The following is a 113912-nucleotide window of genomic DNA, read 5'->3' as shown; positions in this document are numbered from 1 at the left end:
GGCCGGTGCCGCCACTCCCACGGGCCGGCGGTGCGCGGCCGGTGCCGCCGCGAACGGTGCCGCCGCGAAGGGTGCCCCCGCGACCGCTGACGGGCCGGGCCGGTGGACGGGTCGCGGTGCGGGAGGACGCTGCGGCGTCGTCGTGTGCCGGCCGCGCGGGACGGGGTGCGGGAGGCGCGCGGGGTTCGCCGGCGGCGCTGCGGGCGCAGGCCGGACGACCGTCCGGGACGGAACCGCCGCCGGGCGGACGGGCACGTCGGTGGAGCCCGTGCCGGTCGGAGCCGGTGGGCGGGGCGGTTCGCGGCGCGCCACGACCGTCATGCCGGCGGAGACCGGCTCGAGATCACGTCGCGCACGCCGGCCGCCTGGGGAGCGGTGCCGGGACACGTCCTGCCTTCCGATCACCCGGATCGACCGGACGCCCGGTGGGGAGCCGGGTGGACAGGTGTCCTCGTCCGCGGGGAGCCGATCGTCGTGATGAGGTCGAAACGTAGCCGATCGGTCACGAATCCGACACGGGCGCGGCCCGACGGCGATCCTGCCGCGCCGAACGGCCGCCCCGGTGCGACCACGTGCGGTCGGGCCGGGGCGGCCGGTGGGGAGCGGAACACAGGAGTGTCGTGCGGTCAGCAGGTGACGGGCTTGCCACCGGGTGCGGACTTCGCGAACGACAGGTGCACGTGGTCCATGTGGTTGGCGGTCGCGCCGCCGCGGTCCTCCATGCTCTGCCAGCCGCTGCCGTAGTTGATGCGCTGCTGCCAGATGACGTAGGTGATGCCGAGCGCGGCCTTGTTGCGCAGCGCGCAGGCGGCGAGCCGGTCGCCGACCGGCTTGGAGACCATGAAGTCGAGTGCCAGCCCGTTCGGGTGGTCGGAGGCGTTGCCGCGGCTGCCGACGCCCAGCATCTGCGGCTTGCCGTAGAGACAGCCGAGGAACTGTGCCGCGCTCGCGACCCACGGCTTGACGCCGCCGAGCCCGCCCGTCGAGAGGCTGCAGTTCGCGGAGCCGGTCGTCGTCGCGGTCCGGGTCGTGGCGGCCTTCGCCTCGGCAGCCTTCTTGTCGGCGGCCGCCTTGGCGTCGGCGGCCTTCGCGTCCGCCGCGGCCTTGGCGTCGGCGGCCTTCCGCTCGGCCTCGGCGCGCTGCGTCATGGCGATCTGCGACGCGTGCTGCTGTGCGTCCTGGACGGCCGCGACCAGGGCGGTGGTGTCGAGCGCGGGCGGCGCGTCGGCGGAGTCGGCGGTGACGGTGTCGGCCGCGGCCGCGTCGTCGAGCTGCAGGGCGGCGTTGGTACCTGCGGGGACGTGGGGCAGCGATGCCACCGTCCCGACCAGGGTCAGTGCGCTGCCCGCGGCGAGGACGACCGCTGCCGCGCGGCGTGCCTTCGCGGGGACGCGGGCGAGTCCACGGGGCCGGTCGTCGCCGGCGTCGAACTCGACGTCGGGGCCGTCGCCGTCGGCGGGGGGCCCGGCGGCCCGCAGCCGCGCGGTGACCGCACGGCCGTCGCGGTCGGGTGCGTCGTCGCCGGTGTCCGCGTGGTCCACCGCGTCCGGGAGCGCGAACAACGGCGCGACCGCCGTCGGGGTGGCGTCGTCGGTGGTGACGTCGTCGGTGGTGACGTCCTCGGTGGCGCGGCGGGGGGCCGGCACGAGCGCGTCGGGGTCGCGGGTCGTCGCGATCCCGAAGGCCGGGGTGTGCACGCCGGGCGTCCAGAACTCGGGCGACCAGATGTCGACGGAGGTGTCGATCCTGTCGGCCACCGGGTCGCGATCCGGTTCGGACCCACTGTCCGAGCCGGGGGACAGCGTCTCGACCGACGCGGTCCTCGCCCGGGAACCCTTGCGGCGCAACCTACGACGCGGACCGTCGACGGTGCGGGGGGCAGACACGAGGCTGACGCCGATCCGCGGCAGCGCGGGCCGCTCGGCGACCGCGACGGCGGACCGGCGATCGTCGGCCGGGTCGTCGTCGGAGGCGGCTCCGGATACGGATCCGGTGGCCGATCCGATCGCGGACCGGGGTGTCGTGCCGTCGGACGCGCCGTCGGCGGGGTCGGGGAGTGAGAGAGCATGGCGGGGGCCTGCCGCACGGCCGGAGTGTTTCCGGGCGGCGTCGAGTGCCGCGCGGAGCTCCGGTTGCGTGGGCCGGCCCTCGGGGGAGCGATGCCGTGCCACGACGAACCTTCCTGATCACTCGTCGGCGGACGTCCGGTTTCGGGGGGAGCCCGGCGGAGTGGGGAGTCTCCGTGTCCTGCGTGACCGATTCGTGATCCGGGACCGACGGTAGGACGGTCACCCTCTGTTCGCGTCCGGCACTCGGACGTGCTCGCCGAGTCGCCGACGACGCGCGACGAGCGGCGGCGTTGCCGTGAGCCGTGTCACATTCACGTGTGAGCGAGTTGTGCAGGTCACAGCCGTTTCGCCCGGTTCGAGTCACTCACGTGAGTGATCGCGACCCGGGTCGTTCCGGTGAATCCCCTCGCACCGGGGCGTGGTCGTACGGAGGTGTGGCACTGCGGTCGCGGCGACGATCGGCCCATGATCTCGAAGCGGAGGCCGACACCACGGGGTCTCTGGGCCGTCGGCGTCGTCATGGTCGCGTGCGGGACGTTCCTCGGGACGGCGTTCGTCGCCGGGTGCGCGGTGCCGGTGCGGCTCGCCCGGCGGGTCGACGCCTGACGGCGCGGCGCGGGTAGGGTCGCGCGCCGGACGATCGACCCCGGGAGGCCCGGTGCCCCACGACCCGACGCCCGGCGACAACCGCGTCGCCCTGCGCGCCGACTGCGCCGCCTGCGCCGGGCTGTGCTGCGTCGCCCCGGCGTTCGCGCGGTCGTCGGACTTCCCCGTCGACAAGCCCGCGGGGACCGCGTGCCACAACCTGCTCGACGACTTCCGCTGCGGCATCCACGACCGGCTGCGCGGCAAGGGCTACGCGGGCTGCACGGTGTTCGACTGCTTCGGCGCCGGACAGCAGGTCGTGCAGGTGACCTTCGGTGGGCGCGACTGGCGCACCGACCCGGAGATCGCGACGTCGATGTTCGCGGCGTTCGAGGTGCTGCGCCCGGTGCACGAGCTGCGCTGGTACCTCGCCGAGTCGCTGGCCACGCCCGCCGCCGCCCCGCTGCACCACGACGCCCGGGCCCTGCTGGCCGAGACCGAACGCATCGCCGCACTGGCGCCCGGCGCGCTCGCCGCCGTCGATGTCGCCGCCCACCGGGCGACGGTGAACGAGGTGCTGCTGGGCGTGGGAGAGCGGGTGCGCGCGGCGTCGCCGGGGCCGCGGCCGAACCGCCGGGGCGCCGACCTCGTCGGGGCCCGGTTGGGAGGCGCCGACCTGCGCGGCGCGAACCTGCGGGGTGCCCTGCTGATCGGCGCCGACCTGCGGGGCGCCGACCTGCGATCCGCCGAGCTCATCGGCGCCGACCTGCGCGGTGCCGACCTCTCCGGCGCGGATCTGTCGACGAGCCTGTTCCTCACGAACTTCCAGGTCCACGGTGCCCGCGGCGACGCGGCGACCCGGCTGCCGTCGGTGCTGGACCGGCCGGCCCACTGGCCGGTGACGTCGACCCCGCGACCGGCGTCGCCGGACCGCCGCCGCAGGCGCCCCACCGGCCCGTCCCTGTGACGCCATCGTGAGCGGGTACTGCTGCGAGGTGGCGCCGATCTGGCCGTCCTTGACCACGGTGACGCCGGGGCAGCCGCCGTCGACGGACACGATGAGGACGTCCTTGTCCCGGCCCGCGCCTCTGGTCGGGTCGAGGTCGAGCATCGCGATCTTCGCGGTGGCGGCGTTCGGGCCGAGCTCGGCCTCGGCCCGCTGGCCGACCAGGAGACCGGCCTGGATCCTGCTCGCGGACATGACCTCCCCCGGCGTCACCGTCGTGGCCCAGGACCCGACGGCGATCGGACGCATCGCCGCAGAGACCCTGTTCACGCGCATCGTCGGCGGTCAGTGCGCAGCCACGCGGCGAGCTCGTCGATCCCGTCGGCGCCCGAGCGCTGCAGCCGCAGCCACGCCTCCTGGGCGGCGTCCTCGGCCTCGGCGGTCGAGCCGAGCATCCGGTAGGCCACCGCGCGCAGGGTCGGGCGGTGCTCCTCGAATCGCCGGGCGAGCGCGTCTCCTGCGTCCACTCCTGCGTCCACTGCTGGGTCCATCGGTCACATGCCTCCGTCGCGGTCCGTCACATCAGTGACGGCGCGCGACGCGCCGGTGTGACCGACCCCCGGAGGCAACCGTGACGACCATGGCCCACCCGCACACCGCCCGGGCCCGCATGACCCATCCCGTCATGACGTTGCCGGCGACGATGAAGGCCCTCCTCGCGCTCAGCGCGTCGACCGAGGGCCACGGCGTCGACCACCGCACCATGGAGCTGGTCCACCTGCGTGCCAGCAAGATCAACGGGTGCAGCGTCTGCGTCGACACGCACGCGCGCGACCTGCGCAAGGGTGGCGAGTCCGACGAGCGGCTGTTCGCGGTCGCCGCCTGGCGCGACGCCCCCTGGTCCGACGACGCCGAGCGTGCCGCGCTGGCCCCGACGGAGGCGGTGACCCGGATCGCCGACAGCGCGGACCCGGTGCCCGACGACGTCCGGGCCGGGGCCACCCGCCACTACGACGAGGAGGCGCTCTCGGCGTTGCTCGTCGCGATCGCGTCGGTCAACGTCTGGAACCGGCTCGACGTCGCGACCCGCCAGCCCGCGGGGCAGCTCCCGGGGTGACCGCAGCCGGCGCGGCGAGGGGGGTGGACGAGCGGCCCTCTCGCGCGACTCGGGTGCGCGTCCGTGCCGGTCGTTCGCCTCCGGGCAGGTGGGGTGCTCAGAAGCGGCCGCCGCCGCCGCGGCGGCCGCGGGTCGCGGAGCCGCCGAAGCTGCCGGGCGACCGGCCCCCGCCGCCGAAGCCGCCCCCGCCGAAGCCACCGCCCCCGTATCCGCCGCCCCCACCGCGGAGCGCGCCGGACAGGATGCCGCCGAGGACGAGGCTGCCGAGGTCGATGGCGGCACTGCCGCCCCCGCTCCCGCCGCCGGACGGCCCGGACCAGCGGGAGACGTCGGACTGCGCCAGGTCGAGGGCCTGACGGGCCATCGCCTCGGCCTGCTGGGCCTCACTCAGCGCACGCGCCGGGTCGCCGCCCGACGACGCCGCCTGCAGGTGCCGCTGCGCCTCCGCCAGGCGGGTGCGCGCCCCGGTGCCCACGGCGCCGCGGCGCGTCGTCACGAAGTCCTCGGCCGCCGAGACCGCGGAGCGGGCCGTCAGCAGCGCCTGATCGCGCATCGCGACGGTGCGGCGGTCGCGTTCCTGCTGCTCGCGGGCGTCGGCGATGGTGCGGTCGAGCGCGGCGTCGGCCTCCTGCAGCAGGTGCAGGGCGGCGATGGGATCGGGTGTCGGGCCGGCGGACGCCTGCGCCGAGGCGACGAGCGCGGCGCGGGCGCGGGCGACGACCGCCTGGTCGGCCGACGGCAGCGCCGCCGCCTCGGCGAGGTCCTGTTCCACCTCGGCACGGGCCGCGGGGACGCTCCCGGCGACCTCGGTGAGCTCGCGGTCGCGGCGCGCGACGCCGTCGAGCAACGTCTCGGCCTGGGTCACGGCGTCCTCGGCGGCGCGCCCGTCGACGACGGCGAGCGGTGGCGTCGCCAGCCGCGAGCGGGCCTCCGCGATCTCGGTGCGGGCATCGGCGAGCAGGGCCCGGGTCTGGTCGAGGTTGCCGGCGACCGGGTCGAGCGCCGTGGCGGCCCACCGGGTGCGCAGCTGCGTCCAGGCCGCCTCGACGGGCGCGACGCGTGCGGCGGCGGCCTCCAGCCGGGCGGCGACGCCCTCGACGTAGCCGGGGGCGTCGGCCTCCAGCGCGCGGAGCCGGTCGAAGGCCTCGACCTGGGCGTCGAGCCGTTCGTCGGCGGCGGTGGCCAGCGCCAGGATCTCGGCGTGCATGCGGCGCTGGGTGGGCTCGTCCTCGGGGACGTCGTCGTCGAGCTGCTGACGGATCTCGAAGGCGGCGAGCATGTCGGCGCGCGCGGCCTCCAGGGTGGCGGTGAAGGGGGCGACGGGTTCGTCGCCGAAGTGGCCGCGGGCCGCGGACAGCTCCTGCTCCGAGGTCCGGACGGCGTCGTCGACGGCCAGCAGCGCCTGGCTCGACCGGTAGGCGAGATCGCTGGTCGCCTCGCCGGGGAAGGGATCGGCGGGCACGCTCGATGGCTGCTGCGGCGCGCCCTCGGGTGAGGCGGTCGCGTCGGCGTGCGCGGCGGCGCGGCGGCGCCGGGTGAGCAGCCACGCCCCACCTCCGACGACCACCGCCCCACCGACGACCAGCGGCAACGTCCCGACGCCGCTGCTGCCCCCTGCGCGCAGGCCGTCGGCCATGCCGGTGGCGGCGCCCGCCCAGTCGCCCGCGGCGAGCTGGGGCTCGACCTGGTCGGAGAGGATGCGCTCGATGGTGGAGCCGGACTCGGGGAAGCCGTCGGCGACGTCGTAGCCGTAGGCGCGGTCGCCGGTCGCGACGGCGAGCAGCACGTCGCGCTCGCCGAGCTGGGACTGCACGGCGGTGGCACGGGCCCAGTCCTGGCCGCCGCGGCCGTCGAACGAGCGCACGTAGACGACGAACAGGTCGTAGCCGGTGTCGGTACGCAGCCGTGCGATCGAGTCGGCCACCCGCGCGCGGCTCGACGCGTCGAGGGCGCCTGCGTTGTCGGTGATCCGGTCGGCGGCGCGCAACGGCGGTTCGGCCGCAGCGACACCACCGATCGTGGCGAGCAGGGCGACGACCAGCGCCGCGAGGAGCGCGGCGGGGGCGAGGAACCGGCGCACGTGGACTCCGATCATCGGGGTGTCGGGTCCATCATCACGTGTCCGGGTCACGCGGCGGCGACGGCCGTCCCGCACGAGGCCCGGCAGGGTCGTGAGTGGCGATGGTCGCCATGGCGACCATCGCCACTCACAGGTTCAGCCGAGCAGGGCTTCGCCGATCATGCCGCCCGGAGCGCAGCCCGGCGGGATCACGAACGTCGCCGACCCGACATGGGTGATCCACTGGTTCATGACGTCGGACTCCGCCAGCCGCTGCTGCACCGGGACGAACGCCCGGGCGGCGTCGGCCTGGTAGGCGGCGAAGAGCAGCCCGGCGTCGGGAAGCCCGTCGGCGGTGGGCCCGTCGTCGAAGGAGTAGCCGCGGCGCAGCATCCGCTCGGCCGGGTCGCGGGCGGTGGCACGCAGGACGTGTGCGCCCCCGATCGCGATCGGGATGCCGCGGCCGTCGACCATCCGCGGGTCGACCTCGTCGAACTCGCCGCCGCCGGTGACCGGCGCGCCGGTGTCGAGACGGCGTGCGACGGCCATGTGCTTGCCCTCGCGGCCGAAGTCGTCCCAGGTGTCGAGCTCCATGCGGATACGGCGCAGCACGAGCATGCTGCCGCCGCGCAACCAGTCCGGACCCTCGCGCACCCACACGGCGTCGTCGAGCTCGGCGCCGGGCGCGGGGTTGGCGGTGCCGTCGCGCTGACCCATGAGGTTGCGCGGCGTCGTCCCCGCCGGTTCGGAGCCGCGGGCCGGGCCGAACCCGCGCTGGGTCCACCGGACCGTCGCGACGCTGCGGGCCGAGCGCACCAGCCTGCGCAGCGCGTACGACAGCGGCATCGGGTCGTCGGAGCACACCTGCACCAGCAGGTCCCCGCCCGACCAGCGCGGGTCGAGCCGGTCGGTGGCGAAGGCGGGCAGCTCACGCAGCACGGCCGGGCACTCGCCGCCGCGGCCGACCGCGTCGAAGAGGCCCGGACCGAACCCGAACGTCACCGTGAGCCGTGACGGCAGCGCGGGCAGCTCCGGGTCCGACGCCTCCAGCGGCGGCCGGCCCGAGGTGAGCCGGGCCGCGTCGTCGGTGAGCATCCTCAGCAGCCGCGCCACGTCATCGGGTCCGCTGCCGCGCCGCAGGTCCAGCGCGGTGAACACCGCGTGGGCCTGCGCGGGTGTGGTGATGCCGGCCTGGTGCGCGCCGTGGAAGGCGACGGTCTCGGCACCGGGCACAGGCACCGCGACAGGCGGCGGGCCGGGTGTCAGGGCGACCGCCCCGGCGACGACCCCGCCGGCCGCGACCGCGGCGCCACCCAGGAGTACGGCGCGGCGAGCGACGGCCGTCATCCGTTCATCCCGGCGTGGTCGGCGTAGGTCTCCTCACCGCCGGTCGTCTCCTTGGCCAGTGCGGTGAACTCGACGGTGCCGCCGCCTGCCAGGGTGAACGTGACGCGGACCTGGTCGCCCGGGCGGATGGGCGACGCGAGGTCCATGACCATCACGTGGTCGCCTCCCGGCTTCAGCTCGTGCGCTGCCGCGGGGTCGACGACGAAGCCACCCTCCTTGGGGCGCATGGTCATCGCGCCCCCGTTCATGACGACCTCGTGCAGCTCGGTGCGCGGCGAGGCCGACGTTGCGGCGGACACGACCGTGACGGGCCCACCGGTGGCCGTCAGCGTGCCGAAGACGGCGGTCATGCCGGCGTCGGCGGGCTTGACCCAGGCGTCGGTGACGGTGAGCCCGGACGTGGACGTGGACGTGGGCGCGGGCGCGGTCGAGGTGGCCGGGGCCGCGGGCGCGGCGGGGGACCCGCAGGCGGACAGGACGAGGGCGGCGGCGGTGGCGGCGACGAGCAGGCCGCGGCGCAGGATCGAGGACATGGGGGTATCCCTCTCGGGGCATCGGTGGGACCCGGCCGTGGCGGCCGGGGTGGACGGCGGGCGCACGACGCCCGCCCCACCGGCGGATGCGGGAGGGGTCAGGCGGTGGCCGGGCCCGGCCGGGGCGGGCCGCGCCTGCTCAGGTCCGAGACGGACGTCGCGACGCGGACGCGGACGTCGCGGGCCACCGGCACCGGGCGCGGCGCGAACCGGACCGGGGCGCGGAAGGGCGCCGTGGCGACGACGGGCAGCAGCCGGCGCACCGCGCGCCGCAGGACCTGCTCGCCGTGGCTGATCAGGGCACCGAGCGCCAGCGCGGCGGCGGCGTGGCCGGCGAGCATCGGCGTCGTCAGGTGCGAGTGGACGTGCAGGTGTCCGGCCTGGTCGACCGATGCCGTCGAGGCGGTGAACGCCAGGTGCAGCACGGTCTGGGTGAACGCCAGCGCGATGCCCGTCTCGAGCGGGCCGCGTGGGCTGCGGCCGACGACCGTCGCGGACAGGTCGACGAGCAGCACCAGGATGCCGAGGACGGGCAGCGACGGCATCGTGGCGCCGCCCGCGAGCACGTGGGCGGCGAGGGTGAGGACGACCGTCGCGACGGCAACGGCGGCGACGCGCCACGGACGCGCGTCGGGACCGGGCACGTGCCGGAGTCTAAAGGGGAGGATCCGGACGCCGGTCAGGGCGCCAGGACCAGCGCGACGGCGCCGCACGTCAGCACGACCATGGCGGCGAGCAGCGGGTACTGGATGCGCACCGCGATCGCAGGCGGGAACAGCCGCACCGCGCGGTCGTGCGCGCACACCGCGGCGACGACGTGGCCCACGACGATGGCACCGACCTGCACGGCGGCGATCGCGACGGTGCCGACGAGGGAGTAGTCCACCGCCCGCCCGGCCGTCCCGAACAGGTCCGTGCCCGCACCGAACGGGTCACTGGCCAGCACGAACGGCAGCTGGCCGTCGAACAGGAACAGCGAGAAGTAGTGCGCGATCGCGTAGCCCGCCGCGATCGGGACGATGGTGTGCGCGAACGCCGTCGGCAGCCGGACGGGTTCGGCTCGGCGCACCGGGTCGGGCCGCCACGTGCCGAGCAGGTAGAGCCCGGTGACGACGGCCGTGACCACGACCAGGCCGAGGGTGCCGAACAGCGGGCCGCGGGGCACGGAGTCGGCCCACAGGCCCGACCGTGACAGCCCGTCGAACGCCGTCGAGCCGACCAGCACCATCACCACCGCGACGAGCCCGGGTCCGCCGCGCACGGCGTCGAGACCGTCGGCCGGGGTGCGCCACACCAGCTCTCCGTCGTCGCGGCGGCCGATCGGGGCGAGCGAGCCGAGCAGCGTCGACCAGACCTCGAAACCGTCGCCATGGGCGAACCAGCGCCGTCCGAACACCAGCGCCGCGGCCACGTGCACGATCCCGTAGCCGACGATCACCCCGCCGACGACGCGCGGGTCGGACGGCTCGGGGAACACCAGCTCCAGCCATGCGAACGCGGCCAGCGACACCGCCGCGGGCCACAGCCCGACCCGTGCGGGCAGGTCGCGCACACCGCGGTCCGGGTCGATACGCAGCGCAGCGGCGAGCCCGGCATGGACGGTCCGCAGCGGGTTGAGCACCCGCCACAGCGGCCCGAGCAGCAGCGACGCCGGGACCAGGCCCACCCAGAACGTCACGTAGAACACCCACGGCGCGAGGTTGCGCGGCGTCTGCGGCGGCCCGGCGAACCCGATGACGACGACGAGTACCGCGACGACGAGCACGAGCGCACGCAGGACGCCGCGCAGCGCCGGCGACCCGACGATCCGTGCGACGACCGCGGGCACCGGCCGCCCGGCGTCGCCGCCGCTCAGCCGCGGCGTCGTCCAGAGCACGCCGAGCGCGACGAACGAGCCCACCAGCACGACACCCGCCGCGGCGGCGGCGAGCTCGACCGGTACCGGCAGGTCTCCGCGGGTGCCGACGCCGTGGGCGAGCAGCATCACCCCACCTGCAGCCGCAGGAGCTCCCGGTCGGCGCCGTGCAGCTCGAGCTCGAACACGCCCGCGATCGTCGCGGCGAACCGCAGCGTCGCGGTGCCCCCCGCGGGGACCCTCGCGGACAGGTCGTAGCCGTGCAGGTGCAGCTCGTCGGCCTTGTCGCTGGTCACGACGATCTCGACGGTCGCCCCGAGCGGGACGGCGACCTTGCCGGTGTCGCCGGTGGCCTGGCCGCCTGCCCACGCGACGGTGATGCGCTCGGTGGTGTCCTGCACGGGGGACGCGGGCGCCGCGGTGGTCGCGGCGGCGGCGGTGGTGGTCGCGGGCGGCGCGGTGGCTGCCGCGGCGCCGTGCGCATGGGTGCCGGAGGCACAACCGGCGACGAGGGCGAGCAGGAGCGCGCTCGCACAGAGGCGGGCGACGAACGTGGTGGGGCGGGAGGTCATCGGGACTCCTGGGCGTCGGCGGCGGGCGCGGACGTGACGGGACGGTCGGTCACGGCCGCCTCGACGGAACCGTCCGGGGACGGCGTCGGGGCAGGGTGGCCGGCGTGCGGGGGACCGGGCGCGCCGGCGGGCCCGTCGGGATCAGGGGACCCGGACGCGCCGGGTTCGTCGGCGGCCGGGGTGAGGGCGCGCAGCACCGCGAACCCGGTGAGGAACAGGCCCAGCCCGCCGCCGAAGGTCAGGGCGGTGGTGACCCGGTCGAGGTCGGGCGCCCAGCCGAAGGGCAGGACGGCGTTGGCGAAGCTGCCGGCGTCGGCGCCGGTGAGCAGCACGAGCAGGGCTCCGGACAGGGCGCACAACAGCAGCCCGAACCGCTTGCCCGCCACCGTGAGCACCGTCCCGGCCAGCGCGGCGACGACGGCGATCGTGCCGACGGCACCCGCGGTGCGCCACACCGTCGGCCAGTAGTCGGCGCCGTCGGGGGCGAGTGCGGAGCCGAGCACGTGCACGACGTAGGACGCGGCCATGGCGACCGACAGGGCGCCCGCGACGAGGGCTGCCCAGCGGCGGCGCACCGCGAGCGACCCGAGGATCGTCGCAGCGACCGCCACCGCTGCGGTGAGCAGCCACCAGGGCAGCGGTGACGGGGCGGGTGGCCGTGTCGTCTCCCCGCGCACGACGACGGCGGTGCCGCCGACGGTGAGCGGGATGCTCCACACCACGGGGCCCGGTCCGTCGTCACGGCCTGCGGCGGTGACGCGCGGGTCGACCCAGCGCCCGGTCGTGCCGGGGGCGACGACGGGCTCGACGGTCCGCGCCTGCCCGGCCGGCGCGACGTCGACGGGAGCTGTCGTGCCGTTGTCGATGCGCAGCCGCGCGCCGTACTCGACGACGCTCACGGCCAGGCCCGGCACGGCGGGTTCGAGAGCGACGACCCGGGGCAGCACGGGCTGCGGGTCGAGCCCGGCGGCGTGGGCGGACGCGGTCGTCGTCCCGAGGGGGAGCAGGACGACCGCGAGCACGGACGTGGCACCGGCACGGCGGAGCCAGGTGGGCCAGATGGTCACAGGGGATCTTTTTCCACGAGGAGGTCGGGCAGAACGCGACGGGCCACACCGCGGCGAGGATGCCGCGACGTGGCCCGTCGGGTGTTCGTCCGGCCGGGCGTCAGCCGGCGCCCGCGCCCACGGTGGGGCGCTCGGCGCTGCGGGTGCCACGGGAGACGAGCAGGCCGAACAGCAGCCCGACCGCCGCCCACAGCACCGCGTGGATGCCCAGCGTCGCGACCCGGAAGTTGTAGAGCACGACGGCGGGGAAGTCTGCCGGCGTCTCCGACACCACGGGCAGCAGAGCGGCGACGATGCCCGCGATGACGACGTAGACCGCCGCACCGGCGAGCACACCGTTCCAGGTGCCGATGCGGGCGACGAGGCGCTGCCCCACCGCGACCGCGACGATCGCCGCGACCACCGACAGCAGCAGCATGATCACGAAGGTGCCGCTGCGCAGCCCGATCGTGTCGTCGACGCTGGATGCCGGCGGGTTGGACGGGTACTTCAGGAACGGCACCAGGACGACCACGACGTAGCCGATCAGCGCCAGCACACCCGCGGTCGCCCGGGGGGCGAGCCGGAACAGCCGGCCCTGCGCGCCGCCGTGGACGAGCGCGAAGATGCCGCCGACCGCCACCCCGTAGATCAGCAGGGCGACGAGCAGGCCGATGGTCGACTGGGTGCCGCGCGAGACGAGCGGCGCCTCTCCGTCGGTCTCACCGGCGGCCGTCGAGAGTGCGTCCTCGTAGGCGATGCCGCCGTCGAGCGCCGGCTCACCGAAGAACCAAGCGAAGACGAAGGCGAGCAGCGCCGCGACGACCCCGGCCAGCATTCCGCGGACCAGCAGGGTCCTCACCATGAGCGTGACTCCGGTCCGACGATGTGGCTAGTGGCAGGGGAAGCCGAGCAGGTGCCGGCCGTCGTGCACGAACTCGTGGAGCATCGAGCCGGAGAACACCGAGGTGGCGCCCTGGTCCATGCCGACGAGGTAGAGCAGCGCCAGGAGGATCACCCCCGCGAAGACGGCCCACGGCACGAGCTCGCGGACGGGGACGACGGGCGCCGAGACGGTGGGAACGGATGCGCCCAGGGCCATGGGGACCTCCTGCATAGGGACTCTCGCGGACGTATGGCCGAGGGTTCATCTGAACCCTTCGACATGTGGGAGGGTGCGGTCTGGGTCACCGGAAAGTCAAGAACGTGCGCGGGAATCGTTATTCCGTGATGCGGAAACTGGTCATCGACCTGGTGAACCCCGATGGAAAGTTCTCACTGCCGCACCACAACCCCGGTGGGAATCCGGCTGCCCGATTGATCCGATCAGGCAGAGCGGCTCCCCGACGGGTGACGAACTCTGACCCCACGGACAACGACAGTGTTCCCCGCGCCAAGCGCCCCCGGTCCAGCCGCGACACCCTCGAACCGACGCCCGACCACCACACGAGCGACGGGGAGAGCGCATGACGGCGACCGCCGAATCCGCCACCGGCCAGGACACGACACGCACCGTGCGGGCGGCCTGCCCGCAGGACTGCCCCGACACCTGCGCAATGGTCGTGACCGTCGACGGGGACGGCCGAGCCGTCGATCTGCGCGGTGACCGTGATCATCCTTACACCGCCGGCGGGCTGTGCGTGAAGGTCAACAACTACCTCGACCGCGTCTACGACCCGGGCCGCGTGCTGTTCCCGCTGCGCCGCACCGGCCCGAAGGGCAGCGGCCGGTTCGAACGGATCAGCTGGGACGACGCGCTCGACGAGATCGCCTCGCGGCTGCGCGGCATCGTCGACGAGCACGGCGCCGAGGCGGTCATGCCCGTCAGCTACCTGGGCACCCAGGGCATCCTCAACGGCCTCAACGTCGGCGATCCGTTCTTCGCCGAGCTCGGCGCGACGGTCACCGAGCGCACCTACTGCGACTCCGGCTCCTGTACCGCCTACGCCATGACGATCGGCGACACCGCGGGCGTGGACCCCGAGAGCCTCGTGCACTCGAAGTTCATCCTCATCTGGGCCTGCAACGTCATGAGCACCAACCTGCACCTGTGGCCCTACATCGCCGAGGCCCGCAAGCGCGGCGCGAAGGTCGTCGTCATCGACCCGGTACGCACCCGCACCGCCGCGGCCGCCGACCAGCACATCCCGCTGCGCCCCGGCACCGACGCCGCCCTCGCCCTCGCGATGGCCCACGTGATCATCGAGGAAGGCCTCACCGACCAGGCCTACGTCGATGCGCACACCGTCGGCTTCCCGGAGTTCGCCGAACGCGTCACGCAGTACACCCCGGAGTGGGCCGCCACCGAGACCGGTGTCCCCGCCGACACCATCCGCACCCTCGCCCGCGAGTACGCGGGCAACCAGCCGTCGGTCATCCGGATCGGGGTCGCAGTCGAACGGCACGCCGGTGGCGGCCAGACCGTGCGCACGCTCGCCTGCCTGCCCGCGCTCGTCGGCGCCTGGCGCAGCCCCGGCGGCGGCATCCTGCAGCTGCCGCTGTGGGCGTTCCCGGTCAACTGGGGCGCGATGATGCACCCGGAGATGCTCACGCCCGGCACCCGCGTGGTGAACCAGTTCCTGCTCGGCGACGCCCTCACCGGCGGCCTCGCGCTCGACCCGCCGATCAAGGGGCTGTTCGTCTACAACTCCAACCCGGTCGTCGTGTGCCCCGACCAGGACAAGCTCATCGCCGGGCTGCAGCGCGAGGACCTGTTCACCGTCGTCAGCGAGCAGTTCATGACCGACACCGCCGACTACGCCGACATCGTCCTGCCCGCGACGACCCAGCTCGAGCAGGACGACATCATGTTCTCCTGGGGCCACCTCTACGTGACCTACAACGAGAGGGCGATCGAGCCGCTCGGTGAGGCCGTGCCCAACACCGAGATGTTCCGGCGCCTCGCGGCCCGGATGGGTTTCGACGACCCCGTCTTCCACCGCACCGACGACGACATGATCGCCGAGGCGTTCGACTGGTCCCACCCGAACATGGAGGGGATCACGGTGGAGTCGTTGAAGGCCAAGGGCTGGCAGCGGCTCAACGTCCCGCCGCCCGACGAGTACGCCCCGCACGCCGAGGGCGCGTTCCGGACCCCGTCGGGGAAGACCGAGCTCCTCGCCTCCGCCGCGGCGGGCGGCAACTTCGTCGTCCCGCTGTTCCGTCAGGGCTCCAACGAGTTCCAGCCCGGCCAGCCCGTGGACCCGTTGCCGCACTACATCCCGCCGCGCGAGGCCGCCCACACCGACCCCGAGCGGGCCGCGCGCTACCCGCTGAACCTGCTGACGCCCAAGTCGCACGCCTACCTGAACTCCAGCTTCGCCAACCACGCCTTCCACCGACGGGCGCAGAAGGAGCCCAACGTGATCATGCATCCCGACGACGCCGCCGCGCGCGGGATCGCCGACCAGGACCCGGTGCGCGTCTTCAACGACCGGGGCGAGTTCACCGTGCTCGCCAAGCTCGACGACGCCGTCATGCCCGGGGTCGTCGTGTCGAGCCTCGGCGGCTGGCGCAAGCACTCCAAGTCGACGTCGACGCTCGCCTCGGTCAACTCGACGCGGTTCGCCGACCTCGGCAACGCGCCCACCTTCTCCGACACCCTGGTGGAGGTGGAGATCGCCTGAGTCTCAGGTCCGGGTCCGGTGTTCGCTGGGGGACACCCCGAACCGGGCCCGGAATGCCCGGCTCAGGTGCGCGGCGTCCGGCAGGCCCCAGCGTGCGCCGATCGCGCCGACGGTCAGCCGGGCGAGCTCGGGCCTGGCGAGGTCGGCGAAGCAGCCCTGCAGCCGCCGCTCCCGGACGTGGGCGGCGACGCTGGTGCCGGTCTCACCGAACAGCTTGTGGAGGTAGCTGACCGAGATCGAGCACGCCGCCGCCACGTCGCCCGGTGCGAGCCCGGGGTCGTCCAGGTGCTCGTCGATCCAGGCCTGCGCGCGCATCAGGTGCACGTTCGGCGCCGCCGCGGCGTCCACCCGGCTGCGGACCAGCGCGACGTACATGTCGCCGATCGACTGCATCATCGCCGTGCGGCTGGCCGGCGGAAGACTCTCCGCGTCGAGCCTGTGCAGCGCGGCCAGCAGCGGTGGCACCATCGCCCCGATGCCGGAGCGGCCGTCGAACCGGATCGCCGTCGCCGAGTCCATCTCGCTGCGCGACAACGGCAGCAGCCGCGTGGGGAACAGGCACACCGAGTACTCGAAGTCGCCCGCGGTGACGAACCGGAACGGGCGCGCACTGTCGTAGAGCACGAAGTCACCGGGGCCGATCACCGCCTCGCGGCCGTCCTGGGTGACGAGCGTGCGGCCCTTGCGGGCGAGCGCGATCTGGAAGTAGTCCTCGTCGGCCGCGCGGACCTGGTGGCTGGTCCGCTCGAAGCTGTGCGCGCCCGCGGCGATCTTGCGCAGCTGGGTGTCGGCCATCGACACGGCCGTGACGCGGCCGCGCACGTCCGTCCCCGAGGCCGGGCGGACGTCGAGCGTCACGAACTGGTCGCACACCGTCGAGCGCCAGAAATCCAGCCGGTCGCGTTCCGCCACCGACGTCGTGTCGATCGTGGTGATGCTCATGACTGAGTGCGGACGCTACGCCGCTCCGCGGGGTATGTGCACCTGCACGAGCGGATGTGCTGACCTGCGACGACCGCCATTCCGCAGCCACGGATCCACGTCGCGCGCAGAGCCGTGGATGCGGTCAGCCGGTGACGGGGGACAGCGGCCTGTCCAGCCGGCAGACCGTGCCCTCCGGTGGCGTCCGCAGATCGACGGACCGCGGGTCCGCGCCTTCTCGATGCACGCAATCGAGTTCTGGTAGGCCGGGTGCCCGTAGCCGTTCAGGACCGGCAACGTCGAGTTGCCCAGCCGTTTCTCGACGGCAGGGTCGCCGGACCGTCGAAGCTGTCGCCGACCGGTCCGAGCGAGGCCCGGTCAGGCGGCGGACGTGGACCGCGGGCTCCCGCACGTGCTGGGCCTGGGCACAGGTCACGCTCACGCGTTCGGGGACGAACTCGGCCTCTCACCGTGTGTCTGCTGGTGAGAGGCCGATTCGAGGTCTGGCACAGATTGTGCCCCCGGTAGGATTCGAACCTACGCTCCCGCCTCCGGAGGCAGGGATCGGTTCAGCCGAGGGAGCAGCCTTGACCTGCTCTGTTGCCTTAGTGGCTAGTGCGCCGAGTCGCCGTCTGGGCACGGATTGGGCACGAGCCGGACGCCCGCCGATCGCCAGCCAGCGCGGGCTGTGAAACTCGTGTCACTGGATGTCACGCGCGTAAGCGCAGCTCAGACACGTCCCGACTCGGAGTGACATGTACGGGGATTGGGAAGGTCGTCCGCCCGAGCCCCACGTAGGGGAGAGCGCAAGTCGCACCAAGAGACACCATCCGGTGCCCCGGATCTCACCAGTCAAGCTGCCCTAACACGGGAAACGTCGGTGGTGTGCGTCATCCTAACGAGGTACCTGGGCGGGCTCCCCCTGGAAGGTTGCGATGGACGTTGTTTCGCTGACTGTCGGCCAGTACCTCGCGAAAGCTGGCGGAGCCCCACTCGCACGGTCACTCGGGCAGCAGCTCACGAAGCGGCGTTGGGCCCGCAGGGTCGCGGCGAAGGCTCTAAAGAAAGTCGACCGCCCACGTCCGCGCCGCGCTCTCGTAAGGTGGCTTAAGGATCCAAAGACCTGGGATTTCCTTGCGAACCCGGATGGACCAAATGCGGAGACGATCGACAGTCTAGATGAGGCTCTCTCTAGGGCGCAGGGCACATACTTTCGTCACGTTTCGAAGAACTGGTCGTGGATGAATCGGGAAACCCGTCGATCGCGGGCTCAAGTTATTCTCGATGAGGTCTATCACCTGGTTTTGACTGAGCACGACCCGGGCTGGGCAACGAGACTTGCGTCAGAGCGAAGCCTGGCCGCCACCAAGAGCGTCGGCGGAAAGGTCGATGATCTCGCCGAAAAGGTCGACGAGATACGCGACGGGCGGCGTCAGGATCAGGTTAACTCAGCGCTGACGAAAGTCCGCATTGCCCAGCTGCCTGAGATTGTCCGACACACATTCTCGACAGTGAATGAGAAAGAACCTGGTGCAACCGGTAGGATGCTGCAGCATCTTACTGACTCAGACGTCAATCCAGCACAGCTACTTCGAGACTGGGCCGACACTAAGCCGGAATGGTTAGTGGGCGACGCGAATGTTTGCCTCGTTGCTGGCGACGCTGCATATGCTTACAATGTGCCCAAGGCTGCTGTTGAATTCTGGCAGTACGCAATAGATGACGGCGCGCCCAGGGCGGACTATTACCGGGCCAGAGTTGCGCTGATATTGAACGAGATGGCGATGGTGGAAGGCCGCGAACCTCCTCCAGTCTCCGACGCGTTGGCCACGTCGACGGACGAATTTGCCGCTGCTGTTTATAGCGTTCTATCGAACTCGCCGGACGCTGCCTCGGTAGTAACCAGCTGGGCCGTGGACGACCGGCTTGATCAGTTGATTCGAACCACCCTGTTGTATCGCTTGTCAATGGAATCATGTGGCGACCGGATCACCGTCGAGTGCCTGGACGCCGCTCTTAAGGTCTTAGAGGATGGCCTCGCCCTTACGAAGACAAGTGGACTTTCACTCCAGAGAGTGACACTTCTGCTCGCGCGTATTGCTCATGGTGGGTCCCGTCAGGTCGAGGTGGATCTTCTGGAGGCAAGGGACCTCGCGTTGTTCGCGCGAGACGTCCGACGTAGCCTGCGCATAAGTAGCAATGAAGCCGTAGCGATGGCCTGTCAAGTCCTGATTCAATATGGCGATTTTGATGCTGCGATCAGGGTGGGATCTAGCGGCTCTGGTGATGCGACGATTGCAGAGGCTAATGACGCCAAGGTTCGAACCCATGTCGCAATTGCAGCATGTGCAACGGACAGGTTCGATTTAGCGGACGAATGTCTAGAGTACATTCCTGAGGGGTTCGACCGTCATCGCGTGATGGCTATGATCCTCGAGTGCAGGGACCAGGATCCCAGCGAGGAATGGTCAAATGCGATTGCTCTCGCTGAAGGGGAGCAAGAACGCGCGCAGGCCATCGCGGGCCTAGCTAGAGCGGGGGCTGCGGACCAGGCGACGCTTTTGACATTCGCTGCGGAGAACCCTGACGCAGCTAAGGAAATTGCCGCGATCACTTCTGCCGCTGCTGGCAATTACGAAGAGGCAATCGAGCAGCTGCGCCCATTGCAAAACCAGTCGATCACCGCCGCATTGGCGTTGTCAGACGTCTACAGACGTGCTGAGCGTCCGCTTGATTCCGCGCAGGTCCTGCGCGACGCCGCAGATGCATTTGGCGATCCAGGGATGAGTCTGCGAGCGGCGACGGAGTACGCCCGGCTTGAAAGGAAAGATGAAGCACAAGAGATAGTTGAAAACCTACTGCTCACTTCTGGGGAGGGTTGGGGCGGGCGAGCTGACGCAATGGGACTAGGCGCTCAGCTCGCTTACGATGCTGGCGATATGGAGCGTGCCATTGCCTTAATGCGATCCTATCTGAAGATCCGCCCCGACGACGCCAAGGTTCGGTGGGGGTTAGTGGGAACGCATATTCGGTTGCGCGACCTGGAGCAAGCAAGGCTGACGTTCGCTGAAGGCGGGAGTGAGTTCAAGCCTAGAGACGAGCGTGAGGCGCATGTCTGGCTCCAGCTGGCCAGCTCGAAGTTGCCGCTGGAGGAGCTTATTGCAAACGGGCTCACATTCCTCGATCAGTTCGGTCGGTCCGCCGAACTGAGCGCGCACGTTTTGTCTCTCGGATTTATGCATGACGCAAAGGATGATCTGTCTCAAGGGCTAACCGTTCAGCTGCAACAAGAGATGGCACGGTACCGTGAGGCCTACCCGGCGGGCGAGTTTCTTCAGGAGATTCAAGGCGACGACGTCGAGGACCTAATGCGTCGGATGAGCGACCGGCTTCGTCGATCTGAGGAGGATCAGCAACGAGACCTGGACCTCAGTAGGCATATCGGTTCCGGTGCTGTTCCCACGGCGTTCCTTGCCGCAAGGTACGGCAAGTCGTATGGTGAAGTACTCGTGAAACGGGGGATTGGTGTAATTCCTGCCCGCCACCCGGATCCGCTGGAAGAGCAGGCATGCAATAGGGAGGTAGATGCCCATCGTGACGGAGACGTAGTGATCGAGTCATCTGCCGCTCTAGTCGTTGGGCTGCTTTCAGATGATCTGCAACAGAAGCTCCGGTCAGTGTTTCGTCGCAGATTGAGCACGCACGATGCGGTATTCGACGCCGAGCGCGCAATGAGGTCGTTGGCCCTGCGCGCAACCGGAACCGTCTACTACGATGCAGAGTCTGATAGTGCGCGCGTGACTGAGGTCTCTGCCGAAGTTGCAGACCAATGGGCAACCGAAGGTGAGCGCATCTACCGCGAATTGCAAAGCTGCCAGGTCCTGCCACGACCATCAGTGAGAGTTTTGGCTGAGGCAGACTCCGACGAATTTGCACCCTGGGCATCCTGCGTCGATCTCGCCGCGGCGCGAGGTATTCTGTTGTGGACGGATGATATAGCTATCCGTCGCATTTCGCGCGCCTTGTCGATCCGGTGCATCTCAACACCGGCGGTCCTCGGATGGATGAGGCGGGAGAGTCGCATCACGGAAGCGATTCATAGCGATGCGATCCAGACGTTGATTGCGTCGCGGGTGGGCGACTTCCCGCTCGTGGGTTCTGATGCGCTTGAGGTACTTGAGCGAAACGACTGGGACGTTACCGCGGTAGCTGTAGCGATTGCTCGACCGGCAGCTTGGATAGCTCGTGGAGCGGGTATTGAATTGTACGCCCAGTTGGTCGTCGAGCTTATGCTTCGTCGCCCAGAGCAGGTTCCTCTCCTACTGCGATCAGCTATTTCTGGATTAACGGCCAGATACGAAGGTAGAGGAGAGGATCTGATCCACACAATTGAGGCACTGGCGAGCCTGACTCTGTTGCAAGCCAGACTTCCTATAACCGGTGCAGTCGTGGTGGCAACTACTAGGTTGGCAATTAAGCAATGCGGCATCGATCAATATTCCGACCCTCTTAGAGGCATAGCGAGGCTGGTTCGCGATACCCTTGCTTCTCAGATTCCGGGTGATCTCTCTACGAGGTTCGCCGTATCACTATTCGGGGACATGGTGGACGAAGATAGGCAGGCAGTCGTACAAGAATTGTTCAAGTAGTCATTTGATCGGCACTTAGCAATGAATGTCTACCCCTTTCGGCACGTGGGTTCCGTCTGCTTCGAGGTTGGCTGACAACGCGCTACGAACTGAACCGCCGTGGTCCGACCGTGTGACGTCGGGGTTGTGCTGCCGTAGGTTGGCGCCTGGCCAGAGGGCAGGTAGCGTCGTGATTGTGATCAGAGACGTGGGAGGGGATCCTCCCGTGTCCCCGACGGTGGCCGTGGAGGCGGTACGCCTAGCCAGGCAGCTTGTCGAGCCCCTAGGCCGACGCTGGTCCCATGTGCAGGCGGTGGCAGCTCGCGCTGGGGAACTGTCATCGACGGTGGACCCGGATGAGCGCGACGTGCTCGTTGCTTCGGCCTGGCTTCATGACATCGGCTACTCGCCTGAGATCGGGCACACGCGGTTCCACCCGCTCGACGGCGCTCGGTATCTCTCGGCCTCTGGGTGGCCGCCATTGGTCGTTAACCTGGTCGCGCACCACTCTGGGGCTCGCTTTGAAGCAAAGGAGCGCGGCCTTTCGGCTGACCTGAGTGCATTCCCGCTCCCCGGTGAGCCGATGCTCGATGCGCTTGCGCTCGCAGACCTGACGACCGGGCCGGCGGGCGAGCGGCTGACGTACGACGATCGGATTGCGGAAATCCTGCGCCGGTACCCGGAGGGCGATCCGGTGCACCAGGCGTGGCTCACAGCCGCGCCGGTGCTTCGCGAGTCGGTACAGCGGGCACAGGCTCGGTTGGCGGCTGGTTCAGCCTAGGTGAGGCGTCGTCCGCGTGTCGTCGAGTGCGTGGTCAATCCGCATTCGCATGGACGGGTGGATGCTCAATCCGGGCACGTCGACTGGCTCGACCCACTTAACGGCCCTTGTCTCGGTGCCGTCCTCGCGTGGGTTGGGGGAGTCGTCGAGTGGCACGGCATGGAAGCAAATTGAGAACTGCTGTCGCACCTCGCCGTCGTCGTACTTCATGACGTGTCGCGGGTCGGTGTATGTGCCGACGAGACCGGTAATGCGGACATCGATTCCGGTCTCCTCACGTACCTCACGCAGGGCCGTGTCGACGATGCTCTCGCCGGGATCGTGGCCGCCGCCGGGTAGGGCCCAGTAGTTGTTGTCGATCTTGTGGATCAGCAGGATTTGCCCGGCGGTGTTCCGCACGGCGACGGTCACAGAGGGGACGACGCTGTTAATGGCTGGCGCGTCCGGGTCGTTGTAATAGTCGATGCGGCCCATGTGTCACCTTCCGGCCGGTTCGGGCTCGGCGATTTCCCAGACACGTTCGAAGGAACGCAAGTAGTGCTCCCACAGTGAGCCGCCCGGCACGCGGCGAATGTGCAGCATCGGGTTCTGGCCTGCAAGCGACCCGAATGCGTGGCCGTTGATGAGCGCCTGGTCGTCGAAACGATAGATCGAGTTATAGAGGATCGTGCCGTGTGTGCGGACCTCTACGCCGGGTAGGCCAGCGACCTCCTGGAGATAGCGGCGCATCATCTGGACGCGTCCCTCCAGGCCGCCGGTGGTGCCTTCCTCTGCGGCCCGCTGGATGACGGCCGGCGAGGTGTGGTCGCCGACGACGAACCGGAAGCGGACGCCCTGCTCGGACTTCGTGCGGACGACCGGTAGCGCGTCGTGCTGCTCGACGAGGAACTGTCCGGAGAACACGAGCACGTCCATCGCCTCGCTGACGTTCCGGATCAGGTCGGTCCAGAGCGTGAACGGGACGGCCGAGCGCGAGGGGTAGAGGTGGACAAGCTCGGCGACGGCAGGAGCAGAGGAGGGGCGCCGGTCTGCCGGCCACAGGTGCGTTTCCTCGACGCGCAGGAGCTGGGCGACGCGTAGCCGGGTGGTCCGGTGGGGCCGACGCGCGTCGCTGTAGACCCATCGTTCGACGGTCTTGGGGTCGACGTCGACGCGCACGGACACCTGTTCGATGGTCAGGCTGGCGGCGTCGATCGCGGCGCGGAGTCGGTCGTTGGCCACCGGACCATCATCCACAACGTGGGACGTTTCCGGGACGTTTTCGACGAATCTAGATCATCCGGGACGTCCGGAAGCGGCCCGTGAAGTGCGGTGTAGGCGTCTGCGTTTCCGCGGTCCCATGTAGTCATGAACAGCAGCGACGCCCACCGCAGCGGCTCAGGATCGGCCGTTACCGCTCTCGATGGCGGCCACGCGGTCACGCAGCTCGGCGACTTCACGACGCAGCTCGTCCACCGCAGCAGCGAGGTCCGCCGGGCCGGCACCGGGAAGGGCACGCACGAAGGTGCCGCGCCCGCTCGCGGACTCCAAGACGCCTTCGTACTGCAGTTCCTTCACCGCGGCGTGAACCGTCAGCTCGGCCACCTGGTGCTGCGCCGCGAGGCTGCGCAGCGACGGGATCTTCTCGCCGACGGCGTACTCGCCGGAGTTGATGCGCTGCACGATGTCCGCCTTGACCTGCGCGCTGAGCGAGACGGCGCTGTTCGGGTCGATCGCCACGGCGACAGGCTACCGGCCGCGTAGGCCACCCCGCGGCACCACAAACGCAGCCCTTGACAGACTGAACACCACATAGCACCTTGTGGTGCTATGTGGTTCTACCGAGCAGGAGACACCGTGAACATCCACCGCCTCGACGCCATGCACCGCGTGCAGCTCGACTCACTCGACTACGACAACGCGTGGACCCCCGATGGCCTCACGTTCGAGGTCATCCGTCAGCTGCAGCACGACGCCTACGCCGAGCTGGGTCGTGAACGGGGCCCGGAGCCGACCGCGTGGCACTTGATGAGCGACGACGAGCGGGCGGAGATCCGGCCGCGTCGGCTCCGGCCCGTTGCGACGCCGGCCGCGCCTTCGCGCACTGCGCTCGGCGCTTCGGCCGCCGGCGGTGAGGCCGCGTGATCGTCGAGATGGCGACGGCGGTCTGTGACGGCTGCAGCGCCGAGCAGCTCACCGGCCCGCGCCGAGGTTGGTTCGCCTCCCGCGGTGAGGCGTTGGGTGCCGCGTTGGCGGCGGGTTGGGTGCGCCGGCTGTCGGGCCGGCTGCTGTGCCCACGCTGCTCGGACGCCGCGCAGTGTGAGGCGTTCGGCCACGACTACGGCCCCGACCCGGTATGGCGGGTCTGCGCGTGTGAGGGCTCGCTCTACGAGCACTCCGGCCACGAGCCGTGGCAGGGCCCGAGCGCCTGGGACGGCTGCGGCTGGATGTGGCGGCTGTGCGGGCGCTGCGACCACATCGACGAGCGCCACGTCACCGCCCGCCCGCTCGGCCTGCCGACCGCGGCTGAGCGCGCCTACGACGCCGCGTTGAGCCGCGCCCCCTACCGAGTTCCCGAGGACCAGCCCGGCGGCCACATCCGCCAAGACACACCCGCCGGGCCAGCTCTCCCCAACAACCACAAGGCAACCGAGGAGACCGCGATGGTAGAGCCGACCCCCACCCCGTCGAACACCTCCGGTGGTGCCCGATGAGCGGGGCCACGATCGTCGTCGTGCTGCTCGTCGCCGCCGGGATCGGCCTGGTGTGGTCCTGGAGCGCCGGCGCCCGCGCCGGCCGTGCCGTGGCCAACACGATGCACCAGGCCGGCCGTGCCGGCGGCATCGCCGGCCGCTCGCTCGCCATCGCCGTCGCGGTCGTCACGGTGCAGTGGGTGGTCATGCGGATGACCACCGACGTCGTCGCCATCGCCGCCGTGCTCGGCATCCCGGCAGTCCTGTCCGGGATCACCGTGGCGCGGCTGCTCGCCGGCCCCGCCGACGTCCTGCGCGTCTCCCGCGGGAGCATCCGATGACCGCCCCCACGACCACCCCGGCGGCCGGGCCGGCGCGGGTGGATCGGCTGGCCGAGCAGGCCGCCGACGCCGCCGCGGTCCGCGCCCTGACCACGCACCCAGACGTGATCGCGCTGCGTGTCGAGCGGGTCCGATCGCAGGTCGATGCCCTGCTGTGGGCCGGGATCGTGCTCGGCCTGGCCTTCACGATGGTCAACGTCCAGAGCTTCGCCGCCGCCGGCGCGGACCGGTTCACGGCCGGGTGGTGGGTGGCCTGGCTGCTCGACCCGATGGTGTCGCTGGTCCTGCTGGCGGTGCTGCGGGCCGAGCAGGTCACCGCCCGCTACCAGGTCGCCCTGCCGGCGTGGGGCCGGCGGACGAAGTGGCTCACGTTCGCCGCGACCTACGTGATGAACACGTGGACGTCGTGGGGGCTGGCCGGGGCGCCGCTGTCCTGGTCGGGGGTGGTGCTGCACTCGGTGCCGCCGTTGGTCGTGTTCGCCACCGCCGAGACCGGCCCCGGGCTGCGCGACCGGCTTACTGAGGCCGTCCGCCGCGCCCTCACCGAGCACGCGGCAGAGGATGGCTCGACAGGGGGCGAGGCACCGGCCCCGCTGACGGCCGACACCTCGATTCGCGAGCAGCCGGCCGAGCCGGTTCGTGAACCCGTCACCGGACCCGTTCCGACCACTCCCGCCCGGCCGGCGGCCCGACGCACGCCACGGCGTACCGCGCGCCCGGTGCCGCGCCGGCTGCTGGCCGACTACCTGACCGACGCTCGGACTGCCCTGGACGCCGCTCGCGCCGCCGGCAAGGTGGTGGAGCCGTCGCCGACGTGGTGTCGGCAGGTGACCGGCTGCTCGGCCGGCACCTCGGTCAAGCTCGCCGCCATCCTCCGCGCCGACCAGCCCGCACCCGCCCCGACTGCTGTCCCGTCCGATCTTCGTTCCCGCAACGGCCGGCCCGGTGCCAGTGAGGAGGTGGCTGCGTGATGAGCGAGCAGCCCATGAACCCGCCCGCGAACGATGACGAGAACACCAACGCCGAGCACGTCGAGACCGGGGCCGGCGAGGGTGGCCGGGTGCTCGACTTCCCGGCCCGCCCTGTCGAGCCCACCCCCGCCGACCAGCCGGCCCACGAGCCGGCTGCGGTCGAGCCCGACCGGTTCCTCACGGGCGAGATCGTGAACCACCCCGACGACACCGACCCCGACGACCAGGACGGCGCCCGGCCGCTGCTGGTCGATCCGCCGGCGCCTCGCCGCCCCGAGGGGCTGTTGCCGTGGATCGGGCGGGAGATCGAGCGCCGCCCGGTCATCGCGCCGTGGCTGCGCCGCCGCGACGACATCCGCGACGCGGCGAAGTGGGCCACCGGGTGGGCCTGGCACGCCGCCGGGTTCCACACCGTCCGAACCCCGATCTACGCCGCCCGCCTCGCCGCCCGATCCCCCCGCGGCGCGGTCGTCGCGCTCGCGAATGCCGGCCGCTGGGTCGGCGACGCCGAGTCCAAGCCCTTGCGCGACGGCGCGATCCGCGGCGGGGAGGCCGACCAGTACCTCCGCCTCGCAGCGGCACGGGCCGACCGGGTCCGGGCCCGGCGCCGGCTCGCCGTCGTCGCAGTGCTCGCTGGCGCCGCCGGGCTGGTCGCCCTCGACACGTGGGCGCCCGGCTGGCTGCTCGGGCTGCTCGCCGTCGTCGCGGTGCTGCTGCTCGGGTGGGTGGGCACCACCCCGGACAAGCCGGTCACGGGCCGGTCCGTGGTGGCGCACAAGCCCACCCGCCTCACCTCCGATCTCGTCGTCCGGGCCTTGGGCGCCTTGGGATTGGGCGAGATCAACAAGGCGATGGCCAAGGGCAGCAACGGGATCACCTTCCCCGCCCCGATCACCCGCGACGGTCCCGGGTGGCGCGCCGACGTCGACCTGCCCTACGGGGTCACGGTGTCCGACATCGTGGAGCGCCGCGACCGGCTCGCCTCCGGGCTGCGCCGTCCGCTCGGGTGCGTGTGGCCCGAGCCCGCGCACGACGCGCACGCCGGCCGGCTGGTGCTCTGGGTGGGCGACCAGGACATGAGCCAGGCCAAGCCCCGGCCGTGGCCGCTCGCCGCGCACGGCCAGGCCGACCTGTTCCGCCCGGTGCCGTTCGGGATGGACCAGCGGGGCCGGCTGGTGTCGATCCTGCTCATGTTCGCCAACGTCCTCATCGGCGCCATGCCACGGTTCGGCAAGACCTTCGCCCTGCGGGTGCTGCTGCTCGCCGCCGCCCTCGACCCCAACGCCCAGTTGCGGATCTTCGAGTTGAAGGGCACCGGCGACCTGTCCCCGCTCGAGGGCTGCTGCCACCACTACGCCTCCGGAGCCGACGACCAGACCATCGAGGCCGCGATGGAGTCGCTGCGGGAGGTCTACGCCGAGCTCAACACCCGGGCGAAGCGGATCGCGTCGTTGCCGCGGGAGCTGTGCCCGGAGAACAAGGTCACCCCGGAGCTGGCCGCCCGCCGTGAGCTGGGCCTGTTCCCGCTGGTCGTGGCCATCGACGAGTGCCAGGAGCTGTTCTCGCACCCAGATCACCGCGACGAGGCGGACCGGCTGGCCACCGGGATCATCAAGCGCGGCCCGGCGATGGGCGTGATCCTCATCCTCGCGACGCAGCGGCCGGACGCGAAGTCTCTGCCCACCGGGGTCAGCTCGAACGTCGGCATCCGGTTCTGCCTGCGGGTCATGGGGCAGACCGAGAACGACATGGTGCTCGGCACCTCGGCCTACAAGAACGGGATTCGGGCGACGACGTTCGGGCCGCGGGACAAGGGCATCGGCTACCTGCTCGGCGCCGCCGACGAACCCCAGATCGTGCGCTCGGCCTATATCGACGGCCCGACCGCGGAGGCCATCGCCGGCCGGGCGCGGGCGCTGCGGGAGCTGGCCGGCACCATCACCGGCCACGCCGCCGGCGAGCGCCCGGCTGACGAGCGGCCCGCCCGCTCGATCCTGCTCGACGTGCTCGCGCTGTTCGCCCCCGGCGAGGACCGGCTCTGGTCCGACACCATCGCAGCCCGGCTCGCGCAGCAGTGGCCCACCACCTACCCGGGCACCACCCCGGCCACCCTGGCGGCGGCGTTCAAGCCCTACGGGCTCGCGCCGGCGCAGGTATGGGGCACCGACCCCGACACCGGGGAAGGACGCAACCGGCGCGGCTACATGCGCGACGCCATCACCACCGCCTGGGAGGAGACCGAGCAGCGCCGCCGCCGCACCGACGGTGACAACCCGTGACCGATCACCGGGCCCGGCTGCGCGCCGACGCTAGCGGCCGGGCTCGCTAGACCTAGCACCCTCCGCTAGCGCCCGACACCACATCTGATCAGGCAGCTAGCAACCTAGCGCCACCAGCGCAAACACCCTCTGAAACCCCTCCACGCGGCATCCGCTCGGGTGCCGCGCCGCTAGATCCATGCCTGAAACAGGAGCCCGAATGTCCACGCACAGTCACCACGCCGCGGACCTGCTGGCCGCCGCGCTCGCCGCCGCCGGCCGCGGATGGCCGGTGTTCCCGCTGCACCCCGGCACCAAGCGGCCGGCCCTGCACGGACACGCGCGCTGCCCCGGCACCGGCCCATGCGCCGGCGCCGGCGGGCACCTCGGGTGGGAGCAACGCGCCACCACCGACCCCGACCGCATCCGCACCGCATGGACCACCGGGCCGGCGTTCAACCTCGGCCTGGCCACCGGCCCGGCCGGGCTCGTCGTGATCGACTGCGACACCCACCATGACCCCGCCGAGCCGCCGCCGGTCGAGTGGGCCGGCGCCGGCGGCGGGCTCGGCGTCCTGCGCCGGCTCTCCGACCAGGCCGGCGCGCTGCCCGCAACGTTCACCGTCGCCACGCCCTCGGGCGGGACGCACTTCTACTACCGCGCGCCGGCCGGGGTGGAGTTGCGGAACACGGCGGGGCTGCTCGGCTGGAAGATCGACACCCGGGCTCATGGCGGCTACGTCGTCGCCGCCCGCTCCACCACCCCCGCCGGCAGCTACACGATCACCGACGCCCGCGAGCCGGTCGAGTTGCCCGGCTGGTTGTTCGCCCGCCTGCGCCCACCACCGCCACCCGCCATGCCGGCCGGGCCGATCCGCACCGGGACCGGTCGCCGGGCCCGCTATCTCGACGCCGCGCTACGGGCTGAAACAGCACGGGTGCACGATGCCCCGGCCTCGCAGCGCAACGCCTGCCTCTACGTCGCCGCGGTCGCGCTCGGGCAGCTCGTCGCCGGCGGCTCGCTCGCCGAGCTCGAAGCCCGCGCCGTGCTTGCCAGCGCGGCGGCGCGGCACCTCGCGATCCGCGCCTACAGCCCCCGCCAGGCCGAGCAGACGATCACCTCCGGCCTCAGGGCTGGCGCCAAGAGGCCGCGCCGGATCGAGGACGCCGCATGAGCCCGGCCAACCACTCCACCCCCGACCCGGACGGCCCGCAGAACGCCACTCAGGGCCCGACCAGTGGCGCTGTGACTGCCCGGGATCGAGGCCGATTGGAAGCCGTGCCCGCGCCCCGCCGGACCGCGTGGGATGCCGAGGAGCTGATGACGATGACGTTCCCGCCGCCTCGGTGGGCCGTGCCTGGCCTGGTCTGCGAAGGCGTCACCCTGCTCGCCGGCCCGCCCAAGGTCGGCAAGTCCTGGCTCTCGCTCAACCTCGCGCTCGACATCGCCGCCGGTCGGCCCGCGCTCGGCTCGATCCCGGTCGAGGCGGGCCCGGTGCTGTACCTCGCCCTGGAAGACACCCCGCGCCGGCTGCAGTCGCGGATGCGGACGGTTCTGGCCGGGCGGTCGGCGCCGGCCGGGCTGACGCTGTCCATCTCGTGTGACCCGATGCCGGCCGGCGGAGACGAGCAGATCGACAACTGGCTCAACGCCCATCCGGGCGCCCGACTGGTCGTGATCGACGTGTTCGCCAAGGTCCGCGGCAATGCCCCTGCCGGGGTGGCTGCGTACGACGCCGACTACGCAGCGATGGGGCGGATCAAGCGGGTCGCCGACCGTCACGGCGTCGCGATCCTGCTGATCCACCACGTGCGCAAGGCCGCCGCCGAGGACTTCCTTGCGACGGTCTCAGGGACCAACGGCCTCGCTGGCGCCGCCGACGCCGTGCTCGTGCTCGAACGCGCCCGCGCGCAGGCCGATGGGGTCCTGCACGTCACCGGCCGCGACGTCGACGAGACCGACTACCCGTTGGCGTTCGACTCCGACGCCGGTTCCTGGCGGGTGCTCGACGGCCGGGCCGAGGACTACCTCATGCGCGACACCCGGTCGATGGTCATGCGCTACGTCCGTGACTACCCCGGCCAGCGGCCCAAGCAGATCGCCGAGGCGCTGCAGCTCGATCCCGGCACCGTCCGGCAGACCTGCCGACGCATGGTCGCTGACGGACAGCTCCACGCCACGCCCGGCGGCCAGTACAGCCCCGCCGGCGGTGACACCGGTGACGGCGGTGACACCCCGGACGTGGAGCCGCCGTCACTGCTGTCACCCCGTCACAGCGTCGGCCACGACCAGGCCGAACCGCTGTGACTCCGGGAGCCAGCCGACGCGCCGGCCGCGCGCCACCAGCGGTGTCGCCCGCCGTCACTCCGTTTGCGAAGCCATCTGACCTGCACAAATCGCCGTGACAGCCCGAGTGACAGCCGAGCGCCCGTCACTCCGACCAAGGAGACACTTTGAGCCGGCCGCCTGCCCGCCTCACCGTCGCCGACCTCTGCGCCGAACTCGAAATCTCGCGCTCCACGTTCTACGACTGGCGTGCCAAGGGGCGCGCACCCCGATGCATCAAGCTCCCGAACGGGGAGATCCGTATCCGCCGAACCGACTTCGAGAACTGGCTCGACTCGCTCGAAGAGGTGGCGGCCTGATGAGTACGACGTACGACGTTCGGGTGTGGGCCATCGGCACATACGAGGGCCAGCGAGGAACCGTCTACATCGTTCGCTGGAAGGTCGGCGACAAGCCGCGCAAGGAACGGTTCAAGACACGCGCACTTGCCGACAGCTTCCGCGCGGACCTGATCTCGGCGATGCGGAGGGGAGAGGCGTTCTCGATCGAGACCGGCCGCCCGATCTCTGCGGAGTCACCGGGCCGTGATCTCGGGTGGTATGAGCTGGCCTGCGACTACGTCGACATGAAGTGGGGGCCGGCGGCCGCGACGTACCGGCGCAGCATCTCGGAAGCCCTCACCGCGATCACGGTGGGCCTGATCGACGGCTCCCGTGGTCGTCCCGACGGCGCGTTGATCCGCCGGGCGCTTCACCGCTGGGCCTTCAACAGCCAGCGGAGGGACGGGGCGGACATGCCGAAGGACGTCCGCGATGCGCTGTCGTGGATCCGCCGGCACTCCGGCGCCGCCGCACGGTTGGCAGAGCCGGCGGTCCTGCGGCGAGTGCTCACCGAGATCAGCACGAAGCTGGACGGGACGCCCGGAGCTGCCAGCGTGGTCAGCAAACGGCGACGGGTCCTCTACAACGTCGTGGAGTACGCAATCGAGCGCGGGTCCCTGACGACGAATCCCCTCCCATCGTTTAAATGGAAGGCGCCCAAGGCAGTCGGCGGCGTCGATCGCCGGTCCGTGGTCAATCCTGTTCAGGCCCGCACGTTGCTGGCTGCCGTCGAGCAGACGCGACGCAGCGGGCCGCGCCTGGTCGCCTTCTTCGGGCTCATGTACTTCTCCGCGATGCGGCCCGAGGAGGCCGCCAACGTCCACAAGCACAACCTGTCGATTCCGCGCGAGGGATGGGGAGAGATCCACCTCGACGAGGCCACGCCACACGCCGGCGCGGAGTGGACGAACGACGGCCGACAGCGTGAGCGCCGACCGCTCAAGAACCGGGCGCGAGGGGAGAGCCGGACCGTTCCGTGTCCACCGGAGCTGACCGCATTGCTGCAACAGCACATGGCTGCATTCGGCACCGCTCCCGACGGCCGGCTGTTCGTGGGGGAGCGGGCTACCGAGCTGCCGAAGCTCACCTATATGAGGGCCTGGCGTGCTGCGCGACGGGTGGCGTTCACGCCGGAGGCGGCGGCAACCCCGCTGGGCGCGACGCCCTACACCCTCCGCCATGCGTGTGTGTCGACATGGCTCAACGGGGGCGTCCCGGCTCCGCAGGTCGCGGAGTGGGCCGGCCACTCGGTGGAGGTGCTGTTGAAGGTCTATGCGAAGTGCCTGGACGGGCAGGAGGCGGCGGCCCGGCAACGCGTGATGCGCGCGCTCGGCCATCGTGACGACGGCTGAGGTTGCTGGGCACGCATTGGGCACAGACGTCCGCTCACGGCCACGCACGCCCAGGAACGCTCGGACACAACGCAAGCGGCCCCTCGCCCTGTTTCAGCAGGTGAGGGGCCGTTTCGGCTGTAGGCACAGATTGTGCCCCCGGTAGGATTCGAACCTACGCTCCCGCCTCCGGAGGGCGGTGCTCTATCCCCTGAGCTACGGGGGCCGTACGTCGGAAACCCTAGCGCACCTACTGCAACGGCAGCGGCTGGGCCCCACGCTCGGCGAGCAGCTGGGTCATGTATTGGGACTCGTTGGTCTGCGAGCTCAGCATCTGCGCGGCGAGGTTGCGGACCTCGGGGATCTGGGCGTACCGCGCGCCGTACTCCAGCATCCCGGCGCCGCCCTGGTGGTGGCGGAGCATGAGCTGCAGGAACAGCACGTCCATGTCGGTGCCGGTGGAGGCGCGCAGGCGGCGCAGCTCGTCGGCGGTGGCCATGCCGGGCATGGCGGCGAGGCCGTTGTTCGCGACGGCGGGGCCGTGGGTGTGGGCGGGCGCACCGACCATCCACTGCATGTAGCCGCCGGCGTGCTGGGCCGGCGCGCCCCACAGGGCGAGCCAGCCCTGCATGCGCCCGATCTGTGCCTCCTGCGTCGACTCGATGTCGTAGGCGAGCTGGCGCAGTTCGGGGCTGGTGGTGTGGTCGCGCTCCCAGGTCGCCATCTCGACGGCCTGCTGGTGGTGGGTGCTCATGTCCTGAGCGAAGCCGACGTCGACGGAGTCGGACGCGGGGGCGACGAGGTCGCCGGTGGCGTTGTGCAGGCCGAGCAGCAGCCCGCCGGCGCCGCCGAGCAGCAGCAGCGCGAGGACGGCGCCGACGACGAGTACAGGCCGCACCCAGCGGGGTTCGCCGCCGCGGCCGCCGTCACCACCGTCGTGGTCGTCGTCGGCCGGGGGAGGACCGGGCGGGGAGGTCTCGCCGGTCGTGGCGTCGTGCGCAGCCCCGGGGTCGGGTGCGGAGCCGCTGCGGTTCGCCACGTCGGCCGACGTCACTGGCCCGAGCCGGTTCCGGTGCCCGTGCCGCCGGGCATGGCGCCTGTGGTGTCGGTGTTCGCCGCGGCCGGGTTGCCGATGTTCTCGTCGAGGATCTTCTTGCCGTCGATGTCACCCGTCGGCGGGGTGGGGACGAACGGCGGCGGGTTGTCCTGGTCGAACTGGCCCGGGCCGAGCGCGCCGCAGGAGGCCCCGACCTCGGGGTACTGGTAGCGGTTGAGCCGCAGGGCCTGGATGAACTGGTCGATCCGCGGGTCGGCCGGGTCGGACAGCTTGAGCTGGTGACCCCAGGACTGCAGGGAGATCGGCTGGTCGAGGCCGGGGTAGGGCGCCATCATGATGTAGGTCTGGCCCTGGACCTTGGCCGCCAGCTCGGCGACGCCGTCGGCGTTGACCTGGTCGGGGTTGTAGGCGATCCATACGGCGCCGTGCTCGAGGCCGTGGACCAGGTTCTCCTGGCGCACCGGGTTCGGGTAGACGACGCCGTTGCAGGCGGCCCAGTACCCGTCGTGCGCGCCGCCGAAGGGTGGGCTGTGGGTGTAGGCGACCTGCTGCGTCGGCAGCACGTGCTGGCCGCCGGGGTACTTGATCGTCTGGACGCCGGCGATCTGCGACGAGGGGTCCTGGTTGCGGTCGGACGGCGTGAACGACGGCTCGTTCGACTTCGCCACCAGGAACCAGGAGATGCCGCCCGCGAAGAGGACGACGACGAGCACGGCCGCGATCGTCCCCCACGGGGTGGAACGCGTGTTGACGACGGACGTCCTGCGCGCGTTCCTGATCGCCTTGCTGTTCTTACCGCTGGGCATCGATCCGCCGACCTCTTCCGACCACCTCGGGCACCGTCGCGCGCGCCACAAGCCGCGCGGTGCCGCAGTGTAGAAGTGCCGCCTGAGAGCACTCTGAGCAGCACCTCCTAGACTGCTCCGAGTGACTCCCGACGTGCTCGCCGACCTGGTGCGGGCCACCGCGCGTGCCGTGCTGACAGATCGAGGCCTGGACGTGGCGGCGCTGCCCGACGACGTCGGCGTCGAGCGACCCCGCAACCCCGAACACGGCGACTACGCCACGAACGTCGCGCTGCGCACCGCGAAGAAGGCGGGAGTGCCGCCGCGCGACCTCGCGACGTGGCTGGCCGAGGCGCTCGTGGCGCGTGACGGTGTCGCCTCCGCCGAGATCGCGGGGCCGGGGTTCATCAACCTGCGGCTCGCCTCGGACGCCCAGGGCGCGATGGTCGGCCAGGTACTGGCGGCCGGGCCGGCGTACGGCACCGGCGACGAGCTCGCGGCCCGCAACGTCAACCTGGAGTTCGTCTCGGCCAACCCGACGGGTCCGCTGCACCTGGGCGGCACCCGTTGGGCCGCGGTCGGCGACGCGCTGGGCCGGGTGCTGTCGGCGCGCGGCGCGAAGGTCACCCGCGAGTACTACTTCAACGACGCGGGCGGCCAGATCGACAGGTTCGTCGGGTCGCTGGTGGCGGCGGCGAAGGGTGAGCCGGCCCCGGAGAACGGGTACGGCGGCGCGTACATCTCCGACATCGCGGCGCGGGTCGTCGCGGTCGAGCCGGCGGCGCTGGGTGCCCCCGACCAGGACGAGATCTTCCGCCGCGTCGGCGTCGGGTTCATGTTCGACGAGATCAAGCAGGACCTGCACAGGTTCGGTACCGACTTCGACGTCTGGTTCCACGAGGCGTCGCTGCACGCGTCCGGCGCGGTCGACGCCGCGGTGGCGCAGCTGAAGGAGTCGGGCAGCCTCTACGAGTCCGACGGTGCGTGGTGGCTGCGCTCGACCGACCACGGTGACGACAAGGACCGCGTCGTCATCAAGAGCGACGGCAAGCCCGCCTACATCGCCGGCGACATCGCCTACCTGCGCGACAAGCGCGCCCGCGGGTTCGACCTGTGCATCTACATGCTGGGCGCCGACCACCACGGCTACGTGGCGCGGCTCAAGGCGGCCGCAGCGGCGTTCGGTGACGACCCCGCGGTCGTCGAGGTGCTGATCGGGCAGCTGGTCAACCTGGTCAAGGACGGGCAGCCGGTCCGGATGAGCAAGCGCGCGGGCACCGTCGTGACGATGGAGGACCTGGTCGATGCGGTGGGTGTCGACGCGGCCCGCTACTCGCTGATCCGCAGCTCGGTCGACTCGTCGCTCGACATCGACCTGGACCTGCTCGTCAAGCGCAGCAACGACAACCCGGTGTTCTACGTGCAGTACGCGCACGCCCGGCTGGCGTCGCTGGCGCGCAACGCCGCCGACGTCGGGCTCGAGCCGGGCGACGCGTTCGGCCTGCTCGACCACGCCCGCGAGGGCGACCTGATCCGCACGATCGGGGAGTTCCCCGAGGTGGTCCGCGCCGCCGCGGAGCTGCGCGAGCCGCACCGCGTCGCCCGCTACCTGGAGTCGCTGGCCAGCGCGTACCACAAGTTCTACGACGCCTGCCGGGTCCTGCCGATGGGCGACGAGGAGATCACCGACCTGCACCGGGCCCGGCTGGCGCTGTGCGTCGCCGCGCGTCAGGTGCTCGCCAACGGACTGGAGCTGCTGGGCGTGAGCGCGCCGGAGCGAATGTGATGAACGCACACCCCGCCGGTCCACTGCACGCCGGCGTCACCACCCCGCCGGAGACGGCGGGACCGCGCCCCGGCGACGCGGCGGCGATCGACGAGCTCGCCCCAACGGTGTGGCCGCGCAACGCCGCCCGCGGCGCCGACGGTGTCCTTCGGCTCGCCGGTGTCGACGTGCGCGAGCTCGCGGAGACGTACGGCACCCCGCTGTTCGTGCTCGACGAGGCCGACTTCCGGGCCCGCGCCGCGGAGTTCGCGGCGTCGTTCGGTGCGGGCTCCGTGCACTACGCGGCCAAGGCGTTCCTGTGCACCGAGGTGGCCCGCTGGGTCGCAGAGGAGGGCCTGAGCCTGGACGTCGCGAGCGGCGGCGAGCTCGCCGTCGCGCTGCGTGCGGGATTCCCGGCCGAGCGGATCGCGGTGCACGGCAACAACAAGTCCGTGGCCGAGCTCGTGGAGGCGGTCGAGGCCGGGGTCGGGCGGATCGTCGTCGACTCGTTCCACGAGATCGCCCGGCTCGACGCCGTCGCCCGTGACCGCGACGTCGTGGTGCCGGTGATGGTCCGGGTGACGGTCGGGGTCGAGGCACACACCCACGAGTTCATCGCGACCGCCCACGAGGACCAGAAGTTCGGCTTCTCCATCTCCGGCGGGGCCGGCAGCGTCGCGGCCGAGGCGGCGCGGCGGGTGCTCGCGGCGCGCAACCTCTCGCTCGTCGGACTGCACAGCCACATCGGCAGCCAGATCTTCGACACCGAGGGCTTCGAGGTCGCCGCGCACCGCGTGGTGCGGTTCCTCGCGGGACTGCACAAGGAGCACGGCGGCGACGCCCTCGGCGACCTCACGACGCTCGACCTGGGCGGCGGGTTCGGTATCGCCTACCGCGCCGACGAGACCCCGCTCGACGTCACCGAACTGGCGGAGGAGCTGCGCGGCATCGTCAAGCGCGAGTGCCACGCCGAGGGCCTCGACGTGCCTGAGCTGGCCGTAGAGCCCGGTCGCTCGATCGCCGGGCCGGGCACGATCACGGTGTACGAGGTCGGCACCCTCAAGGACGTCCCGCTGGGCAGTGGCGCACGGCGCTACGTCAGCGTCGACGGCGGCATGAGCGACAACATCAGAACCGCCCTCTACGACGCGGTCTACGACTGCCGGCTGGTGTCGCGGTCGACGGCGGCCGACAGCCCCGACGGTGGCGCCGAGGTGGCGCTGTCGCGGGTCGTCGGCAAGCACTGCGAGTCCGGCGACATCGTCGTGCGCGACTGCTGGCTGCCCGCCGATCTCGCGCCCGGCGACCTGCTCGCCGTCGCGGCCACGGGCGCCTACTGCTACTCGATGGCCAGCTCCTACAACCGGCTCCCGCGACCGGCCGTCGTCGCGGTCCGCGACGGGGTGGCCCGGCTGCTGCTGCGCCGCGAGACCGTCGACGACCAGTTCCGGCTGGAGGTGGGTGCGGAGTGACCCCGGCGACGGGCCGTACCGTGACGGGCTGCGAACGAGGATGATCTGACGGGCGCCCGGGTGGCGACCGTGCACTGCCGGTCCGCCACGGGGCGGTTCCGGTGCGACACCGCAGGCCGAAGACGCCTGCGCAGGTGCCTGTGTGCGCCGACGACGCCGTCGGCCGGGCGACGAGAACCACGCGCAAGGGGAGAAGCAGAGCGATGACCGACAGGGGTCCGGGCGCACCCGTGAGGGTGGCGTTGCTCGGCTGCGGCACCGTCGGCAGCGAGATCGTGCGGCTGCTGACCGACCAGGCGGACGACCTCGCCGCGCGCGTCGGCGCGCCGGTCGAGCTCGTCGGCGTGGCGGTGCGTCGCCCGCACCGCCATCCCGACCTCCCCGAGGGGCTCGTCACGACCGACGCGGAGGGGCTCGTCGGAAGCCCGGACGTCGACATCGTCATCGAGGTCATCGGGGGCATCGAGCCGGCGCGCACGCTGCTGCTGGAGGCGTTGAAGGGCGGCAAGTCCGTCGTCACCGCCAACAAGGCGCTGCTCGCCGAGGACGGCGCCGCGCTCGCCGAGGCCGCCGACTCCTCGGGCGCCGACCTCTACTACGAGGCGTCCGTCGCCGGTGCGATCCCGCTGCTGCGACCGCTGCGCGAGTCGCTGGTCGGCGACCGGATCACCCGCGTCGCGGGCATCGTCAACGGCACCACGAACTTCATCCTCTCGGCGATGGCCGCCTCGGGTGCCGGGTACGCCGACGCGCTGGAGGAGGCGACCCGGCTCGGGTACGCCGAGGCCGACCCGAGCGCGGACGTCGACGGCTACGACGCCGCCTCGAAGGCCGCGATCCTCGCCTCGCTCGCCTTCCACACCCGCGTCACCGCGGCCGACGTGCACTGCGAGGGCATCCGCGCCGTCAGCGCCGCCGACATCGCCGCCGCCGACGGACTCGACTGCACGATCAAGCTCCTCGCGATCTGCGAGCGCCTCGAGAGCGGCGACGGCGAGCCCGAGTCGGTGTCCGCGCGCGTCTACCCGGCGATGATCCCCAAGTCGCACCCGCTGGCGTCGGTCGACGGGGCGTTCAACGCCGTGTTCGTCGAGGCCGAGGCAGCGGGCCAGCTCATGTTCTACGGCCAGGGCGCCGGTGGCGCCCCGACGGCCAGCGCGGTCCTCGGCGACCTGGTCGCGGCGGCGCGCAACATCGTCATCGGCGGGCGGGGACCGCGGGAGTCGACGTACGCGAGCCTGCCGGTCCGCCCGATCGGAGCGGTCTCGACGCGCTACCACGTCAGCCTCGAGGTGGCCGACCGCGCCGGGGTGCTCGCCGCGGTCGCGAGCGCGTTCGCCGAGCACGACGTCAGCATCGCGGCCGTCCGCCAGTACGGCGGGGGCCGCAACGGCGGAGCGGGCGGCAGCGGCGCCGTGCGGCTCGTCGTCGTCACCCACGCGGCGCCGGACTCCGCGCTCGCAACCACCGTGGAGGCGCTCGGCGACCTCGACGCCGTCCGGGGCGTCGAGAGCGTGCTGCGCGTCGAGGATCTGGGCCGCTCCGTGAGCGCCCTGGGGGTGACCGGATGAGCGAGCGACAGCGAGCGAACAGTCGGCACGGCGCCTGCGCGCAGCGCCGGCCGAGCGTCAGCGAGGTCGTGCGATGAGTGCTGTCTCACCGTCGCGGACGGGCGCTGTGCGCTGGCCGGGCGTCATCGAGGCCTACCGGGACCGGATGCCGGTGCAGGACGACTGGACGGTCGTCACCCTGGGCGAGGGCGGCACCCCGCTGCTGCCGGCGCCGCTGCTCTCGGAGCTCACGGGCTGCGAGGTGCACCTCAAGGTCGACGGCGCCAACCCGACGGGGTCGTTCAAGGACCGCGGCATGACGATGGCGGTCACCGCCGCGCTGGCCGAGGGCAAGCAGAGCGTGCTGTGCGCGTCGACGGGCAACACCTCGGCCTCGGCCGCGGCGTACGCCACCCGCGCGGGCCTGACCTGCGCCGTCCTCGTCCCGCGCGGCAAGATCGCGCTGGGCAAGCTCGCACAGGCCGTCGCCCACGGCGCTCGCATCCTGCAGATCGACGGCAACTTCGACGACTGCCTCGAGCTCGCCCGCAAGACGACGTCGGACTACCCGGCGATCGCGCTGGTGAACTCCGTCAACCCGACGCGGATCGCGGGCCAGGCCAGCGCGGCCTACGAGATCTGCGACGACCTGGGCGGGCGTGCCCCCGACGTGCACTGCCTCCCGGTCGGCAACGCCGGCAACATCACCGCGTACTGGAAGGGCTACCGCGCCTACCACGCGGACGGCCTGATCCCGGAGCTCCCGCGGATGTTCGGCTTCCAGGCCGCGGGCGCGGCACCGCTGGTCGGTGGCGCCCCGGTGAAGAACCCGGAGACGATCGCGACGGCCATCCGCATCGGCGCCCCGGCGTCGTGGGGGACCGCCGTGGCCGCGCGCGACGAGTCGAACGGCCTGTTCGCCGCCGTCACCGATGACGAGATCCTCGCCGCGTACCGGCTGCTGTCGGCGCGTGAGGCCGTGTTCGTCGAGCCGGCATCGGCGGCGAGTGTCGCGGGGCTGCTGAAGGCATCGGCCGAGGGCACGCTGCCGCGCGGCTCCCTCGTCGTGTGCACCGTCACCGGGCACGGGCTCAAGGACCCCGACACCGCGCTGCTCACCGCTCCGGACCCGGAGATCGTCCCGATCGACCCGACGGCGGTCGCCGCCGCACTGGAGCTGGCCTGATGGGTGGGCCGACGGAGGTGCGGGTCCGAGTCCCCGCGTCGTCGGCCAACCTCGGACCCGGGTTCGACTCGCTCGGCCTCGCCCTGGCCCTCTACGACGAGATCGACGTGTGCGTCGACGGCAGCGACGCCGTGCGCGTCGAGGTCGAGGGCGAGGGCGCCGGTCAGGTCCCGTGTGACGAAACGCACCTGGTCGTCTCCGCGATGCACACGACGTGGGCACTGCTGGGCGAGGAGCCCCCCAGGGGACTGCGGATGCGCTGCCGCAACGCGATCCCGCACTCGCGCGGGCTGGGCAGCTCCGCGGCCGCCGCGGTCGCGGGCGCGCTGGCCGCCGCGGTGCTCGCCGGGCGCGACCCGAAGCTCGAAGAGTCGGCGTTGCTGCAGGTCACCGCTGGTATGGAGGGTCACGCCGACAACGCGGCGGCCAGCCTCATGGGCGGGTTCGTCGTCGCCTGGGAGACGCCGGGGAACACCTCCGACCGGTTCCACGCCGTCCGCCTCCCGACGCACGCCGACATCCATCCCGTCGCGCTCGTCCCGCAGATCGAGTCGTCCACCAAGACGACCCGCGGCCTGCTCCCGGAACGGGTCCCGCTGGTGGACGCGGCCTTCACCGGGAGCCGCACGGCGCTGGCGGTGCTGGCGTTCACGCAGCAGCCCGACCTTCTGCTCGCGGCCACCGAGGACCGGCTGCACCAGGGCTACCGGCGCCCCGCGTACCCGGAGTCGGCCGACCTGGTCGACGCGTTGCGCGCCCGCGGTGTGCCCGCGACCATCTCCGGGGCCGGTCCGACGGTGCTCGCCCTCACCTCCGACGCGCGCATTCCCGACGGCATCGACCTCACCGGGTTCGCCACGGTGGTGCTCCCCGTCGACATCGAGGGCGCACGGTTCGAGATCGGCTGAGAATCCGTTCTCGGCGCGCCGAGCAGGGGGTTGGTTGCCCCGATCAGGGCGGACCGTCTACCCTCGGCTTCGCACGGCGATACACGCGTCATCCGCGTGGCCCTCTCGAAGCCGGCACCCTCGCCAATCTCCTGCTGTGTGAACTGGACTGGCGGGCGAACCGGCGCCGGGGGGCCTCTTCCCCGCGACCGTCGCATCGATCGCCACCCCTTTTGTCGTCGGGACGGCAGCCGGCCACGGGCGCCGTCACCGACTTCTCGTCCGGCGGACCGTTCGGACGAGCGTGTGAATCCGCTGGTCCGGGCCGGACGACCCGGGCCGGTCAGGAAGGACCTTCGTGAGCGAGACCGATCTCGTCAGCACCGCCGCCCCTGCCAAGCGCAAGGGCTTGTCCGGCATGGTTCTGGCAGAGCTCCGCCAGCTCGCTGGTGAGCTGAACATCTCCGGTACGGCCGGGATGCGGAAGGGCGATCTGATCGCCGCCATCAAGGAGCGTCAGGGCGGGGTTCCCGCTGCCGACGCCTCCCCCCAGCTCACGCTGGGTGACTCGGCGCCGGGCAACGGCTCTGCGCGGGCCGCGAGCAGCGCTCCTGCCGAGGCTCCGGCCGCCCCCGACGTGGCTCCGGCCGCTGAGGTAGCGGTTCCCGTCGCCGACGCCGCTCCGGTCGCTCCGGTCCGTGGCCGCCGCCGCGCCGCGAGCCGCCCTGCCGGCGCGCCGAGCCGCACGGCTGCCGATGCAGCACCGGCAGGCGACACAGCACCCGCTGCGGATGCCGTGCAGGCCACCGATGCCGCACCGACCACCGGGGCGACGACCGATGCCCCGGCGGCTGCCGGGTCGCCCGCCGCCGACGCCGTGGCCGCCGCCGCGACGACGGACACCCCGGTGGAGGCCCCGGCCGCTCCCGCCGCCGAGCCTGCCGCCGCTGCCGAGACCGCTGCGACGGCTCCGTCGACCAACGGCTCGGCTGTCGCGGCCGACACCGCGACCGAGGCGCCCGCCGAGACGACCGGCCGTCGTCGCCAGACCCGGCGCCGTGGCGGCGACCAGGTCGACGCCGAGGCCGAGGCGCGCACGGACACCCGTCCCGAGACCGACGGCGGCTCCCGCCGCTCCCGCGAGGACGGTAACGACCGCCGCGGCAACGACCGGGGCAACGACCGGAACACCGATCGCGGCGACCGCTCCGGCGAGGACCGTGAGAGCGGTCGTGGCGACCGCGGCGGCCGTAACCAGCGCGGCGGCAACGACCGGGCGAACGACCAGCGCGGTGACCGGGCCGGCGACCAGCGCGGTGAGCGGGCCGGCGACCAGCGCGGTGAGCGGGCCAACGACCGCGGCAACGACCAGCGCGGTGAGCGCGCCAGCGACCAGCGCGAGATCCAGCGCGGTCGCAACGACCCGCGCGACGGCAGCGACCAGCGCGACAACCGCGACAGCCGCGACGTCAACCGCGACAACCGCGACGACGACGGGGACGACGACGGTGACGGCCGCGGTCGTCGTGGCCGCCGCTTCCGCGACCGTCGTCGTGGCCGCGACCGCACCACCGGCGGCCAGAACAACGTCGACACCGAGGTGCGCGACGACGACGTGCTGCTGCCCGTCGCCGGCATCGTCGACATCCTGGACAACTACGCGTTCGTCCGGACCACCGGCTACCTGTCGGGTCCGAACGATGTCTACGTGTCGCTGTCGATGGTGCGCAAGTACGGGCTGCGCCGCGGTGACGCGATCACCGGTGCGGTCCGCCAGCCCCGCGACGGCGAGCAGCAGCGGCAGAAGTTCAACCCGCTGGTGCGCGTCGACACCGTCAACGGACGTGACCCGGAGACCGCCAAGGCGCGCCCCGAGTTCACCAAGCTGACCCCGCTGTACCCCAACGAGCGGCTCCGTCTCGAGACCGAGCCCTCGAAGCTGACCACCCGCGTCATCGACCTGGTGATGCCGGTCGGCAAGGGGCAGCGCGCGCTCATCGTCAGCCCGCCCAAGGCAGGCAAGACGATGGTGCTGCAGTCGATCGCCAACGCGATCACGACGAACAACCCCGAGGTCCACCTCATGGTCGTGCTCGTCGACGAGCGGCCCGAGGAGGTCACCGACATGCAGCGCTCGGTGAAGGGCGAGGTCATCGCCTCGACCTTCGACCGGCCGCCGTCGGACCACACCGCCGTCGCCGAGCTCGCGATCGAGCGCGCGAAGCGCTTGGTGGAGATGGGCCACGACGTCGTCGTCCTGCTCGACTCGATCACCCGCCTCGGCCGCGCCTACAACCTGGCCGCGCCCGCGTCGGGCCGGATCCTCTCCGGTGGTGTCGACTCGACCGCGCTGTACCCGCCCAAGCGGTTCCTGGGTGCGGCGCGCAACATCGAGGACGGCGGCTCGCTCACGATCTTCGCCACGGCGCTGGTCGAGACCGGGTCGACGATGGACACGGTGATCTTCGAGGAGTTCAAGGGCACCGGCAACGCCGAGCTCAAGCTCGACCGCAAGATCGCCGACAAGCGGGTCTTCCCGGCCATCGACGTCGACGCCTCCGGCACCCGCAAGGAGGAGCTGCTGATGTCGCCCGACGAGTTCGCGGTGACCGTCAAGCTCCGCCGGGTGCTCTCGGCGCTCGACGACCAGCAGGCCATCGACCTGGTCCTCGACCGGCTGCGCAAGACGCGCACCAACATCGAGTTCCTGATGACCGTCGCGAAGTCGACACCGGGCAACGACAACGACTGACCCTCCGCGAGGAGGGACCAGGAGTGCCACCAGGGGCCGCCGGGAACAGCCGGCGGTCCTTGGTGGTTCAATTGACCGTCAAGTACCGGCTCCGGTTCACCCCTGGCGGGGACCCGGCGGCCACCACGAGAGGACCAGCCATGAAGTCGGGCATCCACCCCGAGTACGTCGAGACCACGGTCACCTGCGGGTGTGGCAACACCTTCACCACCCGCAGCACGAAGGCCAACGGCTCGATCCACGCCGAGACCTGCTCGCAGTGCCACCCGTTCTACACGGGCAAGCAGCGCATCCTCGACGCCGGCGGCCGCGTGGCCCGCTTCGAGGCCCGCTACGGCAAGCGCCCGGCGCGCAACGCCAAGTAGCTCCACCGACGGCGCCCACCACGGTTCGTGGTTGGGCGCCGTCCGTGTGTCCGGCCCCTTTCCGTCCCGCAGGAGGTGACCATGACCGAGAGCCCGGCCCCCACGGCCGAGTCGTTGCTCAGCGAGCACGCCGAGCTCGAGCTCATGCTCGCCGATCCCGCCGTGCACACCGACGCCGCGAAGGCACGCCGCCTCGGCCGTCGCTACGCCGAGATCGGCCCGACCGTCGCCGTCGCCAGGGAGCTGGCCGCCGCCCGCGACGACCTCGCCGCCGCCCGCGAGCTCGCGCACGACGACCCCTCGTTCGCCGCGGAGGCCGACGAGCTCGCCGCCCGTATCCCGGCACTCGAGCAGAAGCTCTCCGAGCTGCTCGTCCCGCGCGACCCGCACGACGCCGACGACATCCTCCTCGAGGTCAAGTCCGGGGAGGGTGGCGAGGAGTCCGCCCTGTTCGCGGGCGACCTCGTCCGCATGTACACGCGCTTCGCGGAGTCCCGCGGCTGGACCACCCAGGTGCTCGACGCCACCGTCTCCGACCTCGGCGGGTACAAGGACGTCACGCTGTCGGTGCGGTCCCGCGTCCCCTCCGCCGACGGCGTCTGGTCGGCGCTCAAGTTCGAGGGCGGGGTGCACCGCGTCCAGCGCGTCCCCGTCACCGAGTCGCAGGGCCGCATCCACACCTCCGCCGCCGGCGTCCTCGTGTTCCCCGACACCGGGGCCGACGACTCGGGCGTCGAGATCGACGAGGGTGACCTGCGCGTCGACGTCTTCCGGTCGTCCGGGCACGGCGGGCAGAGCGTCAACACCACCGACTCGGCCGTGCGCATCACGCACCTGCCCAGCGGGATCGTCGTGAGCTGCCAGAACGAGCGCTCCCAGCTGCAGAACCGGGCCCGCGCCATGGAGGTGCTGCGGTCGCGGCTGCAGGCCCTCGCCGAGGAGGAGGCCGCCGCCAAGGCCTCCGACGTCCGGCGCTCGCAGGTGCGCACCGTCGACCGCTCCGAGCGCATCCGCACCTACAACTTCCCCGAGAACCGCATCGCCGACCACCGCGTCGGCTACAAGGCGCACAACCTGTCCGCGGTCCTCGACGGCGACCTGGGCGACGTCATCACCGCGCTCGTCACGGCCGACCGGGCCGATGCCGTCGCGATCGGGGACGGCGGGTCGTGAAGCGGCTCCCGCTGCGGGTCGCCCTGATGGAGGCCGAGCGGACCCTCGCCGCGGCCGGTGTCGCCAGCCCGCGGGTCGACGCGGAGTACCTGGCCGCGCTGGTCGTCGGGGTCGACCGCGGCCGGCTGCCGACGGTCCCGCTCGTCGACGCCGACGTCGTCGACGCCTTCCAGCAGCTCGTGGCGCGCCGCGCCACCCGTGAGCCGCTCCAGCACATCCTCGGCACCGCCGTCCTCGGACCGGCCGAGGTCGCCGTCGGGCCGGGCGTGTTCGTCCCGCGCCCCGAGACCGAGCTGCTCCTCGAGTGGGGCCTGAAGGCGATCGCCGACGTCTCGTCGCCGCTGGTCGTCGACCTGTGCACCGGCAGCGGCGCGCTCGCCATCGCGATCGCCGCGTCGCGTCCCGACGCCCGCGTGCACGCGGTCGAGGCCGACCCCGGCGCGCTCGTCTGGACCCGGCGCAACGCCGACGCCCACGCCACCGCGGGCGGCACCCCGATCACCGTGCACGCCGCCGACGTCCGCTGGAACGACCTCCTGGTCGAGCACGAGGCCAAGGTCGATCTGGTCGTCTGCAACCCGCCCTACGTCCCCGACGGCACGCCGGTTCCCGCCGAGGTCGCCGACTGGGACCCGTCCGGCGCAGTCTTCGGCGGCCCGGACGGGCTGGAGATCATCCGCGCTGTCATCACCACCGCCGCGGGGCTGCTGCGCCACGGCGGCCGGCTCGGCATCGAGCACGACGACACCCACGGCGAGACCGTCCCCGCACTGTTCGCCCGCCGCCGTGTCTTCTCCGACGTCGCCGACCACCTCGACTTCACCGGCCGGCCGCGCTTCGTCACCGCGCGTCGCAGCCCGCTCGGGAGCTGATCTCCGGCGGTCGTAGAGTCGGCGGGTGACCACGTACGACTGCGCCGACCCGGATGCCCGGGCCGAGGGCCTCGCCGCTGCGGCACGCGCCGTGCGGGCGGGCAGCCTCGTCGTGATGCCCACCGACACCGTCTACGGCATCGGGTGCGACGCCTTCTCCGCCACCGCTGTCCGGTCCCTGCTGGCCGCCAAGGGCCGCGGACCCGACATGCCCGTTCCCGTGCTCGTCGGCTCCTGGTCGACGATCGACGGCCTCGTCATCGGCGTCCCCACCGCCGCCCGCGAGCTGATCGAGGCGTTCTGGCCCGGCGGGCTCTCCCTCGTGCTGCCGCACGCCCCCTCGCTGGCCTGGGACCTGGGGACCACCCGCGGCACCGTGATGCTGCGGATGCCGCTGCACCCCGTCGCGCTGGAACTGCTGCGCGAGGTCGGCCCGATGGCGGTCTCCAGCGCGAACCGGTCCGGCTCCGCCCCGGCCGCCGACGCCGCCGACGCCGAGGCCCAGCTCGGCCGGCACGTCGCGGTCGTGCTCGACGGCGGGTCGTCGGGGGAGAACGTGGCCTCGACGATCGTCGACCTCACCGCCGACACCCCCCGCGTCCTGCGCGAGGGTGCCGTGCCGCTCGCCGCGATCTCCGAGGTCCTCGGCCGCGAGGTCACCACCGTCTGACACCCGGGCGCAACCGGGTTCGCGCGCGACCTGACGGTCGCGACTCGTCGCGAGCAGGGCAGCGGGGTTGCGGGCGCGGTCAGCGCGCCATCCGCAGCTCGACCATGGCGGGGTCGCGCGGGTCGGTGAACTCCGCGCGGTCCGCCGCGAACCCGTTGCGGGGGTAGAAGGCGATCGCGCGGGCGTTGGTGCACAGCACCCAGAGCTGCGCGGGCTCGTCGCCGAGCACGGCGTCGGGCAGTGCCTGCCCCAGGCCGTTCCCGTGGTGCACGGCCAGGAGGTGCATCGCGTAGAGGTGACGCGGCCGTGCCGCGGGGAAGCCCTGCTCGGCGTCGCCTGCCCCGGGCGTCGCCGGCGCAGGCGACGCCGACGACCCCGCCCGCGAGGGTCGCGACGACGAGTCGTGCCGGCCGCCGCGCCGTCGACGCTCGCCATCCCGCGACGCCGGCACGGACCGGACGCCGGGCGATCGCGACCGCACCGTCGTCCCGGGGCCGTCGAACAGCAGTGGGGTGGCGCGCGGTGTGCCGGCCGCAACCTCACGGTCGGAGATCGCCGTCGCGCGCGCAGCGAGGTTGCGGGGCGGGTCAGGGCGGGGCGGGTCAGGGGAGGGCGAGGGCGTCGGCGTGGGTGTCGACGACCGCGCGGAACCAGGCGACGTGGTCGGTGACGATGTTGTGGGTGTGGCCGTGGAGCTCGAAGCCGATGGCGCCGAACAGGCCCGACCAGGCGCCGACGAGGCGGGCGGCGCGGACGGTGTCGTCGGTCAGGTCGAACTCGGCGAGCACCCGGCTGTCGATGGTGTCGACGCTGCCGGGCAGCGGGGTGAGGGCGCCGCTCGCGAGCCCGTCCCGGACGATCCCGACGATCACGGTGCCGACGCGCCCCGCGGGCCCGATGGTGGCCTCCGGGGCGGCGTAGCCGGGGACGGGGGAGCCGTAGAGCAGCGCGTACTCGTGCGGGTGGGCCAGTGCCCAGTCGCGCGCGGCGGCGCAGGCGGCGTGCAGCCGGCCGCGCAGGTCGGTGCGGGCGACGCCTGCCTCGGCCTGTTCGGCGGCCTCACCGAGGGCGTCGTAGGCGTCGACGATCAGCGTGGTGAGCAGGTCGTCGCGGCTGGGGAAGTAGCGGTAGACCGCGGAGGAAGCCATCCGGAGCTCACGGGCGACGGCGCGCAGGGAGAGGGCAGCGGCGCCGCCGGTGGCGAGGTGGGTGCGGGCGACGTCGGCGATCTCGCTCGTGAGCTGGGCGCGGACGCGGGCGCGGGCGGTTCGGGGCGCGGACACGGTGGGGATTCTGCCCCATTTCGAGAGCATCGGCAACCAACGAGAGCATTGCTCTGTGGGATGCGCCCCTCCCGCTGGGGTGATCGGGATCGTCGCCGGTAATCTCGGCCAACGTGAGCACACCGTTCTGGGGCCCGGACTTCGACGCACTTCAGCAGCAGGATCCCGAGATCGCGGGAGTCGTGCTCGACGAGCTCGACCGGCTGCGAGGCGGACTGCAGCTCATCGCGAGCGAGAACCTCACCAGCCCGGCCGTCCTGGCCGCGCTCGGCTCGACGTTGTCGAACAAGTACGCCGAGGGCTACCCGGGGCGTCGCTACTACGGCGGCTGTCAGGTCGTCGACGTCGCCGAGGAGATCGGCAACGCGCGCACGAAGGAGCTCTTCGGCGCCGAGCACGCGAACCTGCAGCCGCACTCCGGCGCGAGCGCGAACCTCGCCGCGTACGCCGCGTTCACCCAGCCCGGCGACACGGTGCTGGCCATGGACCTCAAGCAGGGCGGGCACCTCACCCACGGCAGCAAGGTCAACTTCTCGGGCAAGTGGTTCAACGCGGTGTCCTACACCGTGCGGGAGGACTCCGAGCTGATCGACTACGACCAGGTCCGCGATCTGGCCCGCGAGCACCGGCCGAAGATGATCATCTGTGGCGCGACGGCCTACCCGCGCCTGATCGACTTCAAGGCCTTCCGCGAGATCGCCGACGAGGTCGGCGCCAAGCTGATGGTCGACGCCGCGCACTTCATCGGCCTGGTGGCCGGCAAGGCGATCCCGTCGCCGGTGCCGTTCGCCGACGTCGTCACCGCGACGACGCACAAGGTCCTGCGCGGCCCGCGCGGCGGCATGGTGCTGTGCCGCGAGGAGCACGCGAAGGCCATCGACAAGGCCGTCTTCCCGTTCTCGCAGGGTGGCCCGCTGATGCACGCCGTGGCGGCCAAGGCCGTCGCGATGCGGGAGGCGGCGCAGCCGGCGTACCAGCAGTACGCGACGCAGGTCATCGCCAACGCGCAGGCGCTCGCGAAGGGCCTGGAGGCCGAGGGGATGCGTGCCGTGTCCGGTGGCACCGACACCCACCTCGCGCTGATCGACCTGCGGCCCATCGGTGTCACGGGCGCCGAGGCGGAGTCGCGGTGCGACGCGGCGCGGATCACCTTGAACAAGAACGCGATCCCGTACGACCCGGCCCCGCCGATGAAGCCGTCGGGCATCCGGGTCGGCTCCCCGTCGTCGACGACGCAGGGCATGGTCGAGTCCGACATGGCCGAGGTCGCGTCGTTGCTGGCGCGGGCGGTCAAGGCGCCGCAGGGCACCCCGGAGGGCGACGCCGAGCTGCGGGAGGTCGCGGACGCGGTGTCGACGCTGGTCGGACGTGTCCCGGCCTACCCGCGCGACTGACCGGCACGGTCGGTGCCGCTCGCGGTCGTCCCCGCCCTGGCACCCGTCGGTCTCGGGCTGCCCATCCGTGAGTACCTGCTCGCGGGGCTGACGGCCGCCGTCGTCACGTTCCTGCTCACCGGCCTGGTGCGTGTCCTCGCGCTCAAGGCCGGTGCGGTGGCGTGGCCGCGCAACCGTGACGTCCACACCACGCCGACTCCGCGCTGGGGCGGGCTCGCGATGCTCGGCGGGGTGTTCGCGGGCATCGGGCTCGCGTTGCAGCTGCCGGCGCTGCGGCTGGCGTTCGACTACTCCGACGACGTCCTCGGCGTGGTCATCGCGGCGGCGCTGCTGTGTGGCGTCGGGGTGCTGGACGACCGGTGGGAGCTCGACGCCCTGACCAAGTTGGCAGGCCAGATCACGGCGGCGGGCGTGCTGGTGCTGTTCGGCATCCAGTGGGCGGTGTTCTGGGTGCCGTGGGGCGGCGGCGGGCAGAGCTCGGGCTCGTTGCTGATCCTGGGACAGGGCCAGGGCGTCCTGCTCACGGTGCTGCTGACGGTCGCGCTGGTCAACGCGATGAACTTCGTCGACGGGCTCGACGGGCTGGCGGCGGGCGTCGGGATGATCGCGGCGGCCGCGACCGGTGTGTTCGCGATCGGGCTCGTGCATCAGAACGGCAACGATCCGTCGGCGTACTCGCCCGCGTTGCTGGCCGCCGTGCTGGCGGGTGCGTGCCTGGGGTTCCTGCCGCACAACTTCAACCCGGCCCGGATCTTCATGGGGGACTCGGGCTCGATGCTGATCGGGCTGCTGCTGGCCGCGGCCACGACGGGTGCCTCGGGGAAGCTCCCGATCGCCGCCACCACCGACGGCACCGACATCCTCGCGCTGTTCGCGCCCGTGATCGTCGTCGCCGCCGTGATGTTCGTCCCGCTGTTGGACCTGCTCATGGCGGTGATCCGGCGGACGCGGGCGGGGCTGAGCCCGTTCTCGCCCGACAAGATGCACCTGCACCACCGGCTGCTCGAGATCGGGCACAGCCATCGGCGCGCGGTGCTGCTGATCTACCTGTGGGCGGCGATCGTGGCGTTCGGCGCCGTGGCGCTGGCGCTCGTCGACGATCCGACGGTCGTGCTGTGGGCGGTGGGCGCCGGGATCGTCGTCGCACTGGTCGCGACGTTCGTCCCACGTGACCGCGCGCTCGCCGTGATGCGACGCGACTCACCGACGCGGCCCTGACCTGCACGGCGAGTCGGACATACTCGCCGGGGGACGTTGTCGTCCTCACAGGTCAGGGGGGTGCGGCGGGTGAAATTTCCTGTGATAGCGTCCGTTTTCGAGACCGGTCGTCGGTCGGGTCTGCCGGAGCTTGTGAAAGTATCCACAAGCTCCTGAAGGACCCGGCGACGTAGGCGAGGACACAGGTGGAGCGCAACAGTCCGCAGGGCCCGAGCGGCCCCGAGCTGGGCGATCTCCTGTCGATGGGCCTGACCATCGCGCTCTGCGTGATGGCCGGTTTCGGACTGGGTTGGCTGGTCGACCGACCCTTCGGGACGTTCCCGGTGTTCGCGTTCGTTGGCCTGTTCCTCGGAGTGGCCACGGCAGCAGGGCTCGTCTATCGACAGTTCAAGAGGTTTCAGTGACGAAACGAGGCAACCGGTGACCGAGCGAGACGGGGTGAGACACCCATGATGACTGCAGTCCCGGGCTATGTGCCCCCTGTCAGCCGGGCCACGTTCAGGCGCACCGCCATCGCGGGTGTCGCACTGGCGATCGTCGTCGTCGCGGTCTGCGTACCCCTGGGGTACGGGCTGTTCGCACTCTTCGGGTGCGTGGGTATCGCACTCGGGATCATCAACTCCGCCTTCGCGGTGGGGTCGGTCGTGCGGTTCTCGCACGGCAGCTCGGCGCCGTCGCGGGCCAAGTTCTCCGGCGGCGTGCTCCTTCGCCTCGCCGTCATCACCGTCGTCGCCTTCGGCTGCGCGCTCCTGGTGCGTCCCTACGGGATCGCCGTGTTCGGGGGGCTCGCGGTCTTCCAGCTGCTGGCGACGGTGAGCTCGATCCTGCCGTTGATCAAGGAGATCCGACAGAAATGAACGTTGAGGTCCTCGCGGCCGAGGGCGAGATCAAGCCCGGTGAGCACTGGACGGGGTCGCTTTTCGGCCTGACCGTGAACCTCGACACGATCGTCGGCACGCTCATCGCCGCGATCATCGTGTGTGGAGCGGGCTACTACATGGCCCGGCGCGCGACGAAGGGCCGGCCGTCGGGGCTGCAGATCGCCTTCGAGGCGCTCACGGGGTGGGTGCAGGGCCAGATCCGCGACGGCATGGGCCTGCGGGCGCCGCGCGGCGTCGTCGGCCTGTGCGTGACGCTGTTCGCCTTCATCCTCATCTGCAACTGGCTCGCAGCGCTGCCGTCCGAGCACTGGATCCCGCCGCCCACCTCCGACGTCAACCTCGTCTACCCGATGGCGCTGCTGGTCATCATCTGGGTCAACGTGGCGGGCATCCGGGCCAAGGGTGCGGGCAACTACTTCGGCCACTTCACCAAGCCCTACGCGTTCCTGGCGCCGATCGAGTTCATCACCCAGTACTTCTCGCGTCCGCTGTCGCTCGCGCTGCGGCTCTTCGGCAACATCTTCGCCGGCGGGATCATGGTCGCGGTCATCGGTCTCATGCCGGCCTACGTGCTGTGGGCCCCCGAGGCCGCTTGGAAGCTGTTCGACATGTTCATCGGCGCCATCCAGGCGCTGATCTTCACCCTGCTGACCCTCATCTACTTCACGGAGGCCGTCGGCAGCGAGGCCGACGAGCACGCGCACTAGCGCGCTTCGTCCCGTACCGAGCACAACCCACAACCTGCCCCGACGCACGACTCGCGCCGCGTGACGGCGCGGTACGAGAGAGCACGAGGAGAGTCAGTCATGAGCATTTCCTACCTGGCCCAGGAAGCCGCCGCCGGCGGGTCGAGCACGCTCGGCCTCGCGATGATCGGTGGTGGCATCGCCCTCGCCGGTGGCGCCATCGGCGCGGCGATCGGCGACGGTCTCGCCGGCGCCTCGGTCATCCAGGGTGTCGCCCGCCAGCCCGAGGCCGCCGGCCGCCTGAACACGACCATGTTCCTGATCATCGGTCTGGTCGAGGGCATGTACTTCATCAACCTGGCGTTCATGGCGCTGTTCGTCTTCGTCCTGGCGTGATCACGCCATGACGACCGAGGTGCTGGCGCAGGCAGGTGGCGAGACCACCAACTTCCTGCTGCCCAACTTCACGATCGTCGTCGAGATCGTGATCTTCCTCCTCGTCCTGTTCTTCTTCTACCGGTTCGTCGTCCCGCCGCTGACCACGGCGATGCGGGAGCGCGACGAGATGGTGCGCAAGCAGGTCGAGGAGCGCGACAAGGCCGTGCGCACGCTGCACGAGGCCGAGGAGCGGTACTCGACGTCGCTCGCCGAGGCGCGCGCCGAGGCGACGACGATCCGCGACGAGGCCCGGGCCGACGCCCAGAAGATCCGCGACGGCATGCGTGCCGAGACCGACCGCGAGGTCGCGCGGCTGCGTGAGCAGGGTGAGGCCGAGCTGGCCGCCCAGCGCGCGGAGACCGCTCGTTCCCTGCGCACCGAGATCGGCGGCCTGTCCACCGGTCTGGCGTCGCGTGTGCTGGGCCGTCCGATCGACGACGGGCGCCACCGCGCGACCGTCGACAGCTTCCTGGCCGAGCTCGAACAGGGGCAGGCCAAGGACGCCGAGGGAGTCCGCTGATGGTGATCATCGCTCAGCTCGTCGCCTTCGCCCTCGTCCTGTTCGTGTTGTGGCGCTTCGTGCTCCCGCTGATCAAGAAGATGGTCGCGGACCGCCAGAACACGATCCAGCAGCAGGTGGACGACGCCGAAGAGGCGACGCAGAAGCTGAACGAGGCCCAGGCCAAGCTCGACTCGGCCGTCGAGGAGGCCCGCCAGGAGGCGGCCCGCATCCGCGACGACGCCCGTGCCGACGCCACCCGCATCCACGAGGAGCTGGTGGCGCAGGCCGAGCAGGAGGTCGAGCGGACCAAGGTCCGCGGCGTGGAGCAGCTCGCGGCGCAGCGCGACCAGGTGGTCCGGCAGATGCGTGCCGAGCTGGGCTCGCAGTCGTTCGGCCTGGCCGAGAAGCTGGTCGTCGAGTCGCTGTCCGACGAGGGCGCGCGCCGCGCGTCGATCGACGACTTCCTCGACGACATCGACCGCCTGGTGGCCGACCGTGCCGGGCAACCGGCCGGCGAGCACGCGGGCGCAGGGGGAGGAGCCTGATGGCCGAGTCGACGCTCGAGTCGACGCTGCAGTCGGCCAGCCGTGAGGCGCTGGCCGACGCGGTCCGCAGGCTCGACACCCACGTCGACGCGTCGGCGGGTCCCGACCTCGCGGTGCTGGGCGACGACCTGTTCAGCGTCCAGCGGCTGCTGCAGTCCGAGACGACGCTGCGCCGCCACCTGGCGGACCCGTCGGTCCCGGCCGAGTCCCGGACCGAGCTGGCCCGCCGGCTGTTCGACGGCAAGGTCGGCGCCACGGCGCTCGACCTCGTCAGCAACCTGGTGGCGTCGCGCTGGTCGCGCTCGATCGACCTCGTCGAGGCGCTCGAGGCGCTGGCCCGCCGCGCGGTGCTCGGTGTGGCGGAGAAGGACGGCACCCTCGACGAGGTCGAGGACCAGCTGTTCCGCTTCGGCCGCGTCCTGGACCGTGAGCCCCGGCTGTCGGCGCTCCTCGTCGATCGCACCACGCCCGCCGACAAGCGGGCCGCTCTGCTCGCGGAGCTGCTGCGCGGCAAGGCCTCCGCGGTCACCACCACGCTGCTGGAGCAGGCAGTGCGGTCGCCGCGGGTGCTCGCGCTGGACCTGGTCGCCGGTCAGCTCGCCGAGCTGGCCGCGGCCCGTCGCGACCGCTACGTCGCGCACGTGCGGTCGGCGGTCGCCCTGAGCGAGCAGCAGGAGCAGCGCCTGACCGAGTCGCTGGGCCGGCTGTACGGCCGCCCGATCTCGCTGCAGGTCGAGCACGATCCCGACGTCCTCGGCGGACTCGTCGTCCAGGTCGGCGGCGAGCTGATCGACGGCAGTGTGGCCGGCCGGCTGGCCGCCGCACGCCGCGGACTGCCGACCTGAGCAACGGCCGACACACCCCCACGCGACGCGCACTGCGCGACCGACAGAAGGAAAGACGAGAGCCATGGCAGAGCTGACGATCTCCCCGGAGGAGATCCGGAGTGCGATCTCCAGCTACGTCTCGTCGCTGGAGAGCCAGACCTCCCGCGAGGAGGTGGGCACCGTCACCGACACCGGTGACGGCATCGCCCACGTCGAGGGCCTGCCCTCGGCGATGACCAACGAGCTGCTCGAGTTCGAGGGCGGCGTCCGTGGGGTTGCGCTCAACCTGGACCAGCGCGAGATCGGTGCGGTCATCCTGGGCGACTACGCCGGGATCGAGGAGGGCCAGCCGGTCCGCCGTACCAACAGCATCCTCTCGGTGCCGGTCGGTGACGCGTTCCTGGGCCGGGTCATCGACCCCCTGGGCGCCCCGATCGACGGTCTCGGCGACATCGAGGCCGAGACGGAGCGTGTCCTCGAGCTGCAGGCCGCCACGGTGGTCGAGCGGCAGTCCGTCAAGGAGCCGCTGCAGACCGGCATCAAGGCGATCGACGCCATGACGCCGATCGGCCGGGGTCAGCGCCAGCTGATCATCGGCGACCGCAAGACCGGCAAGACCGCGGTCTGCGTCGACACGATCATCAACCAGAAGAACAACTGGGCGAGCGGCGACCCGAGCAAGCAGGTCCGCTGCATCTATGTCGCGATCGGCCAGAAGGGCTCCACGATCGCCGGTGTCCGCCAGGCGCTGGAGGACTCTGGCGCCCTGGAGTACACGACGATCGTCGCCGCCCCCGCGTCGGACCCGGCCGGCTTCAAGTGGCTCGCGCCCTACACCGGCTCGGCGCTCGGCCAGCACTGGATGTACCAGGGCAAGCACGTCCTGATCGTGTTCGACGACCTGTCCAAGCAGGCCGAGGCCTACCGCGCGATCTCGCTGCTGCTGCGCCGCCCGCCGGGCCGTGAGGCCTACCCGGGCGACGTCTTCTACTTGCACTCGCGTCTCCTCGAGCGTTGTGCGAAGCTCTCCGACGAGCTGGGCGCCGGCTCGATGACCGGTCTGCCGATCATCGAGACCAAGGCCAACGACGTGTCGGCCTACATCCCGACGAACGTCATCTCGATCACCGACGGCCAGGTCTTCCTGGAGTCCGACCTGTTCAACCAGGGCGTCCGGCCGGCGATCAACGTCGGTATCTCGGTCTCCCGGGTCGGTGGCTCGGCGCAGGTCCGCGCGATGCGCACGGTCTCGGGCTCACTGCGGCTGGACCTGTCGCAGTACCGCGAGCTGGAGGCCTTCGCAGCGTTCGGCTCCGACCTCGACGACGCGTCGGCGCGCGCCCTCGGCCGTGGCGAGCGGCTGGTCGAGCTGCTCAAGCAGGGGCAGTACTCGCCGTTCTCGGTCGAGGACGAGGTCGTCGCGATCTGGCTGGGCACCTCGGGTCAGCTCGACTCCGTCCCGGTCCGCGACGTGGGCCGCTTCGAGAGCGAGTTCCTCGCCCACGTCCACCGCAACCACGAGGCGGCGTTCGACGACATCCGCGAGACCGGCAAGCTCAACGACGACAACGTCGAGCGGCTGCAGGGCATCGTCGACGACTTCAAGCGGGACTTCACGGCCGCCGACGGTTCGTCGGTCGTCCCCAAGGACGAGAAGGCACTCGACGAGGACGACGTCGAGCAGGAGACCGTGAAGGTCAACAAGCCGGCACCGGCTTCGAGCTGACGGGTAGGGACCGATGGCGGCACAGATCCGTGTGCTGCGGCGGCGGATCAGGTCGACGCAGTCCATCAAGAAGATCACGCGCGCGATGGAGCTCATCGCGACGTCGCGGATCGCGAAGGCCCGTGCGCGGGTCCAGCAGTCGCGGCCGTACGCCGAGCTGATGACCTCGGTCCTCAGCGAGCTGGCGTCGAACGCGGCGCTGGACCACCCGCTGCTGGTCGAGCGGCCGGAGGCCAAGCGGGCCGCGATCCTCGTGGTCACCAGTGACCGCGGGCAGTGCGGTGGTTACAACGCGAACGTCCTCAAGGAGGCGGAGCAGCTGCGCTCGCTCCTGCGCGAGCAGGGCAAGGAGCCGGTCCTCTACGTGATCGGCCGCAAGGGCGTCAGCTACTTCCGCTTCCGCAAGCAGGCGGTGCAGGAGTCCTGGACCGGCTTCTCGGAGCAGCCGGAGTACGTGCACGCGGCCGAGGTCGCCCGCACGCTCGTCGAGGCCTTCATGGTCGGCAGCGACGGGCGGACCGGTGGTGACGGTGAGGACGGCGTCCAGGGCGTCGACGAGCTGCACCTGGTCTACACGCAGTTCCGCAACATGGTCAGCCAGACGCCGCAGGCGCGGCGGATGGCGCCCATGGAGGTCGAGTACGTCGGCTCGGAGTCGGCGCTCGACGCGGACTCGGAGACCACGACCGGCGGGGCGAGCGGCGTGACCGCGGCCGAGGTCCGGGAGCAGTCGTCCGGGCCGAAGGCGCTCTACGAGTTCGAGCCCGACGCGGACGCGCTCTTCGACGCACTCATCCCGAAGTACGTGGGAGCGCGGCTGTTCGCCGCGCTGCTCGACTCGGCGGCATCGGAGTCGGCGAACCGGCAGCGGGCCATGAAGGCCGCGACCGACAACGCGAACGAACTCATCCGTACCCTGACGCTGGAAGCCAACCAGGCCCGTCAGGCACAGATCACCCAGGAGATCAGTGAGATCGTCGGTGGCGCCGACGCTCTCGTGACCGCAGGAAGTGAGAGCTGATGACCGCCACCGCCGACACGCCCACCCAGGTCAGGACAGGCCGGGTCGTCCGGGTCACGGGCCCGGTCGTCGACGTCGAGTTCCCGCGCAACCAGGTGCCGCCGCTGTACAACGCGCTCACCGTCCAGGTCGAGTTCGGTGACCTCGCGAAGACGCTGACCCTGGAGATCGCCCAGCACCTGGGCGACAACCTGGTCCGCACCATCTCGATGCAGCCGACCGACGGCCTGGTCCGCGGCCAGGAGGTCTCCGACCTCGGCCGCCCGATCTCGGTCCCCGTGGGCGACCAGGTCAAGGGCCACGTCTTCAATGCGCTCGGCGAGTGCCTCGACAAGCCCGACCTGGAGATCACCGGCGAGCTGTGGGGCATCCACCGCAAGGCGCCGGCGTTCGACCAGCTCGAGGGTCGCACCGAGATGCTGGAGACCGGCATCAAGGTCATCGACCTGCTCACCCCGTACGTCACGGGCGGCAAGATCGGCCTGTTCGGCGGCGCCGGCGTCGGCAAGACGGTGCTCATCCAGGAGATGATCACCCGTGTCGCCAAGAACTTCGGTGGCACCTCGGTGTTCGCCGGTGTCGGTGAGCGCACCCGTGAGGGCAACGACCTCATCACGGAGATGGCCGAGTCCGGCGTCATCAACGACACCGCGCTCGTCTTCGGTCAGATGGACGAGCCGCCCGGCACGCGTATGCGCGTCGCGCTGTCCGCCCTGACGATGGCGGAGTACTTCCGCGACGTCCAGAACCAGGACGTGCTGCTCTTCATCGACAACATCTTCCGGTTCACCCAGGCCGGCTCGGAGGTCTCCACGCTGCTCGGCCGTATGCCGAGCGCCGTCGGCTACCAGCCGACCCTGGCCGACGAGATGGGCGAGCTGCAGGAGCGGATCACCTCGACCCGTGGCCGGTCGATCACCTCGATGCAGGCGATCTACGTCCCCGCGGACGACTACACCGACCCGGCCCCGGCGACGACGTTCGCCCACCTGGACGCGACGACGGAGCTCTCCCGCCCCATCTCGCAGAAGGGCATCTACCCGGCGGTCGACCCGCTGACCTCGACCTCGCGGATCCTGGACCCGCAGTACATCGGCGACGAGCACTTCCGCGTCGCCAACGAGGTCAAGCGGATCCTGCAGCGCTACGCGGACCTGCAGGACATCATCGCGATCCTCGGTATCGACGAGCTCTCCGAAGAGGACAAGCAGCTCGTCGGCCGGGCCCGTCGCATCGAGCGGTTCCTGTCGCAGAACCTCCTGGTCGCCGAGCAGTTCACCGGCCAGCCGGGTTCGACGGTGCCGCTCAAGGAGACGATCGAGTCGTTCGACAAGATCGCCAAGGGCGAGTTCGACGACGTTCCCGAGCAGGCGTTCTTCCTCTGCGGTGGTCTCGAGGACCTCGAGAAGAACCGCAAGCGGCTGCAGGGCTGACGGGGCCGGAAAGGGCATCATGGCGGAGATGACGGTCGACCTCGTATCGGTCGAGCGGAAGATCTGGACGGGCAGCTCGACGTTCGTGCTGGCCCGGACCACGGTCGGCGAGATCGGCGTGCTGCCCGGCCACGAGCCGACCCTGGCTCAGCTGGAGGAGGCCGGCGTCGTGCGCATCGACGCGGCCGACGGCACGTCGACCACGGTCGCAGTGCACGGCGGCTTCCTGTCGGTCACGCCGGACCACGTGTCGATCCTCGCGGAGTTCGCAGAGCTCTCCGAGGAGATCGACGTGGACCGGGCACGATCGGCGCTCGACCGGGCCGACGCGTCGGAGGACTCCGGCGCCGCGGCCCGGGCCCGAGCCGAGGCACGGCTCAGGGCGGCCGGCGCGCAGTAGCACGGTAGCGGGACACACGCGGTGGGAACGGTTGCGATCGTCGTCGGGATCGTTCTGCTGTGTGCCTGCCTGCTGCTCGGCTGGTTCGCCGTGCGGCGGGTACGACTCATGCGGGGCGGTGGCGTGGACCTGTGTCTGCGCCGCCGCCCTGCTGCGTTCGACGGGCGGGACGACGTCGCGGGCTGGCACTTCGGGGTCGGCCGCTACCACGGCGACGAGTTCGCCTGGCACCGCCTGACCAGCGTCCGGCTCGGCCCGACGCTGCGGATGGACCGCGCCGACCTGCAGATCGTCGACCGGCGGCCGCCGCGGGCCGTCGAGACCTATGCGATCCCGACCGCGACGTCGGTACTGCGGCTGCGCACGCACGGCGAGGACCTGGAGCTGGCGATGGCCCCCGGCGTCCTGACGGGCTTCCTCGCGTGGCTGGAGGCAGCCCCGCCCGGACGGACGACGGGCTACCGCCAGGCCTCCTGAGGCAGGCTCAGGCCTCGTCGGAGGCGGCTTGGGGGCCTCCCGGCTGCCACAGCACGTCCCCGCCCGGGTTGGCGACGCGCCCGAGGATGAACAGCAGGTCCGACAGCCGGTTGAGGTAGCGGGCCGTCAGCGGGTTCGACCGCTGCGCGTCGACCTCCAGCAGCGCCCACACCGACCGCTCCGCGCGCCGGGTCACCGTCCGCGCGACGTGCAGGTACGCGGCGCCGGGGGTGCCACCGGGCAGGATGAACGACGCCAGCTTGGGCAGGCTCTCGTTGAACTCGTCGCACCAGCCCTCGAGGCGGTCGACGTAGGCGTCGGTGATGCGCAGCGGCGGGTACTCGGGGTTCTCGACGATCGGCGAGCACAGGTCGGCGCCGACGTCGAACAGGTCGTTCTGGATCTGGCGCAGCGGCGCGAGGACCGCCTCGTCGAGCCCGCCGACGGTGACGGCGACGCCGATCGCGGCGTTCGCCTCGTCGGTGTCGGCGTAGGCCGCGAGCCGCGGATCGGTCTTGTGCACGCGGCTGAAGTCGCCGAGCGCGGTCGTCCCGTCGTCACCGGTGCGGGTGTAGATCCTGGTCAGGTGCACGGCCATGGTCCGACGGTAGCCGTCCGCGGCGCCGCAGGACTGTGGCGGGGACGACACGCCCACGGGGTGGGGGCGGGGCAGGACGGGGGAGCAGATAGCGTCCTCGGCCGTGGCAGAGCATTTCGCGGTCCGTGGCGGCGCCCGTCTCGACGGCGCCGTCGATGTCGTCGGCGCCAAGAACAGCGTGCTCAAGCTGATGGCGGCGGCGCTGCTCGCCGAGGGCACCACGGTGCTGACCAACTGTCCGGAGATCCTCGACGTCCCGCTGATGGCCGACGTGCTGCGCAGCCTGGGCTGCACCGTGGTCGTCGACGGCGCGACGGTGACGATCGACGTGCCCGCCGACCCGGGTGCGCAGGCCGATTACCGCTCGGTGTCGAAGCTGCGCGCCTCGGTGTGCGTGCTCGGCCCGCTGGTGGCCCGCTGCCGCCGCGCCGTCGTCCCGCTGCCGGGCGGCGACGCGATCGGCTCGCGCCCGCTCGACATGCACCAGAGTGGCCTGCGCAAGCTGGGCGCCACCACCGAGATCGAGCACGGGCGCGTCGTCGCCCACGCCGAGGAGCTGCACGGCGCCCAGATCTGGCTCGACTTCCCCAGCGTCGGCGCCACCGAGAACATCCTCATGGCGGCCGTGCTCGCCGAGGGCACCACGATCATCGACAACGCCGCCCGCGAGCCCGAGATCGTCGACCTGTGCACGATGCTGCAGCGGATGGGCGCGAAGATCGACGGCGCGGGCTCGTCGACGCTGACGGTGCACGGGGTGACGAGCCTCGCCCCGGCCCACCACCGCGTCATCGGCGACCGGATCGTGGGCGCCACCTGGGCGTTCGCCGCCGCGATGACGGGTGGGCACGTCGACGTCCGCGGCGTCGATCCGCACCACCTGGAGCTCGTCCTCGACAAGCTGGGCTCGGCGGGCGCGCAGGTCGCGCCGCACGCCGACGGCTTCACGGTGACGATGGACGGCCGCGCCCGTGCCGTCGACTTCGTGACGCTGCCCTACCCGGGCTTCGCCACCGACCTGCAGCCGATGGCGATCGCCCTGTCCGCGGTCGCCGACGGCACGTCGATGATCACGGAGAACGTCTTCGAGGGCCGCTTCCGGTTCGTGGAGGAGATGGTCCGCCTCGGTGCCGACGCCCGCACCGACGGCCACCACGCCGTCGTCCGCGGCGTGCCGCGGCTCTCCAGCGCGCCGGTGTGGGCCAGCGACATCCGGGCGGGTGCCGGGCTCGTGCTCGCGGGCCTGTGTGCCGACGGCGAGACCGTGGTCTGGGACGTCGAGCACATCGACCGCGGTTACCCGCGGTTCGTCGAGAACCTGTCGGGGCTCGGCGCCGACATCGAACGGGTCACGGTTTCGGACGAGGGCTGAGCCGGACGGAGCAGTCCCGGTCGCGCGGCCGGACGGATCGTGCGAGGTTGCGGGCTCCCCACCCTGGAGGCCCGGTATGGCCGATGTGTCGAGTGCGGCGTCCGACGCCGCCGGAACGGTGCGCGACGCCGCGCAGAGCGAACCGGCGAAGGTGGCGGTGCGCGTCGGCATCCTCGCCTACGGCGTCACACACGTGCTGATCGCATGGCTCGCGCTGCAGCTCGCGTTCGGCGGGTCCGGGCAGAGCACCGACCAGGCGGGTGCGTTCCAGACGCTCGCGCAGGGCACTGTCGGCCGCATCCTGCTGTGGGTGCTGGCCGTCGGCTTCGTGGCGGTCGTGTTCTGGCGGGCCGGTGAGGCGGTGGCGGGGTTCTCCTACCAGCCGGACTCGAAGAAGCAGCTCGCGTCGCGGGTGGGCAGCGGCGCCAAGGCCGTCGTGTTCGCGTCGTTGACGGTGCTCGCGGTGCGGACGGCGCTGGGCGGGTCGTCGGGCGGCGGCGGGCAGCAGGCCGCGGCGGGTGTGCTGGGCTGGCCGGGCGGGCAGTGGATCGTCGGCATCGCGGGCCTCGTCGTCGTGGTGGTCGGCGTGGTGACCGCAGTGCGTGGCTGGAAGAAGTCGTTCACCGACGACATGGTGCTGCCCGCGGACAAGCGGGCGCGGGAGACCGCGGTGCGCAGCGGGCAGATCGGCACGATCGCGAAGGGGGCGGTGACGGCGCTGGTCGGCGTGCTGGTCGTCGTCGCGGCGGTGCGGTTCAAGCCGGAGGAGGCCAACGGTCTCGACGCCGCGCTGAAGACGCTGGCCGCCCAGCCGTACGGGTCGGTGCTGCTCGTCGTCGCGGCGCTGGGGCTGGCCTCGTTCGGGGTGTTCTGCGCGTTCGACGCCCGGTACCACCGGGTGTGAGCGAGTCGGACCTTCCCGGATCCCCGCCGCTCGCGTAGTTTCCCGACAGGTGCTGCGTGGTATCCCAACCGCGTTGGCAGTCCGATGGCGGAGGTGTCCGGTGCCGTACCCGACCGACCACGAGCGCGACCGCCCCTGGGTGATCCGCACCTACGCCGGGCACTCGTCGGCCGAGAAGTCCAACGAGCTCTACCGCCGCAACCTCGCCAAGGGGCAGACGGGCCTGTCGGTCGCGTTCGACCTGCCCACCCAGACCGGCTACGACCCCGACGACGAGCTCGCCAAGGGTGAGGTCGGCAAGGTCGGCGTGCCGGTCAGCCACATCGGCGACATGCGCACACTGTTCGACGGCATCCCGATGGCCGAGGCCAACACCTCGATGACCATCAACGCCCCCGCTATGTGGATGCTGGCGCTCTACGTCGCCGTCGCCGACGAGCACGACGCCCCGCGCGCCACCCTCGCAGGCACGACGCAGAACGACATCGTCAAGGAGTACCTCTCCCGCGGGACCTACGTGTTCCCGCCCGCGCCGAGCATGCGGCTCATCTCCGACACCATCGCCTGGTCCGTCGCGAACATCCCCAAGTGGAACCCGATCAACATCTGCAGCTACCACCTGCAGGAGGCCGGGGCCACACCCGCGCAGGAGCTCGCCTACGCGCTGTCGACAGCCATCGCCGTGCTCGACGCCGTCCGCGACTCCGGTCAGGTCCCGGCCGAGAAGTTCGGCGACGTCGTCGGGCGCATCTCGTTCTTCGTCAACGCCGGGCTGCGGTTCGTCGAGGAGATGTGCAAGCTGCGCGCGCTGGGCCGGCTGTGGGACGAGATCACTCTGGAGCGCTACGGCGTCGACAACCCCACGCAGCGACGGCTCCGCTACGGCGTGCAGGTCAACTCCCTCGGGCTCACCGAGGCCCAGCCGGAGAACAACGTCCAACGGATCGTGCTGGAGATGCTCGCGGTGACGCTGTCGCGCGACGCCCGGGCCCGCGCCATCCAGCTCCCCGCCTGGAACGAGGCGCTGGGCCTGCCGCGGCCCTGGGACCAGCAGTGGGCGCTGCGCATGCAGCAGGTGCTCGCGTACGAGACCGACCTGCTCGAGTACGAGGACATCTTCGACGGCAGCCGGGTCGTCGAGGCCAAGGTGACCGAGCTCGTCGAGTCCGCCCGCGCCGAGATCGACCGCGTCCAGGAGATGGGCGGGGCCGTCGCGGCGACCGAGTCCGGCTACATGAAGGGCGAGCTGGTCAGCGCGCTCGCCGAGCGGCGGCGGCGGATGGAGTCGGGCGAGGACGTCGTCGTCGGCGTCAACAGGTTCGACACCACCGAACCGAGCCCGCTGCAGGCCGAGGGCGCGGCGGCCATCGAGACCGTCGACCCCGCCACGGAGGCCGCCGCCGTCGAGGCGATCGTGGCCTGGCGCGCCCAGCGCGACCAGCCGGCCGTCGACGCCGCCCTCGACGCGCTGCGCGACGCCGCCAAGACCGATGCCAACCTCATGGACGCCTCCATCGCCTGTGCCAAGGCCGGGGTGACCACGGGGGAGTGGTCCGGTGCGCTGCGCGGCATCTTCGGCGAGTTCCGCGCCCCGACCGGGGTCTCGGCCGCGGTCGCGTCGGGCGAGGCCGCCTCCGAGATCGGCGAGGTCAGGGCCCGGGTGAAGGCCGCGGGCGAGGAGATCGGGGAGCGGCTGCGCATGCTCGTCGGCAAGCCGGGTCTCGACGGGCATTCCAACGGCGCCGAGCAGGTCGCCGTGCGCGCCCGCGACGTCGGCTTCGAGGTGATCTACCAGGGCATCCGGCTCACGCCGTCGGAGATCGTGGCCGCCGCGGTGCAGGAAGGCGTGCACGTCGTCGGGCTGTCGGTGCTGTCGGGCTCGCACCTGGAGGTCGTGCCCGCGGTGGTCGACGGGTTGCGCGCAGCGGGTGCCGACGACGTACCTGTCGTCGTCGGCGGCATCATCCCCGACGCCGACGCGAAGGCGTTGCGGGACAAGGGTGTTGCGGCCGTCTTCACGCCGAAGGACTACCGGCTGACCGAGATGATGGATGCGATCGTGACGCTGGTGCGCGAGGCCCACGGCCTCTGAACGCCACTCACGACTCCTCTTCCGCCTTCTCCTCGCCGCGGCGGCGGAAGAACGAGAACCCCGGCACGCCCTGGATCGCCTGCCGGACCTCCTTGAGCACGTCGAGCAGCTCGTGGACGTCGGGTCCGACACGGTCGAGCGTCGTCAGGATCGGCATGATGTCGTTCTCGAGGTGCTCGGTGAGCTGCGGCAGGTGGTCGACGAGCCGGATCGCGGCGCGCACCTCGTCCTCCGAGAGCTCCTCGACGAACTTGCGCGCCAACGGCGCCGCCCGGGCCGACAGCGGCTTCCAGGTGGCCAGGATCTCCTGCGCCCCGTCGGAGGTCGCCGCGGCCGAGTCGACGATGTCGCCGGCCCGGCGGGCGACGAGCGCCGCACCGTCGACGACCTCGCCGGCCTGCTGCGCCACCCCGGACGCGGCACCGACGACGGTGGCCGCCTCCGTCGCGACGGAGCCGGCGGTCCGCACGATCGTCTCCGCCTCGGCGGCGACCGCGCCCGCGGTGCGCACGGTGTGCTCGGCCTGGTCGGCGACCCCGGAGACGGCCGCGACCAGCTCGTCGGCCGTCGCGACGATCGACGACGTCCGGGAGACGACGCCACCGACCTCGGCCAGCATCGCGTCGACGGAGTCCACGCTGCCGTCCACGCGGTCGAGCAGCCCGTCGACGCGGTCGGCGATCCCGGTGATGCGCCCGATCAGCGCCTCCGCGCCGTCGAGCAGGCGCCCGGCGCGCTCCGGCAGCTCACCCGCGACGCCGACGGCGTCCTCGGTCCAGGCGGCCACCGCACGGGCCCCGGCGAGGACGTCGGAGGGCCCGAGGACGGGGAGTCCGGCGATGCGTACGACCATGACCGCATCATGGCCCATCCCGGCTCCCGGGGCCGCCCGGGCAGCTCCGCCGGCCACACGTCGACAGGGGTGATACCCGCCTCGAAAGGACTTCATGGCCTCCGATCGGGTGAACGTTCGGTACCGGTCGAGGAGGCGATTGCGGTCGGATAACGACCCTCGATCGGCATCGGGTGGCGCGCCGGGCGAGCCCCTAGGTTCGGATCGGCGGCGGTGTCTCCTCGAGGGTGCCGCGCGCACAGGCCCACCGACGCGCGAGCACCGAGGAGTCGACATGACCGGCAGGACGTGGAGCAGGCGGGAGTTCTTCCGACGCAGCGCAGTGGCAGGTGCCGTGGTCCTCGGTGGACCCGCGCTGATCTCGGCGTGCACCAGCACCGGTGCGGGCGGGAACGTCCTCGACACCGCGCGCGGTGCAGGCAGGATCAAGATCGGGATCGCGGGCGAGGAGCCCTACGGCTTCACCGACGCGAGCGGCAAGGTCACCGGCGAGGCCCCGGAGGTCGCACGTGCGGTGCTGAAGTCGATCGGGATCAACGACGTCGAGGCCGAGCAGGTCGAGTTCGGCCAGCTGATCCCGGCGCTGAACGCCAACCAGTACGACATGGTGTGCGCCGGGATGAACATCACGCCGGCACGCTGCCAGCAGGCCACGTTCTCGATCCCCGACTACTCGGCCAAGACAGCGTTCCTCGTGCCCAAGGGCAACCCGCAGGGGATCACGACGTTCCAGGACGTGGCGTCGAAGAACGCGCAGCTCGCCGTGCTCGGCGCGGCCGTCGAGCAGGGCTACGCCAAGGACGCGGGTGTCCCCGACGCCGATGTCCAGGTCTTCCCCGACCAGAACGCGCTGCTGCAGGCCGTCACCGCAGGCCGGGTCGGCGCGGCCGCGCTCACCGACATCTCGCTGAAGTGGCTCGTCACCAAGAACCGTTCGGCGAACGTCGAGGTCACCGAGAGCTTCGACCCGGTCCAGGGTGGTCAGCCGGTCGTCTCCGCGGGCGGGTTCGTGTTCCGCAAGGCCGACGGCCCGCTCGTGCAGGCGTTCGACACCGCGCTCGACACCCTGCACAAGAACGGCCAGTGGGTGGCGATCGCCCAGCCGTTCGGGTTCACCCAGGCGAACCTGCCGGCGGCGGACCTCACGACCGAGAAGCTCTGCGCCGCCTGACCGGGTAGTGGTGGACAACCTCGGAACGTTCCTGTCGGTCCTGTCCCAGGGACTGCCGTTCACGATCATCGCGACCGTCGGCGGCATCGCGCTGACTATCGTGCTGTCCTTCGTCGCGGGGCTCGCGCTGCTGTCGTCGTCGCGGACCGTACGGATCATCGCCCGTGTCTACGTCGAAGGCCTGCGGGGCACGTCGGAGGTCGTGCAGCTGTTCTGGATCTTCTTCGCGCTGCCGGTGCTCGTCGGCTTCCAGATCGTGCCCATCTGGGCGGGCATCCTCGTGCTCGGGCTCAACCACGGGGCCTACGGCGCGGAGATCGTCCGCGGCGCGGTGCAGTCGGTGCCGCGCGCCCAGATCGAGGGCGCGATCGCGCTGAACCTGACGCCGGCGCAACGGATGCGCCGCGTCGTGCTGCCGCAGGCCGTCGTCGAGATGCTGCCGCCGTTCAACAACCTGTTCATCCAGCTGCTCAAGAGCACCGCGCTGCTCTCGTTCGTCTCGATCAACGAGATCACCCGGCAGGCCCAGCAGGTGCTGGTGCCGCGCTTCAACCCGCAGGCGTTCGAGATCTTCCTGCTCCTGCTGGTGATGTACCTGGTCATGTCGCTGGTCATCACCGCGGTCATGCGGACGCTCGAACGCGTCGCCGCCGCCCGCGTCGGCCGCACACCCTCGGCACGGTCGCGCCGGCAGGCGACGGGGGCGGGGGTCGCGTGAACGTCTGGGACTGGAACTTCGCCGGCCAGATCATCCCGGCGCTGCTCAACGGCCTGCGGATCACCCTCGTCGCGACGGTCCTCGGCTCCCTCATCGCGTTCGTCCTCGGGCTGGTGCTCGCGATCCTGGGACGCGGCCCGAGGCCGGTGCGGATCGTCGTCAGGGCGGTCGTCGAGTTCGTCCGCAGCACCCCGCTGCTGGTGCAGGTGTACTTCCTGTTCTTCGTGCTGCCGACGTTCGGTGTCGTGCTGCCGGCGTTGACCGTCGGCGTGCTGGCGCTGGGCCTGCACTACGCGACGTACACCTCCGAGGTCTACCGCGCGGGTATCGACGCCGTGCCCCGTGGCCAGTGGGAGGCCGCGACCGCGCTGAGCCTGCCACGCTCCCGGGTCTGGACGGGTGTCGTTCTCCCGCAGGCGGTCCCGCGGGTGCTGCCCGCGCTGGGCAACTACGTCATCTCGATGTTCAAGGAGACCCCGCTGCTCATCGGGATCGGCGTCCTCGACATCGTGGGGCAGGTCCGCGAGGTCGGCGGCCAGTCGTTCCGCTACGTCGAGGCCTACACCATCGCCGGCCTGCTGTTCCTGCTGCTGAGCTACCCGGCGTCGCTGGCCGTCCGGAGATTGGAGCGGCGCCGTGCCGTCCGCTGACCGAGCTGCCGAACCGATGATCGAGTTCGACGGGGTGGAGAAACGCTTCGGCGACCACGTCGTGCTCTCCGAGCTGAGCTTCGCCGTCGCCCCCGGCGAGCACGTCTGCCTCATCGGCCCGTCGGGCTCGGGCAAGACCACGATCCTGCGGCTGCTCATGACCCTGGAGAAGGTCGACGCCGGGACGATCACCGTCGGCGGGACGTCGTTGTCGCACATGGACAAGGGCGGAACGCTCGTGCCCGCCGACGACAAGCACGTCCGCGAGGTCCGCAAGCGCATCGGCATGGTGTTCCAGCAGTTCAACCTGTTCCCCAACATGACGGTGCGCGGCAACCTCATCGAGGCGCCGACGCGTGTGCTGGGGTTGTCGAAGGAGGAGGCGACCGCCCGCGCCCAAGAGCTGCTCGACCTCGTCGGCCTCGGCGACCGGATGGACTCCCACCCCACGCAGCTCTCCGGCGGGCAGCAGCAGCGCGTCGCGATCGCCCGGGCGCTGGCCATGCGTCCCGACGTCCTGCTGCTCGACGAGGTGACCTCCGCCCTCGACCCCGAGCTCGTCGCCGGCGTCCTGACGCTCCTGCGTGACCTCGGCGCCTCGACCGACATCACGTTCCTCTGCGTGACCCACGAGATGGGCTTCGCCCGCGACTTCTCCGACCGCGTGATGATGTTCGACGGCGGCCGTGTCATCGAGGACGCCGCCCCGGAGAAGCTCTTCACCGCGCCGGAGCACGAGCGGACGCGAGCCTTCCTGCACGCGGTCGTCGACCGCTGAGGGCCGAGCTCGCGCGCTGCAGGAACGGCGCTCTCCTGCCGCTGGGCTGCAGGAAAGCGCCCTTCCTGCAAAGAAGGGGTCAGGCTGTCCCCGCGCAGAGTGCGGTCGTCGTCAGGGAGGCGGGCGGCAGGTTCGCGCCCGTGAACCCGAAGGGCGACGCCGCGCGCAACCACTCGCCGGATGCCTGCGCGGCGGTGAGCGCGTCGTCGAACGCCGCGACCAGGTCGGCGTCCCCGCGGCGGAACGCGAACCCACCCGCGGGTACCACGTCGCGGCCGCCGATCGTCACGCGGAACTGCCGCGTCACCTGCAGCTGACGGCCGGGGTTGCGGCGCAGCTCGTCGAGCAGCGAGATGCGCGTCGCCACCACGGCGTCGACCCGCTGGTCGGCGACCGCCCGGACCAGCGAGCTCTGCGCATCGAAGGTGGTCGTCATGTCGTCGGGGATGCCGGAGGCCGTCGCCCAGGCCTGCTCCGCGGACCCGGCGAGCACCCCGAGCCGCGCCCGGGCGGCGACGATGTCGGCGAACGACCGCAGCCCGGCGGGACCGTCCCGGCGCACCATGAACGCGGGTGGGGCGACGAAGTCGGGCCGGGAGAACGCCACCCGCCCGCACCGTTGCGGGCTGATCGTCATACCGGCTGCGACCAGGTCGACGTCACCGCCGACGAGCGAGTCCAGCAGCTGGTCGAACGGCACCTGCACGGCCTCGATCCCGTCGACGCCCACCGCGCGCAGGACGAGCCGCGCGACCTCGGGGCTCTCCCCGGTGACCCGGCCGCCCGCGTCGGAGAACCCGTAGGGCTGCTCACCGGCGATCGCGACCCGGGCGACCCCGGACCCCCGGATCCGCTGCAGGGTCCCGGCGAGGTCGGTCCGGCCGCAGCCGGCTCCACCCGCGAGCACGGAGGCGCTCGCGGCGCCGAGGGCCACGAGCAGCCGGCGTCGGGTCAGCATCGCGGGCGACCCTAGGCGACGTCCGCGGCGCGCGCCCGTCCTGGGTGTCGTCGTCGCAGGTCAGCAGTCACTCACGGGGCTCGTGGAGGTCGTGGTGGGCAACCTTTCCGCTGCCGGTGAGTGGCAGCGCGTCGCGGAAGTGGATGCGGGCCGGGATCTTGTAGGCGGCGATCCTGCCGGTGAGGAACTCGGTCAGGTCGTCGGCGGACAGCCTCCGTCCCGGTCGGGGCACCACGAACGCAACCGGGACCTGGCCCTCCTCGGCGTCGGGTGCGGCGACGACGGCGCAGGCCGCGACGTCGGGGTGCTCGTCGATCGCCGACTCCACCTCGCCGGGCGTGATCTTCGACGTGCGGCGCACGATGATGTCCTTGAGCCTGCCGCGGAACCACCACACACCGTCGGCGTCGGCCTCGCCCAGGTCGCCGGTGTGCAGCCAGCCGTCGGTCAGCGAGTCGCGGGTCAGGACCTCGTCGTCCCAGTAGCCCGTCATGAGCATCGGGCCACGGACGAGGATCTCCCCGGTCGCGGCGTCGGTCCGCAGCCGGGCGCCGCCGACCGGCACGCCGATGCAGCCGTCGCGATCGGTGCGGGGTGCGCGCTGGATCGTCAGCCAGATCGCCTCGGTCATGCCGTAGCCGACGGCGATCGGCCGGCCGGCGATCGCGAGGAAGTCGCGCTGCAGTGCTGCGGGGACGGTGTCGCCGCCGGTGTAGACCCCGCGCAGGGACGCGAACCGGTCGGCTGTGGCCCGCGGGTCGCGCACCACCTGGGCGAGCAGGTCGATGTGGGTGCAGACGAGCGTCGGCCGGTGGGTGAGCAGCCCATCGACGTAGGTGTCGAGGTCGAACCCGTCGTGGAGGGCGACGGTGCCGCCGCCGCGCAGCGTCGTCAGCGTGCCGATGAACCCGCTGACGTGCACCTGCGGTTCGCACACCTGCGTCACGTCGGCGGGACCCACGTCACCCATCGCCTCCGATGTGCTCGCCAGCATGGCCAGCGCCGACCGCTGGGAGTGCACGACGCCCTTCGGTGTGCCCGTGGAGCCCGAGGTGAAGAACATGACCGCGGGTGCGTCGGCGCCGGGGACGGGCAGGGCGGTGGTCGCGGCCGGGCCCGTCGGGACCTCGCCGTCCGACACCACGACCTGCTGCACCCCCGCGAGGACGGCCGGGTCGACGCGGTCGAGCAGCGGCAGCCGCGACGCGTGCACCACCAGCCACGACGGCCGGGCCCGGCGCAGCGCGCGCTCGATCTCGGGCGGGGCGAACCGCGAGTTGAGCGGGGTCGCGACCGCACCCGCCGCGAAGCAGGCGAGGTAGCCCACGACCGTCGCGGGGGAGTTGGGCAGCATCAGCGCGACGCGTCCGCCCGCGGCGCCCGCGGCGTGCAGGCGGGCGCCGAACGCGGTGGCCGCCGCGGCCAGCTCGCCGTAGGTCCACGTGCGCTTCTCGTGGACGAGCGCCGCCCGGTCCGGGTCCCGGCGGGCGTGCGGGCCGATGAGGTCGTGGAGGGCCGCGTCGTCGCTGCTCACGGGCGTCATCCTGGCGGGCGGCCCGTCCGCGATCAGCCGCCGTCCGAGTACACCGCGCGCACCCTCACGGTCGTCCCGGAGCGGGTCCACGCCGGTGAGGGTGCGTGCGACGCAGGACCTAGTCCGACCAGACCGGGTGGCGCTTCTCCAGGAACGACGCCATGCCCTCCTTGGCCCCCGGCGACTGCGACATCGAGGCCATGACCTCGACGGCGATCCCGTAGGCGTCGGCCTCGGGGCGGTCGAGCTGGGAGTACAACGTCTGCTTGCCGACGGCCTTGCCGAAGCGGCTGCCGCGGGTCGCGCGGGTGAGCAGGTCGTCGACGCGGGCGTCGAGCTCGTCGTCGGGGACCGCGTAGTTGACCAGTCCCCAGTCGGCGGCGGTGGCGGCGTCGACGACGTCGCCGGTGAGCGCCATCTCCATGAGCCGCTTGCGGCCGACGTTGCGCGCCACCGGGACCGCGGGGGTGTGGCAGAACCAGCCGCCCTTCCCGCCGGGCAGGGAGAAGCCCGCGGACTCGGCGGCGACCGCGAGGTCACAGGTCGCGACGAGCTGGCAGCCCGCGGCCGTCGCCAGCGCGTGCACCCGGGCGATCACGACCTGCGGCACCGACTCGATGGTGCGCATCAGCGTCGTGCACAGCTGCAGGAGGTCGCGCACGCCGGCGAGGTCGCGGGAGGAGACGTCGGCGAAGTCGTGGCCGGCGGAGAACACCTTGCCCTCGGCGCCCAGCACGATGCCGGTGGCGTCGGACTCCCCGGCCTCGGTGAAGGCGCGCAGCAGCTCGCGCAGGTGCGGCTCGGACAGCGCGTTGCGCCGCTCGGGCCGGTTCATCGTGATCCGGACGGTGTCGCCGTCCTGCTTGACGAGCAGGTACTCGTAGTCCGCCATGCCCGCGACGCTACGGCCTCGAGGGCGCCCGCTCCACCTCGGCGACCCGGAGGTGCTCGGCCGGCTCGCGCACGAGGCGGCGGACTCGATGGGGGAGGCAGGGACCGGCGGGCCGAGTTGATCGCCCACCCGATCTCGTGCACGACCCGACCGACAGCATCGTCACCGGCGACGGTGCCGACCACACCCGGCTGCACACGCTCGTCCCACGCGCGTTCACCGTGCGGCGGGTGGGCGGGTTGCGCCCCCGGGTGGAGGAGAGCGTCGGCCGTCGACCCGCCGGAGCAGGTCCGGCTGCCGGTGCCGGGGATGCGCCGGCTGGAGAGCGTCCCGCTCGGGGTGGGCGTCAGCTGCCGGTGCCCGCCGCGACCGGGTCGATGAATAGGTCGGGCCGCCAGCGGCGCCACCCGACCGTGATCGTCGCGAACCGGACGATGCCCACATGTCCACCGCCGCAACGGGTTGCGGCGCGTACGGGGCCGAGACCCACATCGACGACGTACAGGCCGGCCGGACGGCCTACGAGCGTCGCTAGTAGGACTTCGGCAGGCCCAGCGTGTGCTGGGAGACGTGGTTGAGCACCATCTCCCGGCTCACCGGCGCGATCCGGGCCGCGCGGACCGCCCCGATCAGCCCCCCGACCCCGTACTCCAGCGACATCCCGTTGCCCCCGTGGGCCTGCACCGCCGCGTCGACGGCCTTGATCGCGGCCTCGGCGGCGGCGTACTTGGCGACGTTGGCGGCGTCGCCGGCGCCGCGGTCGCCCACGTCGTAGAGGAACGCGGCGCGGGTGGTGGCCATCCGGGCGAGCTCGACGTCGATGTGCGCGGCCGCCAGCGGGTGCGCGATCGCCTGGTGCGCGCCGATCGGGGTGCCCCACACGTCGCGGTCGCGCGCGTAGGCCACCCCCTTGCCCAGCGCGTAGCGCGCCAGCCCGTTGGAGTAGGCCGCGACGGTGATGCGCTCCGGGTTCAGCCCCGCGAACAGCGCCGACAGCCCGGCCTCCTCGCCCCCGACGAGCGCGTCGGCGGGCAGGGGCGCGTCGTCGAAGAACAGCGTGAACTGCTTCTCCGGGCTGACGATCGCCATGTCGATGGGCTGGTAGGTGACACCCGGGGTGTCGCGCGGCACGACGAACATCGCCGGGCGCAGTGTGCCGGACGCGGCGTCCTCCATGCGCGCGACGACCAGCGTCGCATCGGTCTCGTCGACGCCGGAGATGTAGTACTTGTGCCCCGAGAGCCGCCAGCCGCCTCCCGCGTCGCGGCGCGCGGTCGTCGTGATGCGGTGGGAGTTGGAGCCCGCGTCGGGCTCGGTGATCGCGAACGACATCCGCAGCGAGCCGTCGGCGAACCCGGGCAGCCAGCGCTCCTTCTGCTCCGCTGTACCGGAGGTGGCGATGACGGTCGCGACGATCGCGGGGGAGACGACGATCAGCAGCAGCGGGCAGCCCGCTGCGGCGATCTCCTCGGCGACGATCGCCAGCTCGACCATCCCCGCCCCGCCGCCGCCGTACTCCGGCGGGACCGCGACACCCAGGTAGCCGGCCTTGCCCGCCTCGGCCCACAGCTCGGTCGTCTTCTCGCCCGACTTCGCCTTGGCCAGGAAGTACTCGCCGCCGAAGCGCCCGGCCAGCACGGCCACGGACTCGCGCAGCAGCTGCTGCTCGTCGGTCTCACGCAGATCCACGATGGCCCCCGTTCCGGTCGCGCAGCATCAGGAGTGCGTACGCGGCGAGCGTCTGGGCGTCGGCGACGGCGCCCTCGTCGATCATGGCCTCGAACTCCGCCGGCGTGAACCACCCGGCGCGCATGTCGGCCTCGGTCGCCTCGCGCTGCGCCGGGCCCTGGGTCAGCTCCGTGGCCAGGTAGACGTGCCCGCGCTGGCTCGACATCCCGGGCGCGACGTCGATCGTGCCGAGCAGCTCCATCCGGCCCGCGGCGAGCCCCGTCTCCTCGACCAGCTCCTGCACGGCGAGGTCGTCGGGGTGGGGGGCGGCGCGGTCGGGGGCCGTGCCCGCGGGGAACTCCCAGCGGCGGGCGCAGACGGGGTAGCGGAACTGCTCGACCAGGTGCAGCCGGCCCTCGTCGTCACGAGGGACGACCAGCGCGTACGTCGGTTTGTCGATGACGCCGTAGATGCCGTTGCTGCCGTCGGCGCGACGGATGGCGTCCTCCCGGACCGTCATCCAGCTGTTGGCGTAGACCTGCCTGCTGCTCACCTGCTCCACAGACGCGAGTCTGCCGCGATGATGGGCCCGTGCGCGCGTCCCGGTTGATCGCCATGCTGTTCGTCCTGCAACGGCGCCGGTCGGCGACTGCGGCCGAGCTCGCCGTCGAGCTGGAGGTCTCCGAGCGCACGATCTACCGCGACGTCGCCGCGCTCGTCGAGGCCGGGGTGCCGCTGTGGACCGAGGGCGGGCACGGCGGCGGGATCCGGCTCGTGGACGGCTGGCGGAGCCGGCTCGACGGGCTCACCGCGCAGGAGGCCGCCGCGATGCTCGCGACCGCCGCGCCGCAGCTGCTCTCCGCGCTCGGGATGGGATCGGCGCTGGTCGCGGCCCAGTCGAAGATGCTGGCGACGCTGCCCGCCGACCTCAGCGAGCACGCCCGGCGCATCGCCGAGCGCGTCCACCTCGACGCCCCCGGCTGGTTCCGGACCCCCACCGAACCGCCCCACCTGGCGACGCTCGCGCAGGCGGTCTGGGCCCAGCGACGGGTGCGGATCGGCTACCAGCGGGGGTCGGCCCAGGTCGGCCGGGTCGTCGAGCCGCTGGGGCTGGTCCTCAAGGCGGGGGTCTGGTACATGGTCGCCGCCGTGGACGGCGACGTCCGCACCTACCGTGCGGACCGGGTGGCGGCCGCCGAGCCGACCGGCGAGCCCTTCGAGCGTCCGCCGGGCTTCGACCTGCCCGGCTGGTGGGCGGAGTCGGCGGCCCGGTTCGCCGGGACCATGCTGCGCGACACCGTCCGCGTCCGGCTCTCCCCACGTGGCCTGCGGGCGTTGCCGCACGTCACCGACACCGACGCGGCGACCGCTGCCGTCGCCACGGCCGGCCCACCCGACGAGGACGGCCGCCGTGAGGTGACGCTGGAGGTCGAGTCGATCGAGGTCGCCGCCGGGCAGCTCATGGCGCTCGCCGGTGAGGTGGAAGGCCTGCACCCGCCCGAGCTGCGGACACTGCTGGCCGCCCACGGCCGCGCACTCGCCGAACGGAACTCGTGAGGCGGGCCCGCACGGGCGCCCGATCCCGGGGCGCGGGCCGGGCGGCGGTCGCTCACACGGGCTGTCCGGCGACCAGGACGTGCTGCGGCGTGAGCAGCGCCGTGATGTCGGTGAGCGGGTCCCCGGCGACCGCGAGCAGGTCGGCGTCGTAGCCCGGTGCGATGCGGCCCTTGCGGTCTCCGAGGCCGCACACCGTCGCCGCCACCGACGTCCCCGCGGTCAGCGCCTGCAGCGGCGTCATCCCCAGCTCGGTGAGATGGACCAGCCCGAGCGGGAGCACGCCGTGCGGCTTCGGCGGGGCGATCCCGGCATCGGTCCCCGCGACGACGAGCGCGCCCGACCCGCAGATCGCCGCGGCCACCGCGAGGATCGCGGGCAGATGGCGACGGATGTCCGGCGGCGGTTCCATGCCCGGCACGACCTTCAGCCCGACCGTCAGCCCGACCGCGATCCGCCGCCGCACCAGCGTCGCGAGCAGCTCGTCGTCGAGGCGCGGGCCGTCGGTGGTCATGAACGTGGCGTGCTCGATGCCGTCCACCCCGGCGTCGAGGGCGTCGCGGACCGCGTCGACGGCGTGCGCGTGCGCGGTCACCGGCAGCCCGTGCGCGTGGGCCTCGTCGACCAGCGCACGCACCACCTCCGGCGGGAACTGCGTCGCGTCCCAGCGCGTGCCCGGCGTCATCTGCCCCCCCGACGCCATCACCTTGATCACGTCGACACCCCGCTCGGCGTGCTCATGCACCGCGGCCCGGACCCCGTCGACCCCGCTGACGGCGGAGCCCAGGAAGTGGCAGTGCCCGCCCGGTGAGGTGATGGGCGGGCCCGCGGCGACGATCGTCGGCAGCTCCCCGGGCGCGGCCTTCGCCCGCAGGTCCAGCGTCAGGTAGTCGCGGTCGCCCAGGTCGCGGACGGTGGTCACCCCCGCCCGCAGCTGCGCCGCGCACGCCTGCGCCATCTGCTCCAGGACCTCCTCGCGGTCGCGGCCGGCGAGCGCCGCCACCGGATCGGGGCCGGCGTCGAACCCCAGGTGGACATGGGTGTCGACGAGCCCGGGCAGCAGCGTCGCCCCCGGCAGGTCGACGAGCTCGACGCCCGGCGGCGGCGAGCCCCGGCCCCCGGTCTCGACGGAGGCGATCCGCCCGTCCTCGACGACGACGAGGGGACCGGTGGCGGTGGTCGCGCCGTCGAACAGAGCGGCGGCGCGCAGAGCGATTCGGCTGGTCATGCCGTATTCCTAGAACCGCGTCCGGCCGGTGCCATCGGTGGAACCACCGAACCCGCCACGGGCCCGGCCCCGCCGTCACGCGGGGCGCCGAGGGGGCGTCCGACGGGGCGCCGGTCACCCCCTAGGGTCTCGGGGGTGCGTCTCGTCATTGCCCGCTGTCAGGTGGACTACGTCGGCCGGCTGACGGCGCACCTGCCCATGGCTCCCCGGCTGCTGCTGGTCAAGGCCGACGGCTCGGTGTCCGTCCACGCCGACGACCGGGCCTACAAGCCGCTCAACTGGATGAGCCCGCCGTGCTGGCTCGAGGAGCAGCCCGGCGTCTGGACCGTCCGCAACAAGGCCGACGAGTCGCTCGTCATCACCATCGACGAGGTCCTGCACGACACGAAGCACGAGCTCGGCGTCGACCCCGGGCTGGTCAAGGACGGCGTCGAGGCCCACCTGCAGGAGCTGCTCGCCGCCCACCCCGAGGTGTTCGGCGAGGGCCACACGCTGGTCCGTCGCGAGTACATGACCGCCATCGGCCCGGTCGACCTCCTGCTGCGCGACGCGTCCGGGGCGAGCGTCGCCGTCGAGGTCAAACGGCGAGGCGAGATCGACGGCGTCGAGCAGCTCACCCGCTACCTCGAGCTCATGAACCGCGACCCGCTGCTCACACCCGTCGCCGGGGTGTTCGCTGCGCAGCAGATCAAGCCGCAGGCCCGCACCCTCGCCGAGGACCGCGGGATCCGCTGCCTCGTCGTCGACTACGACGCGCTGCGCGGCGTCGAGGACCCGTCGCTGAAACTGTTCTGACGGACGGGCCCCGCCGGCCCCTTTTCTCGGCACCCGGGAATCGCGGTCGCGCCCGTCGCCAACCGCCGCGCTCTCCACGAGGGTGGGACCCGCGACGCCCACAGCGCAGTGGGCGGGAATCAGGGGATCTCATCTCATGACCGACACCATGCGCGCACTCATCATCGAACGGGTCGGCGCGACCGCCGTCGTCGACAAACCCATTCCGGAGCCGGGTCCGGAGGAGGCGATCGTCCGCACCACCGCGGCGCTGATCTGCACCTCGGACGTCCACACCGTCAAGGGGGCGCTCCCGGTCCCGGACGGACGCACCCTCGGCCACGAGTCCGTCGGGGTGATCCACAAGCTGGGCTCGGCGGTCAACGGCTGGACCGAGGGCCAGCGCGTCGCCGTCAACGCCGTGACGCCCTGCTACCGCTGCGCCTACTGCCAGCGCGGCTTCACCAGCCAGTGCGGCGGCGCGCTCGGCGGCTACAAGTACACCGTCCAGATGGACGGCAACATGGCCGAGTACTTCGTGGTTCCCGCGGCCGAGGCGAACCTCACCGCCATTCCGGACGCCCTCAGCGACGCGCAGGCCGTCTACAGCTGCGACATGCTCTCGACGGGGTTCATGGGCGCCGAGCACGCCCGGATCAACTTCGGCGAGACCGTCGCGATCTTCGCCCAGGGCCCGGTCGGGCTCAGCGCCACGATGGCTGCCAACACCCTCGGCGCCGGGCGGATCATCGCCGTCGAGTCCCGGCCCGAGCGCCAGGCGCTGGCCAAGCGCTTCGGTGCCGACGACATCGTCGACTTCTCCCAGGGCGACCCCGTCGAGCAGATCATGGAGATGACCGGCGGCGAGGGCGTCGACGCGGCGATCGAGGCCTTCGGGTTCCCGCAGACCTTCGAGGCCTGCCTGCGCGTCACCAAGGCCGGTGGGCGGGTGTCGAACATCGGCTACCACGGCGAGAACCCCGCGCCGCTGCAGCTGCCGCTCGACGCCTTCGGTCTCGGCATGAACGACAAGGCCATCCACACCGGTCTGTGCCCGGGCGGCAGCGAGCGGATGGGCCGGATGTTCCAGCTCATGCTGTCGGGCCGCATCGACCCGACACCGATGACGACCCACACCTTCGGCTTCGACGACGTCTCCCGCGCCTTCGAGATGATGACCAGCAAGGAGGACGGCATCATCAAGCCGCTCATCACGTTCGCCTGATCCGTCCGTGGTCCGGCCGGCCGCGGCCCGCTCGGGTCGCGGTCGGCCCCCATGACGTGCGCCGACCCGGTTACTGTGGAGTAATGACCGCCACCGACGCCGCCCCGCGGACGTTCGAGTCGCAGGACCCGCGCACCGGAGAGGTCGTGGGCACCCATCCCGTGCACGACGCCGCCGCCGTCGCGGCCGCCGTCGACCGGGCGACGGCCGCCGCGCAGTGGTGGGCCGGCCTCGGGTTCGACGGCCGCCTCCCCAAGCTCGCCGCATGGCGGTCGCTGCTGGCCAAGCGCATCGACGACCTCGCCGGCGTCATCGTCACCGAGACCGGCAAACCCCTCGACGACGCCCGGCTCGAGCTGATCCTCGCCGTCGACCATCTCGACTGGGCCGCCCGCAACGCCAAGCGCGTCCTCGGCAAGCGCACGGTGCGCCCCGGGCTGATGGGCGCCAACCAGGCCGCGACGGTGTCGTACCCGCCGGTCGGCGTCGTCGGCGTCATCGGCCCGTGGAACTACCCCGTCTTCACCCCCATGGGGTCCATCGCCTACGCGCTGGCGGCAGGCAACACCGTCGTCTTCAAGCCCAGCGAGCTCACCCCGGGTGTCGGCCGCGCGCTCGCCGACACCCTCGCCGAAGCCGTCCCCGACGCGCCGCTGCTGCAGGTCGTCACCGGCTTCGGGGAGACGGGCGCGGCGCTGTGCCGGGCGCGGGGCGTCGGCAAGATCGCGTTCACCGGCTCCACCGCCACCGGGAAGAAGGTCATGGCGGCGTGCGCGGACAACCTCGTCCCCGTCCTCATCGAGTGCGGCGGCAAGGACGCGATGATCGTCGACTCCGACGCCGACATCGCCGCCGCCGCCGACGCCGCCGTGTGGGGCGGCATGTCCAACGCCGGCCAGACCTGCGTCGGCGTGGAACGGGTCTACGTCCTCGACGACGTCGCCGACGCCTTCAACACCGAGGTCGCCAAGCGCGCCGCGACGCTGCGGGCGGGGGAGTCGTTCGGGCCGATGACCATGCCCGCGCAGGCCGGGATCGTCGAACGTCACGTCCGCGACGCCATCGCCGCGGGCGGGACCGCGCTCGTCGGCGGGCCCGGGTCGGTGCGCGACGGCTTCGTCGACCCTGTCGTGGTCGCCGACGTGCCCGAGGACAGCGTCGCCGTCACGGAGGAGACGTTCGGGCCGCTGCTCGTCGTCAACCGGGTACCCGACGTCGACGAGGCGGTACGCCGCGCCAACGGCACCGGCTACGGGCTCGGGGCCTCGGTGTTCTCCAGGGCCCGCGGCGAGGAGATCGCCGACCGGCTGCGCTGCGGCATGGTCGCGGTCAACGGCGTCATCTCCTTCGCGGGCATCCCCGCGCTGCCGTTCGGCGGCGTCGGCGACTCCGGCTTCGGCCGCATCCACGGCGACGACGGCCTGCGCGAGTTCGCCCGGGCCCAGGCGGTGGCCCGCCAGCGGTTCGCCCTACCTGTCCCTCTGACCAGCTTCCGGCGGCCGGCCTCGGCGATGAAGGGCCTGGTCAGGATGACGAGACTGCGCCTGGGGCGCTGACCGGACGGGTGTTCCGCGCGACATGCGTGGTATCCCGAGCGCTCGGGATGGGAGGATCGCAGCCGAACAGGTCGGTCCCTCTGGTGGGTCCCTCGAAGATGCGGGAGGTCGTAGGCGTGACACGGGAGTTCCGGACGGTCGGGGTCGTCGGGCTGGGCACGATGGGCGCCGGCATCGTGGAAGTCTTCGCGCGCAACGGCCTACAGGTCATCGCCGCCGAGGTGACCGACGACGCCGTCGAACGCGGCCGCACCCACCTCGAGACGTCGACGACACGCGCCATCGAGCGCGGCAAGCTGTCCCGCGAGGACGCCGACGAGCTGCTCGGCCGCATCAGGACGACCACCTCGCTCGCCGACCTCGCCGACTGCGACCTCGTCATCGAAGCGGTGCCCGAGCACCTCGACCTCAAGTCGGCGATCCTCGCCGAGCTCGACAAGGTCGTCGCACCGACGGCGATCCTCGCGTCCAACACGTCGTCGCTGTCGATCACCGAGCTCGCGGTGCGGACCGGGCGTCCCGGCAAGGTCGTCGGGATGCACTTCTTCAACCCGGCACCCGTGCAGAAGCTCGTCGAGCTCGTCCGCTCCGTCGTCACCGAGCCCGACGTCGTCGACGATCTGCGGGCCTTCGCCGCGACGCTGGACAAGGTGCCCGTCGTCATCGGCGACCGCGCCGGTTTCATCGCCAACGCGCTGCTCTTCGGCTATCTCAACCACGCCGCGCGCATGTACGAGTCCCGCTACGCCAGCCGTGAGGACCTCGACGCCGCCATGCGCCACGGCTGCGGCTACCCCATGGGCCCGCTGGCGCTGCTCGACCTCATCGGCCTCGACACGGCCTACGAGATCCTCGACACGATGTACCACGAGTCGCGGAACCTGATGCACGCCCCGGCGCCCGTGCTCAAGCAGATGATCACTGCCGGGCTGCTCGGGCGGAAGACCGGCCGCGGCTTCTACACCTACGCCAAGCCGCACAGCTCCAAGGTCGTCCCCGACGCCGACACCCCCACCGGCGCCGTCCCCGCCGACGTCACCCTGCGCGACATCGCCCGCGTCGGCGTCGTCGGCACCGGCACGATGGCCGCCGGGATCGTCGAGGTCTTCGCCAAGGCCGGCTACGACGTCGTCGTCCGCGGCCGCAGCGACTCCAAGGCCGAGGCCGCTGTCGCGGCCGTCCGGAAGTCGCTCGACAAGGGCGTCGTCCGCGGCAAGCTCAGCGAGGCCGATCGCGACGCCGCCCTCGCCCGCATCAGCGCCACCACGAGCCTCGAGGACATGGCCGACGTCGACCTCGTCGTCGAGGCAGTCGCCGAGGAGCTCGACGTCAAGCGAGCCGTCTTCGGCGCCCTGGACGACATCTGCAAGCCCGGCGTGATCCTCGCGACCACCACGTCGTCGCTGCCCGTGGTCGAGTGCGCCGCCGCGACCTCACGGCCCGCCGACGTCGTCGGCCTGCACTTCTTCAACCCGGCGCCCGTCATGAAGCTCGTCGAGGTCGTGTCCACCGTCACCACCGACCCTGGCGTCTCCGCCACCGCTGTCGCCCTGTGCGAGAAGCTCGGCAAGGTGGCCGTGTCCTGCGGCGACCGCGCCGGGTTCATCGTCAACGCGCTGCTGTTCCCGTACCTCAACGACGCCGTCAAGATGCTCGAGGCGCACTACGCCACGGCCGACGACATCGACGCCGCCATGAAGACCGGGTGCGCCCTGCCGATGGGCCCCTTCGAGCTGCTCGACGTCGTCGGCCTCGACGTGTCCCTGGCGATCGAGAAGTCGCTGTTCCTGGAGTTCCGGCAGAGCGGGTTCGCCCCCGCGCCGCTGCTGGAGCACCTGGTGACGGCCGGACGGCTGGGCCGCAAGACCGGGCACGGGTTCCGCGACTACGCCGGACGCTGATCTTCCCCGCGCGGCGCACCCCGTATCCTCGGGGTGTGCCGCGCGCGAACCGCCCCCGCCGGGCCGCGACGACGGCCTCCTCGAAGTGGGCCACGCCGCACCGGCCGCTGGGCTCCGCGGCGCTGAGCCGGACGGAGTCGGGTTCCGACGGCGACTGGCACGTCCGGCACATCCCCGGTGGCGCGTCGGTCAAGGAGTACCGCTGCCCCGGCTGCGACCAGACCCTGCCGTCGGGCACACCGCACGTCGTGACCTGGCCGGCGGGGGAGTACGGCTCCGTCGGTGAGCGCCGGCACTGGCACCTGCCCTGCTGGAACGCCCGTGAGCGCCGCCGCCCGGGCCGCCGCCGCTGAACCGCCCCGCTCCGGGTGCGCCGTGCTCCTCGCCGAGCGCGACCACGGACCGGTTCCGATCGTGATCGGACCGGGCTGAGGTCGAACCCGGCGAGGATGGGCTCGCGCCGTCCGGGGCATTCGGGGCGTGGGTCAGAGGAGCGGGCCCGGAGGGCGGCGGTCGAGGAGTTCCGCCTCGCCGTGCAGCGGGGAGATGACCTCGAGCAGCTGGTCGATCCGCGCCCGCGAACCACTGAGCTGCTCGGCGATCCGGCCGCGCAGCTGGGTGAGCTCGACGAGGTGGGCCTCCGCGTCGGCGACGATCGACCGCGCCTGCTGCTGGGCCCGCGCGAGCGTGGCGGCGGCCTCGTCCTGGGAGTCGGCGCGCCGCTGGGCGATCTCCCGCTGAGCCGTGGTGCGCTCGGTGGTCAACGCCGCCAACGCCTCGGAACGGCGCTGGTTCATCGCGATCGTGAAGTCCTCGTCGACCTCGCGGCGCCGCTGCTCCGACTCGGCCAGCAGCCCTTCGCGGTGGGCACGGGCCTGGTCGTCGCCGGCGCGAATCTCGGCCTCGGCGACCGCCTGGCGCCGCGCCAGGTCGTCCTCCACCGCCGCGCGGTGCGACTCGACAGCCGCCTTGGCCTGCCGGGCCTCCTCGACGATCCGCGCCGCTTCCGCACGGGCGTCGGCGACGAGCCGGCTTGCGTCGCGCTCCATGTCGGCGCGGGCCTGGGCGATCTCCCCGTCGGCCCGGGCGCGGACCTCCGCGACCTCCTCCTGGGCGAGTCGCAGCATCGTCCGCAGCCGCTCGCTCATGCCCGCCACGTCCTGCGGGGGAGCGGAGAGTTTGCGCACCTGCAGCCGCAACGCCTCGTTCTCCGAGCGCACGACGTCGAGCTCTCGGGTGATCTCCGTGATGCCGGCCGCGGCCGCGTCACGGTCCGCGACGACCATGCGCAGATCGGCGTCGACGCGTTGGAGATGTGTGTCCACCTGCTGTTGGTCGTATCCGCGACGCGAGACGCGGAATCCGACCGGGGAACGTCGAGGGTCCGGGGCACCCGTCATGCGCGTCACCGTACCGGGCGACGGGTGCCGGGGCCGCCCGTCGCTCCGGGTATCGATGGGTCAGACCCCGCGGAACCGATTGATCGCGTCGATGTGCAGGGCGCGCTTCTCGTGGTCGACGACACCGAGCCCCTCCTCCGGAGCCAGGCACAGCACGCCGACCTTGCCCTGGTGGAGGTTGTGGTGGACGTCGAGCGCGGCCTGCCCGGTCTCGGCGAGCGGGTAGACCCGCGACAGGGTGGGGTGCACGAGGCCCTTCGCGACCAGACGGTTGGCCTCCCATGCCTCGCGGTAGTTCGCGAAGTGGGAGCCGACGATCCGCTTGAGGTTCATCCACAGGTAACGGTTGTCGTACTGGTGCTCGTAGCCCGACGTCGACGCGCAGGTCACGATCGTGCCGCCCTTGCGCGCGACGTAGACGCTCGCGCCGAAGGTCTCGCGCCCCGGGTGCTCGAACACGATGTCGGGGTCGTCACCACCGGTGAGCTCGCGGATCTTCTTGCCGAAGCGCCGCCACTCCTTCTGGTCCTGGGAGTGCTCGTCCTTCCAGAACCTGTAGCCTTCGGCGTTGCGGTCGATGACCAGGTCGGCGCCCATCTTCCGGCAGATCTCGGCCTTCTCCGGCGACGAGACCACGCACACCGGTGTGGCGCCGCCGTTGAGGGCGAACTGGGTCGCGTAGGAGCCGAGCCCGCCCGAGGCGCCCCAGATCAGGACGGTGTCGCCCTGCTTCATGTCGGCACCGTTGCGCGACACCAGCTGCCGGTAGGCGGTCGAGTTCACCAGGCCGGGGCTCGCCGCCTCCTCCCAGCTGAGGTGCTCGGGCTTGGGCATGAGCTGGTTGGACTTGACCAGCGCGAGGTCGGCGAGGCCACCGAAGTTGGTCTCGAAGCCCCAGATGCGCTGCTCCGGGTCCATCATCGTGTCGCTGTGGCCGTCGGGGCTCTCGAGCTCGACGGACAGGCAGTGCGCCACGACGCGGTCGCCCGGCTTCCAGGCGTTGACGCCCGGGCCGGTGCGCACGACGACGCCGGCCAGGTCGGACCCGACGACGTGGTAGGGCAGGTCGTGCCGCGACGCCAGCGGCGACATGCGCCCGTAGCGCTCGAGGAACCCGAACGTCGACACCGGCTCGAAGATCGAGGTCCAGACGGTGTTGTAGTTGATCGCGCTGGCCATGACCGCGACGAGGGCCTCACCCGGGCCCAGCTCGGGGGTGGCGACCTGCTCGATGTGCAGGCTCTTGCGCGGGTCCTTGTCCCTGGTCGCGATGCCCTCGAACATCGTCTGCTCGTCCTTGTGGACGGTGACGGCGCGGTAGTCCTCCGGCACTGGCAGCGCGCCGATCGCGTCGTACTGCTCGGCGAGAACCGCCTCGAGAATCTCCTTCACGGCCTGCCTCCGGTGGCTGAGTCGTGTCCGGCATCGCGAACTGCTGCCGCTTGACATCCCGAAGGTAGTGATAACTATGCCAAACGACAACAGCTGCGTGTCTGGTCGACCGCACCGGGTGGTCGACGCCACGTCCTGGACGTCCGGGATGACGGCCACGGGACGGCGACGCCGACCAGGGCGCGAGCGGCACTGTGATGCGCCCGGGGTGCGACTGTGATGCGCCCGGGACACGCCGGCGGAAGCCGTCCGGGACGCCGGCGCCGTGTCCGTCCGGACAGGTCGGCGGCTGCCCGTCCGGCCAGGTCAGTGGTGTGCGTCCGCCGCGGGCTCGACCAGCTCGACCAGGACACCGCCGGCGTCCTTCGGGTGCACGAAGTTGACCCGCGACCCCGCCGTGCCGTTGCGGGCCTCGTCGTAGAGCAGGCGCACGCCCTTCGCCCGCAGGGCTTCCGCCGCGGCGTCGATGTCGTGCACCCGGTAGGCCAGTTGCTGCAGGCCGGGGCCGTTGCGATCGAGGAACTTCGCGATGGTCGACTGCTCGTTCAGCGGCGCCAGGAGCTGGATCTGGGTGCCGGAGTCGCCCGGTGCGGAGAGCATGGCCTCGCGCACCCCCTGCTCCTCGTTCGTCTCGACGTGGACGGCCTCCAGCCCCAGGTTGTCCCGGTACCAGGCGATCGCCTCGTCGAGGTCTGCGACGGCGATGCCGACGTGGTCCACTGCCGTCACGAGAGCGCCGATGCCGGTCGTGTCTGCTGTCATGACCAGGGAATGTAGCTGCGGGACGGCGTGTTCGGGCTCTCATCGGCTCATCCGTTGCGACAGGTTCGAAAGCTCCGGCGCGCAGGTATGGTCCCTGGGAGGTCCCGCCGCCGGCGCGGTTCTCGCGGGCTGCGCCACGACGCCGGGACACGGGGCCGCACCACGTGCGGCAGTGCGCCCCAGGCCGGTCAGTCGGCCGTCGAACGTCCTCAACCGTCCACTGCTCAGCCGCCGCAGTCGCTGGAGGTCTTCCGTGTCCGGATCCGTCATCGTCGCCGGTGCCCGCACCCCCATGGGGCGCCTGCTCGGTTCCCTCAAGGGTTTCTCGGGCGCCCAGCTGGGGGGCATCGCGATCAAGGCCGCGCTCGAGCGCGCCGGTGTCGCACCCGACGCGGTCGACTACGTGATCATGGGCCAGGTCCTCACCGCAGGTGCCGGCCAGATCCCCGCCCGCCAGGCCGCCGCCGCCGCGGGCATCCCGATGGACGTGCCCGCCCTCACGATCAACAAGGTCTGCCTCTCGGGCATCGACGCCATCGCCCTGGCCGACCAGCTCATCCGCGCGGGCGAGTTCGACATCGTCGTCGCCGGCGGCCAGGAGTCGATGACCCAGGCCCCGCACCTGCTGGCGAAGTCGCGGGAGGGCTTCAAGTTCGGCGACGTCACCATGCAGGACCACATGTCCTACGACGGCTTGTTCTGTGCGTTCGACCAGGTCGCGATGGGCGCCTCGACCGAGAAGTACAACGCCCGGTACGAGCTCAGCCGTGACGACCAGGACCAGTTCGCCGCCCGCTCGCACCAGCGTGCGGCCAAGGCGACCATGGACGGCGTCTTCGCCGAGGAGATCGCACCCGTCGAGATCCCGCAGCGCAAGGGCGACCCGGTGCTGTTCTCCACCGACGAGGGCATCCGCGCCGAGACCACCGCCGAGAGCCTCGGCAAGCTGCGTCCCGCGTTCTCCTCCGACGGCACCATCACCGCCGGCTCCGCCTCGCAGATCTCCGACGGCGCCGCTGCCGTGGTGGTCATGAGCAAGGCGAAGGCCGAGGAGCTCGGACTGACCTGGCTCGCCGAGATCGGTGCCCACGGCGTCGTCGCCGGACCGGACGCGAGCCTGCACGAGCAGCCCGCCAACGCCATCGCCAAGGCCTGCGAGAAGGAGGGCATCGCCCCCTCCGACCTCGATCTCGTCGAGATCAACGAGGCCTTCGCCGCCGTCGGCGTGGTGTCGGCCCGCAAGCTCGGCCTGTCGGACGACAAGGTCAACGTCAACGGCGGAGCGATCGCGCTCGGCCACCCCATCGGCATGTCCGGTGCCCGCATCGCGCTGCACCTCGCGCTGGAGCTGCGCCGCCGCGGCGGCGGTGTCGGTGCTGCCGCGCTGTGCGGTGGTGGCGGCCAGGGCGACGCCCTCATCGTCCGCGTGCCGGCCACGTCCTGACCCGCATGCCCGGTCCAGGCCACGCCAGGCGGCCACGCTGAGCCCACGACACGATCCCCACGACCTCGTCGCCCGCGCGCGGCGCGGCGAGGCGCGGGCGGTCTCCCTCCTCATCTCGATGGTGGAGAACGACGGCCCGCAGCTGCGTGAGGCCTCCGAGGCGCTCGCCCCGCACACCGGGCGGGCGCAGATCGTGGGGATCACCGGCTCGCCCGGCGTCGGCAAGTCGACGACCACGTCAGCCCTGGTCGCCCTGTTGCGCGCCCAGGGGCGCCGGATCGGGGTGCTCGCCGTCGACCCGTCGTCCCCCTTCTCCGGTGGAGCACTGCTCGGGGACCGCGTGCGGATGGGTGAGCACGCCACCGACGACGGCGTGTTCATCCGCTCGATGGCCACCCGCGGCAAGCTGGGTGGGCTCGCCTGGTCGACGCCGCAGGCGTTGCGGGTGCTCGACGCCGCCGGCTGCGACGTGGTGCTCATCGAGACCGTCGGGGTCGGGCAGTCCGAGATCGAGGTCGTGGGGCTGGCGGACACCACCCTCGTGCTCCTCGCCCCGGGGATGGGCGACGGCATCCAGGCCGCGAAGGCCGGAATCCTCGAGATCGCCGACGTCCTCGTCGTGAACAAGGCCGACCGCGACGGAGCGGCGCAGACCGTGCGCGACCTGCGGTACATGGTCTCGCTCGGAGCTCGGACCGACGCCGCCGACGGTGGCGACGTCGACGAGCGCTGGACCCGGCCCATCGTGCGCACCGTCGCCGCCCGCGCCGAGGGCATCGACGAGCTCGTGGCCGCCGTCGACGCCCACCGCGAGTGGCTCGACCGCAGCGGTGAGGGGGCGCGCCGGCGCAACCGGCGAGCCGAGGCGGAGATCCAGGCCGTCGCGCTGCGCAGACTCCAGGAGCGCCTCGGCGACCTGGGCGGGTCTGCTGCCCTGCCGGCGCTCGCCGCGCGCGTCGGAGCGGGGGATCTCGACCCGTACTCGGCCGCCGACGCGCTGATCGAGGCCCTCGGGGTCGGGCGACCGGGCTGACCGGATCTCGCACACCCGGGAGCCGGTTGTCGTGGCGACCCCATCGCGTCCGCGGCGCCCTTTCGGTGCTCCCGGCCGACCGTGGGCCTGGCTGCGGAGGTCATCCGAGTGCCTCGTCGAGGAGCCGCTGCGCCCGTCGTGAGCCGATGGCTCCGGCGAGCTCACGCGCACGTCCGGCTTGCTCCTGCGCCTCCTCGCGGACGCCCCGCGCCACCAGCGCGAGGACCAGCTGCGTCCGCAGGCGTGCACGTTCCCGGGCCGGGAGACCGGGCTCGTCGACACCGGCCCGGAGGTGGGCGAGCGCCTCGTCGTCGTAGGGGGCGAAGGCCGCGTCGCGGCGGTGGGAGACCTGCGGCGCGAGCACGGGCGGGACGACGCCGTCCCGCCACAGCACGCGCTCGCCGTCGTCGGTGTCCTCGACGAGCGCTGCCGCATCGTCGTAGAGGCGGGTCGCCTCGCCCCGTTCGCCGCCGGCGATCCGGATCTCGGCGCGGGCGATGCGGGCCCACGCCCCACCGGGCCCCGACTCCGGTGCTCCGGTGAGGACCGCTTCGGCCTCGGCGGGCAGCCCGGCGGCCAGGAGCGCCGCCGCGCAGCCGGCCAACGCCTGACCGGCGAGCGGCGGTGCGTCGGCGACCAGGGCCGCGTCGTGCGCCTGCCGGTGCCGGGCGAAGGCGACATCGGCCTCGTCCTGGTCGAGGGCCTGCCAGCCGCCGAGGAGTGCGGCTCGGGCCAGCAGCTCGGCCACCGCGCGCCTGCGGTACGGGTCGATCGCGTGGGCCGACGTCACGTCGAGCTGCTCGATCTGCGCCGCCACCACCGTGGCCGCTCCCGCCGCGCCGAGCGTCGCGTCGAGCTCGGCGGTCAGCGCCAGCTGCCTGCGCAGCAGGCGCAGTGCGCCGTCATCGACCGCGTGGGCCCGGGCGACCGCCGCGCGCAACCGCTCCGCCGGGGAGGCTGCCGGACCGTCGACCGCGGGCTGCTCTCCGACGGCGAGATCGGGCCTGCCGTAGAGCGTTCGCAGGAGGGCGAGTGAGTCCGCGTCAGGCACGACCCGGCCGTTCTCCCAGCGTGAGATCTGCGTCCGCAGGCTCGCGGGCGACGCCGTCCGCCCGCCCGTACGCGCGGCGAGCGCGGCGACCTCACGGGCCGCGTCGGCCAGCGACCACCCACGGGCCGCGCGCTCGGCACGCATCGCGCCACCGATCTCCTCGACGTTCACGGCGACGATCTTGTCGGGGGCCATGGCTACTGTCAACCCTGTTGAGTCGACAGGTGTTCACGGCGGCCGCGGGTGCTGCCACGAGCAGGGGTGGAGCGACAGTGGGGTGGACAGCGTGTTCGGTGTACATCATCGCCGGGTCGGTCGGGAGCGGGATGGCGGCGGGCTACGGCGCGGGGCGCGCCCGTCGCGCGCGGCGTCGGCGCGGTACGACGGCTCCCCGCACCATGCGGGCGTGGCCGGGCCCCGACGGGCACGTGCGCAGGTCGGGGTCGGGCGAGGTGCGCCCGCGCCGGGGCCGCGGCCGGCGGGTCGGTCGCGGATGAACGCCGTGCCGGCGGGGGCGCTCGGTGGGCGGTCGGACCATCCGGGGCGCCCCCCGCGTGGCCGCGGCAGGCAGCCGCACGGTCAGTCGAAGTCGCCGACGGCGTGGCGGACCTGGCCGAGCAGGGTGGTGAGCTGCTTGCTCTCGCCGGGGTCGAGGCCGCGGAGGCCGAAGTCGTCGTCGGTGACCGACTTCGTGGCGTCGGCGAGCCGGTTCAGGCCGTCCTCGGTGATCTCCACGAGCGTCGCGCGGCGGTCGGTCGGGTGCGGGACGCGCCGCACGAGGCCGTCGGCCTGCAGCCGGTCGACGATGTTGGTGACGCTCGTCGGGTGGAGCTGGAGCCGCTCACCCATGACCCGCATCGGGAGACTGCGACGGCGCGAGAAGAAGAGCAGGACGAGTGCCTCGTACCGGGCGAACGTCAGGCCGTGGGGGCGCAGTGCGACGTCGACTGCCGAGAGCAGGATCTGCTGCACCCGCATGACGCTCGTGACCGCGGCCATCGTCCCCGACGGCCCGATCCGCGCCTCCCACAGCTCGGCCGCGCGCTCGATCGGGTCGAACGGGAGCGGATCGCGCGACACCATGACCAGGAACGCTAGCAGTGCGGAGCGCTGTCCGAGACCCATGATCGGCGTCGGCGTGGCAGGTGTGAGCCGCGTCGACGGGCCTCGCGGGCGGCCGCCCGGTACGGCAGGCTGCGGACATGCTCGTGGCATTCAGCGTGGCGCCGGCCGGTGGCGGTTCCGACAGCGTGGCCGACGTGGTGGCCGAGGCGGTGCGGGTCGTACGGGAGTCGGGGCTGCCGTACGAGACGACGTCCATGTTCACCACGATCGAGGCCGAGACCTGGGATGAGGCGATGGACGTCGTGAAGCGCGCGGTCGAGGCCGTCCAGGCGCGGTCGACGCGGGTCAGCCTGGTACTCAAGGCCGACATCCGGCCGGGGTTCACCGACCAGCTGACGGCGAAGGTCGAGCGGATCGACCAGGCTCTCGGCGACGCCTGACGGACCGGGACGTGCCGGCGGATCAGCGCATCGAGATGCTCAGTGTGTAGAAGAACGTCCCGACGAAGATCGCCGCGGCACCCAGCGCGATGGCGATCTTCGCAAGTTTCGCCTGGTCGGGCCTGCGTACGGCGCTGATGCCCATGCCCAGCGTGACCAGGCCGAAGACCCAGCCCGCGATCGAGATCGGGCTCGCCACCAGGGCGACGATCCCGACGATCATGGCGATCTTGCCACGGCCGGTGGGCGCCTTCTGCTGATGCGCGGTCCGCTTGCGCGCCTCGCTCAATAGACGGTCGGCCACCGCGTTCTCGGCCCTCTTCTCGCTCATGCTGCGTCCTCCGGTCGGGTCGGCCGCCCAGACGGCCCGGGTTTCGGTCACGCGGAGTGCAGGCGTGCTCGCCGAACGCACCCCTGCCCGGTCCAACGAACGGACCGGCGGAGTGATGCGGCGGACCTCGGCCCCGGGGCGCGGCCGGGCCGGGGCCGAGGTCCGGGCCGAGCGCCGTCGTCGACACGGTCGCCGCTGTCCGGCCCCGGAGGCCCCGGGCCCGGGGCGGGCGCGCCCGCTGGTGTGGGGTCGTGCCAGGATGAGGGACGTGTCACGTCCTGATCCTCGCCAGATGGCGCAGTCGGCGGCGATGGCGTCGATGGCTGGTGCCGTCGACCTGTCCGCGCTGAAGGCGCGTTCCGAAGCGGCCGCGCGTGCGCAGGCCCCCGGCTCTCCCGCGGGCGGTGCCCCGGGCCCCGGTCCGGACGCCGGCGGCGGGGCCTGGGTCATCGACGTCACCGAGCAGACGTTCCAGGCGGACGTCCTCGACCGGTCGACGCAGATCCCGGTCGTCGTCGACCTGTGGGCGACGTGGTGTCAGCCCTGCAAGCAGCTCAGCCCTGTTCTCGAGCGGCTCGCCGAGAAGGGCAAGGGCGCCTGGATCCTGGCCAAGGTCGACGTCGACGCCAACCCGCGCATCGCGCAGGCGTTCGGCGTGCAGTCGATCCCGATGGTCATCGCGCTGGCGGGCGGTCAGCCGATCGACGGCTTCAACGGCGCTCTGCCCGAGCCACAGGTCGCGCAGTGGATCGAGGGACTGCTGGAGACCCTGCGCCCCCAGATGCCGGGCATCCGGCAGGCCGAGGAGCGCAAGGCGGCCGAGGGCGGTGAGGAGCCCGAGGAGGAGCTCGAGGACCCGCGGTTCACCGCCGCGGAGGACGCGCTCGAGGCCGGCGACTACACGGCGGCCGAGGCCGCCTACCAGGCGATCCTCGACGTCGAGCCCGCCAACGAGCAGGCGCAGGCCGCGATCGGGCAGGTCCGGTTCCTGGCGCGGGCCGAGGCGGCCGATCCGGCGTCGATCGCGGCGGCCGACGCCGCGCCCGACGACGTCGACGCCCAGCTCGCCGCCGCCGACGCCGAGGTGGCCGTCGACCAGGTCGAGGCGGCGTTCGCACGGCTCGTCAGGACCGCGGGCGCGACGTTCGGAGATGAGCGTGACCGGGTGCGTGAGCACCTCGTCGGGCTCTTCGAGCTGTACCCGGCCGACGACACCCGCGTCGCCGCGGCCCGCAGGGCGCTCGCCCGCGTCCTGTTCTGATCGTCGGCCCCGGGCGGCCCGGCTGAACCGACGACAGGTCGGCCGCCGCCCGGCCGCCACTGTGTCGTGAGCGTGGTCCGATCGCGTTGGTGTCACGTCCGGTGTCGACCCGGTCGGCGGGTGCTGTCGTGCCGGGCCTCCGCTGCGCTGTGTCCCGCGCGGCCGCGGGGCGTGTCCTCAGCGCGTGTGGGACGGCTGCTGTCGAGACCTCGCCCACGGCGGGTCTCGGCCCGGCCCGCGAAGGTTCAGAGGCCGCAGGCGGCGGGGCCGCCGAGGAAACCGCGGCGGTAGTGCCCCAGGCGTTCGAAGCCGTTGTCGGCCGGATCGACGGTGCCCACCGCGTCGGTCTCCGCCCAGTCCTGGTCGAGAAGGACGGAGACGGCCTCGTCGAGGTCGCCGGGGGAGAGGCCGAAGCCTCCGGCGGGGTCGACCAGCGGCGCGGTCCAGGCGCCCGCGAGGCAGACGGCGGAGCGGCCGGCGTCGTAGCCCGTCGTCGACAGTTGTGCGCCTCCACGGGCCGCGAGCGCGTAGCGGGAGACGAGGAGCGTGCCGCCCGCGAAGTCGCCCGAGCGCTTCTGCAGGGTCTCCAGAGCGCGCAGGTCGGTGACGACGCCGCCGTCGGCGCCGCAGAACACGACCGGGCCCTGGTCGCCGGCGCCGGTGCAGCCCGGGACGGATCGCGGGCCGGGCGCCTTCCACCCGGCGACGCCCCTGGCGGCGACGAGCCCGTCGAACCAGGTCCCGGCGTTGCCGGCCACGGCGGGGAGGAGCCGGTCGAGGGGCAGGTTGCCGTTGCGGGCCCGGTCGGCGGCGGAGCCGAAGCGGCGCTGGGTGAACTCCCGGTTGGTGAGGGTCATCGCCGCGCAGGCGGTGGGCCCGGAGTCGTAGCCGTCCTCGACGGCGGAGAGCCGGTCGAAGGCGTTGCCGTGCGCGGTGGTGTCGGCGGCGAGGATGCCGAGTGGGTCGCGGAAGGTCACGAGGGCGCGCAGGGCTGAGTCGCGTTCGGCGGCGCCCATCGGCAGCTCGACGGGCCCGCCCGCGGCGGTGGCGTCGACGAGGTGCCGGATCACCGCGCCCGCGTAGCAGTCCGACATCGCCTCGAGCAGGATCGTCGGGTGGGCGGCGGGGTCGGTGCGCTGGGCGTCGTCGACACCGATCCGGGTCTGGACGGCATGCCCGAACTCGTGGGCGAGCACGACGACGACGCCCGCGGGCCCGAAGCGCTCGCGCAGCTGCGGCAGGAGAACGTCGGCGTCCCAGACGACGGCATCGGCGGTGGGGCAGTAGAAGGCGTTGCCGCGCAGGTCGGCGGCCTTGGCGGCGCAGGGCGGCTGCGGCGCGGACGGGTCGTCGACGTGGACGGGCGCGATCGTCGCGACGTCGTGCCACGGCGTCCCGAGGTCGGCGGGGAGCGCCGAGCGCCAGTAGGCCTGCAGGGCGTCGACGGTGAGCCGGGCGATGTCGTCGGTGCTGCGGCCGGGGAGCGCGGGGTCGGCGGTCGGGGTGACGGCGGCGACCCCGGCGGTGGCGGCCCCGGTGGGTGGGGCGCTCACCGGCGGCGGGGTGGGGCCGACGCACGCGCTCGCGACCGCGGCGAGCACCAGCGACAGGACTGCCACGACCGCAGCCGTCCCTCGTCGCGCCCGCAGCACCCGCCCATTGTGATCGTCGGGACGCGGCTGTGGGGCCGGAGTGCGCGATCCCACCGATCGGACGCGGCGACGGCGTCGCCGAGTTCGACACGGGACTGCCCGATCCCGAGCGACCCGCAACCAGCCTGATGTCGAACTCGGTGCGGGGGGAGGCGGGACCCCAGCCGAACTCCGCGCAGGGGAGGGCGGGACCCCAGGGGTGCGCAGGGCCCGGCGGCGGCCGGTCGTCACGGCGTCGCTACGGTCGACGGTCGTGTCGGACTCACACCCCCAGCGCCCAGCCGTGGCCGCCCGCCTGCGCGGTGCGGCCACCCCCGGGCGGATCGTCGCGGCGGTGCTGGTGGCGGTGGCGCTCGGCACGGCGGTGACGTTGACGGTCCGCTACCAGCCGGTGCTGCTGGGTATGGTGCCGTCGCCGGACATGCGGGAGCTGCATCCCGACTTCGACACGTTCTGGCACTCGGCCGTCGCGATGCTGCACGGCGACGACATCTACCGGACGCCCGCGAAGCTGACGAACCTCAACCCGCCGGTGCTGTCTGTGCTGCTGGCACCGTTCGCGCTGCTGGGAGCGTTGCCGGCGTACCGGTTGTGGATCGCGTTGACGTTGCTGATGATCGTCGGCGCGGTGCTGGCGGTGGCGCGGGAGCTGCGGCTCGGGACGTTCTGGACGACGGCGGCGGTGCTGGCGCTGCTGTTGTCGTCGCCGCTGCACGGCACGTTGCTGCTGGGCCAGATCTACGGGCTGCTGCTGGTGGCCATGGCGGCGGGCTGGATCGCGGAGCGCCGCGGACGTCCTGTGCTCGCGGCTGTTCTGTACGGGGTGGCGGTGGCGTTCAAGCCGTCGTTGGCGCCGATCCTGTTGCTGCCCTTCGTGCAGGGCCGGTGGCGGCCGGGCGCGGCAGGCATCGGCGGTGCGGCGGCGGCGACCCTGGTCGGGGTCGCGGTGGCCGGCTGGTCGAGTGGGCTGGAGTGGTTGCGGATCGGGCTGACGACGGCGGTGCCGGACGTCGGCGACAACGCGGCGCTGCCCGGGGTGGCGGTGCGGTTCGGGCTGTCGTCGACGATCGGGACGGCCGCAGGCGCACTGCTCCTGGTGGCGACGCTGGTGGTGCTGGGCAGGAGCGCCCGCCGCGGTGCGGCCGACCCGGCGGGGACGGCGCCGTGGGCGGTGGTGGCCGCGGGTCTGCTGACGGCGCCGATCGCCTGGCACAACTACCTGCTCCTGTTGTGGCCGGGCGTGCTCGTGCTGGTGGCCCTGGGCCGTGAGCAGCCGGGCCGTGAGCAGCCCGGCCGGGAGCTGCGCTGGTCGCGGCCTGTCGCAGCGGTGCTCCTCGCGGTTCCGGTGATCCCGGTGTCGTGGGGCGCGCTGTGGGCCGACGGGGACCCGTGGTCGCCCGTCGGCCGGTCGCTGTACTGCGTGGTCCTGCTGGCCTACTGGGTGTCGCTGCTGGTGGCGTCGTCGGTGCCGGCGGCGTCGGACCGCGGCGCCGGGACGGCCGCCGACGCTCCGGCCGACGAACCCGAACGGACCGCGGCGTCGGGCTGAGCCGGCGGCTCGATGTCGCGGGCCTCGCTGACCGCGCCCGGATCGGCGTCGGGCACCGGTGCTGCGGGCGGGCCCGGGACCGGGGAGATGCCCGCGCCCTCGGGCACGGGAACCACCGGCGGTTCGGTGACACGGGTCGGCGCCGGGGCGTCGGACACCGCGGCCGCGGCGACGGCGCTGCGGTGCACCGGGCCACCCGTGTTGTCGGGCACCAGCCACAGCACACCCGACGGGGGCAGCCGCAGCACCGCGGACGCCGGCCGTCCGTGCCAGCGCGTCTGCTCGGCCTCGACGACGCCCAGGTTGCCGACGCCGGAGCCGCCGTAGGCCTCGGCGTCGGTGTTGACCAGTTCGCGCCAGCGTCCGGCGAAGGGCAGCCCGACACGGTAGTTCTCGTTGGGTGCGCCCGCGAAGTTGGCGATGCAGGCCAGCACGGTGGGGGTGCCGTCGTCGGAGTCGCGTCCGCTGTGGCGCAGGAAGCTGAGGACGTTGCCGGACGCGTCGTTGGCGTCGATCCAGGAGAACCCGGCCGGGGAGGTGTCGAGGGCCCAGAGGGCGGGCTGGTCGCGGTAGGCGCGGTTGAGGTCGCCGACCAGTGACCGGACGCCCGAGTGCAGCGGGTCCTCGAGCAGCTCCCAGTCGAGCGGGCGCTGTTCGGACCATTCGCGGACCTGCCCGAACTCACTGCCCATGAACAGCAGCTGCTTGCCGGGGTGGGCCCACATGAACGCCAGCAGGGCGCGGACGCCCGCGGCCTTGTTCCAGTCGTCGCCGGGCATGCGCGTCCACAGCGAGCCCTTGCCGTGTACGACCTCGTCGTGGCTGATGGGCAGGACGTAGTTCTCGCTGAAGGCGTACATCAGCGCGAACGTCATCTGGTTGTGGTGGTAGCTGCGGTGTATCGGATCGCGCCCGGTGTAGTCGAGCGTGTCGTGCATCCAGCCCATGTTCCACTTGAACCCGAAGCCGAGGCCGCCGAGGTGGGTGGGCCGTGTGACGCCCGGCCACGCCGTCGACTCCTCGGCGATCGTCACGACGCCGGGGTGGTTGCGGTAGACGGTGGCGTTCATCTCCTGGAGGAACGCCACCGCGTCGAGGTTCTCGCGGCCGCCGTGGATGTTGGGCAGCCACTGCCCGTCGGCGCGGGAGTAGTCGAGGTAGAGCATCGAGGCGACCGCGTCGACGCGCAGCCCGTCGATGTGGAACTCCTCGCACCAGAACAGCGCGTTGGCGACGAGGAAGTTGCGCACCTCGCGACGTCCGAAGTCGAACACGAGCGTGCCCCAGTCGGGCTGCTCGCCGCGGCGCGGGTCGGCGTGCTCGTAGAGGGGGCCGCCGTCGAACTTCGCGAGCGCCCACTCGTCGCGCGGGAAGTGCGCGGGCACCCAGTCGACGATGACGCCGTAGCCCGCCTGGTGGAGGGTGTCGACGAAGTGGCGGAAGTCGTCCGGGCTGCCGAACCGCGAGGTCGGGGCGTAGTACGACGTGACCTGGTATCCCCAGGACCCGCCGAACGGGTGCTCGGCCACCGGCAGCAGCTCGACGTGGGTGAAGCCCGTCTCGTTCAGGTAGTCGACGAGCTCGTGGGCCATCTCGCGGTAGCTCAGGCCGGGCCGCCAGGAGCCGAGGTGAATCTCGTAGACGCTCATCGGCTCGGCGTGCGCGCGCCGGTCGGTGCGTGCGGTCATCCACTCGCCGTCGGCCCACTCGTGGCCGGGCTCGGTCACGACCGACGCCGTCGCGGGTGGGATCTCGGTGGCGAAGGCCATCGGGTCGGCCTTGTCGCGCCAACGGCCGTCCTGGCCGAGGATCCGGTACTTGTACCGGGTCCCGACGCCGACGTCGGGCACGAACAGCTCCCAGACCCCGGAGCTGCCCAGCGAGCGCATCGGGTGCGCCCACCCGGCCCAGCCGTCGAAGTCGCCGGTGACGCGCACGCCCTGCGCGGTGGGGGCCCACACGGCGAAGCTGGTGCCGGTGACGGCGCCGGACGGGGTGTCGTAGCTGCGGACGTGTGACCCGAGCACGTCCCAGAGTCGTTCGTGGCGGCCCTCGGCGATGAGGTGGAGATCGACCTCGCCGAGGGTGGGCAGCCAGCGGTAGGGCTCGTCGACGATGTGGGTGTCCTCGCCATAGGTGACGGACAGGCGGTAGTCGTCGGGGGTTCCGGGGACGATGCCGGAGAAGAGCCCGGCGTCGTGCACCTTCGTCAGGGGGTGGGCCCTGTCGGCGTCGCCGCCGAGCAGGACGCTCACGGCGTCGGCGTGCGGGCGCAGGGTGCGCACGACGGTGCCGTCGCGTCCCGGGTGCAGGCCGAGAACGCCGTGCGGGTTGTGGTGGGCACCGCCGAGCAGACGGTCGACGGTGCGGGGGTCCGGCGCGTGCGGACCCGTTGTCTCGGAACCGATCGTCCGGGTGTTGGTGTCCTCGCGATCCACTCGTGAACCGTAGTGCTCCACGGCGGCGGGCGCCGCGCGGGGCGGGGCCGCCGTTCGGGTGGCCGTACCGCAGTCGGGGGGCGTCTGCGGTACGGCCACGTCTCGCCGTCCTCGGGGAAGGACGGCGACCGGCACGGGGGTTCCACCGGGAAGGGGTCCGGTGGCGCCCGTGCGTCAGGGGGTCAGGGGGAGGGCGGTGCGCCCCGTCCCGTGACCGGGGTGCCGGTCTTGCCCGGCGGTGTGGTTCGGGAGGTCGTGCCGGAACCGTCCCGGGCCTGGTCGCGGCCCTGGCCCCGGCTCTCGTCCCTGCCCTGGTCACGGCCGGAACCCTGGCCGCCGGTCCCTGCGCCGGGTGCACCGGCCCGGGTCGGGGGCGGGGTGGCCGGGCCGGCGGATGCCGGGGCGTCGGCGGCGGGCGCGCCGGAACCCGCCTGCGGCGGCGCGGTCGTCGGTGGCGCGGTCGTCGGCGGGCCGGTGGTCGGCGGCGCCGTCGCCGGCGGGGCGGGCGGTGGATCGCGGAGGTCCGGGGCGCCCCGGCGCGCATCGGTGTCCGGCGAGCCGAAGGCCATCAGGCCGGCGCGCCGGTCGTCGGACCGGTCGCCCTGGCCGTCGTCGCCCGGGTCGCCGCAGACGCGCGCGAGGTCGGCGATCGCCGCTCCGGTGACGGGCCCGCAGCCGCCGGTCCGGCTCCGGGCCTGTGTGCCGGGGCCTGCCGCCGGGGCCCGGCCGGTCGCGGGCAGCTCGGCGCCGGGCGTCACGTCCGCGCCGGGGACGGCACCGTCGGAGATGCGCTCCTCGGCGGGTGCGCCGGACGGGCCGGTCGCGGCGACGGCGACGCCACCCGCGGTCAGCGTGAGCGCGGCGATGCCGACGACCTTGGCCGTGACGACGGTCCGGACGGCCCGCATCCGGCGGTGCCTGCTGTGGCGCTCGCGGGCGGTGGGCAGCGCAACGGGCACGGCCAGCGGCATGGCGTCGACGAACGCCTGGCGCGCCGCGGCCTCGCCACGCAGCTCGTGCGCGGTGCCCGGCCGGCAGGCCGCGGTGAGCAGAGCGGTGACGGGGTGCGGGCCGGGCTCGCCGTCGAGGAGGAGGTCGGCGACGTCGCCGGGCATGAGCGACGTGGCGGGGGACGGCCGGCGCAGGCGGCCGCCGGTGGCGTGGGGCCGCAGGGCGTGGCGGCCGGTGAAGGAGACGGGTCCGTCAGGCACGGCCCACCTCGCCGTCGTCGAGCATCCGGGCGAGCCGGCGCAGGCCGCGGTGGGCGGCGACGCGGACGGCGCCGGGGCGCTTGCCGAGCACGGTCGCGACCGACGGGGCGTCGAGGCCGACGACGGCGCGCAGCAGGACGGCCTCGGCCTGGTCCTGGGGGAGCTCGCTGATGAGCGCGATGGCCTCGCGGGTCGACATGGCCTCGAGCGCGGAGCCCGCGGCGTCGCCGGGGGCGGGCTGCTCGGCGAGGACGTCGATGTCGGTGGGGGTGGCGGGACGCCGGGACCGGGACCGGGCGACGTCCATCGCCCGGTTGCGGCAGATCGACGACGCCCAGCCGCGGAAGCCGTCGACGTCGCCGGAGAAGCGGGGCAGATCGCGGGCGATCTGCAGCCAGGTCTCGGCGGTGACGTCCTCGGCGTCGTTGCCGACCAGCGCGGTGGCGTAGCGCAGCAGCCGGGGCTGGAGGTCGCGGTAGAGCGCGACGAACCCGTCCTCGTCCCCCGCACAGGCCGCCGCCAGCGCGACGTCGAGCTCGCCACGGCTCCTCGTCGGAGCGGCGGCGGCCACGGCGGTCGAGGCGTGCGGCGCACGGGCATGAGGCACCGCGACGTCGGCGCCGAGACCGGCGGCAACAGCGTGCACACGTCCTCCTACTGCATGGCGGCCGGGCGGTGGGGAGCTCCGTCCGGACATCCGGGCCTCACAGCGCCGAAGGCCCACGCAGTGTTACACCCCCGGCGAAAATCTCCTCGAGTGGGACGCCGAGAGGGTGACGTGTGGCGAATCTGATTACTGAACGGAATCGGTCGGCAACTCGGCCCGTCCGCGGTCGGGGTCGAGCAGCCGGGCGATCGACCGTAGCGGGATGGGTGCCCAGGACGGCCGGTTGCGGGTCTCGTAGACGACCTCGTAGACGGCCTTGTCCAGCTCGTATGCGCGCAGCACCAGCTCGTGCTCGCGCGGGTCGGCCCCGGCGCGGGTGGCGTAGCCGTCGAGGAACGCCGACCGGTTGCGCTGCGCCCACTCCGCCGACCGCCACACCCGCTGCGGGTCGGCCTCGGGCTCGTCGGCCTCCAGGAGCTGGTGGTTGGCGGCGTAGTCGAACGACCGCAGCATCCCGGCGACGTCGCGCAGCGGCGAGTCCGGCCGCACACGCAGCTCCAGCGGGGTCGCGGGCTCACCCTCGAAGTCGATGACGAGCCAGCCCAGCGGGGTGCGCAGGACCTGACCGAGGTGCAGGTCGCCGTGCACGCGCTGCGCGAACAGAGGAGCGGGGTGCGCCGCGAGCTCGTCGTACACGGCGCGGATCGCCTCGACATGGGGCTGCAGCGAGGGAACGGCGGCCGCCGCGACGGCGAGCCGTGCCCGCATCGCGGCGGCGAGCTCGCCCGCGTCGCGTTCGGCGGTGCCCAGGGCGCGAACCAGGTCGGAGTGCAGGACGGCGACGGTCTGGCCGAGGCGGTTGGCCTCGGCCGCGAAGTCGCCGCCCACCTCGTCGGCGCGCAGGTCGGCCTCGGCGAGCAGGTCGCGGACCGAGGCGAGCGCCATCGCCCAGCCCTCGGCGGAGTTCGACGCGTAGTCCTGCAGCATCCCCAGTACCGCGCTCTCGCCGTGCAGGACGCCCTCGATGGCGCCCTGCAACGTCGCGACCTCGGTGCCGCCCGACGCACGCATCGCGCGGTGCAGCTCCAGGTCGGGGTTGCCGCCGGCGACGACCCGGCGGAACAGCTTCAGGATCGACTTCTCCCCGTAGACGACCGAGGTGTTCGACTGCTCCACGCCCAGTACCCGGCCCGGCGGCGCCGGTGGGATCTCGATCCCGGGCTCGGCCAGGAACCGCAGGTCCCCGACGGTACGTCCCTCGCGGATCGCGCGAAGCAGCCACGACGTGACCGCCGGGTCCCACAGCCCGTCGTAGAGCAGCCGGTCGCCCAGCGTCCCGATCGCGGCGTGCTCGAACTCGTCGCCGGCCCCCTCGCGGCTCGCGGCGAGGACCTGGAAGTGGGCGGTCGGCCCGCCGTCGGCGAACGTGACCTCGACGACCACGTGGTCGACGTCGAGCGGGCCGTCGGGAGTGTCGACGGGCAGCGGCGTCGTCGCCACCACGGTCACGGAACCGACCTCGCGGCCCTTGGCGCCGAACCAGCGCTGCCGAGGTATCCAGTCGGTCAGCAGTGCCGCCGGATCGGGGGACGGCGAGTTCACGAGGGATCCTCCTCGGGGGTGATCGAGAACCAGTAGAAGCCGTGCCCGGGGAGCGTGAGCAGGTAGGGCAGCTCGCCGATCCGCGGGAACGGCACTCCGCCGGTCAGCTCGTGGGGACGACGACCCTGCCATGCCGACAGGTCCAGCTCGACGGGCTGGGGGAACCGCGACATGTTGTTCACACACAGCACGACGTCGTCGGCGCCGTCGGCACCACCGGCGTGCAGGGTCCGCACGTAGGCCAGCACGGACGGGTTCGACCCGCCCAGCTCGTGGTAGTCGCCCTGGCCGAACGCACCGTGCCGCTTGCGGATCTCGATCATGTGCCGGTTCCAGTGGAGCAGCGACGTCGTCGAGTTCAGCTGCGCCTCGACGTTCACCGCCTGGAACCCGTAGAGCGGGTCCATGATCGGCGGCAGGTACAGCCGGCCGGGGTCGGCCGTCGAGAAGCCGGCGTTGCGGTCCGGGGTCCACTGCATCGGGCTGCGAACGGCGTCGCGGTCGCCGAGCCAGATGTTGTCGCCCATGCCGATCTCGTCGCCGTAGTACAGGACGGGCGAGCCCGGCAGCGACAGCAGCAGCGCGGTGAACAGCTCCAGCTGGTTGCGGTCGTTCTCCAGCAGCGGGGCCAGCCTGCGGCGGATGCCGATGTTGGCCTTCATCCGCGGGTCCTTGGCGTACTCGGAGTACATGTAGTCGCGCTCTTCGTCGGTGACCATCTCGAGCGTCAGCTCGTCGTGGTTGCGCAGGAAGATGCCCCACTGCGCGCCCGACGGGATCGGCGGCGTCTGCGCCAGGATCTCCGAGATCGGGAACCGGTTCTCGCGACGGACGGCCATGAAGATGCGCGGCATCAGCGGGAAGTGGAACGCCATCTGGCACTCGTCCCCGCCGACCTCGGCGTCACCGAAGTACTCGACGACGTCGGCGGGCCACTGGTTGGCCTCGGCGAGCATGACCCGGCCCGGGTACTCGTCCTCCATGACCTTGCGGGTTCGCTTGAGGAAGGCGTGGGTCTCGGGCAGGTTCTCGCAGTTCGTCCCGTCGCGGGCGAACAGGTACGGCACGGCGTCGAGCCGGAAGCCGTCGATGCCCAGGTCCAGCCAGAACCGCAGCACGTCGAGCATGGCGTCCTGGACGGCCGGGTTGTCGTAGTTGAGGTCGGGCTGGTGGGAGAAGAAGCGGTGCCAGTAGAACTGGCCGCGCACCGTGTCGTAGGTCCAGTTCGACGCCTCGGTGTCGACGAAGATGATCCGCGCCTCCGGGTAGCGCGAGTCGTCGTCCTCCCACATGTAGAAGTCCCCGTAGGGCCCGTCGGGGTTGCGGCGGGACTCCTCGAACCAGGGGTGGGTGTCGGAGGTGTGGTTCATGACCAGGTCGGTGATGACCCGGATGCCGCGCTTGTGCGCCTCGTCCAGCAGCGTCACGAAGTCCTCGACGGTGCCGAACTCCGGCAGCACGGTGCGGAACTCGCGGATGTCGTAGCCACCGTCGCGCAGCGGCGAGTCGTAGAACGGCGGCAGCCACAGGCAGTCGACGCCGAGCCACTGGAGGTAGTCCAGCTTCCCGGTGAGCCCGCGCAGGTCACCGGTGCCGTCGCGGTTGGAGTCCGAGAACGCCCGGACGAGCACCTCGTAGAAGACGGCGCGTTTGAACCAGTCGTGGTCGACGGCCAGTGGCCGGGCGTGGTCGAAGGAGTCGGACGAGGTCTCGTCCAGCTCGGCGTCGGTGTCGTCGGCGCGAGTGTCCTCGGCGCGGTCCTGCGCGGCGGTCGCGTCGGCGGTCCGGGGTTCGATGGGCATGAGACGTCCTCCCGGTCGGCGGAGTCGGCAGGGGCGGCTTGCCCCATTGGTACCCGGAGCACCCGCGGTTCGCAGGCCGGGCGGCTCGAAGGGGCCGGGCCGGAGCAGTGGTCCGGCGGGAACGGGTCAGGCCGGGCGGCCGGTGACCCGCGGCATCTCGGTGACGCGGATGCGGGCGCCGAGGGTCTCGCCGTCGCGGGCGGTGCGCTTGCCCGCGACGAGCCGGTCGACGCGGGCGTCGTCGGCGTACGGGTGACCCCGCTCCGGGCACCGGCCGATCGCGGCGCCGAGGGCGTCGATGGTCGTCGCCACCAGGGCGTTCAGGTGCCCGGCAGGCGCGTCGCCGCGTTCCGGGAGCCGGAAGTAGACCTCGACCTGGTAGCGGGTGTCGGCGTCGACCTCGCGTTCGCCGACGACTGCAGCCACCGCCTCGGCGACCGCTGCGCGCCAGCCCCGGGCCTCGGGCGTGTCGCCCGCACCCGGCTCGGTCTCGACATCGACGACGATCGTGCGTTCGCTCACCACTGCTCCACCCGTGCCCGCGTGACCGGATGATCACGCGGGCGTGGAGCCTAACCGAGCGTGTCGACGGGTCGTCAGGCGTGCTGCACCCGGAAGATGTGCGCGACGTGGGCCCACGGGTCGAGACGCACATAGTTGCGCTCGCCCCACTCGTAGGTGTCGCCGGTGACCTCGTCGACGACGGTGAGCCGGTCGTCCCAGCCCAGGCCGAGCGCCGGCATGTCCAGCGCCGTCGTGCCGGTCTGGACGGCGTGCGAGTCGAGCGTGCACACCACGAGGACCGTGTCGCCCGTGGCCGGGTCGGTCCGCGAGTAGGCGATGATCGCCTCGTTGTCGACGTCGTGGAAGTGGATGTCGCGCAGCTGCTGCAGTGCGGGGTGCGCGCGGCGGATCTCGTTGAGCCGCGTGATGTAGGGCTCCAGCGACTCGCCCCGGTTGAGCGCGGCCTGGAAGTCGCGCGGGCGCAGCTCGTACTTCTCGGAGTCGCGGTACTCCTCGCTGCCCGGCTTCACCGGCTCGCCCTCGTAGAGCTCGAAGCCGGAGTAGACGCCCCACGTGGGCGACATCGTCGCGGCGAGGGTGGCACGGATCGCGAACATCGCCGGGCCACCGGTCTGCAGCGACTCGTGGAGGATGTCCGGGGTGTTGACGAACAGGTTCGGCCTGGCCTCGTCGGCGCGCTCGGCGTGCATGAGCGCGAACTCGGTCAGGTCCTCCTTCGTCGTCCGCCAGGTGAAGTACGTGTAGGACTGCGTGAAGCCCAGCCGCGCCAGCCCGAACAGCCGCGCCGGACGGGTGAAGGCCTCGGCGAGGAACAGCACCTCGGGGTGGCGGGCCTTGACCTGCCAGATCAGCCAGTGCCAGAAGTTCGGCGGCTTGGTGTGCGGGTTGTCGACCCGGAAGATCTTCACCCCGTGCTCGACCCACAGCAGCACCACGCGCAGGCACTCGGCGTAGAGGCCTGCGGGGTCGTTGTCGAAGTTGAGCGGGTAGATGTCCTGGTACTTCTTCGGCGGGTTCTCCGCGTAGGCGATCGTCCCGTCGGGGCGTGCGGTGAACCACTCCGGGTGCTCGGTGACCCATGGGTGGTCGGGTGCGCACTGCAGGGCGAGGTCGATCGCGATCTCCATGCCGAGGTCCTCGGCGCGGGCGACGAAGGCGTCGAAGTCCTCGAACGTGCCGAGCTCGGGGTCGATCGCGTCGTGCCCGCCCGACGCCGCACCGATCGCCCACGGCGACCCGACATCACCCGGCTCGGCGTTGACGGAGTTGTTGCGCCCCTTGCGGTGCACCGTGCCGACGGGGTGGATGGGCGGGAGGTAGACGACGTCGAAACCCATGTTGGCGACGCGGTCGAGCTCCTTGCCCGCGGTGACGAACGAGCCGTGCACCGCCCGGCCCGTCTCGTCGCGCCCGCCGGTGGAGCGCGGGAAGAACTCGTACCAGGAGCTGTAGAGGGCGCGCGGCCGGTCGACGTACACCTGCTGGGCGCGGCCGCGGGTGATCAGCTCGCGGACCGGTCGCTCGGTCATGATCGTGTGCACGGCCGGGAACAGCGCGGGGGCGACGCGGGCGCCGAGGGGCAGCGCGTGGTCGCGCAGCGCGTTGGCGGCGCCGAACAGCAGGTCACGGTGTGCGCGCTCGGAGGGGCGGCGGCCGACCCGCTGCAGCAGCCGGGCGCCGGACTCGAGGTCGTTGGACAGCTCGTCGGCGCTCTGCCCGGCGGCGAGCTTGGCCTGCACGCCGTGACGCCACGTCGCCCACGGGTCCGACCAGGCGTCGACCCGGAACGTCCACAGGCCGGGCTCGTCGGGGACGACGGTGCCGACGAACCGGTCGTTGCCGATGCCGTCGGGGACCATCCGCACGTGCGTGGTCTCGCTGTCCGAGCCGAGCTTCTTCCAGACGACGTTGGCGGCCACCGCGTCGTGTCCCTCGCGCCAGACCGAGGCGCGCACCGGGATCACCTCGCCGACAACGGCTTTGGCTGGATGCCGCCCGTCACCGACCGCCGGGCTGACGTCGTCGATACCGAGACGACCGGTCATCGGTGCCCCACCCCCAGGTCTGGCCGAGATTCCCGAACCGCGGGTGTCGGGAGCCGGCAGGTCCTGCGCTCGTTCGGCAGGACCCGGCCGGGTCCGTGAGCCGGGTACGCACCCACCCGGTCACCACCCGTCGCGTGTGTCACAACAGTAGCTACCCCGTCGACCCTCCGCGGTAACAGGGTTGGCGAATCCGCAGGTCGTTACATGCAGTTCACCGACGTTGCCGGCGCGTTCACCGACACTTCCGACGCCCACCGGTCGAACCGCCGGGACCAGCGGTCCGCCGTTCGGCGCAGCGGCTCCGGGTGCGGTGTCGTGCACCCGGCCGAACCCACCCGATCGGGCGCGCCGGACATGTCGGGGGAACGGGCGGAAGAGCGCCCGACACCGGGATCAGTACGCTGCGTCCGCGTGAGAGCCCTGCGTCGCTTCACCGTCCGCGCCCAGTTGCCCGAGCAGCTCGCCCCGTTGCAGAAACTGGCGACGAACCTGCGCTGGAGCTGGCATCCGCCGACCCAGGACCTGTTCGCGCGGCTCGACCACGACGCGTGGGAGCGGGCCGGGCGCGACCCGGTCCGGCTGCTCGGCGAGATCAGCAGCACCCGGCTCGCGGAGCTCGCCGCCGACGCGGAGACCGTCGTCAGCGTCCGCGAGCTCGCCGACGAGCTCGACGCCTACCTCGCCGAGCCGCGCTGGTACCAGCTCGCCGTCGAGGAGGGCCAGGACCTGCCCGCCGCCGTCGGCTACTTCTCCATGGAGTTCGGCGTCAGCGAGGTGCTGCCCAACTACTCCGGCGGCCTCGGCGTCCTCGCTGGCGACCACCTCAAGGCGGCGTCGGACCTGGGCGTCCCGCTGATCGGCGTCGGCCTGCTCTACCGGTCCGGTTACTTCCGGCAGTCGCTCTCGCTCGACGGCTGGCAGCTCGAGCACTACCCGGTGCTCGACCCGCAGGGCCTCCCGCTGCAGCTGCTCACCGACGAGGCCGGCGAGCCCGTTCTCGTCGAGGTCGGCATGCCCGAGGGCCGCACGCTGTCGGTGCGGATCTGGCAGGCCGCGGTCGGCCGGGTGCCGCTGCTGCTGCTCGACTCGGACATCGAGGAGAACGAGGTCGACCTGCGCGGGGTCACCGACCGCCTCTACGGCGGCGACCAGGACCACCGCATCAAGCAGGAGCTGCTCATCGGCGTCGGCGGCGTCCGCGCGGTCCGTGCCTTCTGCGCGACGACCGGCCACCCCGCCCCGGCGATCTTCCACACCAACGAGGGCCACGCCGGCTACCTGGGGCTCGAGCGCATCCGGGAGCTTCTCGACACCGAGGGCCTCGACTTCGACGAGGCCGTCGCCGCGGTCCGTGCGGGCACCGTCTTCACCACGCACACCCCGGTGCCCGCGGGCATCGACCGGTTCCCGGTCGACCTCGTCCGCCGGCACTTCTCCGAGGCCGTCCTGCCCGGCGTCGCCCTCGACCGGATCCTCTCCCTCGGTGCGGAGGAGGACCCTGACATGTTCAACATGGCGCACATGGGGCTGCGGCTGGCCCAGCGCGCCAACGGCGTCTCCAAGCTGCACGGCACGGTCTCGCGCGGCATGTTCTCCACGATCTGGAGCGGCTTCGACGCCGACGAGGTGCCGATCGGCTCGGTGACCAACGGCGTCCACGGCCACACCTGGGAGGCCCGGGAGGTCACCGACCTGCTCGGCGAGCCCGGCCCCTCCGGCGAGGCCGGCCCGACCGACGACATCAGCGACGCGACGCTGTGGGCCCTGCGCGCCACCCTGCGCGCCCGGCTGGTCGAGGAGGTCCGCCGCCGGGTGCGCGCGGCGTGGCTGGAGCGCGGCGCGTCGGCACCCGAGCTGGGCTGGGTCGACCACGTCTTCGACCCCGAGGTGCTGACGGTCGGCTTCGCCCGCCGCGTCCCCACCTACAAGCGGCTCACCCTGATGCTGCGCGACCCCGACCGGCTGCGCGACCTGCTGCTCGACCCGCACCGCCCGGTGCAGCTCATCGTCGCCGGCAAGTCCCATCCCGCCGACGACGGCGGCAAGGCGCTCATCCAGCAGATCGTCCGGTTCGCCGACGACCCCGCCGTGCGCCACCGCATCGTCTTCCTGCCCGACTACGACATGTCGATGGCCCGCTACCTGTACTGGGGCTGCGACGTCTGGCTCAACAACCCGTTGCGCCCCTTGGAGGCCTGCGGCACGTCGGGCATGAAGTCGGCGCTCAACGGCGGGCTCAACCTGTCGATCCGCGATGGCTGGTGGGACGAGTTCTACGACGGCTCCAACGGCTGGGCCATCCCCACCGCCGACGGCATCGACGACCCGGTCAAGCGCGACGACCTCGAGGCGAACGCCCTCTACGAGCTGCTCGCCACCCAGGTAGGTCCGACGTTCTACGACCGCACCGACGGCGTGCCGCAGCGCTGGGTCGAGCTGGTCCGGCACACGCTGAGCACGCTGCGCCCGCAGGTGCAGGCGAGCCGGATGGTGCGCGAGTACGTCGAGGAGCTGTACGCACCGGCGGCCCTCGCGGCCCGCGAGGTCGACGCCGACTCCTACGCCGGGGCCAAGGCGCTGGCGGAGTACCGGGCGCGGCTCAACGCGGCGTGGCCGCGGGTGCAGATCGCGGGCGTCGACGCCACCGGGCTGCCCGACACCCCCGTGGTCGGCGCGCCGATGACCGTCCGCGCCGGGGTGGCGCTCGCCGGGCTGGCCCCGGAGGACGTCACGGTCGAGGCCGTCGTCGGCCGGGTCGACGAGACCGACGAGCTCGCCTCGCCGATGACGGCGGTCATGAAGCACGTCGGCACCGTCGACGGGCTCGACCGCTTCGAGGCCGTCGTCCCGCTGCCGCACGCCGGGCTCACCGGCTACACGGTGCGCGTGCTGCCGGCCAACCCGCTGCTCGCGTCGTCGGCGGAGCTGGGGAAGGTCGTGCTGGCGGGCTGACCCGTCAGCCGCAGCAGCCGCCGCCGCAGCACCCGCCTCCGCCACCCCCGGCGGGGGCGGGGCGCGGGGCGGCACCACCGCGGCCGCCGACGCCCGCCAGGGCGACGGTGCTCAGCAGCTTGACCGTGTCGGCGTGCCCGCCCGGGCAGGCTGCGGGATCGCCGGACTCGCTCATGGGCCGGTTGACCTCGAAGGTCGCGTCGCACTCCCGGCAGCGGAACTCGTAACGAGGCACGGGCAGCAGCGTACGCCGCGGCCCCACCGCCCGGGACCCCGCGAACAGACGCCGAGGCCGACGCGGGGGTGCCGGTCCCCATGGTCGAACCGGTCCGTCGTCGAGCTCGGCGGGTCCGCCGGCCCGGGACGCGGGCACGGATCAGGAGGAGCGCAGCAGCAGGACCGAGTGCGGCGGCAGGGTGATCGTCGTGCCCCCCGGCAGCGGGCGGTCGGTGGCCGGGCGGCCGGTCGCGCGGCTGGAGTCGAGCACCGTACGGAACGGGCCGCCCGAGGGCAGCGTGCAGGTCGCGGCGCCGCCGTCGGCGTGCAGGAGCAGCAGGCTCTCCCCGACGTGCACGCCGATCGTGCGGCCGTGCGCGTGCCAGTCGCGGTCGGTCATCCGCCGCCCCGAGGGATGCCACCACACGGTCTCGCTGTGGGCGAGCCAGCGGTCGCGGCGCAGGTCGGGATGGGCGCGGCGCAGCGCGGCGACCCGCGCGGTGAACGCCGTCAGGTCCTCGGCGAGCTCGCCGGGCGTCCAGTCGACCCACGAGGTCTCGTCGTCGAGGCAGTAGGCGTTGTTGTTGCCGCCCTGGGTTCGCCAGCGCTCGTCGCCGCCCACGAGCATGGGGGTACCGATCGACAGCAGGGTCGTCGCGATCATGGCGCGGGCCGTCGTGAGCCGCCGCGCCACGACGACGGGCGAGCGCGTCTCGCCCTCGACGCCGAAGTTCTGCGAGCGGTTGTCGTCGGTGCCGTCGCGGTTGGCCTCGCCGTTGGCCTCGTTGTGCTTGCGCTCGTAGGAGACCAGGTCGCGCAGGGTGAACCCGTCGTGGGCGGTGACGAAGTTGACCGACGCCCACGGCCTGCGCCCCGACAGCGCGTAGATGTCGGAGCTGCCGGTCAGCCGGGAGGCGAGCTCCCCGATACCGCCGTGGCCCCGCCAGAAGTCGCGCACGGCGTCGCGGTAGCGGCCGTTCCACTCCGACCACGCCACCCCGAACCCGCCGACCCGGTAGCCCTCGCCGGTGGCGTCCCAGGGCTCGGCGATGAGCTTGGTCGTCGACAGCACGGGGTCGACGGTGATGGCGGTGAGCAGCGAGGCGTTCGGGTCGAAGCCGCCGGAACGGGGCCGGCCCAGCACCGACGCCAGGTCGATGCGGAACCCGTCGACACCAAAGGCGGTCACCCAGTGCCGCAACGCGTCGCACACCAGCCGGATGACGGTGGGGGAGCCGGAGTCCAGGGTGTTGCCGGTGCCGGTGATGTCGGCGTCGTAGCCGTTGCCGCCCAACGAGTAGTAGGCGCGGGCGTCGAGGCCGCGGTAGGACACCGTGGTGCCGCCGACGCCGCCCTCGCACGTGTGGTTCGGGACCATGTCGAGGATGACCTCGATGCCGGCGGCGTGCAGCGCGTCGACCATCGTCGCGAACTCGGCGACCTCGGCGCCGGGCACGCTCGCATAGCCGGCGTGCGGGGCCATGAAGCCCAGCGTCGAGTAGCCCCAGTAGTTCGGGGCACCGCGTTCGAGCAGCGACGGCTCGTCGGCGATCGACGCGACCGGCAGGAGCTCGACGGCCGTCGTCCCGATCCGGACCAGGTGCGCGATCACGGCCGGGTGCGCGAGCCCCAGGTAGGTGCCGCGCAGCTGCTCCGGCACCTCCGGATGCAGCCGGGTGAACCCGCGGACGTGCAGCTCGGTGATCACCGTCTCCGCCCACGGCACGTCGGGCCGTGGCCGGGCCGGGCCGGTCGGTGTGGCCGTGACGACCGAGAGCGGGACGTGCCCGAGGGAGTCGACGGGGTCGGCGGGGCCGGTCATCGGGTCGTCGAGCCAGCCACGGGCGGCCAGGACGTCGGTGACGCGGCCCGTGATCTGCCGGGCGTAGGGGTCGACGAGGATCTTCGCCGGGTTGGAGCGGGTTCCCTGCCACGGCTCGTACGGCCCGTGCACCCGGTAGCCGTAGCGCTGGCCGGGACGCACCCCGGAGACGGTGCCGTGCCACACCCCGAAGGTGCGCTCGGTCAGCTCGACGCGGCGCTCGGTGAGCGCGTCGTCCGGGCCGTCGACCAGGCAGACCTCGACGGCGTCGGCGACCGACGACGCGACCGCGAACCGCACGGCGTCGCCGTCGACATGGGCACCCAACGGGAACACCGGCACGATCGGAGAGGATAGGGGGGTGGACCGGTCCGGATCATCGCCTGAGTCGTCCGTCACCGCCCCCGAACGGGGCGGTGAACCCGAGCGCGACCTCACCGACGTCGTGGTCGCGATGGATCGGGTGACGGTGCGGCGCAACGGGACCACGCTCGTGTCCGACATCGACTGGACCGTGGAGCTCGACGAGCGCTGGGTCGTGCTGGGCCCCAACGGCGCGGGCAAGACGACGTTGCTGCGCATGGCCTCGGCCGAGCTGCACCCCACCAGCGGGACGGTGCACGTCCTCGGCGAGCGGCTCGGGCGTGTCAACGTGTTCGAGCTGCGCACCCGGATCGGGCTGTCGTCGGCCACCCTCGGCCTGCAGGTGCCGGGCGACGAGGTGCTGCGCGACATCGTCGTGAGCGCGGGGTACGGGGTGTTCGGGCGCTGGCGGGAGTCCTACGACTCCGTCGACATCGAGCGGGCCGCCGAGCTCCTCGACGCGCTCGGCATGAGCAGGCTCGCCGACCGGGAGTGGCGCACGCTGTCGGAGGGGGAACGCAAGCGCACCCTGATCGCCCGCGCCCTGATGACCGACCCCGAGCTGCTGCTGCTCGACGAGCCCGCCGCCGGGCTCGACCTGGGTGGGCGCGAGGACCTCGTCGGCCGGTTGGCGACGCTCGCCGCCGACCCCGACGCCCCCACGTCGATCCTGGTCACCCACCACGTCGAGGAGATCCCGCGCGGCTACAGCCACGGGCTGCTGATCCGCGAGGGCACGGTCGTCGCCGCGGGGCTGCTCGACGACGTCCTCACCGACGAGAACCTGACGGAGACGTTCGGGCTGCCGCTCGCGGTGCAGCGCCGTCGCGGCCGCTACACCGCCTGGCTGCGCTGACGCCTCCCGACCGTGTCCCGCGTCTCCGGCGACGCGACCCTCACCCGGGTTAGGGTCCGGGCGTGACGGAGTTCGTGAGCCTCGATGTCGACAACGGTGTGGGCACCATCCGGCTGGCCCGGCCGCCGATGAACGCCCTGAACAGGCAGGTCCAGGAGGAGCTGCTGCAGGTCTCGACGGAGGCGGCGACGCGCGACGACGTGCGCGCCGTCGTCGTGTACGGCGGGGAGAAGACGTTCGCCGCGGGTGCCGATGTCAAGGAGATGGCCGCGATGTCCTACGCGGACATGGCTCCTGTGGCGCGGCGCCTCTCGGCGGGCCTGGGCGCGATCTCGACGATCCCCAAGCCGACGGTGGCCGCTGTGACCGGTTACGCGCTGGGCGGCGGGTTCGAGGTCGTGCTCGGCGCCGACCGGCGGATCGCCGGCGACAACGCCAAGCTCGGCTTCCCCGAGATCCTGCTCGGCATCTTCCCCGGTGGCGGCGGCACCCAGCGCCTCGCGCGGCTCGTCGGGCCGTCGATCGCCAAGGACCTGATCTACACCGGCCGGTTCGTCGGCGCCGAGGAGGCGCTGTCGATCGGGCTGGTCGACGAGGTCGTCCCGGCCGACGACGTCTACTCCCGCTCGGTCGAGTACGCCTCGCAGTTCGCGAAGGGCCCGGCGCTGGCCTACGCGGCCGCGAAGAAGGCCATCGACGGAGGGCTCGACACCGACCTGCGTACCGGCCTCGACATCGAGTCGGAGCTCTTCGCGAGCCTGTTCGCGAGCGAGGACCGGACCATCGGGATGGCGTCGTTCATCGAGAACGGCCCCGGCAAGGCGACGTTCACGGGCCGCTGACCCCGGTGAGTGGCGATGGTCGCCACGGCGACGATCGCCGGTCACGAGGGTCGCTAGGGTCGGCCTCATGAGCACGGACCCGCCGCCCCGCCCGCACGCGACGGCTGCGGAGGTCGAGGCCGCGCGGTCGGACCCGAAGCTCGCCAACGTGCTCTACCACGACTGGGAAGCCGGCTCGTACGACGAGAAGTGGTCGATCTCCTACGACGAGCGCTGCATCGACTATGCCGCGGGCCGGTTCCGGCACGCGGCGGGTGTCGCGGACCGGCCCTACGAGCGAGCCCTGGAGCTGGGCTGCGGCACGGGGTTCTTCCTGCTCAACCTCATGCAGGCCGGGCTCGCCACGCGCGGCTCGGTCACCGACCTCTCACCCGGCATGGTGGCGGCCGCGTTGCGCAACGCCGAAGGGCTGGGGCTCGACGTCGACGGCCGGGTCGCCGACGCCGAACACATCCCCTACGACGACGCGACGTTCGACGTCGTCGTCGGGCACGCGGTGCTGCACCACATCCCCGATGTCGAGGCGGCGCTGCGCGAGGTGCTGCGCGTCCTGAAGCCCGGGGGGCGGTTCGTGTTCGCGGGGGAGCCGACGCGGATCGGGGACCTCTACGCACGTCGCCTCGGCATGCTGACCTGGAAGGCGACGACGACCCTGACCCGGCTGCCCGGACTGCAGGGCTGGCGGCGCCCGCAGGCCGAGCTCGACGGCTCCTCGCGCGCGGCTGCGCTGGAGGCCGTCGTCGACCAGCACGTGTTCGACCCCGCCGACCTGGAGCGCACCGCGGTCGCCGCGGGCGCGGACGGTGTCCGCGTCGTCACCGAGGAGTTCACCGCCGCGATGCTCGGCTGGCCGGTGCGGACGTTCGAGGCCGCGGTCCCGGCCGAGCGCCTCGGCTGGGGCTGGGCGATGTTCGCCTACCGCGGCTGGCAGCGGCTGTCCTGGCTCGACGAGAACGTGCTCTCCCGGGTCGTTCCGCGGGGATGGTTCTACAACGCGCTGGTCACGGGCACGCGGCCTGCGTAGACGTACGGATCCGGGCGTCGGGCGCACCCGGCAGTATGTCGGCATGGACCGCCCGCTGGAGCCGCTGTGGCGGGGGCTGCTCGTCTACCGGGTGCTCACGCTCGTCAGCACG

Annotated in this window: 104 protein-coding genes, 1 tRNA gene and 1 pseudogene (1 of these 106 only partly in view); 62 read left to right on the top strand and 44 right to left on the bottom strand. The window is 72.3% G+C overall.

Annotated features, from left to right (window positions below; genetic code table 11):
* Positions 1-626 precede the first annotated feature (626 nt).
* Positions 627-1757 carry a hypothetical protein gene (locus TOK_RS34490; RefSeq protein WP_253258659.1) on the bottom strand — a complete coding sequence of 377 codons (1131 nt, stop codon included), beginning with the start codon at positions 1755-1757 and terminating at the stop codon, positions 627-629.
* A gap of 777 nt (positions 1758-2534) precedes the next feature.
* On the opposite strand from TOK_RS34490, the gene TOK_RS32980 reads away from it, so the two are divergent.
* Positions 2535-2675, top strand: coding sequence for a hypothetical protein (locus TOK_RS32980; protein ID WP_172457805.1), 141 nt, complete (start codon positions 2535-2537; stop codon positions 2673-2675).
* 52 nt (positions 2676-2727) lie between these two features.
* Positions 2728-3621 (top strand): pentapeptide repeat-containing protein, encoded by an 894-nt coding sequence (locus TOK_RS27280; RefSeq protein WP_098960804.1) that lies wholly within the window; start codon positions 2728-2730, stop codon positions 3619-3621.
* A gap of 326 nt (positions 3622-3947) precedes the next feature.
* Here the strand turns inward: TOK_RS27280 and TOK_RS27270 are convergent.
* Positions 3948-4151: pseudogene (locus tag TOK_RS27270) on the bottom strand (sigma factor); the annotation flags it as partial.
* 89 nt (positions 4152-4240) lie between these two features.
* On the opposite strand from TOK_RS27270, the gene TOK_RS27265 reads away from it, so the two are divergent.
* Positions 4241-4717: a carboxymuconolactone decarboxylase family protein gene (locus TOK_RS27265; RefSeq protein ID WP_253258670.1), complete on the top strand. Its 477-nt coding sequence runs from the start codon at positions 4241-4243 to the stop codon at positions 4715-4717.
* Positions 4718-4814: 97 nt separating this feature from the next.
* On the opposite strand, the gene TOK_RS27260 is transcribed toward TOK_RS27265, so the two are convergent.
* The 9 genes from TOK_RS27260 to TOK_RS27220 form a co-directional block, all read right to left on the bottom strand.
* A complete protein-coding gene (locus TOK_RS27260) occupies positions 4815-6812 on the bottom strand; it encodes a TPM domain-containing protein (RefSeq protein ID WP_098960803.1) in 1998 nt (665 codons plus the stop codon).
* 120 nt (positions 6813-6932) lie between these two features.
* The gene (locus TOK_RS27255) at positions 6933-8123 is read right to left on the bottom strand and encodes a Dyp-type peroxidase (RefSeq protein ID WP_098960802.1); all 1191 of its coding nucleotides are present in this window, start codon (positions 8121-8123) and stop codon (positions 6933-6935) included.
* Positions 8120-8656, bottom strand: coding sequence for a copper chaperone PCu(A)C (locus tag TOK_RS27250; RefSeq protein ID WP_098960801.1), 537 nt, complete (start codon positions 8654-8656; stop codon positions 8120-8122). Before TOK_RS27250 ends, TOK_RS27255 begins: the two co-directional genes overlap by 4 nt.
* A gap of 98 nt (positions 8657-8754) precedes the next feature.
* Positions 8755-9300 carry a hypothetical protein gene (locus TOK_RS27245; RefSeq protein ID WP_098960800.1) on the bottom strand — a complete coding sequence of 182 codons (546 nt, stop codon included), beginning with the start codon at positions 9298-9300 and terminating at the stop codon, positions 8755-8757.
* A 35-nt stretch (positions 9301-9335) separates the two neighbouring features.
* On the bottom strand, positions 9336-10640 hold the full coding sequence (locus TOK_RS27240; protein ID WP_098960878.1) for a hypothetical protein: 1305 nt from the start codon (positions 10638-10640) through the stop codon (positions 9336-9338).
* Positions 10640-11083: a hypothetical protein gene (locus TOK_RS32975; RefSeq protein ID WP_098960799.1), complete on the bottom strand. Its 444-nt coding sequence runs from the start codon at positions 11081-11083 to the stop codon at positions 10640-10642. The genes TOK_RS27240 and TOK_RS32975 overlap by 1 nt, the downstream gene beginning before the upstream one ends.
* Positions 11080-12150, bottom strand: coding sequence for a hypothetical protein (locus TOK_RS27230; protein WP_098960798.1), 1071 nt, complete (start codon positions 12148-12150; stop codon positions 11080-11082). Before TOK_RS27230 ends, TOK_RS32975 begins: the two co-directional genes overlap by 4 nt.
* 100 nt (positions 12151-12250) lie before the next feature.
* Positions 12251-12994, bottom strand: coding sequence for a CbtA family protein (locus tag TOK_RS27225; protein WP_098960797.1), 744 nt, complete (start codon positions 12992-12994; stop codon positions 12251-12253).
* Positions 12995-13021: 27 nt separating this feature from the next.
* Positions 13022-13231, bottom strand: coding sequence for a CbtB domain-containing protein (locus TOK_RS27220; RefSeq protein WP_098960877.1), 210 nt, complete (start codon positions 13229-13231; stop codon positions 13022-13024).
* A gap of 364 nt (positions 13232-13595) precedes the next feature.
* Here TOK_RS27220 and TOK_RS27215 point away from each other — a divergent pair, with 364 nt between their 5' ends.
* Positions 13596-15755, top strand: a complete 2160-nt coding sequence (locus TOK_RS27215) for a molybdopterin-dependent oxidoreductase (RefSeq protein ID WP_098960796.1) — start codon at positions 13596-13598, stop codon at positions 15753-15755.
* 3 nt (positions 15756-15758) lie between these two features.
* On the opposite strand, the gene TOK_RS27210 is transcribed toward TOK_RS27215, so the two are convergent.
* A complete protein-coding gene (locus TOK_RS27210; RefSeq protein WP_098960795.1) occupies positions 15759-16697 on the bottom strand; it encodes a helix-turn-helix domain-containing protein in 939 nt (312 codons plus the stop codon).
* 914 nt (positions 16698-17611) lie between these two features.
* Between TOK_RS27210 and TOK_RS32070 the strand changes: the two genes are divergently transcribed.
* Together TOK_RS32070 and TOK_RS34485 are read left to right on the top strand one after the other, a co-directional pair.
* Entirely contained in the window at positions 17612-21325 is a 3714-nt protein-coding gene (locus TOK_RS32070; RefSeq protein WP_141566570.1) for a lipopolysaccharide assembly protein LapB, read from the top strand.
* 169 nt (positions 21326-21494) lie between these two features.
* A complete protein-coding gene (locus TOK_RS34485) occupies positions 21495-22085 on the top strand; it encodes an HD domain-containing protein (protein WP_374754931.1) in 591 nt (196 codons plus the stop codon).
* Here the strand turns inward: TOK_RS34485 and TOK_RS27200 are convergent.
* The 3 genes from TOK_RS27200 to TOK_RS27190 form a co-directional block, all read right to left on the bottom strand.
* The gene (locus tag TOK_RS27200) at positions 22077-22559 is read right to left on the bottom strand and encodes an NUDIX hydrolase (protein WP_098960793.1); all 483 of its coding nucleotides are present in this window, start codon (positions 22557-22559) and stop codon (positions 22077-22079) included. The genes TOK_RS34485 and TOK_RS27200 overlap by 9 nt on opposite strands.
* 3 nt (positions 22560-22562) lie before the next feature.
* Entirely contained in the window at positions 22563-23306 is a 744-nt protein-coding gene (locus TOK_RS27195) for a helix-turn-helix transcriptional regulator (protein WP_098960792.1), read from the bottom strand.
* Between the two features lie 156 nt (positions 23307-23462).
* Positions 23463-23804 carry a GntR family transcriptional regulator gene (locus TOK_RS27190; RefSeq protein ID WP_098960791.1) on the bottom strand — a complete coding sequence of 114 codons (342 nt, stop codon included), beginning with the start codon at positions 23802-23804 and terminating at the stop codon, positions 23463-23465.
* A 117-nt stretch (positions 23805-23921) separates the two neighbouring features.
* On the opposite strand from TOK_RS27190, the gene TOK_RS27185 reads away from it, so the two are divergent.
* The 9 genes from TOK_RS27185 to TOK_RS27145 all read left to right on the top strand — a co-directional run bounded on the left by TOK_RS27185 (position 23922) and on the right by TOK_RS27145 (position 32345).
* Positions 23922-24209, top strand: a complete 288-nt coding sequence (locus TOK_RS27185) for a hypothetical protein (protein ID WP_098960790.1) — start codon at positions 23922-23924, stop codon at positions 24207-24209.
* On the top strand, positions 24206-24778 hold the full coding sequence (locus TOK_RS27180; RefSeq protein ID WP_098960789.1) for a hypothetical protein: 573 nt from the start codon (positions 24206-24208) through the stop codon (positions 24776-24778). The genes TOK_RS27185 and TOK_RS27180 overlap by 4 nt, the downstream gene beginning before the upstream one ends.
* Complete coding sequence (locus tag TOK_RS27175) at positions 24775-25098, top strand: hypothetical protein (RefSeq protein WP_098960788.1); 324 nt, start codon at positions 24775-24777, stop codon at positions 25096-25098. The genes TOK_RS27180 and TOK_RS27175 overlap by 4 nt, the downstream gene beginning before the upstream one ends.
* Positions 25095-26069, top strand: coding sequence for a hypothetical protein (locus tag TOK_RS27170; RefSeq protein WP_098960787.1), 975 nt, complete (start codon positions 25095-25097; stop codon positions 26067-26069). Before TOK_RS27175 ends, TOK_RS27170 begins: the two co-directional genes overlap by 4 nt.
* Positions 26069-28348, top strand: a complete 2280-nt coding sequence (locus TOK_RS27165) for an FtsK/SpoIIIE domain-containing protein (RefSeq protein ID WP_098960786.1) — start codon at positions 26069-26071, stop codon at positions 28346-28348. Before TOK_RS27170 ends, TOK_RS27165 begins: the two co-directional genes overlap by 1 nt.
* Positions 28349-28547: 199 nt before the next feature.
* Entirely contained in the window at positions 28548-29501 is a 954-nt protein-coding gene (locus tag TOK_RS27160; protein ID WP_098960785.1) for a bifunctional DNA primase/polymerase, read from the top strand.
* Positions 29498-30634 carry an AAA family ATPase gene (locus TOK_RS27155; protein ID WP_098960784.1) on the top strand — a complete coding sequence of 379 codons (1137 nt, stop codon included), beginning with the start codon at positions 29498-29500 and terminating at the stop codon, positions 30632-30634. The genes TOK_RS27160 and TOK_RS27155 overlap by 4 nt, the downstream gene beginning before the upstream one ends.
* Before the next feature lie 146 nt (positions 30635-30780).
* Entirely contained in the window at positions 30781-30972 is a 192-nt protein-coding gene (locus tag TOK_RS27150; RefSeq protein ID WP_098960783.1) for an AlpA family transcriptional regulator, read from the top strand.
* A gap of 23 nt (positions 30973-30995) precedes the next feature.
* A complete protein-coding gene (locus tag TOK_RS27145; protein WP_253258656.1) occupies positions 30996-32345 on the top strand; it encodes a tyrosine-type recombinase/integrase in 1350 nt (449 codons plus the stop codon).
* A gap of 133 nt (positions 32346-32478) precedes the next feature.
* Here the strand turns inward: TOK_RS27145 and TOK_RS27140 are convergent.
* The 3 genes from TOK_RS27140 to TOK_RS27130 all read right to left on the bottom strand — a co-directional run bounded on the left by TOK_RS27140 (position 32479) and on the right by TOK_RS27130 (position 34187).
* Positions 32479-32550: transfer RNA gene (locus tag TOK_RS27140), tRNA-Arg, on the bottom strand.
* A 24-nt stretch (positions 32551-32574) separates the two neighbouring features.
* The gene (locus TOK_RS27135; protein ID WP_098960781.1) at positions 32575-33363 is read right to left on the bottom strand and encodes a DUF305 domain-containing protein; all 789 of its coding nucleotides are present in this window, start codon (positions 33361-33363) and stop codon (positions 32575-32577) included.
* Between the two features lie 11 nt (positions 33364-33374).
* Positions 33375-34187 carry a DUF3105 domain-containing protein gene (locus TOK_RS27130; RefSeq protein ID WP_098960780.1) on the bottom strand — a complete coding sequence of 271 codons (813 nt, stop codon included), beginning with the start codon at positions 34185-34187 and terminating at the stop codon, positions 33375-33377.
* Positions 34188-34308: 121 nt separating this feature from the next.
* Here TOK_RS27130 and argS point away from each other — a divergent pair, with 121 nt between their 5' ends.
* The 10 genes from argS to TOK_RS27080 all read left to right on the top strand — a co-directional run bounded on the left by argS (position 34309) and on the right by TOK_RS27080 (position 46858).
* A complete protein-coding gene (gene argS, locus TOK_RS27125; RefSeq protein ID WP_098960779.1) occupies positions 34309-35952 on the top strand; it encodes an arginine--tRNA ligase in 1644 nt (547 codons plus the stop codon).
* On the top strand, positions 35952-37403 hold the full coding sequence (gene lysA / locus TOK_RS27120) for a diaminopimelate decarboxylase (RefSeq protein ID WP_098960876.1): 1452 nt from the start codon (positions 35952-35954) through the stop codon (positions 37401-37403). Before argS ends, lysA begins: the two co-directional genes overlap by 1 nt.
* A gap of 203 nt (positions 37404-37606) precedes the next feature.
* Entirely contained in the window at positions 37607-38974 is a 1368-nt protein-coding gene (locus TOK_RS27115) for a homoserine dehydrogenase (protein ID WP_098960778.1), read from the top strand.
* Positions 38975-39047: 73 nt separating this feature from the next.
* Positions 39048-40139: a threonine synthase gene (gene thrC / locus TOK_RS27110; protein ID WP_098960777.1), complete on the top strand. Its 1092-nt coding sequence runs from the start codon at positions 39048-39050 to the stop codon at positions 40137-40139.
* Positions 40139-41047: a homoserine kinase gene (gene thrB / locus TOK_RS27105; RefSeq protein WP_098960776.1), complete on the top strand. Its 909-nt coding sequence runs from the start codon at positions 40139-40141 to the stop codon at positions 41045-41047. Before thrC ends, thrB begins: the two co-directional genes overlap by 1 nt.
* A gap of 337 nt (positions 41048-41384) precedes the next feature.
* A complete protein-coding gene (gene rho, locus TOK_RS27100) occupies positions 41385-43778 on the top strand; it encodes a transcription termination factor Rho (protein WP_098960775.1) in 2394 nt (797 codons plus the stop codon).
* A 140-nt stretch (positions 43779-43918) separates the two neighbouring features.
* Positions 43919-44143 carry a 50S ribosomal protein L31 gene (gene rpmE, locus TOK_RS27095; RefSeq protein ID WP_098960774.1) on the top strand — a complete coding sequence of 75 codons (225 nt, stop codon included), beginning with the start codon at positions 43919-43921 and terminating at the stop codon, positions 44141-44143.
* 81 nt (positions 44144-44224) lie between these two features.
* The gene (gene prfA, locus TOK_RS27090) at positions 44225-45316 is read left to right on the top strand and encodes a peptide chain release factor 1 (RefSeq protein WP_098960773.1); all 1092 of its coding nucleotides are present in this window, start codon (positions 44225-44227) and stop codon (positions 45314-45316) included.
* Positions 45313-46188, top strand: coding sequence for a peptide chain release factor N(5)-glutamine methyltransferase (prmC, locus tag TOK_RS27085; protein WP_098960772.1), 876 nt, complete (start codon positions 45313-45315; stop codon positions 46186-46188). The genes prfA and prmC overlap by 4 nt, the downstream gene beginning before the upstream one ends.
* A gap of 25 nt (positions 46189-46213) precedes the next feature.
* Positions 46214-46858 carry an L-threonylcarbamoyladenylate synthase gene (locus TOK_RS27080; protein ID WP_098960771.1) on the top strand — a complete coding sequence of 215 codons (645 nt, stop codon included), beginning with the start codon at positions 46214-46216 and terminating at the stop codon, positions 46856-46858.
* A 79-nt stretch (positions 46859-46937) separates the two neighbouring features.
* Here the strand turns inward: TOK_RS27080 and TOK_RS32065 are convergent, their stop codons facing one another.
* Both TOK_RS32065 and TOK_RS27070 read right to left on the bottom strand, forming a co-directional pair.
* Positions 46938-47144 carry a GNAT family N-acetyltransferase gene (locus TOK_RS32065; RefSeq protein ID WP_141566569.1) on the bottom strand — a complete coding sequence of 69 codons (207 nt, stop codon included), beginning with the start codon at positions 47142-47144 and terminating at the stop codon, positions 46938-46940.
* Between the two features lie 316 nt (positions 47145-47460).
* Positions 47461-48141: a TetR/AcrR family transcriptional regulator gene (locus tag TOK_RS27070; protein WP_098960769.1), complete on the bottom strand. Its 681-nt coding sequence runs from the start codon at positions 48139-48141 to the stop codon at positions 47461-47463.
* A gap of 113 nt (positions 48142-48254) precedes the next feature.
* Between TOK_RS27070 and glyA the strand changes: the two genes are divergently transcribed.
* The 14 genes from glyA to TOK_RS27000 all read left to right on the top strand — a co-directional run bounded on the left by glyA (position 48255) and on the right by TOK_RS27000 (position 59689).
* Positions 48255-49535 (top strand): serine hydroxymethyltransferase, encoded by a 1281-nt coding sequence (gene glyA, locus TOK_RS27065; RefSeq protein WP_098960768.1) that lies wholly within the window; start codon positions 48255-48257, stop codon positions 49533-49535.
* A gap of 36 nt (positions 49536-49571) precedes the next feature.
* Positions 49572-50753, top strand: a complete 1182-nt coding sequence (locus TOK_RS27060) for a glycosyltransferase family 4 protein (protein WP_374754933.1) — start codon at positions 49572-49574, stop codon at positions 50751-50753.
* Between the two features lie 185 nt (positions 50754-50938).
* Positions 50939-51157: an AtpZ/AtpI family protein gene (locus tag TOK_RS27055; RefSeq protein ID WP_098960766.1), complete on the top strand. Its 219-nt coding sequence runs from the start codon at positions 50939-50941 to the stop codon at positions 51155-51157.
* 45 nt (positions 51158-51202) lie between these two features.
* Positions 51203-51610 carry an ATP synthase subunit I gene (locus TOK_RS27050; protein ID WP_141566568.1) on the top strand — a complete coding sequence of 136 codons (408 nt, stop codon included), beginning with the start codon at positions 51203-51205 and terminating at the stop codon, positions 51608-51610.
* Complete coding sequence (gene atpB / locus TOK_RS27045; protein ID WP_098960764.1) at positions 51607-52341, top strand: F0F1 ATP synthase subunit A; 735 nt, start codon at positions 51607-51609, stop codon at positions 52339-52341. Before TOK_RS27050 ends, atpB begins: the two co-directional genes overlap by 4 nt.
* Before the next feature lie 99 nt (positions 52342-52440).
* Positions 52441-52716, top strand: a complete 276-nt coding sequence (gene atpE, locus TOK_RS27040) for an ATP synthase F0 subunit C (RefSeq protein ID WP_098960763.1) — start codon at positions 52441-52443, stop codon at positions 52714-52716.
* A gap of 7 nt (positions 52717-52723) precedes the next feature.
* The gene (locus TOK_RS27035) at positions 52724-53278 is read left to right on the top strand and encodes a F0F1 ATP synthase subunit B (protein WP_098960762.1); all 555 of its coding nucleotides are present in this window, start codon (positions 52724-52726) and stop codon (positions 53276-53278) included.
* On the top strand, positions 53278-53805 hold the full coding sequence (atpF, locus tag TOK_RS27030) for a F0F1 ATP synthase subunit B (RefSeq protein ID WP_098960761.1): 528 nt from the start codon (positions 53278-53280) through the stop codon (positions 53803-53805). The genes TOK_RS27035 and atpF overlap by 1 nt, the downstream gene beginning before the upstream one ends.
* Positions 53805-54650: a F0F1 ATP synthase subunit delta gene (locus TOK_RS27025; protein WP_172457804.1), complete on the top strand. Its 846-nt coding sequence runs from the start codon at positions 53805-53807 to the stop codon at positions 54648-54650. The genes atpF and TOK_RS27025 overlap by 1 nt, the downstream gene beginning before the upstream one ends.
* Positions 54651-54714: 64 nt before the next feature.
* A complete protein-coding gene (atpA, locus tag TOK_RS27020) occupies positions 54715-56358 on the top strand; it encodes a F0F1 ATP synthase subunit alpha (protein WP_098960760.1) in 1644 nt (547 codons plus the stop codon).
* Positions 56359-56371: 13 nt separating this feature from the next.
* A complete protein-coding gene (locus TOK_RS27015) occupies positions 56372-57379 on the top strand; it encodes a F0F1 ATP synthase subunit gamma (RefSeq protein WP_098960759.1) in 1008 nt (335 codons plus the stop codon).
* Positions 57379-58812 (top strand): F0F1 ATP synthase subunit beta, encoded by a 1434-nt coding sequence (gene atpD, locus TOK_RS27010; protein WP_098960758.1) that lies wholly within the window; start codon positions 57379-57381, stop codon positions 58810-58812. The genes TOK_RS27015 and atpD overlap by 1 nt, the downstream gene beginning before the upstream one ends.
* Positions 58813-58831: 19 nt before the next feature.
* The gene (locus TOK_RS27005; RefSeq protein WP_098960757.1) at positions 58832-59212 is read left to right on the top strand and encodes a F0F1 ATP synthase subunit epsilon; all 381 of its coding nucleotides are present in this window, start codon (positions 58832-58834) and stop codon (positions 59210-59212) included.
* A gap of 21 nt (positions 59213-59233) precedes the next feature.
* On the top strand, positions 59234-59689 hold the full coding sequence (locus TOK_RS27000; protein WP_098960756.1) for a DUF2550 domain-containing protein: 456 nt from the start codon (positions 59234-59236) through the stop codon (positions 59687-59689).
* 7 nt (positions 59690-59696) lie between these two features.
* Here the strand turns inward: TOK_RS27000 and TOK_RS26995 are convergent, their stop codons facing one another.
* Positions 59697-60287 carry a cob(I)yrinic acid a,c-diamide adenosyltransferase gene (locus TOK_RS26995; RefSeq protein ID WP_098960755.1) on the bottom strand — a complete coding sequence of 197 codons (591 nt, stop codon included), beginning with the start codon at positions 60285-60287 and terminating at the stop codon, positions 59697-59699.
* Positions 60288-60390: 103 nt separating this feature from the next.
* Between TOK_RS26995 and murA the strand changes: the two genes are divergently transcribed.
* The 3 genes from murA (at position 60391) to TOK_RS26980 (ending at position 64655) form a co-directional block, all read left to right on the top strand.
* A complete protein-coding gene (gene murA, locus TOK_RS26990; RefSeq protein WP_098960754.1) occupies positions 60391-61659 on the top strand; it encodes a UDP-N-acetylglucosamine 1-carboxyvinyltransferase in 1269 nt (422 codons plus the stop codon).
* Between the two features lie 76 nt (positions 61660-61735).
* Positions 61736-62563 (top strand): DUF1206 domain-containing protein, encoded by an 828-nt coding sequence (locus TOK_RS26985; RefSeq protein ID WP_098960753.1) that lies wholly within the window; start codon positions 61736-61738, stop codon positions 62561-62563.
* Positions 62564-62663: 100 nt separating this feature from the next.
* Positions 62664-64655 (top strand): protein meaA, encoded by a 1992-nt coding sequence (locus TOK_RS26980; protein WP_098960752.1) that lies wholly within the window; start codon positions 62664-62666, stop codon positions 64653-64655.
* 7 nt (positions 64656-64662) lie between these two features.
* Here the strand turns inward: TOK_RS26980 and TOK_RS26975 are convergent, their stop codons facing one another.
* The gene (locus tag TOK_RS26975; RefSeq protein WP_098960751.1) at positions 64663-65508 is read right to left on the bottom strand and encodes a hypothetical protein; all 846 of its coding nucleotides are present in this window, start codon (positions 65506-65508) and stop codon (positions 64663-64665) included.
* Between the two features lie 274 nt (positions 65509-65782).
* Here TOK_RS26975 and ehuB point away from each other — a divergent pair, with 274 nt between their 5' ends.
* The 4 genes from ehuB to ehuA are packed head-to-tail and all read left to right on the top strand — an operon-like array spanning position 65783 to position 68825.
* Positions 65783-66679 (top strand): ectoine/hydroxyectoine ABC transporter substrate-binding protein EhuB, encoded by an 897-nt coding sequence (ehuB, locus tag TOK_RS26970; protein ID WP_098960750.1) that lies wholly within the window; start codon positions 65783-65785, stop codon positions 66677-66679.
* 7 nt (positions 66680-66686) lie between these two features.
* A complete protein-coding gene (gene ehuC, locus TOK_RS26965; protein ID WP_172457803.1) occupies positions 66687-67397 on the top strand; it encodes an ectoine/hydroxyectoine ABC transporter permease subunit EhuC in 711 nt (236 codons plus the stop codon).
* Entirely contained in the window at positions 67394-68047 is a 654-nt protein-coding gene (gene ehuD, locus TOK_RS26960) for an ectoine/hydroxyectoine ABC transporter permease subunit EhuD (RefSeq protein ID WP_098960748.1), read from the top strand. Before ehuC ends, ehuD begins: the two co-directional genes overlap by 4 nt.
* A gap of 16 nt (positions 68048-68063) precedes the next feature.
* Positions 68064-68825, top strand: a complete 762-nt coding sequence (gene ehuA, locus TOK_RS26955; RefSeq protein WP_098960747.1) for an ectoine/hydroxyectoine ABC transporter ATP-binding protein EhuA — start codon at positions 68064-68066, stop codon at positions 68823-68825.
* 79 nt (positions 68826-68904) lie between these two features.
* Here the strand turns inward: ehuA and TOK_RS26950 are convergent, their stop codons facing one another.
* From TOK_RS26950 to TOK_RS26925, 5 genes are all read right to left on the bottom strand, one after another.
* Positions 68905-69783, bottom strand: a complete 879-nt coding sequence (locus TOK_RS26950) for a transporter substrate-binding domain-containing protein (RefSeq protein WP_098960746.1) — start codon at positions 69781-69783, stop codon at positions 68905-68907.
* A 67-nt stretch (positions 69784-69850) separates the two neighbouring features.
* Positions 69851-71317 carry a class I adenylate-forming enzyme family protein gene (locus TOK_RS26945; RefSeq protein ID WP_172457802.1) on the bottom strand — a complete coding sequence of 489 codons (1467 nt, stop codon included), beginning with the start codon at positions 71315-71317 and terminating at the stop codon, positions 69851-69853.
* A gap of 118 nt (positions 71318-71435) precedes the next feature.
* The gene (locus TOK_RS26940) at positions 71436-72209 is read right to left on the bottom strand and encodes an enoyl-CoA hydratase-related protein (RefSeq protein ID WP_098960744.1); all 774 of its coding nucleotides are present in this window, start codon (positions 72207-72209) and stop codon (positions 71436-71438) included.
* A gap of 531 nt (positions 72210-72740) precedes the next feature.
* Positions 72741-73898, bottom strand: coding sequence for an acyl-CoA dehydrogenase family protein (locus TOK_RS26930; protein WP_098960742.1), 1158 nt, complete (start codon positions 73896-73898; stop codon positions 72741-72743).
* Positions 73885-74439 (bottom strand): NUDIX hydrolase, encoded by a 555-nt coding sequence (locus tag TOK_RS26925; protein WP_098960741.1) that lies wholly within the window; start codon positions 74437-74439, stop codon positions 73885-73887. The genes TOK_RS26930 and TOK_RS26925 overlap by 14 nt, the downstream gene beginning before the upstream one ends.
* A gap of 29 nt (positions 74440-74468) precedes the next feature.
* Between TOK_RS26925 and TOK_RS26920 the strand changes: the two genes are divergently transcribed.
* On the top strand, positions 74469-75434 hold the full coding sequence (locus TOK_RS26920) for a YafY family protein (RefSeq protein WP_098960740.1): 966 nt from the start codon (positions 74469-74471) through the stop codon (positions 75432-75434).
* Between the two features lie 52 nt (positions 75435-75486).
* Here the strand turns inward: TOK_RS26920 and TOK_RS26915 are convergent, their stop codons facing one another.
* Positions 75487-76659, bottom strand: coding sequence for an amidohydrolase family protein (locus TOK_RS26915; RefSeq protein WP_098960739.1), 1173 nt, complete (start codon positions 76657-76659; stop codon positions 75487-75489).
* A gap of 135 nt (positions 76660-76794) precedes the next feature.
* Between TOK_RS26915 and nucS the strand changes: the two genes are divergently transcribed.
* The 5 genes from nucS (at position 76795) to TOK_RS26890 (ending at position 82468) form a co-directional block, all read left to right on the top strand.
* Complete coding sequence (nucS, locus tag TOK_RS26910) at positions 76795-77454, top strand: endonuclease NucS (RefSeq protein WP_098960738.1); 660 nt, start codon at positions 76795-76797, stop codon at positions 77452-77454.
* A gap of 136 nt (positions 77455-77590) precedes the next feature.
* Positions 77591-78658 carry an NAD(P)-dependent alcohol dehydrogenase gene (locus TOK_RS26905; RefSeq protein WP_098960737.1) on the top strand — a complete coding sequence of 356 codons (1068 nt, stop codon included), beginning with the start codon at positions 77591-77593 and terminating at the stop codon, positions 78656-78658.
* Between the two features lie 83 nt (positions 78659-78741).
* Positions 78742-80214, top strand: coding sequence for an aldehyde dehydrogenase family protein (locus tag TOK_RS26900; protein ID WP_098960736.1), 1473 nt, complete (start codon positions 78742-78744; stop codon positions 80212-80214).
* Positions 80215-80330: 116 nt separating this feature from the next.
* Complete coding sequence (locus tag TOK_RS26895; RefSeq protein ID WP_098960874.1) at positions 80331-82115, top strand: 3-hydroxyacyl-CoA dehydrogenase family protein; 1785 nt, start codon at positions 80331-80333, stop codon at positions 82113-82115.
* 35 nt (positions 82116-82150) lie between these two features.
* Positions 82151-82468: a hypothetical protein gene (locus TOK_RS26890; RefSeq protein ID WP_098960735.1), complete on the top strand. Its 318-nt coding sequence runs from the start codon at positions 82151-82153 to the stop codon at positions 82466-82468.
* Positions 82469-82600: 132 nt separating this feature from the next.
* On the opposite strand, the gene TOK_RS26885 is transcribed toward TOK_RS26890, so the two are convergent.
* From TOK_RS26885 to mce, 3 genes are all read right to left on the bottom strand, one after another.
* A complete protein-coding gene (locus tag TOK_RS26885; protein WP_172457801.1) occupies positions 82601-83440 on the bottom strand; it encodes a DivIVA domain-containing protein in 840 nt (279 codons plus the stop codon).
* Positions 83441-83575: 135 nt separating this feature from the next.
* Positions 83576-84907 (bottom strand): crotonyl-CoA carboxylase/reductase, encoded by a 1332-nt coding sequence (gene ccrA, locus TOK_RS26880; RefSeq protein ID WP_098960733.1) that lies wholly within the window; start codon positions 84905-84907, stop codon positions 83576-83578.
* Between the two features lie 306 nt (positions 84908-85213).
* Positions 85214-85669 carry a methylmalonyl-CoA epimerase gene (mce, locus tag TOK_RS26875; protein ID WP_098960732.1) on the bottom strand — a complete coding sequence of 152 codons (456 nt, stop codon included), beginning with the start codon at positions 85667-85669 and terminating at the stop codon, positions 85214-85216.
* Between the two features lie 253 nt (positions 85670-85922).
* On the opposite strand from mce, the gene TOK_RS26870 reads away from it, so the two are divergent.
* The gene (locus tag TOK_RS26870; protein WP_098960731.1) at positions 85923-87113 is read left to right on the top strand and encodes an acetyl-CoA C-acetyltransferase; all 1191 of its coding nucleotides are present in this window, start codon (positions 85923-85925) and stop codon (positions 87111-87113) included.
* A 118-nt stretch (positions 87114-87231) separates the two neighbouring features.
* On the top strand, positions 87232-88146 hold the full coding sequence (meaB, locus tag TOK_RS26865) for a methylmalonyl Co-A mutase-associated GTPase MeaB (RefSeq protein ID WP_253258655.1): 915 nt from the start codon (positions 87232-87234) through the stop codon (positions 88144-88146).
* 100 nt (positions 88147-88246) lie between these two features.
* Here the strand turns inward: meaB and TOK_RS26860 are convergent, their stop codons facing one another.
* Together TOK_RS26860 and TOK_RS26855 are read right to left on the bottom strand one after the other, a co-directional pair.
* A complete protein-coding gene (locus tag TOK_RS26860) occupies positions 88247-89392 on the bottom strand; it encodes a hypothetical protein (protein ID WP_098960730.1) in 1146 nt (381 codons plus the stop codon).
* A 384-nt stretch (positions 89393-89776) separates the two neighbouring features.
* Positions 89777-90280 (bottom strand): MarR family winged helix-turn-helix transcriptional regulator, encoded by a 504-nt coding sequence (locus tag TOK_RS26855; RefSeq protein ID WP_098960872.1) that lies wholly within the window; start codon positions 90278-90280, stop codon positions 89777-89779.
* 119 nt (positions 90281-90399) lie between these two features.
* On the opposite strand from TOK_RS26855, the gene TOK_RS26850 reads away from it, so the two are divergent.
* Positions 90400-90702, top strand: a complete 303-nt coding sequence (locus TOK_RS26850; RefSeq protein ID WP_098960729.1) for an MTH1187 family thiamine-binding protein — start codon at positions 90400-90402, stop codon at positions 90700-90702.
* A gap of 22 nt (positions 90703-90724) precedes the next feature.
* On the opposite strand, the gene TOK_RS26845 is transcribed toward TOK_RS26850, so the two are convergent.
* Positions 90725-91033, bottom strand: a complete 309-nt coding sequence (locus tag TOK_RS26845) for a hypothetical protein (protein ID WP_098960728.1) — start codon at positions 91031-91033, stop codon at positions 90725-90727.
* Between the two features lie 292 nt (positions 91034-91325).
* Here TOK_RS26845 and TOK_RS26840 point away from each other — a divergent pair, with 292 nt between their 5' ends.
* A complete protein-coding gene (locus tag TOK_RS26840) occupies positions 91326-92294 on the top strand; it encodes a co-chaperone YbbN (protein ID WP_253258654.1) in 969 nt (322 codons plus the stop codon).
* 245 nt (positions 92295-92539) lie between these two features.
* Here the strand turns inward: TOK_RS26840 and TOK_RS26835 are convergent, their stop codons facing one another.
* Positions 92540-93913, bottom strand: coding sequence for a neutral zinc metallopeptidase (locus TOK_RS26835; RefSeq protein WP_098960727.1), 1374 nt, complete (start codon positions 93911-93913; stop codon positions 92540-92542).
* Between the two features lie 286 nt (positions 93914-94199).
* Here TOK_RS26835 and TOK_RS26830 point away from each other — a divergent pair, with 286 nt between their 5' ends.
* Positions 94200-95495 (top strand): glycosyltransferase family 87 protein, encoded by a 1296-nt coding sequence (locus tag TOK_RS26830; protein ID WP_141566567.1) that lies wholly within the window; start codon positions 94200-94202, stop codon positions 95493-95495.
* On the opposite strand, the gene glgB is transcribed toward TOK_RS26830, so the two are convergent.
* The 7 genes from glgB to TOK_RS26795 form a co-directional block, all read right to left on the bottom strand.
* Positions 95381-97903 (bottom strand): 1,4-alpha-glucan branching protein GlgB, encoded by a 2523-nt coding sequence (glgB, locus tag TOK_RS26825; RefSeq protein WP_253258668.1) that lies wholly within the window; start codon positions 97901-97903, stop codon positions 95381-95383. The genes TOK_RS26830 and glgB overlap by 115 nt on opposite strands.
* 212 nt (positions 97904-98115) lie before the next feature.
* The gene (locus TOK_RS26820; protein ID WP_098960725.1) at positions 98116-99144 is read right to left on the bottom strand and encodes a hypothetical protein; all 1029 of its coding nucleotides are present in this window, start codon (positions 99142-99144) and stop codon (positions 98116-98118) included.
* Positions 99137-99790, bottom strand: a complete 654-nt coding sequence (locus tag TOK_RS26815) for an RNA polymerase sigma factor (protein WP_216362111.1) — start codon at positions 99788-99790, stop codon at positions 99137-99139. The genes TOK_RS26820 and TOK_RS26815 overlap by 8 nt, the downstream gene beginning before the upstream one ends.
* Positions 99791-99937: 147 nt before the next feature.
* Positions 99938-101353: an aminoglycoside phosphotransferase gene (locus tag TOK_RS26810; protein WP_098960723.1), complete on the bottom strand. Its 1416-nt coding sequence runs from the start codon at positions 101351-101353 to the stop codon at positions 99938-99940.
* Positions 101350-103155, bottom strand: coding sequence for a maltose alpha-D-glucosyltransferase (treS, locus tag TOK_RS26805; protein WP_172457800.1), 1806 nt, complete (start codon positions 103153-103155; stop codon positions 101350-101352). The genes TOK_RS26810 and treS overlap by 4 nt, the downstream gene beginning before the upstream one ends.
* Before the next feature lie 126 nt (positions 103156-103281).
* Positions 103282-103677, bottom strand: coding sequence for a hypothetical protein (locus TOK_RS26800; RefSeq protein ID WP_098960722.1), 396 nt, complete (start codon positions 103675-103677; stop codon positions 103282-103284).
* Positions 103678-103751: 74 nt separating this feature from the next.
* Entirely contained in the window at positions 103752-105725 is a 1974-nt protein-coding gene (locus tag TOK_RS26795; protein ID WP_098960721.1) for an alpha-1,4-glucan--maltose-1-phosphate maltosyltransferase, read from the bottom strand.
* 411 nt (positions 105726-106136) lie between these two features.
* Between TOK_RS26795 and glgP the strand changes: the two genes are divergently transcribed.
* The gene (glgP, locus tag TOK_RS26790) at positions 106137-108677 is read left to right on the top strand and encodes an alpha-glucan family phosphorylase (protein ID WP_098960868.1); all 2541 of its coding nucleotides are present in this window, start codon (positions 106137-106139) and stop codon (positions 108675-108677) included.
* Positions 108678-108681: 4 nt separating this feature from the next.
* Here the strand turns inward: glgP and TOK_RS26785 are convergent, their stop codons facing one another.
* Entirely contained in the window at positions 108682-108912 is a 231-nt protein-coding gene (locus TOK_RS26785; protein ID WP_098960867.1) for a zinc ribbon domain-containing protein, read from the bottom strand.
* A 141-nt stretch (positions 108913-109053) separates the two neighbouring features.
* A complete protein-coding gene (gene glgX, locus TOK_RS26780) occupies positions 109054-111057 on the bottom strand; it encodes a glycogen debranching protein GlgX (RefSeq protein WP_098960720.1) in 2004 nt (667 codons plus the stop codon).
* A 112-nt stretch (positions 111058-111169) separates the two neighbouring features.
* Between glgX and TOK_RS26775 the strand changes: the two genes are divergently transcribed.
* The 4 genes from TOK_RS26775 to macS all read left to right on the top strand — a co-directional run.
* Positions 111170-111934: an ABC transporter ATP-binding protein gene (locus TOK_RS26775; RefSeq protein WP_098960866.1), complete on the top strand. Its 765-nt coding sequence runs from the start codon at positions 111170-111172 to the stop codon at positions 111932-111934.
* A gap of 62 nt (positions 111935-111996) precedes the next feature.
* Entirely contained in the window at positions 111997-112776 is a 780-nt protein-coding gene (locus TOK_RS26770) for an enoyl-CoA hydratase/isomerase family protein (RefSeq protein ID WP_098960719.1), read from the top strand.
* Between the two features lie 67 nt (positions 112777-112843).
* Complete coding sequence (locus TOK_RS26765) at positions 112844-113800, top strand: class I SAM-dependent methyltransferase (RefSeq protein WP_098960718.1); 957 nt, start codon at positions 112844-112846, stop codon at positions 113798-113800.
* A gap of 43 nt (positions 113801-113843) precedes the next feature.
* Positions 113844-113912, top strand: the beginning of a protein-coding gene (macS, locus tag TOK_RS26760) for a MacS family sensor histidine kinase (RefSeq protein WP_098960717.1). It continues 1071 nt past the right edge of the window; only the first 69 of its 1140 coding nucleotides appear in the window; the start codon lies at positions 113844-113846; its stop codon lies off the right edge, out of view.

It is taken from the genome of Pseudonocardia sp. N23 (assembly GCF_002583555.1).
Taxonomy (GTDB): Bacteria; Actinomycetota; Actinomycetes; order Mycobacteriales; family Pseudonocardiaceae; genus Pseudonocardia.
This window is presented reverse-complemented; position numbering and strand designations above follow the sequence as displayed.

What these genes read in the sequence shown, in the direction of transcription:
- TOK_RS32980 (WP_172457805.1), top strand. Translation starts at nt 2,535, where the DNA reads ATGATCTCGAAGCGGAGGCCGACACCACGGGGTCTCTGGGCCGTCGGC.
- TOK_RS27265 (WP_253258670.1), top strand. Translation starts at nt 4,241, where the DNA reads ATGGCCCACCCGCACACCGCCCGGGCCCGCATGACCCATCCCGTCATG.
- TOK_RS27260 (WP_098960803.1), bottom strand. Translation starts at nt 6,812, where the DNA reads ATGATCGGAGTCCACGTGCGCCGGTTCCTCGCCCCCGCCGCGCTCCTC.
- TOK_RS27255 (WP_098960802.1), bottom strand. Translation starts at nt 8,123, where the DNA reads ATGACGGCCGTCGCTCGCCGCGCCGTACTCCTGGGTGGCGCCGCGGTC.
- TOK_RS27250 (WP_098960801.1), bottom strand. Translation starts at nt 8,656, where the DNA reads ATGTCCTCGATCCTGCGCCGCGGCCTGCTCGTCGCCGCCACCGCCGCC.
- TOK_RS27240 (WP_098960878.1), bottom strand. Translation starts at nt 10,640, where the DNA reads ATGCTGCTCGCCCACGGCGTCGGCACCCGCGGAGACCTGCCGGTACCG.
- TOK_RS32975 (WP_098960799.1), bottom strand. Translation starts at nt 11,083, where the DNA reads ATGACCTCCCGCCCCACCACGTTCGTCGCCCGCCTCTGTGCGAGCGCG.
- TOK_RS27225 (WP_098960797.1), bottom strand. Translation starts at nt 12,994, where the DNA reads ATGGTGAGGACCCTGCTGGTCCGCGGAATGCTGGCCGGGGTCGTCGCG.
- TOK_RS27220 (WP_098960877.1), bottom strand. Translation starts at nt 13,231, where the DNA reads ATGGCCCTGGGCGCATCCGTTCCCACCGTCTCGGCGCCCGTCGTCCCC.
- TOK_RS27215 (WP_098960796.1), top strand. Translation starts at nt 13,596, where the DNA reads ATGACGGCGACCGCCGAATCCGCCACCGGCCAGGACACGACACGCACC.
- TOK_RS27210 (WP_098960795.1), bottom strand. Translation starts at nt 16,697, where the DNA reads ATGAGCATCACCACGATCGACACGACGTCGGTGGCGGAACGCGACCGG.
- TOK_RS32070 (WP_141566570.1), top strand. Translation starts at nt 17,612, where the DNA reads ATGGACGTTGTTTCGCTGACTGTCGGCCAGTACCTCGCGAAAGCTGGC.
- TOK_RS27200 (WP_098960793.1), bottom strand. Translation starts at nt 22,559, where the DNA reads ATGGGCCGCATCGACTATTACAACGACCCGGACGCGCCAGCCATTAAC.
- TOK_RS27175 (WP_098960788.1), top strand. Translation starts at nt 24,775, where the DNA reads ATGAGCGGGGCCACGATCGTCGTCGTGCTGCTCGTCGCCGCCGGGATC.
- TOK_RS27170 (WP_098960787.1), top strand. Translation starts at nt 25,095, where the DNA reads ATGACCGCCCCCACGACCACCCCGGCGGCCGGGCCGGCGCGGGTGGAT.
- TOK_RS27165 (WP_098960786.1), top strand. Translation starts at nt 26,069, where the DNA reads ATGAGCGAGCAGCCCATGAACCCGCCCGCGAACGATGACGAGAACACC.
- TOK_RS27160 (WP_098960785.1), top strand. Translation starts at nt 28,548, where the DNA reads ATGTCCACGCACAGTCACCACGCCGCGGACCTGCTGGCCGCCGCGCTC.
- TOK_RS27155 (WP_098960784.1), top strand. Translation starts at nt 29,498, where the DNA reads ATGAGCCCGGCCAACCACTCCACCCCCGACCCGGACGGCCCGCAGAAC.
- TOK_RS27130 (WP_098960780.1), bottom strand. Translation starts at nt 34,187, where the DNA reads ATGCCCAGCGGTAAGAACAGCAAGGCGATCAGGAACGCGCGCAGGACG.
- lysA (WP_098960876.1), top strand. Translation starts at nt 35,952, where the DNA reads ATGAACGCACACCCCGCCGGTCCACTGCACGCCGGCGTCACCACCCCG.
- TOK_RS27115 (WP_098960778.1), top strand. Translation starts at nt 37,607, where the DNA reads ATGACCGACAGGGGTCCGGGCGCACCCGTGAGGGTGGCGTTGCTCGGC.
- thrC (WP_098960777.1), top strand. Translation starts at nt 39,048, where the DNA reads ATGAGTGCTGTCTCACCGTCGCGGACGGGCGCTGTGCGCTGGCCGGGC.
- thrB (WP_098960776.1), top strand. Translation starts at nt 40,139, where the DNA reads ATGGGTGGGCCGACGGAGGTGCGGGTCCGAGTCCCCGCGTCGTCGGCC.
- rpmE (WP_098960774.1), top strand. Translation starts at nt 43,919, where the DNA reads ATGAAGTCGGGCATCCACCCCGAGTACGTCGAGACCACGGTCACCTGC.
- prfA (WP_098960773.1), top strand. Translation starts at nt 44,225, where the DNA reads ATGACCGAGAGCCCGGCCCCCACGGCCGAGTCGTTGCTCAGCGAGCAC.
- TOK_RS32065 (WP_141566569.1), bottom strand. Translation starts at nt 47,144, where the DNA reads ATGCACCTCCTGGCCGTGCACCACGGGAACGGCCTGGGGCAGGCACTG.
- TOK_RS27050 (WP_141566568.1), top strand. Translation starts at nt 51,203, where the DNA reads ATGATGACTGCAGTCCCGGGCTATGTGCCCCCTGTCAGCCGGGCCACG.
- atpB (WP_098960764.1), top strand. Translation starts at nt 51,607, where the DNA reads ATGAACGTTGAGGTCCTCGCGGCCGAGGGCGAGATCAAGCCCGGTGAG.
- atpE (WP_098960763.1), top strand. Translation starts at nt 52,441, where the DNA reads ATGAGCATTTCCTACCTGGCCCAGGAAGCCGCCGCCGGCGGGTCGAGC.
- TOK_RS27035 (WP_098960762.1), top strand. Translation starts at nt 52,724, where the DNA reads ATGACGACCGAGGTGCTGGCGCAGGCAGGTGGCGAGACCACCAACTTC.
- atpF (WP_098960761.1), top strand. Translation starts at nt 53,278, where the DNA reads ATGGTGATCATCGCTCAGCTCGTCGCCTTCGCCCTCGTCCTGTTCGTG.
- TOK_RS27025 (WP_172457804.1), top strand. Translation starts at nt 53,805, where the DNA reads ATGGCCGAGTCGACGCTCGAGTCGACGCTGCAGTCGGCCAGCCGTGAG.
- atpA (WP_098960760.1), top strand. Translation starts at nt 54,715, where the DNA reads ATGGCAGAGCTGACGATCTCCCCGGAGGAGATCCGGAGTGCGATCTCC.
- TOK_RS27015 (WP_098960759.1), top strand. Translation starts at nt 56,372, where the DNA reads ATGGCGGCACAGATCCGTGTGCTGCGGCGGCGGATCAGGTCGACGCAG.
- atpD (WP_098960758.1), top strand. Translation starts at nt 57,379, where the DNA reads ATGACCGCCACCGCCGACACGCCCACCCAGGTCAGGACAGGCCGGGTC.
- TOK_RS27005 (WP_098960757.1), top strand. Translation starts at nt 58,832, where the DNA reads ATGGCGGAGATGACGGTCGACCTCGTATCGGTCGAGCGGAAGATCTGG.
- TOK_RS26995 (WP_098960755.1), bottom strand. Translation starts at nt 60,287, where the DNA reads ATGGCCGTGCACCTGACCAGGATCTACACCCGCACCGGTGACGACGGG.
- TOK_RS26985 (WP_098960753.1), top strand. Translation starts at nt 61,736, where the DNA reads ATGGCCGATGTGTCGAGTGCGGCGTCCGACGCCGCCGGAACGGTGCGC.
- TOK_RS26975 (WP_098960751.1), bottom strand. Translation starts at nt 65,508, where the DNA reads ATGGTCGTACGCATCGCCGGACTCCCCGTCCTCGGGCCCTCCGACGTC.
- ehuB (WP_098960750.1), top strand. Translation starts at nt 65,783, where the DNA reads ATGACCGGCAGGACGTGGAGCAGGCGGGAGTTCTTCCGACGCAGCGCA.
- ehuA (WP_098960747.1), top strand. Translation starts at nt 68,064, where the DNA reads ATGATCGAGTTCGACGGGGTGGAGAAACGCTTCGGCGACCACGTCGTG.
- TOK_RS26950 (WP_098960746.1), bottom strand. Translation starts at nt 69,783, where the DNA reads ATGCTGACCCGACGCCGGCTGCTCGTGGCCCTCGGCGCCGCGAGCGCC.
- TOK_RS26940 (WP_098960744.1), bottom strand. Translation starts at nt 72,209, where the DNA reads ATGGCGGACTACGAGTACCTGCTCGTCAAGCAGGACGGCGACACCGTC.
- TOK_RS26915 (WP_098960739.1), bottom strand. Translation starts at nt 76,659, where the DNA reads ATGACCAGCCGAATCGCTCTGCGCGCCGCCGCTCTGTTCGACGGCGCG.
- TOK_RS26905 (WP_098960737.1), top strand. Translation starts at nt 77,591, where the DNA reads ATGACCGACACCATGCGCGCACTCATCATCGAACGGGTCGGCGCGACC.
- TOK_RS26900 (WP_098960736.1), top strand. Translation starts at nt 78,742, where the DNA reads ATGACCGCCACCGACGCCGCCCCGCGGACGTTCGAGTCGCAGGACCCG.
- mce (WP_098960732.1), bottom strand. Translation starts at nt 85,669, where the DNA reads ATGACAGCAGACACGACCGGCATCGGCGCTCTCGTGACGGCAGTGGAC.
- meaB (WP_253258655.1), top strand. Translation starts at nt 87,232, where the DNA reads ATGGTGGAGAACGACGGCCCGCAGCTGCGTGAGGCCTCCGAGGCGCTC.
- TOK_RS26860 (WP_098960730.1), bottom strand. Translation starts at nt 89,392, where the DNA reads ATGGCCCCCGACAAGATCGTCGCCGTGAACGTCGAGGAGATCGGTGGC.
- TOK_RS26855 (WP_098960872.1), bottom strand. Translation starts at nt 90,280, where the DNA reads ATGGTGTCGCGCGATCCGCTCCCGTTCGACCCGATCGAGCGCGCGGCC.
- TOK_RS26850 (WP_098960729.1), top strand. Translation starts at nt 90,400, where the DNA reads ATGCTCGTGGCATTCAGCGTGGCGCCGGCCGGTGGCGGTTCCGACAGC.
- TOK_RS26845 (WP_098960728.1), bottom strand. Translation starts at nt 91,033, where the DNA reads ATGAGCGAGAAGAGGGCCGAGAACGCGGTGGCCGACCGTCTATTGAGC.
- TOK_RS26840 (WP_253258654.1), top strand. Translation starts at nt 91,326, where the DNA reads ATGGCGCAGTCGGCGGCGATGGCGTCGATGGCTGGTGCCGTCGACCTG.
- treS (WP_172457800.1), bottom strand. Translation starts at nt 103,155, where the DNA reads ATGCCCATCGAACCCCGGACCGCCGACGCGACCGCCGCGCAGGACCGC.
- TOK_RS26795 (WP_098960721.1), bottom strand. Translation starts at nt 105,725, where the DNA reads ATGACCGGTCGTCTCGGTATCGACGACGTCAGCCCGGCGGTCGGTGAC.
- TOK_RS26775 (WP_098960866.1), top strand. Translation starts at nt 111,170, where the DNA reads ATGGATCGGGTGACGGTGCGGCGCAACGGGACCACGCTCGTGTCCGAC.
- TOK_RS26765 (WP_098960718.1), top strand. Translation starts at nt 112,844, where the DNA reads ATGAGCACGGACCCGCCGCCCCGCCCGCACGCGACGGCTGCGGAGGTC.